This window comes from Levilactobacillus sp. LN180102 (assembly GCF_050106635.1).
GTDB classification, from domain to species: domain Bacteria; phylum Bacillota; class Bacilli; order Lactobacillales; family Lactobacillaceae; genus Levilactobacillus; species Levilactobacillus brevis.
Genome location: NZ_JBNIIX010000001.1, coordinates 1 through 115343, shown reverse-complemented (window position 1 = coordinate 115343; position 115343 = coordinate 1). Strand labels below are relative to the sequence as shown.

Below are 115343 nucleotides of genomic sequence, written 5' to 3'. Positions count from 1 at the left end.
ACTCTGTCGGCGGCAATTAGCGCATACAGGTCCGCTGCTAGCGGTGAAATAGGAGCAACTAACGCCAGATGGTCAGTCAGATGTAGATTTTCCATAGAATTCAGCTCGATTCAAGTTATTATAAAATGAATAATTAATGAGAAAATGAGTTTATGATTAAACGTGTATATCTAATATAGCACATCGGGAGGTTTTGACAAGTTGACTATCAGTTGACGCACTCAGTTGCACAAAAATGACCCAAGATTGCCAAATTGATAATCTCGGGTCATTTTAGTTGTCTGTCAATCCGCTATTAGTTAGTCTGGCATGGCTGGTCGGCGCAACAGTATGGCGAGCATTTCTAGGTTTTGTTTCAACGCGTGTTTAGCGATTGGTGACAGTAATGTCAAGGGTAGGCCAGTATTACGGGGCACGAACAAGGTTTCCTGCAGCAAGGTTTGGCTGGCTTGGCCAACGATTGTGAAGACAAGTTGATAAGGCAAGCGGCCCTCACGGCTCGTATAAGTGACAGTGGTCGCGTTACTAGTGACGGTCAGGACTTCATGTTGATTAATGGCCGCCCGGGTTCGGGTGATGACAAATACATTGGTTTCGGGGTCAACGGCCGTGATTTCTGGTACCCATTTCAGTAGATTTTGTGGGTTAGTCAGTGTGGCATGAACCCGAGTAGCATCAGCAGGGATGAGAACGGTATTAATAAAAAGTTTTTGGTCAGTCATAAGCGATTACCTCCTTTAGATGATGAGGTTATTCTAGCTGACTGAAACGCACGAAGAAAATCAGTATCCTGATAAGTGTTATTTTTCCTGACGGTAGGCGGTCATAGCGGCGGCATTTATCAGATGGGGAGATCATTTTTACCCGGTGACATATAAAAATCGGCGACGGCTAGGTCCGCGAGTGTTTGCTGAGCTTGCAGTGCTAGTGCCAATAGGTTGATTAGTTCGTCAATATTGCCATCTGCTAGAACTTGGGCGCCCAGGAGCTGTTTAGTTTGTGGATCGTAGGTGAGTCTGAGCTGAACGTGTTTTGTAGGGATAGCAGGGTTGGATGATTGCCGTTGGTCCTGCGTAAGGGTGACGCTTGTTGGGAACGTCATTTGCACAAGCGGCGACGGCGGGTGTTTCCCAATACTTTCGGCAACTTTTTAGCTTAGCTGTTGATGAGCAGGATCAACGGCAATTAGCTAAAATCTTATCGTTATCAACAACGGCTAATCTGACCTTAATGCAGCAAGTCGTAGAAAACGCCAGACGCCGTCATGAGCTTTTACGCACGCCACCCCAGGCTACGTTATTGGCCATGTTTAATCAGATTCGGTATGTGACAATGATCGGTGGGGCAATCCCTGGAGAAATTGAAATCACACGATTGGTAAATGATCTCATCTTACCGGCCATGCAGCAATTAGGTCGATAAATGGTATAAGATGTTACGGTTCATTACTTAAAAAGCGACTGCGGAATTGTCAGAATTCTGCAGTCGCTTTTTAAGTTGAACGTCTTAGTCTAGTCGATCGTAAATGGACTCGTGAAACAAAGTGGTTAGGACGTGTTCAGTTGCTTGGGCGGTCCGTTGCTGGTCTATTTGTTCGCTTCGACTGGCAATAACCGCCAGTAAATGATAATCATTGGCTAGCATGTAATGTGAGTCATGGTCAGTCGCAAAGTCAATTCCCCGCTCGAGCCACTGAGCTGCGATCGTTAGTTGGTTTAACTTTAAGTGGCTAACCGCTGCTAAGTAGAAGAGACTATTTAAGTTAGCTTCATAGGGGGCCGTTTTGAGTTGCGTGACTGCCTGTGTCATGGCTTCCTCACTGGCGTTAGCCTGTTGGCGACTCGCATGAATAAGCGCCAAGGACATCCAACATAACCGACTAAGGGTGGTCCGGTGTTGTGCTGGGGCACTGGCGAGGGCGAGCTGAAATTGCTGCTGTGCATCGGTTAGGTGACCGAGTTGAAAATCGGTGATGCCTAGATAATAGTAATAGGCTGCAAGCTGGACATCTGTTGTCAAGCGTGCTTGAACGGCATCAGTCAGTAAGAATTCTCGTAGATCGGCGTAACGGTGGTGATTACATAATTTGGCGAGTCGGTCGTTTATCTGTTCAAGATCACTGATGGTAAAATTCTCAGCGAGACTTAATTGGTCAAGGCTAATTTTCAGCCGCTGACACAGGCGCATTAACAGCGTCGCGTTAGGGGTGTATTTGCCGTTTTCAATGGCCGATAGCATGGACTGAGCGCAAATGCCGGTTGCCACGGTAGCTTGTGATAGGTGTTGCTGCAATCGGACTTGTTTTAGGGTAATCCCTAATTGTGAAGGCATTCTCCTCAGCTCCTCTCGTTTAGTCTCAATAATAGCAAAGGTTAGCGCGATATGACCATAGAATGACTTCCCCCTGGTAAACAACGCCGCCGTTTCAGTTCCCGATATTTAAAAATACAAAGAGTCCGGAACTGCTGTCCCGGACTCTTGAAAGATAAATTGACTTAGTTTTCGTTAGCTGAGTCGACTGAAGTAGAACGCTTTTGTGCGCCACGATAGAAGATCCAAGCGACAGCCCCGAAGAAGATTGGACCGATGATGGTCCAGAAAGCCGTCATATAATCATGTTCCATAATTGGTTGGAGACAAGTAAATCCAATCCCACCGATTAAGACAATCATCACGACCGTGACAATGGCATCTGTCCAGAAGCGACTTTTGAAGATGACAAATGGTCGTTCCAAATCTTGCCGGCGTTTAAAGAAAGGAAAGGCACCAATCAAGAAGAGATAAGGGAAGGAGGTGGAGACATTCCCCATGTCCGTTAGAATCAAGTAAAATTGGTTAGCTGCGGAGCCTCCAAAGGCGACTAGGAAGATGAAGACAGCCACTACAATTGCTTGAATCCACATGGAGTAAGCCGGCATGCCAGCTTTATTGAGCTTAGTCATCTTTTTAGGCCATAAATTAGGCGATGATCCTAAGATAAATGATTTCAGTGGTGAATAGATGAGGACAAAGAAGGACCCTAAGTAAGCCATAAACATGCTTAACCCGGTCAAACGAGCTAATAGATGACCTAATGTGATGGCTGTTGCCCCAGATAAGCCCATCGCTTTACCCAATTCAAGACCGAGATTGTTCATTAAGACGTAAGTAATGTTTCCCAAGTTGACTTGGTTTTTACCAAGCACAGCCGTCCAGTTAGTACTGATCCCCCAGAGGAAGATAGAGAGCGAGTACATAATGGTAATGGCAATGGTAGAGATAATCAAGCCGCGGGGGAACGTTTTTTCAGGCTTATCCATACTATCCGTAATCCCACCCATTGATTCCATACCGGCGTAGGCAAAGACCGCATAAGTAATGAAAGAAACGAGGGCCATTGGCGAGGAGAATTGGGGATTTGGTGAAGTGGCAAAACTGTGAACGCCATCGATCGGTTCAGCTAGCTGACCACCATTTAAGAAGAGAATGACGATGCTAGCAACAAAGAAGAGAGCGGTGAGAAACATCACGAACATCCCGCCGATAGAGGAGATGCGGGCGATTGACTTGACGCCCCGAGAGGCGAAGAAGGTGACCGCTAGAATCCAGATAATCCCGAGGAGCCCCACCGTCTGTGTAGAGGATAATCCTAGAAATGACCACGTTTGCGTTTGATCACTCCCAGAAATTAACGTTGATAAGGGGATCCAGACTTTAGTCGCCGTGGATAACATCCAAATAATCCAAGAGGATAACCAAATAAATGTGCCAATAAAGGCCCATTTTTCCCCAATTGATCCGGCTAGCCACGAGTAGATGCCCCCCTTGGCTTCCTTGAAGGCGGAACCGTATTCGGCTAGCATTAATGCACTCGGTAAGAAGAACAGTAAGGCGGCTAAGATGTACCAAATGATACTAGCGTAGCCCATTTGATCAAAGGCCACAGTTGTGTTGGCAAAACCATAAATTGACGAAAAGATCATTAAGATCAGACTAAAGACGCCAATCTTTTTTTGCTTTTCCATGATTAAATTATCTCCCATTTGAAGTGAGGATTGTCTCAGCTTCGATTATAAGTTTAAATCTTGGTGGTAGTTCAACGGCCCAAGATCGGTCGCTCGTGTAATTAACGTTGCAGCTAGCTCGCGATAACGCTTCAATCCCAGTTCAGCGACTTCGTTAGAGCGTTGGGTCAGGTAGCGACTAAGTTCAGTGCCACTGAGAGTCTGTGCCCCACGGTCCGTTTCTTGGACTGCCTGTTTGAAGGCAATTCGCAAGGCCTTTTGCGTCTCACTGACTGTAGGCAAAGCGGTATGGTAGTGGGCATCTAGCAACACACTCACTAACTTGTAAGTCCAGTAGGCAGACTTTGAATCGTAAGTTTCGGTGCCCAAGTGATAGGCTTCCGGAGTACTATCGATGCCAGCGTAGAAGGGCACGTAAACACTTTGGGCACCGACGCCCATGGCCAACCACTGAATGCCGGCCAAGCCGGGAGTCATATTTGGTCGCAGCTGTAAGACGTGCGATTCTTGCGTTTTGGCGAGACTAACGGGTCGGAAGCGATGTTTCTGTTCAGCGGTCCCTGATCCCACAGGATCGTAAGGTGTCTCCTCAAAGTGGCTACTTAGATATTGTTGCGCGTCATCAACCGATAAAAGTCGATCGGCGTATTGAATAAAAGGCAAATCAAATGATTGCGGTTCCTGTGAGACTTGGGGTGTGAATCGCTTCTGACCGTACCAAACCCGTGGGGTATTGTAGTACAAATCGGATTGATCTTGGGTCCCAAAGATTTCACGCCAAATAAAACGGTCTGGATGGGGATTTAAGTGATTATCGGTCACAAATGCTTGCAGATTTTTAGCAAACATGAAGTTATCCGCATCGGCAAAGTCGACGGCTTGGATAGCCATCTGGTTAGCTACGACTGCATAAGCGTTAGCTGGGATACGTTGAGCTACCCAGTAATGACCAGCACCGGTCTCTAGGTACCAGGCTTCTTGTTGGTCAGCAAACAAAATCCCATTAGATTCATTTGTTCCGTATTGTTCGATCAGTTGACCGAGTCGGGCAACACCTTCTCGGGCCGTCTTCACGTAGGGTAAGACGACAGTAACCATAGCCTCTTCACCTAGGCCGTCCTTAACTAGCGGATCAGCGCCCAAGACGCGTTCATTAGAATAGGTACTTTCAGTGGCACTCATGGCGACACCGTATTCATTAATGCCGTCCTCTTCGAATAGACCGTACTTGTCAGTCCATTCAGGTGTGGCTGTGTATTTGGCGGCCTGTGTTGGCAATGGCATAGTGAAGCCATTGTCTGTGCTGACAAACTGTGGTGGGGTAGCAACGGTTGTGGCGGGATGTACGATGAAATGCTTGGGCCAAGCGGCTTTAGCATCTTCATTACGACCGATCAAAACGGACCCGTCCATTGTTGCCTGCGGGCCAACTAAGATACTGGTACAAGCGGAATAATTCATGGGAGCGCTCCTTTCAAAATCTTGAATAAAATTACATTCCTATTTTAGCATGATTAGATTATTGTCGCTTAATTTCGGGAGTATTTTAATTATTTTGTTTATTATTCTCATAAAAGCAAATATTTATACAGTCTCCGTGGAGACCGAAGTACCGGGTAAATTGCCATTTGGGTTTTCCAAGTGGCCCAACCAGACGTATAGTTTCACTGGTCAAGTGCTGGGGGATGTGGTTAAATAATGAAAACGACTATCCTGCGAAAGGGGCGAATAATGAGAATTATGTTAGAAAAGAGTCGCCGTGAGGTGGGCAAACACCTTTTAATTATGATTGGCTCGGCATTGATTACGGCCATTGCGCTAAATGAATTTCTGGTACCGGGTAAGATTTTCAGTGCCGGGATTAACGGGGTCTCACAAATTATCGCAACTTTGCTACAAATGGGCGGTATTCATGTGAGTACTGGGTGGTTTATTTTGCTGTTTAACATTCCAATTGGGTTATTGGGATGGTTCAAGGTTGGCCGTGGTTTCACAGTCTATTCAATTATGGTCGCGGTTTTGACTTCGGTGTTAGCCATTGTGGTGCCCGTTTCAAATATTTCCAACAACTCGTTATTAGCGGCACTGTTTGGTGGTATCTTAACGGGTGTCGGCGTGGCTTATCCGTTGAAGAATGGGTTTTCCACTGGTGGTATGGATATTGTTGCCGTGGTTTTGGAGAAGACGACCGGGCGGACAATTGGGACGCTGATGATGATCATTAATTTTGGCATTGTGATTGTGGCAGGATTTCTCTTTGGCTGGGAAAGTGCACTGTATACGATTATTTCGATTTATGCCATGTCACGGGTAGTTGATAGCATTCACACGCGGCATCAAAAACTGACAGCGTTTATTGTGACAACCCAGCAAGATGCCGTTATTGCCGAGTTGAATCAACGTTTAATTCGAGGTATCACCGTGATGCCATCGTTTGGGGCCTACACCCGTAAAGAAAGTGCCGTGTTGATGACCGTGATTTCTCGTTATGAGCTGTACGAATTGGAACATGCGGTTAAAGACGTTGATCCCCATGCGTTTGTTAACTTAGTGAACACGGTCGACATCGAAGGGAATTTTTATGATGAAACGGCCCAATTAAAATTACGGCAGCATCAAAAATAACGAGTGGTTATAATAAAATTGCTCCGAGCTACCAGAACCGGTATAATAATGGGTATCTAAGAAGAGAAGGGAACGAAACTCAATGCCAATCGTAAACATCGACTTAATTGCTGGTCGTTCACAAGACCAACTCAAGGCTTTAGTTCAAGACGTGACGACCGCTGTGACTAAAAATACAGGGGCCCCTGCTGAACACGTCCACGTTATTTTACGTGAAATGCAACCTAACCGTTACGGCGTGGCCGGCGTTTTGAAGAGCGACGAAAAATAAAAAACATTTGTGAAAACTTATAAACCGCCACCAATGCCGATAAATTCAGCTTGGTGGCGGTTTCATTTGGAAAAGTAATTGGCGTAGCCGTGACTTTTCGGTATACTAGAAGCATGTGCGACATCACGGCAAAATAAGGCCGTTGCTAACAACGAATGAATGGAGAGTCGAACAATGAATGATCAACAATACATGATGGCAATTGACGAAGGGACGACGAGTACCCGGGCTATTTTATTCGACCGGCACGGCCAAATCGCGGGACAGGCACAGCGGGAGTTTCATCAGTACTTCCCCAAGCCCGGTTGGGTTGAACATGACGCCAATGAAATTTGGAACGCAGTTCAATCAGTCATTTCTGATGCTCTAATTGATTCTGATGTTCAACCGTATAAGGTCCGGGGAATTGGGATTACGAATCAGCGGGAAACAACGATTATTTGGGATAAAAGGACGGGTGAGCCGATCTACCATGCAGTTGTGTGGCAGTCTAAGCAAACTAACGAAATTGCCGATCAACTGAAAGCAGATGGCTATCAAGAAGCCATCCATGAAAAAACGGGATTAGTTATTGATTCCTATTTCTCGGCGACGAAGATTCGCTGGATTTTGGATCACGTCGATGGCGCGCAGGAGCGTGCTGAACGGGGTGAGCTGTTATTCGGAACAATTGATACGTGGATTTTGTGGAAATTAACGGGCGGCCGCGTGCATGCGACGGACTACACCAATGCGAGTCGGACCATGTTGTATAATATTCATGATTTGACGTGGGATCACGAAATCCTAGATTGGTTAAATATCCCCGCGGCAATGTTACCAGAAGTTCGGTCGTCCTCTGAAATTTATGGCTATACCGCTGGCTATACCTTTAGTGGTGTTCAAGTACCCATTGCGGGGATTGCTGGGGACCAACAGGCCGCCTTATTTGGGCAAACGGCCTTTGACAAAGGGATGATCAAAAACACTTACGGAACTGGGGCCTTCATCGTGATGAATACGGGGGAAGAACCTACGCTTTCACACAATGGCTTGTTAACCACGATTGCTTACGGGATCGATGGCAAGGTCACGTACGCGCTAGAAGGGTCCATCTTCGTAGCGGGGTCTGCGGTTCAGTGGCTACGTGATGGGATGCGCTTCTTCGATCACGCTAGCGAGTCCGAAAAAATGGCGGTGGACGCACAAACGGCGGGTGATGTTTATGTTGTGCCGGCCTTTACAGGTCTGGGTGCCCCTTACTGGAATCAAGAAACTCGCGGGGCTGTATTTGGTTTGACGCGGGGAACCACGCGCGAACAATTCGTGCGGGCGACGGTCGAAGCTATCGCTTATCAAACTCGAGACGTTGTGGACACGATGGTCCAGGAGGCCGGTTTGAATCTACAATCGTTAAGTGTAGATGGCGGCGCGTCGAATAACGATTTCTTAATGCAGTTCCAAGCGGATATTTTAAATACCCCAATCAAACGGGCAGCAATTAATGAAACAACTGCGCTTGGTGCTGCCTACTTGGCTGGCTTAGCGGTTGGTTTCTGGCCTAACTTAGCAGCTATTCGTGATATGCATCAGACGGGTGAAGAATTTACGCCACTGATGGCGGAAGATAAACGGCAAAAATGTTATAGCGGTTGGCAGGCAGCCATTAAGGCAACGCAAGCTTTCCATCAAGAATAATGGAGCAGATAGCAAAAAGTCGGCGTTGGCCGGCTTTTTTTGTGCCCTCAGAAAATAGGCATGGGATATAAATGCTATGGTTAGTTAAACGTTAAAATTATTGAGAAACAATTATTGATTATCGTTTATCGATATGCTATTATCGAAAATGAATAAAAGGGAGATGCTAATCATGTCAAAGTGGTTGAGTGCAGGACTAAACGCGATTATGATTTTTGGTAATATTGCAGTGTTCTTCATGTATCTTTGCTTTATCGTACCGTTTTATTACCTATACGAAGCAATTTCCGGCCGTATCGTTAATAGTATTTTAACCGGGGATGATTTTTTATTGACGCCAGGAAGGCATGTCATTTCTGCGGCCGTGATGCAGAGTTTTCCCAGTTGGCCATATGCTATTTTTGATGGCCATTGGGATTGCCATCAATGTATGGGCTGGTATTAAGTTCTTGCGAGCGTTATTGGAAATTTTGGAAAATATTGATCAACAACACTATTTTTCTACAGAGAATGTTGGCTCGTTAAAAACAATGGTGATGGCCGATGTGTTTATGGCTAGTGGGAACCAGCTGCCTAGTAGTTGGTTTTTCCGCATTAACAATGGTGTTGCTTCGGCAACGTGGCCGACTTGTTTCGATGATTTGTTTGTCGCGATTGCCTTGGGAGCCATCTATGTGACGTACCAGCATGCGATGGACATCAAGGCTGAGAATGACTTGACCGTTTGAATGATGGGAAGGTGACGGTGTGATTAAATTAACGCTAAACGTTGTGATGGCAGAACATAACATCAGTAGCCAAGAATTGGCCCAGTTGGTCGGCATTACACCTGCCAATTTATCAATTTTGAAAACGGGCAAGGCTAAGGCAATCCGGTTCAGTACATTAGAGAAGATTTGTCAGGCACTGGATTGTCAGCCAGGTGATATTCTACAATACGTTGAAGAGTAATTGAGGGGTCGGGGACAAAAGTCTCGACCTCTTTTGCGTTGCCGAGTATTGGGTACCAAAACGTGCGCTGAAAGACAACTAGTTCCGGCCTAATCCCGTCAGCCAGGTTCCACTCTCTTTCGATGGGGGCTCGCCAACGCGTAAAAATCGCCCAGATTCGCGTATCTGGTAGCGTTAGTTATGCTTATTAATTAATGCTGATGATGATTGTGAGCAATATATTTCAATCATCATATAACGTAAATGAAGATAAAACGACTGGCGGGAAAGCTGGGTCGTGAACTTTTTTTGGGAGCAGGGACTTTATGAAATTACAAAAGATTATTTTAGCTGGAGCAGTGGCGTTAGGACTTGCAGGAACGGCAATCGTCACGGAACCAACGTTGGCGGCAGCGGCTAGTTCATCAGTGACCATTGATGGCAATTTTTCCGATTGGCAAGATGCTAATTTAACTGAAGGCTATAATGGGGACACGGCACTTGCGAGTTCCGGGAAATACGTTGAGGTTTACGTGAAGATGAAAAATGGTCCCGTACCTGGTTATGGGGATTATAATTTCACGATTGACGGGCAAAATACTACATTTGGTCAGATAATGTTCCAAGTAACGTCAGTAAAGGGGAAACTAAAAAGGTGACGTTTACTGGTGGTAAGACCAATGAAGGCACGCAGTATGGTACTGTGGGAACTGGCTATGTATCAAATGATGGCACGCACAACCTTGCGGAATTTCGAGTGGATTTGACGGCTTTGGGCTTGACGAAAGCGGCTAATGGCAAATCCGTCACGATGGCCAATCCCAACATTGGTAGTGACTCGGCTTCAACAACGGTTGACGATCTGACGAACGCGGCGACTAGCGATAGTGCGAGCTCATCAAGTGAAACTGGTGTGATTGCGGGTAAAGAAGACCAATCGTCTAAGGCAACGACTACCACGGACGGTAATGCCAATAACGATAATGATAACTTAAATATTGTGATTGACGGTAAGTTTGCTGACTGGAAGCATGTGACCTTAACTGAAGGGTACAATGGCTATACCGCCATGGTTAGTGACGGCAATTACGTCTACGTTTATGTCAAAATGAAGTATGGCTTAGTTCCGGGCTATGGTGACTATAACTTTGATATTGGTGGTCAGAAGTACTACGTCTGGTCTAAGGAAATGCCAATTAGTCCGGTGAGTGCGGGCGATGCTAAGGTTGTCAGCTTTACTGGCGGTAAATGGAACGAAGGCGGCCAATACGGCACCGTTGGTGATGGTTATGTCTCTTCCGAAGATGGTCATAATATTGCTGAATTTAAAGTGGATCTAAGAAAGTTCAATCTATCGACAATGACTGGACAAACGATTACGATGTATAATCCAAATATTGGTAATGAAAAAGTGACGGTGGCCGGTGGTTTAACTGGGCCGTATGTCATTGCTGGAATCGGTGTGGTTATTGCGGGACTAGGTTACTGGCGGTTACGTAAATCCGGTAGGCTTGGTCGATCAAAAACATCCACTTCCGGTAAATAGTGTGGTATGATGATGGCTTGTGATTGATAGTTAGTGATTGCCACGATCAAAGTGGTGAGCTGACGGTAATTGGCTAACGAGAACGTTTGATAAGTTGATTAATTAGGACGGATACGTATGAATATCAAAATCCTATTGGGCATTGTGATATGGCTATATGGACTTTCGGTGCTCAAGCGAGCGCGGTTATCTGCCTTCTATTTTATTGTGGGGAGTGCCGGGCTTTTTTTCATTTTAACCGCGATTAGCCGGCCATATTGGGTATGGTTTTTTACGCATGCCGTGATTCACGGTGTGGCTTTATTTGGCACCTTGTCACGTTGGTGTACGATTATGTTCAAAATGGGATTGGTTTATATTACTAATACGGGCAATCCCGTAGTGATGTCAATTGATTACGAGTGCTCAGGCATTATTGAGACGTGTGCCTTCGTAGCCTTGGTGGTCTTCTTCCCGATGTATCAGCGAAAGGAAAAAGTCTTCTACGCGGTCTTCGGTGTGCTGTATATCTATGCAATCAATGTTTTACGGCTGGTGGTTGTGATTATCATCGTGCACTTTGGCGGTGGTGAGACCTTTTTCCTAGCCCACTCCGTGATTGGTCGGTTACTATTTTATGTTTTGGTGATTGCACTGTATTACAATGTCTTCACGTATTCGCAATTGGCACGAGGTATCTATCGGGAATTCATTGATTGGAGGCAAGAAAAGTTGTGATGTACTGGATCAATTTAACCTTGACGCGGATGGGCTTCTGGATTACTTGGGCGCTGATCCCCATTGTGGTTGAAATTATCCCGGCTTTGATCTCAACGGCTAAGCTGATGCACTTTCATCGTCATGAGCCGAAATTAACGCCGCCTGGTAAGTGGCCGTGGGTGACGATCATTGTTCCCGTTTATAACTCGGAGGACACGCTGTTTGAGTGTATTCAATCAATTAATGAGCAAACCTATCCTAAAGAGGCCATGCAAATTATTCTAGCTGACAATCAGAGTACCGATGGCAGCTTCGGAGCGTATGCCCGGGCACAAAACACCTTTCCTGAATTGATTTTACGTTATGTGAATACTGATAAGGGGAAAGCCCGGGCGTTAAATACGGCGATTTACGAAAGTATTGGTATTTACGTGATTAATATTGACAACGATGGGTTGTTAGAAAAGAATGCTGTTAAGAATATGGTATTGCGTTTTGAAAATGACTTAAGTATTGCGGCTATGACTGGCGCGATCCTACCAAAAGAGGAACTGGTTCAAAAGGTCAAGGGGTTCGGTCACCGGTTATTGGCCAAGAACGAATACTATGAGTACGCGCAGGCCTTCTTATCGGGGCGAACGATTGAAGCGTCACGCGATCAGTTATTTACCATGTCCGGTGCATTTTCAGCATTCCGACGGGAAGTCTTAATGGAGACGTTCTTGTATGATATTGATACCATCGGTGAGGACACGGATATGACGTTTCAGATTCGTACCCGGTTAGGTAAAAAAGTGGTTATTTGTGCCGATGCCATCTTTTATGTTGAGCCGATCTCTGGTTTTTCTGAACTGTATACGCAACGCCAGCGTGGTGAGTTGGAAGTTACCGAAAACTATATGAAGCAAACGGCTAGTTTAAAACGATTTTTTAAAAACTTCTTAGTTCGACGAATGATGATTGACCATACGTTTACATTTCCCAGAATGATCTGGACATTTGCCACAGTCGTTTTAATTGCCTTTGGTTATTCATCACTGATTCTGCTGTTGTCATACCTGTTGATTTATGCCCTATACGTTGTCGTTGCAGTGGTCAACTTTGTGAGTGTGAGCATCCTGTTACAACCGTAAAAAACGGCTATTAACTGGTAGCCTCATGCTCGGGGTGGTGCTTGCTGGGCAAATTTTCTTAATCATCTTTGTTCATCCGGCCAGTGGTTTTGATGCCGGGATGCTTCATTATGCGGCAACCAGTGCCAAACATGTCCAAGAAGTCAATGTTATGGCTTATTACAGTTTGAACCAAAACAACCTGCCAATCATGTTGTTTATGCATTGGCTAACCGAACTAACGGGTCAAACCTCGTGGCTGTTTTTTGATTTTGTAACGCTATTCTTTGTGGATCTGTCGGTAATCTGCAACTTGATTAGCGTGTGGTTAGTGCGACCGCGAGCATTGGGGGCAGCCATCTATCTGCATGTTGGCTGGTTAGCGGTTTTTCCCAGCATTATTATGCCGTACACCGATGCTTGGGGATTACCACTGGTTTCAATTTATCTGCTCTGCTATTTTGCGATGCGTAAGTCCGCGTTACCCGCGCGTTACCCGCGTTAGTGCGCGTGCTGGCAGCGAACGGCTTTGGTATTAGCGTGACGTTGACATACTTTATCAAGCCTTCTGCCATTATCCCGGTCATTGCGATTGTCATTATTGAGTTGCTGGCGTGGCTCATTCGGCGTAAACCAGTATCAGATCAGGTATGGTTTATGGCGGTAGCCCTCCTAGTCATGGTCGGTGGAAGCGCTTGGCATACGTATCAGTATGCTAACCAGAAAGTCCAGAGTCAGACTTATATTCAGTTGAACAAAGCGCGGGCAATTCCAGCCATTCACTTTATGGCGATGGGGGTCTATGGCTCGGGCGGCTATAGTGCCAAACAAGCTGTTCAGATGGCAGTATTACCAACATCTAAGCAAAAAACGGACTACTCTGTTACCATGTTGACGAAGCGATTAAAGAAGCTGGGACCGATCGGCTACTTGACCTTTTTGGTTAAGAAACAACGAAATAATACGGCCGATGGTACCTTTGGTTGGCTGAAAGAAGGACACTTCTTTCATGATAACCAGCGGCCAAATAATCGGGGGATCAGTAACAAGTTAAAGAATTTCCTCTATCTGTATGGGCGGCATATCGCTGATTTTCGGTTTATCGCGCAATTCTGGTGGATTATGCTGTTAAGCATCATTGCATTGGGATTTGGGCCACAGCGACACGTCATTCAAATTCTACGATTATCGATGGTTGGCGGCTTCTTATTTTTACTGTTGTTCGAAGGTGGTCGTAGTCGATACTTAATTCAATATTTACCGTGTCTGTTACTACTAGCAACTTTTTCGTTCGACCGAGCGGTGGCCAATGTGCGACAACTGTGGGGTTGGTATACTGAAAAGTTAGCCGCGGCAATAGCTGCTGACGAAGAGAGTATGTGAAGGTAAGCTGACGGCAGAAAAGAGCAAAACCAGTTGCCTTTTGACATACGTTTTGGCACCAGATATTTGGCAACACAAAAAGGAGTTTGAGACTTTTGTCTCAGACTCCTTTTTTGGGTTTTATCCGGGGTAACCTAATCGGCGCTTAGCGCGTCAATCGGATTCAGACTTGCCGCATGGCGGGCTGGTAAGTAAGCCGCGATGAGGGCAATCACGATGGCAATCACAAAAGTTGTGATGATATTGCCAAGGGTAATCTGAATAAAGGCATATGACGCAATCTTAGATAACATCGTATTAGCTAATGCACCTAAGCCTAATGCAATCACCGTTGCCAGTACGGCACTCAGAACACCAATAATGAGGGATTCACTGATGAACAGGCGCCGAATATCAGCCTTGCTTTCACCTAAAGCGCGTAAAATCCCAATTTCCTTGGTCCGCGCACTAACGGACATGTACATGGTGACAATGATCATCAGTGCAGAGACAATCAGGGAAATGGCGGCAATGGCGGCTAGAATGGAAGAAGCTAAGTGAACATACGTCTGAACGGTGCTAATCAAACTAGTAATTGATGTGGCGGCATATAATTTGGTGCCGTCATTTTTGAGTTTATTAATTTGCTTAACCACACCGTTGACACTCCCCAGCTTATCAATAGAAACGGCTAGAGCGGCCGGCTTAGTACTAACGTTGGCCTTGTTGAGAGCCTTGACCAAGGTGTTGGTGTTAACCGCTGTAATTGACATCGCCCCAGTGGAACTTTCAGCGATACCCGCTACTTTGGCTTTAAAGGTCACCTTGGTAGGTCGATTATTCGCGTTAGCGGTGGAATAACTAACCGTAACGGTTTTACCAATTAGTGATTTCCAATCCTTTTTATTGAGCTGTTTAGCAACCGCAGTTTTATCAAGGACAATCTCGCCAGCCTGAGGTTTGTGACCGACTTTGATGGAAGACGTCGTTGCAGAACTGGTCCAGTTGGATGCGGTACTAGTGGTGACTGACTTCTTACCATGCTTGATCTTAACATCAGTCAGTGAGTAGCTTTTTTCGACTTTAGTCACATGTTTGAGCTGTCTGATCTGACTGATTTGTGTCTGACTAAAGGTTTTGGGCTTGGCTGTGGTGGTTCCCATCCCCATTGCTGCCCGCTGACTTTCAGCCTGTGTCTGCTGCTTGTTGGCATTACTGGTTGACCTTGTATGACGGGAAACGGAAACGACTTGGGGGTTCGCCACATTAGTGATCTGTTCGTTGATATAGCCACTCAAGCCGTTGCCTAATCCTGAGAAGAGAATGACCGCAAACAGACCAATAGCAGTTCCCAGCATGATTAAGAAATTTTGACCAAAAGTGAACTTAAAATGTTTGAAGGCGGTTTGGTAACTGACCCGGGCCGGAAGCTTACGGGCCGTTAAGCGCTCAGCATCTCCAGTCACTGGATAAGGCTGTCGGATTGAGGTATCACTGTCGATCTTGCCGTCGACCAGCTGGACAATCCGGGTCCCAGCATCCGCCACGGCTTGTGAGTGGGTCACGGTAATGACCAGTCGACCTTCTTTGGCAATATCATTTAAAATGTCGAGAACTTCAACCGTATTTTGTGAATCCAACGCACCAGTTGGTTCATCGGCAATGATGATCTGGGGATCGCTTGCCAAGGCCCGCGCAATGGCGACCCGTTGCTTTTGTCCACCAGATAATTGGTTAGGATATTTCTTAGCCTGCTCGGCCAACCCGACGCGTTCCAGCAGATGGTTTGCCCGGTCAACCCGCTGTTCCTTAGTCAAAGTCGTCATGTCTAATGAAATCAAGACGTTGTCGAGGACTGTTAAGTGGTTGACTAAATTGTAAGCTTGGTAGATGTAGCCAATCGTTTCCCGCCGGAATCGATCCAATGATTTTTCATTGCGGTGATCGATAGGTTTACCCTTTAGCTGGACTTCACCTTGGAATTCTCGGTCCAAGCCGCCAATAATATTCATTAATGTGGATTTACCACCACCAGATTCACCTAAGATAGAAACAAATTCACCTAGGTTGAAATCTAAGTCAATTCCCTTTAAGACGGGAAATTCTTCCTTACCCAAATAATAGGACTTGTGGATATCCTTTAACTGTAAAGTCGCCATTCGCTCGCTCCTCTTAATGTGTTAAGGTTTAACATCATATTTTTCTGTTTAACTTTTGTGAAGCCTAGGTTACGCTTGACGGATTTGAAAGTCAAATTACTTTAACATAAAATTGAAATATTTAATGTTTTGGTGAAATGTGGTACACTAAGACGACTTTAAGTTGACGTGGGAGGTGGTCAGTCATGAAACGAGAGACGAAGAAAAAAATAAATCGACAAAAATTAGTGGATGCAGCCTTTGAGCTAATGAGTACGCAAGGCATTCAAGAGACCAGTGTTAAAGCGGTGAGTGAGGCCGCAGGGATTTCTTTTGTGACGATGTACAAGTATTTTCCCACGAAGGATGACCTCGTGATGGCTGTGGTACAACGCTTATTTGAAAAACATATGACGGCCATGATGGTCCTCGCCAAGGATCAGAGCTTGAGTTTTCAAGAACGATTACACGCGTTTTTGCGATATGCAGCCAATTTACGTGATGAATTTTCTTCACACGTGGGTCACGAATTTTTTGAATTTTCCCATCGCCACCCGGAGCTAAGAACGCAAGTCAACCAATGGCAAGATGAATTCTGGCAGTTGATCATTGCCGATGGGCGACGAAGTGGACTAGTACGCGGCGAAATTAGTGATCAGGCGGCGCGACTCTTTATTCAAATGATGGAGGCCCAAGCTATCGCGGAGGGGCCTTTGTCGGAGACGATGATGGTTCAGTTAGAGGATTTGTGTTTGTATGGTTTGGCAGGAAAGGAGCACGGGGCGCAATGAAACGGCTTTATTTTTTGTGTACAGGAAATTCCTGTCGCAGTCAGATGGCAGAGGGGTTAGCCCGTGATTTACTAGATCCCAGTTGGTACGTTGCAAGTGCCGGAATAGAAGCGCATGGCCTAAACCCACTAGCCGTTCAGGTGATGGCTGAGATTGGCATTGATATTTCGCAGCAGACGTCAACGGTCATTGATCTTGGTTATTTAAGACAGTGTGATTTGGTCGTGACGTTGTGTGGCGATGCGCGGGATAGATGCCCCGTGACCCCAGCCACGGTTAAGCGAATTCACTGGCCACTAGCTGATCCAGCTCAGGCTACAGGAAGTGTGGCCGAACGTTTATTAATTTTTCGGCAGGTTCGTGATGAAATTGCTAGGCATATTAAAGAAATTTAGTATGCCGTTAATAAGAATCCCTGACAGTTGCCTTGCGCAAAGACGGGGATTTTTTCTATAACGGTTATCTGATAAATGTTTAACCGTCAAAAAAGTTATGGCGGGTTGCCAGTTGCAAATTTTAACGGTATCGACAAGAATATAGTAGATACGATTGTTAGAAATTGGCGATCAGGATTGTGAGAGTTGTAGAAAAGGTAGGTCGGGGATGTGAAACGAGACGACTGGCAAATAGTTTATCAGGAATTGGCGGATATTATTGGGGAGACGGCTACGCGTAAAGTTTATCAGCATTTTCGAGGGAGTAGTGTGAGCTTTCCGTTACGTTTGCTGACGCACCAAGCGCTGGTAACGCGTTTTCAGCAAGACTATACGGTGGGGATGACGATTCATGAGTTGGCACATAAGTATCAACTAGCCGATCGGACGGTCCGTAATTATTTACGGGAAAAAGTGAAGTAATCATACAATCAATTTGACTTGCAAAGTGTAATGTCGAACGAATTTTTATCTGCCATAAAGATTTGCTACTATGATGATATCAAGAAAACATTTAGGTGGTGGAATTTTGTGGAAGTAGATAATGATGCATTACAAGCAACTTATAAAAAACTGGCTGACTTGTTGGGCGATGATTTGATGATGAAGTTTTACCAAGAATTCCGGGGGACTCAGTTGAGCTTGCCGATGAAGCTTTATGATCGAGAAGGCGCGGCCAAGGCGGTTCGTCGACATTATCCGGAAATGACGGTTAAAGAACTTGCCGATACGTATGGTTATACGCAACGTTGGGTGAAACAAGAGTTAAAACAGGCAAAAACGGATCAGTAGCTAAAGTAACTGGTTCCGTAATTGTGAATCAATAGGTGTTAAAATAGTTATGGATAAAATTAATCAGTCGAGTAAATGAGGAGTGACGGGTGTGAAACGGTGGTGGAAGGCCACTTGGTGCATCATAATTGTGTTGACGGTGGTGGTAGTAACCGGACAGGCCTTAACGGCGACAGCTGCTACTAAAGCAGTAAAACCCAGGGTCAATCGGACGGTCAAGGCACCGACTAAGCACCAATATATCTTAGTGATGGGGCACGGAGCCGGTGATAGTGGTGCGCGAGGCAATGGCACCACGGAGGCAACGTTTTTGCGGCAGCACTTATTGCCTCAGCTGAGAAAGTATGCCATAAAAGTCAAACATAGTCAGGTGACGTTTTATAATCCTAAACAGGATATTGTGAAGGATACATTGACCTACCATAAAGGGTCCTACAAGCTAAACCGCCATGCCACCGTCGTTATGTTTCATTTGGATGCAGCCGGTGGTCATGGTGGTCATGTGATTATTCACAAGCGGCGGCCAACGGCACGTGATAAACGACTGGCGCAGGTGATTAAAAAGTATGTTGGCTTGAATCGGGCCTATCATGGCTATAGTTATCGAACAGACCTGAAAAACTGTAATGTTTTGCGAAAACGTGGGATTGACTATAGTTTAATTGAGACGGGGTTCATTACGAATCGGACGGATATGGCTCATATTCGTAAAAATATTGGTAAAATTGCGAAGGCAGATATTGAAGCAATTACGTATGGAAATATTCGGTGAGGTTAATTATAATTGGGGGTGTCGAGAAATCAAGGGGGATTTCTCGACACCCTTTTTGCGTAAATATTTAGAACGATGAGGTGGAGTGAATGGCTCATAGCGATTGGCAAGTTATTTATCAGGAGTTAGCGGATGTTATTGGTGAAGAAGCAACTTTGAAAGTTTTTATGAATTTTCGGGGGAGCACGGCCAATTTTCCGTTGAATTTGGTACGGCATGATGTTACGCTTCAACACGTTCAGTTTGATTACCAGCAAGGTTGCTCGATCCATCAGCTGAGTCAAAAGTATGATTTGGCTGAACGGACCGTGCGGAATTATTTGCAACACAACCGACAAACAGGTTAGAAAGTAACCTGTGAAAGACCAACCAGTTTTGCGGGTCGAAAAGTTTTATGTGACCAAGTAGGTTGTGTGTAGTGATAGTAGAGACTGTTGGTAATTCAAAACAATACGGATAATTGTTTTCCTGCCGGAAACGATACGCAACTAAGAGTGCTGTTTTAAGTGTAGTGAACAATTTATGTAAAATTTTGAGTTAGCAAGAGTTTTACCCCATCACAGGCTGAGGATTTCAAGCTGGCTATAATCAAGTTATATAATCACGAACTAGCTAGCGTAAAATACTGCGGATTCAAGATTAGATCATTAGATCAAATCTGAATCCGCAGTATTTTTTTGTGGACTTATATTGACTTACGCCAGAGACGTGGTATATTAGAAGCACCAAAGGTGAGTAATCACTCACCTAGCTATTTTTACCTACTTGAGGCTAAAAATAGCTATTATTTAGATCATTTAGGTGAGTAATCACTCACTTTAATTAAGGGAGTGTTCATATGGCAATGACTATGATTGCATTAAGTCATTTAGCTAAGAAGTTTGGTGAGCAAACAGTGCTAAAGGATATTAATTTGACAGTTAACGGCAGTGAAATTGTTGGTCTAATTGGCCCATCCGGTGCTGGTAAATCAACCGTTATTAAGGTCGCATTGGGGATGGAAGTCGCTAGTGGTGGCAATGCTACGGTGTTAGGGACCACGATGCCTAATCGAGAATTGTTAGGTCAAATTGGTTACATGGCCCAGACAGATGCCTTATATGAGACGTTAACGGCACAAGAGAATTTAAAGTTTTTTGGACTGATGAAGGGCATTAAAACAGCGGATATGAACCAGGCCATCAGTCACGTGGCCCAGGTGGTTGATTTAACACCAGACCTGAACAAACGCGTGGCCGGGTACTCCGGTGGGATGAAACGCCGTTTATCATTAGCCATTGCCTTATTAGGTGATCCGGAACTCTTAATTTTAGATGAACCAACCGTGGGGATTGATCCAGCACTCCGGCGACAAATCTGGGCCGAACTTGGACGGCTACGGGATGCGGGACGTAGTATCTTGATTACGACCCACGTGATGGATGAAGCCGAGTTAGCTGATCGCGTGGCTCTGTTGCTTGATGGCAAAGTGATGGCCTTTGATCGACCGGCTGCCTTAAAAGAACAGTACGGTGTTGCCACGATTGAGGATGTCTTCTTAAAGGCAGAGGGGGTGGAAGCATGAGAACCATTGCGATTATGAACCGAGTGCTAAAAGAATTATTTCGGGATAAACGAACGCTGGCGTTAATGTTTGTGGCACCCATCCTAATTATGTTGTTGATGAGCGTGATCTTTAATACCAATTCGACCACTGATGTTAATGTAGCCACCGTTTCTGTCTCATCGAAGCTTAATGAAGAACTGGGAAGCCTGAAACACGTTACCGTTAAGAGCTATGATACTAAAGCAGACGCGAAACACGCGTTGAACCAAGAAACGGTGGATGCTATCGTTCAAAAGTCGGGAAAGAACTATGATCTGACCTATGCCAATACCGATTCAAGTAAGACGACTGCTGTTAAGCTGGCATTCAAAAATGCCTTAACGGCAACCAGTATTTCACAATTGAAATCGGCGCTTAAGCAAAGCACAACGGCGATGGCAAAACTGCAAACACAACTGGCGCTGGCTCAAAAAGCAGCTAATGGTCCGACAGCGTCAGTCACCAACCACGCGAACGCGGTGACGCCGAAAACCAGTCAGTTCAATAGTGCACCAAAGGTAACGAACCACTACGTTTATGGTGATCAGGACACCGGGTATTTTGCTAAAATGTTGCCAATTTTGATGGGCTTCTTCGTTTTCTTCTTTGTTTTCCTAATTTCGGGAATGGCGCTGTTAAAAGAACGAACGACAGGGACGCTCGATCGACTGCTGGCAACTCCCGTGAAACGATCGTCGATTGTCTTTGGGTATATGCTGAGTTACGGTATTCTAGCTATTCTGCAAACGGTACTGATTGTGCTGGTAACGGTTTGGTTGCTGGGGATTGAAGTCGTCGGCAGCTTGGTGAGCGTGGTGTTAATCAACCTCTTGTTGGCACTAGTCGCTTTAGCTTTTGGGATCTTATTATCAACATTTGCCAACTCTGAATTTCAAATGATGCAGTTCATCCCGTTGGTGGTGGTTCCCCAGGTCTTTTTCTCCGGAATCATTCCCTTAGATTCAATGGCTGATTGGGTCAAAGACATTTCCTACATTATTCCGCTTAAATACTCGGGGGACGCCGTTAACGAGATTATTATGCGGGGTACCTCAATCTTTAACCTCGGTGGTGATATTGCTGTTTTACTGGGATTTTTGATTGTCCTAACGGTTTTAAACATCGTGGGGCTGCGGCGCTACCGGAAAGTTTAAAAGTCAGGTAGAATAGGTGAATGGATTGTTAAAAAGGAGTGACAAGCTTGGCAACGGATATGTTTCGAAATTATCGTGACTGGTTGGACCAGCAAAAAATGCCACGGGGCAAACGAGTTGCACTATTAGCCGCGCTGGAACTCTTTGCCGATCAAGGATTTGATGGCACCTCGACGCAAGCCGTTGCTGATCGTGCTGGTATCAGTCAAGCAACGATCTTTAAGTATTTTAAAACGAAACAGGATTTGTTATTGGCAATTCTTCAGCCAGTAATGGACAACTTCTTTCCGGTTTACCGGGATGAGTTTGTGGCGGGAATTCAACGACCACAAACATTGGCGGAAAAGGTCCATTTCGTCGTATTAGATCGGTACGCCTTCTTTAAAGCTAATCGTGAGGCTGTGAAAATATTTGCCGTTGAGATGATGACTAATGCTGAAATTCGCCAGTCATTCATTAAAATTGTTGGGGTTGGTAATTTTGCGACCTTCAATAAAATTATGACGACTTTCCGCCAGACCGGAGAATTGCGTGACGATATTCAAGCGGCCGATTTAATTCGGTCGTTTATCGGTCAAATTGTCGGCTATGGCATTCAAACAACCTATATGCCAGTGAGTGATAGCAACGAGACCGCTGATTTACAACGAATTACGGAACAACTGATTCGACTTATTCATAAATAAGTCAAAGGCCACGAGTAATTGTGGCCTTTTTGCTGTGCACGATAAAATTGAGCTGGTAAAAGGGTCAAAAGTTGGTACTTATTTTTAGTAAGTGTTGACAAAATAATTCTAGGTGTTATTATCTACCTGTGCTTATAAAAAACACATCAATGATTGAGGAGTGATGATCTGATGACAATGATTAATGGTTATGAACAAAGTGATCGCGAAGAATCTTTAGATATTTTGAATTTACCGTCCCTGGAAGCACGAGCCAAGCAAATTATTCCAGCTGGAGGATTTGGTTATATCAGTGGTGGTTCCGAAGATGAATGGACGTTAAAGGAAAACACAGAGGCCTTTAATCATGTTCAGATTATCCCCCGTGCCTTGACCAATATTGAACATCCCAGCACGCAGACCCAGATTTTTGGGGTAGATCTACAAACGCCGATTATGATGGCACCGGCAGCTGCCCAAGGTTTGGCGCATTCACGGGGTGAAATGGCAACGGCACAAGGAATTGCCGCAGCCGGTGCTTTGATGGCGCAGAGTACGTATTCTTCTACCTCAATTGCTGATACGGCGGCGGCAGGTCAGGGAGCACCGCAATTCTTCCAGCTATATATGAGCAAGGATTGGCACTTCAACGAAAGTCTGTTAGATGAGGCCATTAAGGCAAATGTGAAGGCGATTATCCTGACAGTTGATGCGACTGTGGATGGCTATCGTGAATCCGATATCGTTAATAAGTTCCAATTCCCAATTCCAATGGCTAATCTGACAAAGTTCAGTGAAGGCGATGGTAAGGGCAAGGGAATTCAAGAAATTTACGCGGCCGCTGCGCAGAAGATTAATGCGGATGACGTTCGGCGGATTACAGAATATACACATTTGCCGGTGATTGTTAAGGGTATCCAATCCGTGGAAGATGCCATGACCGCAATTGGCGCTGGTGCAGCCGGAATTTATGTATCCAATCATGGTGGTCGACAGTTAAACGGTGGTCCAGCATCATTTGATGTGTTACACGATATTGCCTTAGCGGTTAATCACCGGGTACCCATCATTTTTGATAGTGGCGTTCGCCGGGGTTCACATGTCTTTAAGGCACTAGCCAATGGTGCTGATTTGGTGGCCTTGGCCCGACCAGTAATTTATGGTTTAGCTTTGGGTGGTGCTCAAGGCGTGACTTCAGTGATTAATCACTTAAACGACGAACTCCTAATTGATATGCAGTTGGCGGGAACGAAAACCATTGAAGACGTTAAGCAGGCGAAGTTACTGCGCCATTAGGCCTAATCTGAAATAGAAAGCAGGCGATTGGTGTGGAATTAGAGATCGATGCTGCGGTTCAAGCTAAATTGCTGTCAAAGCTTGGGCCGGATAAACGGGTTTTACTCAGCTACAACGATGGGGTAGGGCCATACTCGCATCACGGTTTAATTGCCTTACAGGTGGACTTTCAAATTGTCATTATTGCGGCTGACATGCCGATGACCGATTATGAAGCGTCACTGACAACGAACTTAGGAACGTGGTACGTTAAAGGGTATTCAACCAGTTTATTGGATGAGCGTATGCGGCTAACGTTGAATACAACTTACGGAACGATTCAATTATCGGGTAATGAAATGATTGATGATAACGTTGAGATTGTAGATGCGTCGCATAACGTGTAATCTAAAAGCAAGGACCGTTGTCTCCGTGGCGAAGACTAACGGGCCTTGCTTTTCTTTGATTAATGGAGGAATTGGATGAAAATTGTGTTTTTGGTGCTGCTATTATTAGTGGCCGTTGTTGTGGGAAATGTTTTGGGGCGGCATTATCAGCGGTTGCCGTTGCCCTTCATCTTGATAGGCCTCGGACTGATATTTTCTTTTCTGCCACTCTATCACGGCTTTCAATTCAACCCGGATGTGTTTACTTTTGCCATCATTGCGCCACTCATGTATAACGAGGCCGAAAATGTCTCACGTTATTGGGTTGGGCGGGGAATTGTGAATATCTTTTCGCTGGCAATTGTCTTGGTCATCGTAACCGTGTTATTCGTGGGGATCATCTTACATCAATTATTTGCGTTCCTACCACTGAGCTTGGCCTTGGCCCTCTGCGCTATTGTGACGCCAACCGACGCGGCAGCAGTGAGTGCGATTGTTCCGGCATCAGACGAGTTCACGATTCCACAGATTATCTTACAAAATGAATCGCTGTTTAATGATGCTTCTGGGATTGTGGCGTTTGACTTAGCCTTGGCCACGTATTTGTCAGGTCAATTCTCATTAGGCACTGCAGTGGTTGACTTTGGGCGAGAGTTCTTAGGGGGATTATTGGTTGGGGCAATCCTGGGCTTGGTCATTGCACAGGTACGTTTATGGTTAATCCGTCAGAGGGATGACACGCCACTGATCTTGGTTACCATCGAAGTGGCAATGCCGTTTTTACTGTATTACTTAGCGACCATCATGGGTGTTTCTGGAATTTTAGCCGTGGTGGCGGCCGGAATTATTCAAGGGGTTGAACGAGAAAAACTGCGGTTGACTGCAAGTCGGATGCAGTTGGTGAGTGCTAATGTTTGGGAAATGATTGACGGAATGTTATCGAGCTTGGTCTTTGTGTTGCTCGGCATTTCACTGCCTTTGGTTTGGCAGTCAGCTTTACAGAACACGTTGGTTCCTTGGTGGCAATTAGTTCTGGCTGGGGGACTTATCTACGTGATCAAATTGGGATTACGGTTAATCTGGTCCCGTTATTTGGTTTGGATGCATAAGCCGAGCCAACATCGGTGGCTTGATAGTTGGTTAATGGCATTGAGCGGTGCCAATGGAACCATAACGTTAGCATTAGCCTTTTCACTACCACTCACCATTAATTTACGGGGATCGTTGATCTTTATGGCGGCGGTTGTCATCTTATTGAGTTTATTGGTTCCGACCGTTGTCTTGCCCCGGATTGTTGGTTCAGAAGAAGACAAAGTTGATGATTTAGCAAGTTGGAGCAAGCGCCTGAAATTAGCGGCAATTACGCAGTTAGAACAGCAAGTTACAACGTCTAGTGAAGCCCAGATTGTTATTGATGCATTACGGCAGCAATTACAACAACAGCAGGGTTTTAAAAAGCAACAACAACGAGCCTTATTCCGCCAGGCGGATTTGGCAGAGCAGCAAGAGATGACGACGTTACGGGTCCAAGGTAAAATAACAGCGGATGAGCAGCGAGATTACCTGAAATTCTTGACCTATAGTCGCTTTACGGTTGATCAGATTTGGTGGCGCAATCTAGGATTACGGCTGTGGTTTGGTCTGCATATGGGGCACGTTTCCCACGATATTCAGACAGCGCAGGAGACCTTTATGACGTCGCCGTTAGTGATGGAGCAACGGTATTGGGCTGACCAGTTTACGGCTAAGGGGCGGTCAATTCGACCACTGGAAAAGAGCGGCTATCACGCAGCAATTGACGGCAGAGCGTACGGTGGATAATCGTGCAGCCGTGGATGTGGTGCGTCGTTATTATCACGAACGTCATCGCCAGATGAATTTAGCTCCTGCTGATTCGGATATCGTGTACGAGCTATTTTTACAAGCTTTTCACGTCCAGTATGAATTAGTACAAGCTGCTTTTAAAAAGGGCCAGATACCGGCGACGCTGGCGCAACAGCTCCAACAAGAAATTGTGTTTGATGAAACAGGCTACATTCAAAACCAACAGGCGTTTTTAAGTTAATAATCGATTGGCCAACGTGATTCATGGCGTTGGCTTTTTTATCAGTTATTGTTGATGCGTAGTCGTGACTAAGGCGTAACCAATACTAACGGTTAAGATCATTAACCCACCAATGAGGAGAAGTCCGGGTTGCCAACTAGCAAAAATGTGATTAAGTTGACCTAGTAGAAGTGGCCCAACAGCCGCTAATAAGTATCCACAGGATTGGGCAATAGCGGATCGCTGGGCGACTACTGTGACCCGGCGACTGCTGGTGGCGATGAGATTAAGGGCGAGCGTGAAAACCAATGAGCATGTGAGTCCCAGAATAATTGCTGAGAGCCAGTGTCCCCAACCGCGCCAAAGTAGGCAGGTCAAACCAACCAGGTACCCCAGTAAAATAAGCGGAAGTAATCGTTGGAAGTGCCAGCGGTAGGTGAGAACGAGCGCGGCAGGGATACCGACAAGCTGAAAGACCGATAATAAGGTACCTGCCTCAGCGGCACTGGCCCCAAAGGCTTGATAAATGGTCGGTAACCAAGTTATTAGCGTATAAAAAATGAGAGATTGGCAACCCATAAACAAGGCTAGTAAGGTGGTTGAGCGATCGAGTTTCCAGTGCACGTTAGTTGTGGGGGTGACACGCGATTGGGTGGGCAGTGCGTGACGATAAAAAACACTGGCCAATAATGCAAAGCCAGCCGGTAGTCCAAGCAATTGCATGGCAGTTGTCCAGCCCCAAATAGTGGCCAACGGTAAGATAATAGCGGTACCGATAGCGGCAATAAGATTCATAGTCAGGGAATAATAACTGGTCATTTGGGTGACTCGGGATGGCGTGGTGGCTGCAATCAGTGTGGGAATTAGGATATTCAATAGGGCAATGGCCCCGCCAATATTGCAAAACAGATTAATGGTAGTGTAACTAATAGAGCAGTAGTCGTATTGGTTATGTGAAGGTGCTGTTGAATAATGCCGAATAGCTGAAACAACGAGCAATAACCAGTGAAAATTTACGTCTCAACGAAACCGGTAGAAGAGTTTAACGCTTGCGGATGGACCTTATGGTAAGTAACTTCATATAACAAAGCGATAGCCAAGACTTATGCAGATAATTCAGTTTAAGGTCGTTTAATTACCCAATCGTGAAAAAAGCTAGTATAGTATGAGTCGCAGATTAGGCTGAAATGGGGGGGACCATTATGCGTAAAGAGCGGCTAGAAAAGGGCTCATGGCTCGGTATGCTGATTACGTTGGGGGTGGTTTACGGTGATATTGGGACATCGCCCTTGTATGTCATGAATGCATTGATTAACGATGCTGGTCCGTTGAAAAATGCGACACCGGATTACGTGATTGGCAGTGTTTCCTTAATCTTTTGGACACTCATGCTGATTACGACAGTGAAGTACGTGCTCGTTGCCTTGCGGGCTGATAATCACCACGAAGGTGGTATCTTTGCCCTCTATGCGCTGGTGCGTCATCGTGCTAAGTGGCTGATTTTTGTGGCTTTGATTGGGGGTGCCGCTTTACTGGCAGATGGGACGTTGACCCCCGCCGTCACCGTGACCTCAGCGGTTGAGGGCCTTAAAGGCTTACCGGATCTAAGGGCCTTTTCTCAGTATTCGTGGTTGGTTCCGCTTAGTGTTACGCTGATATTGGTCAGTCTCTTTACGATTCAAGTCTTAGGGACGGCAGTCGTTGGGCGTTCATTCGGACCGATGATGTTACTCTGGTTTATCGTTATCGGGGGTATTGGACTACTTAACATTAGTCAGGCACCGGCGATTCTCCGAGCATTTTCACCCGTTTATGCGATTCAGGTGCTGTTTAGTCCAACGAATAAAATGGGTATTTTTATTCTGGGGAGCGTCTTCCTGGCAACCACCGGCGCAGAGGCGTTGTATTCCGATATGGGGCACGTGGGTAAGGCTAATATTGATGCAACTTGGCCCTTCGTTTATGCGATGTTGATTTTAAACTATCTAGGGCAGGGCGCTTGGATGTTAACCCATAGTCAAGGGCCCGCCTGGCGAAATGTGACCAATATCAATCCATTTTATGAAATGATTCCCAGTGGTGGTCGGATTGCCATGATTGTGCTGGCCACAGTTGCGGCCATTATTGCCTCACAAGCCTTGATTACGGGGTCCTACACGTTGGTTGATGAAGCAGTGGGACTGAAGTTTCTCCCGCGTATGATTATCAAACATCCTAGCAACGTGCGTAGTCAAATCTATATTGGTGCTATTAATTGGCTGCTGTGCTTGGTAACTTTGAGCATTGTTTGGTTATTTCAAACCTCGGCGCATATGGAAGCGGCGTATGGATTGGCCATCACCTTGACGATGTTGATGACGACGATATTGTTGAGCCAGTGGGTTCAAATGAAAGGCCACCGGTTCTGGTCATTGGCCTTATTGGCGGGATTTGGTTTATTGGAGACCCTCTTTTTGGTGGCCAGTTTAACGAAGTTTATTCATGGTGGGTATCTGACATTAGGACTCACGTTGATGATCTTCTTAATTATGGTCGTTTGGTTTTTTGGTAACCGGCGGCGCCTACGCTATAACCAAGCCGATGAACAGATCAGTTTGTTGAATTATCGGTCGCAGTTGATTCAACTAAGTCAAGACGATAACCAGCCACTATTTGCAACTAACTTGGTTTACCTGGCGAAGGTGGATCAGTTGCATCGGGTCAAGCGATCAATTCTATATTCTATTTTAGATAAACGACCCAAGCGCGCGAAGGTCTATTGGTTTATTACAATTAATGAAACCAATCGTCCTTACGACTGTAGCTACAGCGTTGACATGTTAGGAACGCGCAATGTGGTTGAAGTGCGGCTGAATCTAGGGTTCCGTAAGTCACAACATATTAATCGTTATTTACGGGCAATTGTAACCAGCCTGATTGCCGATCATAGTATTGACCCTCAGTATTCGAATTATGGGATTACGCAACCGCGACAGGTCGGTGACTTTAAATTTGTGGTTCAGAATCAGCAGATTATGGATTTGGCGGGAAATCCCACCATGCATCAATTCGATCGATTCCTAATTGGTGGACGGATCTTCTTACAAAATATCACGCCGTCGCCAGCGATTTGGTATGGCTTGGAATTTAGCGATGTGCTTGAAGAAACGATTCCGTTATTTACCAAGCCAATGACCGACCCAGCGCTGGTTCATTTAGCGAAACGACAGACAACCCGTCATCAAGTGTGAATGATCAAAAACTTTGGTTTTGAAAGAATTGCGACGATTTTGCTTAAGTTTAGTCCTTTCCAAATAGTGACATCATGAACTATGTTTAACTTAAAAGGGAGGCAATATTTATGCAGATGATGCACGCAGTGGTTGTTGATCATCCCGGGGCACCGGACGTTTTATCGTATCGCGAAGTGCCCTGCCCAGCGTTAAAGCCTGGTTGGAGCTTAGTTCGGGTTCACGGTTTTGGGATTAATCATTCAGAAGTCTTTACGCGTCAGGGCCTGTCGCCGAGTGTCGAGTTTCCTCGGATTTTGGGAATTGAAGTCGTTGGCGAGGTAGCTGCTACCACAGCGCCCGATCAGTTCACCACTGGTCAAACGGTCATCTCAATTATGGGCGAGATGGGCCGGGCGTTTGACGGTAGTTATGCGGAGTATGTGCTTCTGCCTAATGAGCAGCTATATCCGATTACGACGGATCTCAGCTGGGCTGAATTGGCGACATTACCCGAAACGGGATACACGGCGTATGGGGCACTACGCGGCTTACGATTGCAGCCACAAGATCACGTGTTGATTCGTGGGGGATCAAGTGGCGTGGGCATGATGGCTGCCAAGTTGGCCCATGCGTTGCAACCCGGCATTCGCGTCACTAGTACGACCCGCCATGCTGATAAGGCGGCGACGTTACAAGAACAAGGGGCTGATCAAGTTTTGACGGGTGAATTAACGCATCTGCCAGCCGTAGCAACCTTTGATAAGATTTTAGACTTAATCGGTCCTAAGACGGCCAAGGACTCTCTACAACATTTAACGCCTGGTGGCATTGTCAGCTCAACTGGTGAATTGGGTGGTCAATGGGCTTTCGATGCATTTGAACCGATTGGCGATATTCCCAATAATCGGTATTTGACGTCGTTTTCTTCTGGTGAGGTGGAACCACAATTGTTGCAGGAGTTAGTGGACCTCGTGACGGAAAAACACGTCGACATTCACCCGACGAAGGTGTTTACTCTCCGTGAGGTGGCTCAGGCCCACGCGGAAATTGAGAGCCGCCAGGGCTGGGGAAAGTATGTTGTGGTGATTGAAGCATAGAAATAATGACGATCGGTTAAATAACAAAAATCAGTCCTTCCACATTTTGGAAAGGACTGATTTTTAATTTCCAACACTGGTGCCGTTATAGCGTTGGTTTGAGTTGTTTAACGGCTTCGGTTACAGCCGTTTTTGCACTACTTAATGGGGTCCATCCTAATACCGTTCGGGCCTTCTGATTGCTAACGTGATGGCTCAAATGCAACATGAGATGACCTTCTTTGATGGCAGAACTAAAGGGGGCTAAGACATTAATGACAATATTGGGTAGAAAGTGCTTAGGTAGTCGGTCCGCTAATTCAGGGAAACGGGTTTTAACCAACGTCCGAATTTCTTTCATAGAAATAGGATGATCTTCTACTGCCAAGAAACGCTGATTGGCAGCGGCTGGGGTGGTCATTGCCCGGACATGGATATCGCAACATCGCGAACGTCAACGACACTAACGGTTAAATTAGGCATAGCCTGGCCCGTCAGCAGGCGTTTTACGAGACCAAAGCTCCCACTCACATGATCGTCTAATGCGGGTCCCAACATCGCGCCGGCATTGACCGTGACCAACTCAAAAGGGTGATTGTGGTCGGCGACGTAGTTCCAAGCCGCCTTTTCCGCGAGTAGTTTTGATTGCTCATAAGCCGAAAGCCCTGATTGTTGGGGATCCGTCCAGTCGTCCTCCGTAATCACATGGGTCGGATCAAGACTACTAAACCCGACCGCACCAAAGTTAGCAGTCATGACAAGCCGCTTGACGCCAGCGGCCGCGGCGGCCTTGAGAATTCGTAGCGTGCCGGCTTCGGCCGTATTAGCGACGGCATCCGTGACAGTCGCGCCGTTAACAAAGACCGGGGCAGCCACACTCATCACATACGTGATACCAGTCATAGCGGCTGGCCAGTCGGCGTCGGTAGTTAAGTCGGCCTGAACGAATTCTAACCGGTCCAAATGGGGCGTTTGAACATTGGTGAGTGCTTGGCGAACGGCTTTGGCCTTGTCTAAGCGACGTAAGGTCGCCCGAACGGGATAGTTTTGGATAAGTAAATGTTGAATAATATGGAGGGCCAGAAAGCCATTGCCCCCAGTAACGAGAACCTTTTCATTTGACATAGTGATCTCCTTTAGCGCTTGCATGGCGCGATGAAATTAGTTAATGTAGACAGCATAAACCCTAGACCACACTCTAGGGCAAGCTAGGAGGTCAATTTTTTGACGTATACGATCAAACAAGTAGCGGACAAGACGGGATTATCCATCTATACGCTTCGATTCTATGATAAGCAAGGCTTACTGCCATTCGTTGCCCGTAATCAGTCGGGTTATCGGGCATTTACTGAGGGCGACTTGCATTTGCTCCACACGATTACCTGTTTAAAGAATACCGGGATGACCATTGCTGATATTCGCCAATACATTGGTTACGTGATGCAAGGCCCCACCAGTGTGCCACAACGACAGCGTCTATTGCACGCTCACCGTGAAGCTATTTTAGCCCGATTAGCTCTCATCCAGGATAATTTGAAGGAAATTGATTTTAAACTCAATATTTATGATGATCCGGATGCGGCGGCTTTAGTTGCCCAAGAACAGGCGGTGGCCCAAGCGGAAAAAATTGCCAATGGCTTACCAAATCCGTATTTGGCACCTTTAAATTAAGTTTTAAACAAAACAGTTGCATTTAAAACTGTTTGTGATAAACTGGACCTACGTCTAAGGAAGTAGGTGGTGGTAGTGCAAACGCAGCAAAACTTGATGGGGCTGATTTACCAACTGGCCCAAGCAGAAACACAGGCGTTGAATCAGCAACTAAAGCAGTTAAATTTGAACAATGAGCAGGCCCGAGCACTGAATTATATTGATCAGCACCCGGGGACTAATCAGCGAGCAGTTGGCAGTTACCTGGGGCGCCAAGCGGCGAGTACATCAAATCTGATTAAGCGGTTGTTAACGCAGCAATTGGTGGTACGCCAGGTGGCAGCTGACAATGATCGAGAAAAACAGTTGCACGTTACGACTGCCGGTGAGCAGGTGGCGCAACAGATTGCGGCTGCATTCACCACGGTCAATCGCCAAATGATGCAGGCAGTTCCTGTCGACCAGCAGACGCAACTTTCTGAGACGTTGAAGCTGATCTTACAGCGATTATCAAGGGAGTCCTAACAATGTCATTAACGATTTCAGAAGAACAAGCAACGCGAAAAGAACTACAGGCTAACTTTAAATTAAGTGGCTTAACGGTTGACCAGGTTGCGGCAGACCTCCAAACCACACCAGATTACGTGGACGCGGTATTAGAGTTACGGGTTAGTCGGATTTGAAGACCCGTGGATTTTACGAAATTACCTCAATGCCGCCATACAGGCGCAAAAACAGCATCCTATTCCTTACAGCCGTTTAAACGGATCGCCATTACGGCATTGGTTTTTAAATCAAGGCCGCATTCGGCGGGGAAGCTTAGCGGATTAATGCCGCTGATTTAACAGCTAAATCTGAACACGAAAAACACCAACTAGGTAATAGACTTAGTTGGTGTTTTTAACTGAATGACTGTCTAATTAGTCAACGACAATCAATGATTTGATTGCTTCACGATTGGTCATGGCTTGGTAGCCAGCGTCAATATCGTCTAAGCTAAATTGCTTGGTGAAGACCTTGCCTGGGTGAATATCACCGTCTAAGACGGCCTTCAATAAGACTTGCTTATCGTAGGTCGTGACAGAAGCAGGGCCCCCAGCGATGATAGTGTTGTTGTAGAATGATGCGGTCATATCCATCTTGGGTTCATGGGGTAAGCCTACCCGGCCAACGATGGCGCCAGGACGACCAGCCTGCATGGCGGTAACATTGGATAGTTCCGTGCCGACACATTCTAAGACGGCGTCAGCGCCAGCACCATTGGTTAAGGCATTAACTTTGGCGATCGCGTCATCGCCCCGTTCGGCAATGACATCAGTTGCGCCGAATTCACGGGCTAGCTTTTGCCGATCTTCATGCCGACTCATAATAATAATGCGCTTAGCACCGCGCATTTGTGCGGCAATAACCCCACAAAGACCCACGGCACCATCACCAACGACGACAACGGTATCACCCGTTTTCACGTTAGCGACACGAGCGGCGTGATAACCGGTCGCCATAACATCGGCGAGAGTTAACAGGGAGGCCAACATATCTTCACTGTAGTCAGATGGTTGGCCGGGAATCTTGACTAAGGCCCATTCGCCGTGTTGGAAACGAATGTATTCGGCTTGAACACCATTACTGAAGTTGTCCGTGTGGTTTTGGCAATCGCCGTCAAAACCGGCACGACAAGCAGCACAGTGACCACAACCATGAGTAAATGGCGCAATCACAAAGTCACCAGGAACGACAGTTGTGATGTCAGACCCAACCGCTTCAACGATCCCAATGGCTTCGTGACCAGTGTTCTCAGAATGATGTGGCTTATCTTCTAAACCGCGATAAGCCCACAGATCTGACCCACAAACACAGGTGCGAACGACGTGAATAATCACATCATCAGGTGCCTGAACTTGCGGTTTTTCGATGTCTTCGATGGCAACTTTGCCGGGTTCCATAAACATAGTGGATTTCATCATGTATTTCCTCCTTGTTGGGTTGAGAAGTGGTGATAGCCCACATCCAATCAGCTTAACCTTAGTGTACGCCTTCGAGTCCACTCGAAAGCAAGTGAAAATTGAAAAATAATTATTTTGTTGCAGGCATACCCGTGACAGCTTAGTTGGGCCAATGGGTTGAAAGTTGGGTAATCAGTGGCTGGACTCGTGTTTTTTCAGTGCGCAAGTAGGTGGCATAGACGGTCATTTGGGCCGCAACATCATTGATCGGTAAGCAAACGCGTTGTTCTGTGACCTGATTTGTGGTAAAAGTGGGGTCAAATATAGATAAATTTGTGGTGAAGAACGGCAAATTAGCAGATTTAGTCAAGGCGAGTAATGCGGCTCGCTGTTCCTGGTAGAAGAATTGGGCGTTAGGGATGGCCTGTTGAATGATGTCTCGCCACGGGCCAATATCGCGTAACACAATAAAATTTAATCCTTGAAGCTCAGCAAAACTAACGGTTGCCTGATTAGCCTGATACATGAATTGATTCAGATTGACGGCTAAACGCTCAATGCCGATTGATTGACTCGTGATTAATGGCGTATCGAGCGGCTGATTGGTTAATACCACAATGGCTTGTTGTGATGTGAGAGCCGCTGTGACTCACTCCGGTGCCAGCAATGTGGTTGGCAAGTGCGTTGTAGTTGGTAAGTGCCCTTGGATGTGTTGCAAGTAAAGTAACGGACCGGGTAAGGTGGTAGCAATGGGAAAGGTTTGGTGTGATGAGTCAAAATTGCGAATCCGAGTGACAGCCTCACGCTGGGCTGCCAGTAATCGGGTAGCTTCGGCTGCGGCGAGTTTCCCCGTGGCGTTTAGAGTGAGTCGATTGGGATGGCGTTCAAAAAGCTTAACACCGAGTTGCTCTTCTAATTTTTGCATGCCCCGAGTCACGGTTGGTTGCGTGATATTGAGTTTAGTTGCGGTTTCTGCCAATGTCTTAGTTTGAGCAAAGGTTGCCAATTCCTCCAGCAAGTGATTATCTAACATCCGAGTTCCACTCCTCCGTAGTATGCGTTAACGGTATACTAGCATGTTTAAGAAGTAATTTTCAACCGTCTCAGTTTGTTCTATCATAGGAGCCAATCAGGTAACAAGAAAGGATTTGATCATGTGTCCGTACCAACAATTGTGTTAAATAATGGTGTGACGATGCCCCAATTGGGGTTTGGCGTTTTTCAAGTGCCGGATTTAGCTGAGTGTGAAACGGCTGTTACCCAGGCAATTCAAACCGGGTATCGGTTGATTGACACTGCTACGGCTTATCAAAACGAAACGGCAGTTGGTCGAGCGATTCAGCAGAGTGGCGTGGCGCGTAGTGACTTGTTTGTGACCTCTAAATTGTGGGTTTCAGAATTCACCTATGAACGAGCTAAGAAGGGAATTGATGCTTCCCTGCAACGTTTAGGATTAGACTATTTGGACCTCTACTTGTTACATCAGCCGTATGGTGATGTCATGGGCGCTTGGCGAGCAATGGAGGAAGCTTACCATGCGGGGAAGATTCGGGCGATTGGGGTGTCGAACTTCTATGCGGATCAACTTAAAAATTTGGAGCTGACGATGACCGTCCAACCAGCGGTTAATCAAATTGAGGTTAATCCATGGTATCAACAGCCACAAGAAGTAGCCGCTAACCAAGCCGATCATGTGCGAGTTGAAGCTTGGGCACCATTTGCAGAAGGACAGCACGGAATTTTTACAGATCCGACGATTAGCACGATTGCCCAAGCACATGGGAAGACAACTGGTCAAGTTATTTTGCGATGGTTATTACAGCGAGGAATTACGGTCATTCCTAAGTCTGTTCACCAAGAACGGATGGCCGAAAATTTAGCAGTCTTTGATTTTGAATTAACTGCGGCAGAAATGGCAACGTTAGCGGGATTAGATCGTGGTGAGAGCCAATTTTTTGACCACCGCGACCCTGCCACGATTGAGCAAATTTTTGGGTCAAGTCTTAAGCAATTACGAAAGGATGTTGATTAACGATGACAACACCAACGATTCAATTAAACGATGGGAACCAAATTCCAGCAGTTGGTTTCGGTACTTTTCAAATTCCCAACGACGGCTCAACGTATCAAGCCGTTAAAGCGGCTTTGGCAGCGGGTTATCGCCATGTAGACACAGCCGTTGCTTACTTCAATGAAGCTGAGGTTGGACAGGCGGTACGGGACAGTGGCATTCCACGTAATGAGATTTGGGTAACTAGTAAACTGTGGTTACAGGATTTTGGGTTCGAACCAGCCCAACGCGCAATTGACGTATCACTCCAAAAATTGGGGTTAGATTACCTTGATTTATATTTAATTCACCAACCATATGGTGATGTTCCTGGTGCTTGGCAGGCCATGGAAGCGGCTCAAAAGGCGGGAAAGATTCGCTCAATTGGGGTGTCAAATATGACACCTAAGTTGTGGCAACAGTTTGTTCCAGAATTCACCACGATTCCCGCTGTTAATCAGGTTGAATTCAACCCGTACTTTCAACAGACCGAATTGCGTCAGTTGTTGGCACCGCATGATGTGAAGCTTGAGGCATGGGCGCCGTTAGGACAAGGAAATCAGTCTCTCCTAAATGAACCCGTCATCCAACAACTAGCAGTCAAGTATGGCAAAGACGCTGGGCAAGTGATTCTGCGGTATGAAAATCAATTAGGGATTATTGTCTTTCCTAAGTCAGTGCATGAAGCGCGAATTAAGAGTAATTTAGATATTTTTGATTTTGACTTAACACCAGCTGAAATGGCGCAATTAGCTGCGTTAGATCAAGGGCATGGGCAACATGATCCTGATGCACCAGGTGTTGCGGATATGTTATTACGGGCCTTTGACGTGCACGCTAATGACTAGTGCAAAAACCATGATCGTTTGAGATCATGGTTTTTTGATACCTGGTTGTTGTAAGAGAAATTGGCGCAAGGGGTGTTGCGCCGGTTTATCGAGAAACCGGTATGCACGTGGGGCTGTAAACTGGGGGTCCACTTGACGCAAGTCAGCAAGTGTAAGTCGTGGAATGGCAATCACAGTCCGGATTGGCAGTGCAACAGCCTGGGAAACATTGCGAATGGCGGTAGCATCAGTAGCGGTCAGATTGGCTAGTAAACGGTTGGGAGCTGCCACTAGCGGCTGGCTAATTTGAAGAAATAGGCCAATACCGCCGTGAGTACCGGTTACATGAACGAACGCTTGAAATGGCCCTTGATGGTAAAAACGACGTCGATACTCGATACGTTTAGTGCCGGCTTCGATCACTTGTGCGGGTTCCGGATGTAGGGAAAAGAGTAACGTTGGTTGAGTTGGTTCATAGTAGTCTTGAACGGTTATCATGTAATCGCTCCGTTAGTAATGATTTATCATAACAAAATAGCTGATTCTTGCATGGTAGTTGCGGTATACTTTTTTGTAAAAAGGAGGAATCAGTGTGATGACAGTTTTTACAGATGAACAGAAAGTTCAACTGTTGGCAGATTTGATCGCCATTCAATCAGTGAATGACCATGAGGAATTGGTGGCGCAGTACCTTAAGCGGGTACTGACGGATCATGATATTGATGCGAGAATTGTGCCGGTCAGTTCTGGACGAGCTAATCTGATCGCAGAGATTGGCCATGGCTCGCCCATTTTAGGTATTTCTGGTCACATGGATGTGGTATCTCCTGGCGACGTCACACAATGGCAGAGTGATCCTTTTAAGCTCAGCGAACGATCCGGCAACTTGTATGGTCGCGGTGCCAGTGATATGAAGTCTGGATTAGTGGCTTTAGTTATCGCGATGATTGAGTTGCAAGCAGCGGGACAGCCCAAGACTGGTCGAATTAGACTGATGGCGACTATTGCAGAAGAAGTTGGCGAAACGGGATCACAGGCATTTCTAGAACAAGGTGCCATGGATGATGTAGATGCTTTGCTGATTGGTGAACCATCCGGCTATCGCGTCTTTTACGCACACAAGGGGTCAATGGACATTCGATTAACCGCTCAAGGCAAGGCGGCACATAGTTCAATGCCGGAAATGGGCGTTAACGCTATTGATCCTTTGCTAGTGATCTTGAATCAAGCGAACCAGGTCTTTCGGAATAGCGATCGCCATAATGAGCTGCTTGGTGATTTAGCCTTTAATACAACGGTTTTCCAAGGCGGAAATCAAGTTAATTCAATTCCAGAGATGGCCACGGCAGAAATGAATGTGCGGACAATTCCCGAATTTAATAATGATCAGGTTGTCGCCACGCTTAAAGAATTGGTCGATCAGCAAAATCAGCAAGGGGCCCAAGTATCCACGGATGTGTATATGTCTCAGTGGCCAGTGGAAGAACCCAAGGAGACGTTATTGAGCCAGTTAGCTGTTAAAATTGGGGCTGACTATGCCGGGACGGCTATTCCCAAATTAGCCTTACCAGCTGTTACAGATGCCTCTAACTTGTTGAAACAAAAGGGCCACGAATTTCCATTTATTATTTTTGGTCCCGGGAGCGATACTGCTCATCAGGTTGATGAATATGTTAACAAGCAAATGTTTTTAGATTTCACGCAACTGTATCAACAATTGTTTATTGATTACTTGCAACAAGCAACACGCTCCTAGATGGCTTAAAAGGACGCTGACTGTTTTCCAGATAGTGGGAAACTGTCGACGTCCTTTTATTCGGCTAATTTTAGATAATCCTGTAGGTAAGTTGCCAAGCCGTCATGATCATTGTCCAAAGGCGTAATGTCATTAGCCAGTGCCTTGATGGCAGGGGTCGCATTTTGCATCGCAACTCCCCAACCGGCATAATCAATCATCGCAGTATCGTTATGTTCATCCCCGAAAGCAATGATGTCCTTGCGCGCAATGTGGTAATGGTTTGCCAGAAACTCAACGCCGGTTGCTTTTTGAACCCCCTTTACCCCGAGTTCAACCACGGAGTTAGGGCCACCCCACGGCGCTGCATCGATTTCGTCGGCGAAGTTGTGCTGCAAATAACTCAATAGGTGCTCTTGATGGCCACGGTCAACGGCAACCGTCAAACTAGTTGGGTTTTCCTGAAGGGTCTTTTGGTTAAGAATTTGGTTAGCTTGCAAGACGGAAGGGAAAAAGCCAACTTCGACCGGCTGATCGCGGACAGCTAAAAAGAGGTTTTTACCTTCAGCAGCAATCATGTTAATGCCCAGTTCTTCACGGTGGGTTAAGAGATCAAAGGCCACTTCTTTGTTGAATGTATACTGGTATTCATCGGCCCAATCCTGGTGGGGTAGGTATCCCAAACTGCCATTAAAATTGATCATGGGACTGTCTAGCCCCAGTTCATCATAGATGTTGGCGGAAATCCGATTTGGCCGTCCCGTGACGATACTGACGATATGTCCGGCCGCCCGGGCTTCTTTCAAAACAGCTTTGGTGCGGGGAGCAATCTCAGCAGCAGCGTTTAATGTGGTGCCATCCAAATCAATCGCAATTAGTTTTCGTTCCAAAGAGAACACCTCACAGTTCTTAGTGTATTTAAGTCGAATCAAATGTAAACTAGCCTTTTAAATGTACCACAAGTATTGAAAAGTTACTACCATTTTGGACTAGTGTCAGCTTTAAGAAACGGGTATAATAGGCAAAGAGAAAAACACGTTTTATGGGATTATGTATATAGCAAGTATGTAATTGTATCTAACAAGATGGAGGAATAATGGTGAATTTACCTGATGACTTTGTTACGAAATATCAACGCCTACTGGGAACGGAGGCTGCCGCATTTTTAGCAAGCTTTGACACTCCCAGTCTAAGTGGCTATCGCGTCAATCCAACTCACCATGACTTACCAACGACATTGACAGAGACACCAACGGTTGCTTATGAGCCCTTAGGTCATTTTGGTTCAGTAAGTGGCCGTAGTCTGATGCATCAAAGCGGGGCAGTCTACAGTCAGGAACCAAGTGCCATGTTTGTAGGCGCAACGGCGGCACCTAAAGTTGGTGAACGGGTGCTAGACTTATGCGCGGCGCCTGGCGGAAAAACGACGCATTTAGCCAGCTATCTGCAAGGAACCGGATTGCTCGTCACGAATGAAATTAATCGCAAACGGGTTAAGGTATTGGCCGAAAATGTTGAACGGTTTGGTGTGCCCAATGCCGTCATCTTTAATGATGCGCCGGAACAACTGAGTCCGGTATTCCCGGATTATTTTGATAAGGTACTGGTTGATGCACCTTGTTCTGGTGAGGGCATGTTTCGAAAAGATCCAGCGGCCATGACGTATTGGTCATTAGATTATGTGAATGACTGTGCCGCACGTCAACGTGATATTTTGACAGAGGCGTTGAAGATGGTTAAGCCCGGTGGACAATTGATCTATTCCACCTGTACTTTTGCGCCTGAAGAAGATGAGCAAATGATGGCGTGGGTACTCCAAAACTTCCCTGAATTTCACTTGGTACCGATCCAAAAGGTCGGTGGCGTGGTTGATGCGCGACCAGAATGGGCTGATGGCAATCCCGAACTCGCTAAGGCCGCCCGGTTGTTCCCCCATCTCATGCAAGGTGAGGGGCATTTTGTGGCAAAACTAGAACGTGACACCGGTGACGCCCATGAGCTTCGCGGGTCGGCTACCTTGGGTCAAGCATTGACGCGGGACCAACAAAAGTTATGGCAAGACTTCGCTGATCAGGTGCTCGGTCAAGCGACGTTTACCAACTTAGTGACAGTCAAAGATCAACTCTTTGCTTTACCAGTAACACTGCCGGATTTGAAACACGCTCATGTTTTCCGTCCGGGCTTGCATCTGGGTGTCTTCAAGAAGAATCGATTTGAGCCGGCTTACGCTTTGGCCTTAGCGAGTGATCCGCAAGTCGTTAGTCGTTCACTAACCATTACGGCGGATCAGTGGCGAGCATGGGTCCATGGTGATACCTTTACTTTAACCACGGCACCGGAGAAAGGCTGGTATTTGCTAGTTTGTGCGGGTCAACCAGTTGGCTTTGGCAAAGTTGTCGGTAATACCGTTAAAAACTTTTTCCCTAAAGGGCTACGATTCACCGTCTACGATCATTAAATGAAATCAATAAAAGCGTGCTCCCAGGTTTTGGGGAACACGCTTTTTGTTTAATAAGTTAATTGACGCTGTTGGCAGTAGTTGATTAGTTCTGGCGACAACAGGAGACGTTGTTGCCGAAGCTGCGTTAAGTCGGTCGTGCCCAGTAAGGTCATGATCGTTCGCAAACCGACTTGCCAGTCTAACAGCATAGCCGTGGTGGTGGCCTCATCGGTCTTGATTAGACTGTGTAGAATCTGGCCAGCACTGCCGACAACCCGTGCCCCCAATGCCAACGCCTTAGCAGCATCCAGGGGTTGACGAATGCCACCGGTGGCAATGACCTGTAAGTCAGGTTGTTGGCGAGCTTCAAATAAAGATTCGACCGTCGACTGTCCCCAGGTATCAAGGTAGTTGAGTTCTTTTTGATGACGGCGGAAATTTTCGATATCAACGAAGTTAGTCCCGCCCCGGCCACCCAGGTCGACTAGTTTGACGCCAACGTGTTGGAGTTTTTGGAGAGTCTCTTGCGCCATGCCGAACCCAACTTCCTTTACAATAACGGGAACGTCTAGTGCCGCAACGATGTTTCCAATATGATCCAGCCAGTGAAAGTCGCGATCGCCCTCAGGCATGACCAACTCTTGCGCTGTATTGACGTGGATCTCCAGAGCATTAGCCGCCAGCATCTGGACAGCATGTTTGGCCGCCCGTACATCGTGACCAGCGCCAATGTTCGCAAAAACTAGGCCGTCGGGGTTGTTTTCACGCAGAGAAGTAAAGGTTGGAATGGCCTGTTCATCTTTAAGGGCGATGCTCTGTGAACCACTAGCGACCGCCATGCCAGTCGCTGCGGCAATTCGTCCCAATTGGGCGTTAACAACGCCCGTTCGTGGGCTACCGCCCGTCATGGCCTCAATCATGAGTGGTACCTTTAGAGATAACGGGCCAAGCTGAGTGGAAAAATCAACGTCAGTGAGACTGATTTCAGGCAAGCTCTGGTGAACAAACCGTAATTGGTCAAATTGACTAGTGGCCGTTGGCGTGTAAAACTTTTCTGCTAAGGATAGATGTTCATCTTTGCGATGGGCATGACGTGATAGGTCCATAGGATAATCTCCTTATTCGATAACGTGATGGACGTTAAGTTTTAGTGGTTCAATTCCGCGAGCTTCCCATTCAGTTAACAGGTGAGCCAAATCCTTAGCAGCGTTGATAATGACAATCCCGCAGTCACCACCACCGGCACCAGAAGATTTAGCCGCACCACCGACATGCTCAGCAATGTCACACATGGTCTTCAACAAAGTTGTTTCAATGGTTACATGGCTCAGGTGAGCTAAATGATTCAGTAATTGCCGATTGACCGCAATTTCGGTTTGAATTGCGTTGAGGTCTTGATGATGGAAACCGTCGATCATGCGTTGTAGGCACTCACGACTCTCCCGAAGAAATGTGTGATAGTCTTTGCGACGCGTTGCCTTGAACAGTGCGATTTTATCAACGAGATGGGAGGTGGACGCCGGTGTTCCGGTCCAACCAATCATTAGTCGTAGGGGTTCAGGTGGCGTGAGTAATTCGATTTGTAACCCGGGCCATTGAGTATCTAGCAATTGTTCTAAAGAAAGTTCCCGCCGCGCTGAAGCCAACCAATCGCGATCAAATGCTTGGTAGGCAATCCAGCCGCCGTATACGGAAGCAGCAATATCTCCAAGCGAGCCGTTTCCTTGGACGTCTAAGTGAGCGATAGCCGCTAGCTTGAATAAACGATCCTGACTCATAGGGATGTCGTAGAATTGGCACAGGGCCTTGACGGTTGCCACGGTAACGGCGGCTGAGGAACCTAAGCCGTATTTCTTCCCGTCAGCACTGTCTAACTCGCTATTAACATTCAAGTGATAAATGCTGAGAGGCTTGCCCAGTGTTTGGGCGTACTGCTCGGTCAGATGAATGGCCGATAGAATATAGTGGAAGGGGTTATCACGATTATCAAAAACCAGTTCCGTTCCTTGCCGTTGCCAATAAAGCGAATTTTCTTGGTATTGTTTCGATGCAATGCGACCGTAGTCTCGACTAGTCTCGATTGTAACGGTCACAAATTGATTAAGCGCGACAATGATGGCCGGATATCCCGGTTCAACCACAGCGTACTCACCAGCAATGTATAATTTTCCGGGTGCTTGCGCGGAAATCAAAAAATCAGGTCCCTTCTTGTAACAACTATTATGATTATTAAATAATGCCCTTATTTATGAAAGAAAGCGTAACCCGGGTCCGGGATGAGCAACGATCACGTGTTCAGCACCGAATTGTTCGGCAAATTTCTGCGTGATGGTGGGGAGGTCCGGCGTCTGGCAAAAGACTTTCAGGTTAGGGCCAGCGTCTAAGGTATAGTAACATTCTTGTCCCGCTTGCCGTAAGACTCGGACCGTGTCCATGGCCCTTAACGTGTCTCCATTGAAGTAACTGTAAGGGGGCTGCGCACTTAATGTTAACGCATGCATCCGCATGGCGTTACTTTCCAAGACTTCGCCCATTGTTGAAAAGTCTTGATGCAAAATAGCTGGCTTGATGGTGGCTAAATCCTGAGCAACAACGGTCTTCCACGCTGGGTAGTAGGGAGATGTGGTGACACTGGATTGCATCCCTTGACGTGAGCTAATTCGCTTGTGATGGGGATCTAGTACGAGGGCCACAACAGCGATTGGCCAGTCAACCGTTTCCTGCAAGGGAATGGCTAGAGAGGTGTGATCATCGCTACCGGCTTGCCATTCAACAAAACCACCGTAAATCGAGCGCGTGGCAGAACCAGATCCGCGTCGGGCCAATCGTGATAACGCCCTTGGCGTGAGCTCTAACCCGGCAGCACGACTAGCTGCTCCAGCCATAGCCGCAAAAGCCGAGGCCGAAGAGGCTAAACCTGCTGCGGTCGGCACGTGATTAACGGAGGTTACATGTGCGAAAGCTGATTGGCCACTTTGCTCGCGCACGATGTTTAAGAAGTCAACGACCTTTTGGCTGGCAGGAGCTGCCAGTAATTGGGCATTGATCCGGACCATATCGTGGGTTAAACGTGGATCAAATTCAACGGTGGTATCCGTGTAAAATTGGTCAAGGGTTAGTGATAAGCTACTGGTTTGGGGCAGCATCAAGTTTGGATCGGCTTTACCCCAATATTTGACCAGCGCGATGTTGGTGTGTGCCCGTGCGGTGACCGCTGTCATGAATGTGCCTCCTCAAGGTTGAAAGTTTCAATCCACGTTTGCGTAGCACCGGCATCTAAAAGGGCCTGTTGAACGCGTTGCGTGGTTGGTAAGTCCGAGCATAGGGCAATTAAGCAACCGCCCATGCCGCCACCGGTTAATTTGGCCCCTAAGGCGCCATTATCGGTAGCAACCTGCGTTAAGTGATCAAGTTCGCGTGAACTAACGCCTAGCGCTTGTAATTGCTGCTGTGCTTCGGTTAAGATTTGCCCGAGCTGATGAATGTTAGGTGTTGCCAATGCCTGGCGTGCCTGATATGTCAAGTCACCCAAGTGGTTAATTTGCGTTTGAGTTTCTTGAGGGAAAGCGGTTTTTCGCCGGGCCACCGCTGCTACGGCCTTGCCAGTTTGTCCTTTGATGCCGCTGTCAGCAATCACCAAGTAGCCGGTTAAAGCAAATGGAATTTGCAAGCTTTCTTGATGGGGGATGAACCAGATTGGTGCATTTGAGCTGGCAGTAGCCGCGTCAATACCACTGGGTTTACCATGCGTGATAGCTTCTTCAATGGCGGCACTGGCTAACAATTGTTCACGATTTAAAAAGCGGTCAAAAAAAGCGTACATGGCTCGGGTAATGGCTACGGCCGCTGCTGCCGAAGAACCCATGCCGCGCTCAGCCGGCAGATCACTGGTAATCGTCATGTGAAATGGCGTGTTAACCGCGTCAAAACGACGTAGCAGTGTTTTAATCAGGGTGGCTACGCCGGCTAAATTCTGATGCATTTGAGCGATAGGGCCGTCATAATAACGACTCGTGAGAAGTTGTTCATGATCCGTTGCCGTCATAGTGACGTGGGTGGTGACTGAAGGGAGCGGGAGGGCGATGGCAGGTTGACCATACACCACACTATGATCCCCGATAAGAATGATTTTGGCATTACTACTGCCACTTGCCGTTTTCCCCAAGGTCGATCGCTCACTTTCTTTGTCGAATTTATCTACCAGAATATCATACTCTACTAGGTAGCGTTGCGCTAGTTTTGCCCGTTAAAATCTTAAAATCTCGTAAAAATTAACGTTTTCTATAAAGTTTAGGGCTTGTTAGCCGCAGTTAAGCGACTGAGGATAGATCGGTCGTCTGGTCGGCTTTTACCGTAGCGTTGGCCCGCTAAGTGGTGTATCATAAGTTCCAGTTATTATCGCAATTGTGCAGAAATTGGTGAGCATATTATGGATAAAGACACGGTTTATGCGGTGGTGGATATTGAGACCACCGGAACCAGTGTGACAGATGGCGACCGCATTATCCAAATTGGGTGCGTCTTCGTCCAGCATAATCAAGTAATTAATCATTTTGAAACGGACGTGAATCCCCTTAAAGAGATTCCCGCCGCGATTTCGCGACTAACGGGGATTACCAATAAACGGGTGCGGCATGCGCCCCTCTTTGATGACGTAGCGGGAACGCTATATAGCTTGTTAACAAACACGGTATTTGTTGCGCACAACGTTAACTTTGATTTGCCGTTTATCAATGCTGAGCTTGAACGGGTGGGGTATCCGGCCTTACCAATTGCCGCAGTGGATACGGTTTCTTTGAGTCAGATCTTATTGCCGACTGCAACGAGCTTTCGGCTACGCGACCTGAGTCGATTATTTAATATTGAACACGACAATCCGCATTCGGCTGATAGCGATGCTAGTGCGACGGCCGAATTATTTATCTTTTTATTTCGGCGATTACGGGCTTTACCAATGGTGACACTACAACGAATGATCGATTTGCAAGCGGATTTGCCATTGCAGACGACGACACTGTTCCGAGTGGCTCAGCAGTTAAATGAGCAGTCACCACGAAAGCTACCGGATTATCTTTACATTAAAAATGGGTTGGCCCTACGGCAACCGGCACCATTACCGGCGACAACTTTAGCTGAACCTAGTAAATATCCGAAAACCAAAAAGCAAAAACAAAAGCTGATGCCGGAGAATTTGGAATGGCGGCCGGAACAGGCTAAGATGATGAATTACATCTATAATAATTATGCTGAGGCGGATCGGCATCCGGTAAAACACATGATTGTAGAAGCGCCAACCGGGATTGGGAAGAGTCTAGGCTACCTATTGCCAATGGCTTATTTAGGACAGACTGGTCGACCCGTTGTGGTTAGTACCGCAACGACCTTACTACAAGAGCAGTTATTGAACCAAACGATCCCGCTGCTAAATCAAATTGTCCCCTTTACTGTCAATGCCGTTTTAGTTAAGGGCAGTCGGCATTATCTTGACTTGCAGCGATTTGCAACTACCTTAAACGTCGCAGAGACCTCTAAGCAGACGCAGTTGTTAAAGCTGCGTTTACTAGTGTGGCTGACGATGACGACGACTGGTGATCTCGATGAATTACATTTGGCGACGTATCGGGCGCCTTATTTCCAAGAGATTGTTCATGAAGGTGCCGTTACGGTGGATAATCCTTTCTATGATGATGACTTCATCCGGCGGCGAGACCACCGAATGGCGCAGGCCCAAGTAATTATTGTGAATCACGCTTATTTGAGTGAACACGCTTTGGCGTTAGGTGAGCAGCTCCAACAACCTTATTTAGTCATTGATGAGGCGCAGCATTTAACAGAAAGCACGTTGAAACAACGGCGAACTCAAGTTAAGTTTGCCCAGTTACTCAATGAATTGCATCATATTCAGCGAGACATTAATCGAGAAATTGGACCCAGTTTACTGCGTTTGTTCGCGGCGGACACTCAAGCAACATTAACGTTGCACCGGCTGTTGTCGGCTAGTCAAACGTTAGAGACACAATTAACCACATTGGTGGACCATCTGTTTTTACGGTTTTTAGCCAATAAACGACTGAATAATCATAATCAAGTCATTGAAGAACTAGTTAGTGCGCAAGCGTTGACCGAAGAAATTGATCGCAGTCGCACAATTGACCGCGCAACAATGGCTACAGATGATCTGTTAGCCGGACTGAATGCTTTACGGCAACGCTATGATCAGCAACAAGCCCAATTCACGTCGGCAGAACGCTATTTGTTCGAGCAGGTTGATACGCGGGTGCACCTTTTTGACGATCAGATGGGCCAGTTATTAGAAATTTTGCGGCAGGTTGTTGATCAGGCACCAGCTAGTCTCTTTTGGTTAACCATGAACCACGTTGGGGACCGAACGAGCTTACAATTGGCTAGTGGCCTATTAGCTACAGAGGGATTCTTAAGTCAGCACTTGTATGCGGGATTTCAGCCGGTGCTCTTGACTGGGGCCACGCTCTTTTCATCAGGTCGCTCACAATATGTGTTAGATCAATTCGATTTACAACGTGAGCAAACCGTGACTCATCGGATGCGTTCCAGTTTTGACTATGGCAAGCAAGCACAATTGCTGATGGCGGATTCAGGCCCTAATCTGAGTCGAGTGGCGCCGGCAGATTACGTCACTTACTTGTCGGCAGCGATTACCCAAATTGCTGGCGCGGTGAATAAGCAGACTTTGATTTTGTTTAATTCACTCAGTGTGATTGAACAGGTCTATCAGCAGTTGGTGACCCAACCAGAGTTTGCTCGCCGAGACATCTTCGCTCAAGGTGTCAGTGGTAGTCGTGAGCGGATTACGAAACGATTTGCCACCAGTCACGGAGCGATTTTATTAGGTGCGGCGAGTTTTTGGGAAGGAATTGATTTGCCCTCCGAGCAATTGGAGTTATTGATTGTGACACGGTTGCCTTTCGATTCACCAGATCGCGTATTCGTCAAAGCAAATTATGCCCGGCTGGAAGCGGCAGGGAAAAATCCGTTTTATAATGCGGCTTTACCAGCGGCGACGTTGAAGTTGCGTCAAGGAATTGGGCGCTTGATTCGAACGCCCCATGATTATGGTGCGGTGGTCATCTTAGATCAACGGTTAGTCGAACGCCAGTATGGTCAAAGTATCTTACGCGCACTACCAGCGGAGTTACCGAAAACAACTGGAGATATTGGGACCCTAACACAGGGTTTAATTAATTTTTTTGAAAAAAAGCCAGCCGATTCGGCGACACCCCCAGAAGTCTGATATAATGACTGGGATTGAAATTTGAGAAGTTTGATAAGGGAGTACGATGGAAAATTGATGAGACAACAGTATAAGCGCCAACGCCGACCACGACACTGGGTGCTCTTAACCATCCTGCTTGTGATTTTAGTAGTCTTGATCAGTGCGGGTGTCATGATTAATAAAGCAACCAAGCCGTTAAGCCAAGCGCGCGTTCATGCAGAAACCGTTGCTAAAGATTCCGGGCATCTGACTAGTACGCAAGACTTTTATTGGACCAACCTGAATACCACGTATTACACCGTTTCGGGTCAAAATAAAGCTAAACAAAAGGTGTACGTGATCGTGCCTAAAACGGGAAAGAAAGTCACTGTCTTGAAACAAACGGACGGAATTTCACGAAATACGGTCTTACAACAGGTTTGGAAACGTAATCCCAAGAAGGTTTTATCAGCAGCGTTAAGCATCTTTAATGGTAAGCCAGCTTGGCAGGTAAGCTATTTGAATCAGAGTGGCAAGCTTTGTTATCTGACTTACCAATATAGTAATGGCAAAGTTTTACAACAAATTGCGAACATTTAAATCATCGTAGGAGGTTGACCATGCGACTTTCACAGCGAGCCCAGCAGGTGGCTCCTTCCGCAACGTTCCAAACGGCGCAACGCGCGCAAGAATTGCAGGCCGCCGGTATTGATGTATTAAACTTGAGTGTCGGCCAACCGGATTTTACAACGCCAACAGCAATCAAATCAGCGACGATTGCCGCTATTCAAGCCAATGAAGTTGATGGGTATACCGCAACGGCAGGCATTTTGCCATTACGGCAGGCAATTGTCGATCGGCTATCGCAAACGCAACAGGTGACGGTAACTCCCCAACAGGTCGTCGTTACAACGGGAGCCAAAATGGCGTTGTATGCGCTGTTTCAGGTGTTACTTGATCCAGGGGATGCGGTATTACTCCCGGCGCCTTACTGGGTCAGCTATAGCGAGCAGGTTAAGCTGGCGGGGGGGCAGCCGATTGAAGTGGACCCAACTGCTGATTTGAAAGTGACACCGGCACAATTAGAAGCGGCTGTTACGCCAAAAACTAAGGCAATTGTGCTAAATTCTCCTCAAAATCCCAGTGGTCTCGTGTATACACCAGCCGAATTGACGGCGTTAGGTGATTGGGCGGTGGCCCATCAGCTAATCATTGTGGCCGATGAAATTTATGGGGAACTGGTCTATGATCGGCCAACACCGGTACCATCGATGTTGTCACTTGGTGATAAGATTGCGGCGCATACAGTCATGATTAATGGGGTGTCAAAAACCTATGCCATGACGGGATGGCGAATTGGATATGCGGTGGGCCAACCAGACATCATCAGTGCAATGACGACGGTTTTATCACACATGACGGGCAATGCCGCAGCAGTGAGTCAAGCAGCGGCCTTAGCAGCGTTAACTGGCGATCAAACCCCTGTAGCAGAGATGAAGGCGGCTTTTCAACAACGACTAGATCGAATTTATCCTTTGTTAGCAGCGGTTCCCGGGGTTAAACTGAATCATAAACCGCAAGGGGCCTTCTATTTGTTTCCAGATGTATCGGCTGCGATGGCAATGAAGGGAATAACCACCACGTCTGACTTCGTGGCTGCAGTTCTTAATGAGGCGCATGTGGCGTTAGTAACTGGCAGTGCTTTCGGCTTGCCCGGACACGTCAGATTGAGCTATGCGGCTGATTTAGCAACTTTATTGTCGGCGATTGAGCGGCTAACTAAATTTATGACAACCCCGTAATGGTTCATTACGGTATTTGACGAAACGGTCGATTCGCAGTTGGCGAGTACGGCCGTTTTCAATTGGTAAAGGAGTTAATCGAATGACTGAATTTATCCAGCATTACGTTCAGGCAGGTCAAACTAGCCTGGCTAATTATTTACTCGACCATTTTCGTGAGGTGGGGATGACGACGGATCAGCTTTTAGTCTACCTACAATTACGGCGATACATGGATCGAGGGGAGCCGCTACCAGACGCGACGGTTATCGCCAGCCATTTAGGTTGGGATAAACAACGGGTCTATCAGCTCTTGCACGAAATGATTACCCAAAAACTAATGGTGATTACGACCGTTACGGATAGTCAGGGGCAAAAACAAGACGCCTATGATTTTCGGTTGTTGACGGAAAAGCTTAGCCAGTTAGCAGTGAAAACGACGCAACAGGTCGTTAAACAAACTGCTAGTAATGATCGTTCGGCAATCTTCAATCAGATCGAAACCGAATTTGGTCGGCCGTTATCACCATTGGAAATGGAGAGCATCACTCAGTGGTTAGATGAAGACCACTATCGCCCCGAGTTGATTCAATTAGCCCTGAAAGAAGCGGTGTTGAGTCAAGCCTATAGTTTGAAATATATGGATCGAATCTTGTTGAGTTGGGAGCGTAAAAACCTGAAAACAGCGGCGCAAGTTCAACGTGAAAAAGAACGACAAGCGCCACGCCGGACACAGTCGGCAACGACGCCAACCACGGCCATTCCCGATGTCCCAATCTTTAAGTTAACGGATGATTAGGCCGTGTTTTTCTAATCGTTAGTACAACCTATCAGTCTGGAGCTTGGCTTCAGGCTTTTTTGTTGTTAGAAGGTTTATCATTGGCTTTAAAAATATAACATGGGATACTCTTAAATATAGTTAGCCGGCTAATTATATTCAGAAAGAAGACAGCTTATGGAAAAATTTACGTTTGTCGATCGTCTTGATAATCAAAGAATTCAATTACTGAATAATATTTCGGAAAAGGATTCTGAGATAACTGAACTATTTCTTGATTTTCAATGGGGCTATCGGAATATGCAAAAGGTCTATGATGATGTCCTAGATAAGCATGGGCTTAGTGAGTCACGATTTATTATGTTAATGTTTTTAAGACAGGCACCTCATAACGAATTATTGCCATCCGTTATTTCGGAAAAACTAGGGGCCACACGAGCAACTGTTAGTAAGCTACTAAAGGCAATGACGCTTAAAGGATGGGTTGTAAAGCAGGCATCAGATACCGACAAGCGCTCTGTGTCGGTGAAACTTACAGAGAATGGGGTGAAAGTTCTACAGGAATTTTTACCGCAAAATTTCCACACGATTCATCTGTTACTTGGCGAGTTGACTCATGAGGAAATCGAACAGTTTTCACATTTACTTGCAAAGATCAAAACAGGTACTCAGAAATGTACACAGGAAATGGAGCAATAAATCATGCAGACAGAAAAAATTAGCTTACTGAAAACTTACTTGAGTTTATATATCGATCATTTTACGGTCTTAGAGAACCTAAAAAAAAGAAGATTCGCCTTATGTGATATTAGATGTTCGTAATGCGCCAGCACAAGTCAAAAAGGATCAAATTAAAGGTGCAATCGCTATGCCGGCGAAGGACCTGGCTAACCATTTGGCGGATTTAGATAAAAGCAAGATTTATGTTGTGTATGACTGGAATGGTGGCACAATCTTAGGGAAAGCGGCACTCCTCACGTTATTGTCGGCTGGTTTTGAAGGATATGAACTGGCCGGTGCAATTGAAGGTTGGAAAGGTATGAATTTACCGGTTGAAACCTTATAATAATTTAACTTATTAAGCGGTCGGCTGTTGAATCTGACTGCTTTTTTATAGGTTGAATTCAAAAGGTAATTAAAGTGGTTGGCTATGAAGAATGGATTAGTGATGCAATCCCTTATAAAAGTGAAGTGAGCGTATTAAAAAAGAATCGTTATTCTCAATCAACTGAGAATAACGATTCTTTTAATAGTTACCTAACACTATCGGATTAATTACCGGAACTAGCGTTGTCATTTTGCGTTGTATTTTTGGCTGACGATGAATCCGTCGTGGTATTGTCATCATTCCCATTACCACTAGGGGTCTGTTCAGTACTGGATGATTCCTTACTGGTACTAGATTCAGTTGTGGATGAGCTGGCCCGAGCTGAACTGGAGCTAGTCGTTACCTGGTTGTTACTGCTGTAGGCCGAAGAACTAGTCGTGTTGGTCGAACCATACTGACTCATTGACGTGGAGTCTGTTGTGGTTGCATCAGAAACGGTTCCAGGATGACCAGTTACGTAATATTCGGTGTTGTTGTTAACCGTAGTCTTCGTTACGGTACTTGGCTGGGTCCAATCGGAATTAACCTTTTTGGAAGCCAAGTAGGTCATTTCGTACTTATAGATCTCTTGGGCAATCTTAGTTTCGGTTTCACTGACGTAATGGCCCGTTTGGAACTGCTTATCGTAACCGGTCCAAACAGAAACGGCATAGTTCTTGGTGTAACCTGTGAACCAGGAGTCCATTGTAGCGCCATCTGGGACCTTATCAGCGTAATCATCTGGATAAGAGTCAGTCCCAGTTTTTCCGGCCTGATAGAGGCCAGAAATTGCCGCTGAACGGCCAGAACCATTTTCGTTGGTCATAACGTCTTTCATCATGTCAGTCAGCATAAAGGCAGTCGCTGCGGACATGGCACGTTTGCCTTGAGAAGAGTAGTTATGGGCCTTGCCATCTTGCGTGACGACTTTTGAAACCAAATATGGTTTGTAGTAAGTTCCACCATTGGCAAAGGCGGCATAGGCTGCGGCTTCTTGCTCGGTTGAAATGTACAACCCAATCCCGTTTTGCAGCGTCAAGGTCTTATCGAATGTCATACCTAAGCCCTTGAGGAAGGTCGTTGCCTTGCTAATACCGACGTTCTGCAGCGTCCGGATGGCAGGAATGTTGCGGGATTCATACAAGGCTTTGCGCATGGTAATCGTGCCTTGATACTGCCTATCCCAGTCGTATAGGTTCTTGGTTGTTCCCGGATAGGTGAAGGCCGTATCCTTAACCGGCTCATAAGTAGGATAGTTCAGGTATTCAATGGCTGGACCATAATCCATTAGTGGTTTAGCCGTTGAGGCACTCGACCGGTCTGTCTGAACGGCTCGGTTTAGCCCAAACGTAACATTCCCTGTTTTCCGGCCCCCAATCATCGCAACAACTTGGCCGTTATTCGGATTAACGATAGTTGACCCAACTTGGAACTTCTTAGAAGGGAAGCTGACATAATTTTCAGAGTTGACAATGTTGTAGAGCTTCTTTTGGGCACTCATGTCGAGGTTCGTATAAACCTTTAGGCCACCAGTTGTGGTGTTGTAGCCCTTGGACTTCAGTTCGGCATAAACTTGCTTGAGGTAGGCATCGATAACCTTAGTATTTTTCACACCAGTACTGGTTGACTTGTGCGTTTTGACCAATCCCGAAGTGATACTGGTTGCTTTAGCTTGGCTTGCTTGAGCTGAGGTAATGACTTTAGTTTCAACCATTGAGTCTAAGACTAAATCACGACGCTTTTGAGCCAAAGCAGGATAAGTCGTGGGATCGTAGCGGGTTGGTGCCTGTGGCATCCCGGCTAACAAGGCCAACTGAGCCAAGCTTAGATGTGTGAGCGTGGTCCCGTAATAGTATTGCGCGGCCGTTTGCATCCCATAGACCCCATTGCCCATGTAAACTTTGTTGATGTAATATTCCAAGATTTTTGCCTTGGAGTATTTATGATCAACCTTTAAGGCCAACCAGGCTTCTTGAGCTTTACGTTTTAACGTTCGGTCCGAAGCGGCGGTTGAGAAGACGGACAGCTTAACCAATTGCTGGGTTAATGTACTGCCACCTTGCATTCCTAATGAGGATCCGGTGAAGTTTGCAAACGCAGCCCCGACAATCCGAATGGGGTCAACCCCATTATTTTTATAGAAACGGCGATCCTCAGTGGATACGACCGCTGCGGCTAGGGTTGCAGGAATGTGCTTTGCCTTAACGTAAGTCCGGTTTTGGGCGCCCATTCGTGAAATAACGTTGCCATTGGCATCGTATATTCTTGTAGAAGCGTCACTGGACAGGGCACTCTGGGTGACCTTAGGTGCACTTTGGGCGTAAAAGAAGAACAGGCCGGCTCCGGCAAGAATGGCGAAGACGCCAATAGCGACGACGACGTACAAAATCCGGCGAAAGGTCCGCCAACCGGTATGTGGCCGTTTGGGGCCAGGGGTACGATCAGCGTTACGACTCATCCGGGTTTCCCGTGGTGAATTGTTACTAGACATGGTAATCTCCTTTACGTTTCAGCGTAGTCACTAGACTCGTTAGTTTATGAGAGTAATTGATCTACGGCCTTAAGATAGGGAACGGGCAATTGTAGCTCAGCGGGAATTTGAATCCCATCTTGCGCGATGGTTGCGTAAGGAATGGACTTCCGACCGCCTTGCTGTTGCGCGTCCCAAAAAGTAAACAGATCTTGCGCACGGTACAAGTAAATCTCCTGACGGGTGACGAACTTGATAATAGCAAAACAAATTCCCCCCTGGGTTGTACAAGCACGCATGTGGTCAATCTGATGTTGATGAAAGTTTTGAAGTGGAAACGACGTTGTATTACGGGTTTCCTTAGCATCAAAATCTAAATAATGACCCCGATAGACACCATTATAATCGGTGGTAGAAGCGGTACTAAAGTAGGCTTCTTTAATCACGGCGGCACTGCGTTTAGGGTAATCCACCTTTACAATGCGAATGGGAGTAGGCTTTTTATGAACCACAGCCACGCCATTGACTTCGTAATACGTGTTACTCTCATTGAGCTCCTCTTCTAGTGTCATACCGCGTTTACCGTAGTTGGTGTTGGTACTAGAAAACTGGGACCCGATTTTTTTGGCTGGTGCACGGTAGGCATGCCCATTGGGATACCGAATAGTCATAAACGCTTCACACTCCTTGTTTTAGCGGGCATTTGCTCACCAGATTGTGGGCCAGTTATTGACATTATACCAAGCTCACTCGGAAATAAAAACTCCTAAACGCGGCTTTACTGATGAAAAAAGCGGATTTTAAACGGATTTTAATTGCCCTTAACGTTTTTTTTCGCTACACTGATAAGGAGCCGTCAGAAAGGGGTGGCTAAATGAGTCGCTTATGGTTAACGGGCTATCGGAGCTATGAACTGGGCGTCTTTGGTAGTCAGGACCCCAAGTTGTTGGTGATTAAGGATACACTTAAAAAACTTCTAATTGGTAAGCTTGAAAATGGCATGGATTGGCTGATTACGGGCGGCCAGTTAGGGGTTGAGCAATGGGCTGCTGAGGTGGGTCTGGCGTTAAAGCCGGATTATCCAGAGCTTAAAATTGCAATGATGACCCCATTTGCTGAATTCGGGAGCAACTGGAATGAGAATAACCGGGGGACGTATGCCCAACTAGCTAGCCGGGTGGATTTCCACCAATCGGTTAGTGAGCAGCCCTATCATGGACCCCAACAGTTAAGAAACTATCAAGAATTTATGCTGACCCATACGGATGAGGCAGTCATGGTTTATGATTTAGAGGTTGAAGGGAAACCGAAGTATGATTACGAGGCAATCACGCGATTTGCTGAGCAGCATGCTTACCCCCTGACGTTGATTGATATGGATTGGTTACAAGAAAGTGCCAATGAATATCAAGAAAATTCAAATAATGGTTCCCAATTTGAATAAAAACTGGTATTATAGATATCGCCGGTTTGATTACGATAACGAGGTGTAATGATCGATGGAAAACGTTAATTTTACTCCGAAGGAAATTTTACAAAAGCAATTCCGCCAAAAAATGCGCGGCTATGACCCTGATGATGTCGATAGTTTCTTAGACAATGTCATCAAGGACTATGATGCCTTTGTGAAGGAGAATCAACGGCTTCAAGATGAAAACGAACGGTTGTTGGCAAAAGTTGACGAGTTGACTCGTCAGGTTCAAGTGGGTGCAAGTCAACCCCGCGCTGCTGCAACTAGCCCAGCTTCTTCAAATGTAACCAACATGGATATTTTGAAGCGGCTTTCCAATTTGGAACGGCACGTTTTCGGTTCACAATTAGATAATGATCCAAACGAGTCACATCGTTTGTAGAATTATAGACTGGTGTAGATCCTGAGTAATCGCGGTCGGCTTATGTCGGCTGAGGAAAGTCCATGCTCGCACAGGCTGCGATGCCTGTAGTGTTCGTGCTCGGTGAAAAAATAAGCCGGGGGACGTTAGCAATAGCGTTACGGCGGGAAAAAACGGCTAAGGCTTCGGCTATGCTTGAGTATCCCTGAAAAGTGCCACAGTGACGATACGCCTAGGGAAACCTAGGCGGTGGAACGCGGTAAACCCCTCGAGCGGGCAACCCAAACTTTTGGTAGGGGCGCTTCACATATGGAATTGAACGAAATGTGGGGGGAGAGGAAACTCTCGAGATAGATGATTACTGCCAGCTGATCGTTTGCCTGAAACGGTTGGGTGGTACAAAACATGGCTTACAGGGATTTACACCATGTCAGGTGGGTGGGAGCTTGCTCCCACCTTTTTTTATAGCGATAATTGGGATAAACACCCATTTGATTAGAAAATATAAGGAGGACGTCATGAAGACTTTTCATTTATATGCAGCGACAGCTAGTGGGATTGAGGCAATTGCTGGGCGTGAATTGCGCGAGTTAGGCTATGAGACCCAGGTTGAAAATGGCCGTGTCCGGTTTGATGGGACGATCAAGGATATTTTGCGGGCCAATTTGTGGCTCCGGACAGCCGATCGGGTGCGGATCATTGTGGCCGAGTTTGATGCGGTCACTTTTGACGAATTGTTTGAAGCCACTAAGGCAGTTGCCTGGGATGAATTGCTTCCCATGGATGCCGCTTTTCCGGTAGAGGGTCGTTCCAAGAAGTCACAACTACACAGTGTCCCTGATGCGCAAGCAATCGTTAAGAAAGCCGTTGCAACGAAACTAGCGGCCGTTTATCATCGCCGTACCCGAATGCCAGAAACGGGCGCACTGTATCCACTAGAAGTGATGATTGACAAGGATCATGTCATGTTGACGTTAGACACGACGGGGTCTAGTTTATTCAAACGGGGCTACCGTGTGGGTAAAGGAGGCGCGCCGTTGAAGGAAAACATGGCCGCAGCGTTGATCGCTTTAACCAGTTGGCATAAAGATATGCCGTTTTGGGACCCCGTTTGTGGCTCTGGGACGATCCCGATTGAGGCAGCGCTAATTGGCCGTAATTTAGCCCCAGGATTCAATCGAGATTTCACATGTGAAAAGTGGGACTGGGTACCGCAAGAACTCAGTGATGAGGTCCGGGATGAAGCGGATGCACTGGCAGACTATGACACGCCCTTACAAATTTTCGGTAGTGATATCGATGAGAAGATGGTGGCGATTGCGAAGCGAAACGCGCAAGAGGCTGGCTTGTCACAGGATGTTACTTTCAGTCAGTTGGCGGTCCAAGACTTTAAGACTGAACTGAAACACGGGGTGATTGTCGCTAACCCACCATATGGGGAACGGTTGAGTGATCAAGCCAGTGTTCGTGAACTGTACAAACAAATGGGGCAAGTCTTTAAGCCACTAACTGATTGGTCTAAATACATCTTGACGGCTGATTTGGAATTTGAACATTTCTATGGGCAGAAAGCGACCAAGACCCGGAAGCTCTATAACGGGGCTTTGCGGACGGACTACTTCCAATTCTGGGCACAACGGCAACCGCGACACAATCGGTAAGGCCAATGATTGAAGCGGACTGTATTTTTTGTCAAGAAACAGCGGTCGTGTTGGAAAATGACTTGGCTAAGGCCTTTTGGGACATTCACCCGGTTCGCAAAGGCCATTTATTAGTAGTGCCCAAACAGCACTATGCAACGTACTTTGATGTACCATCGGTCACACGGCAGGCGATGGATGCTTTGGTTTTTGCGGCTAAGGATCTACTAGATACGCGTTATGCTCCGGCGGGGTACAATATTGGGATTAATAGTGGTGCGGCGGCCGGCCAGACCGTCATGCATGCCCATATTCATGTCATTCCACGGTATACTGGAGACGTGCGCGATCCGCGTGGCGGCATTCGCAAGATGCTACCGCACGCCATTCAAAAACGTATGTCATAAAAATTAACATTCGATTTAAAAGGGACAAAATGGCGATTATATCGCTATTTTGTCCCTTTTTTGTGGTTGCTTAATGGTCCAAACAACGCGAAAGTGAAAATTTAATGATGACTTTCTTCAAAAATGGTGTTAGAATTTCTAACATCAAGGGCAGAGAGGGCGTTGATGATGAATTTAGCAAACACGGCATTTGTTTTAATCGCAAGTATCCTAGTCTTATTTATGACCCCTGGACTAGCATTTTTCTATGGTGGCTTAGTTTCTGAAAAAAACGTCGTGAATACGATGTTGTCCGTTTTTATCATGACGGGACTAGCCATTTTGTTATGGGTAGCCGTGGGATATTCACTGGCCTTTTCTGGTGATATTGGTGGCGTAGTTGGTAATTTGCATCAGGCGTTGATGACGGGCGTTAATTTAACGAGCTTGACGGTCAATCATATACCATTGGGCGCCTATGCCTTATTTCAAATGATGTTTGCGGTTATTACACCAGCGTTGTTTGTGGGAGCGGTCGTTGGCCGTATTCGGTTTAAATTCTTATTGTGGTTTCTAATCGCCTGGTCTCTTTGTGTGTACTATCCAATGGTCCACTTAGTGTGGAGTCCAGATGGCTGGTTAGCCAAATTAGGTGTCTTGGACTTTGCTGGTGGAACCGTCGTGCACATTAATGCTGGGGTGACGGCGTTGGTCTTGTCAGCATGGCTAGGACCGCGGCTAACGAAGCCTACTACGGCACGTCACTATAATTTACCGTGGGTGTTATTAGGAACAGCCATTTTATGGATTGGGTGGTACGGATTCAATGCTGGTAGTGCGTTAGCGGTTAACGGTGTGGCACTGCAAGCGGCTTTGACAAGTACGGTCGCCACGGCTACAGCCATGATCGTGTGGATGCTGCTAGACATGTGGACGACCGGAAAGCCAACCTTAGTGGGTGTCTGTACGGGGACGTTATGTGGCTTGGTCGGCATTACCCCGGCTGCTGGATACGTGACGATTTTAGGTTCGGTGGCAATTGGGGCCCTGGCAACGTTAGCCAGCTTTGGGTTTGTAACCTATCTGAAGCCCCGACTGGGGGTGGATGATGCGCTCGATGCCTTTGGTTGTCATGGCATTAGTGGTATTGTGGGTAGCCTGTTAACGGGAGTCTTTGCGACAAAAGCAGTTAATCAAACGATTGCCGCGAATGGCTTGGCTTATGGCGGTGGTTGGCATTTACTGGGTATCCAAACGTTGGCGACGATCATGACAATTGTCATTGTCGCAGTGATGGGCAGTCTTCTGATAGGTCTATTGCGGTGGTTAATGCCAATGCGGGTGGATGCGCAAGAAGAACAACTCGGACTTGACCAAGGGGAGCATGGGGAACGGGCCGATTACACGGTTGGCCTCAGTGAACGCTTAACCACAGAGTTTCAACCGGACCAAGAACGGTTTGCGGGTGAATTCAAAGGACAACTTCAACGGTTGCAGGGGCATAGTAGTAACCGGCATCATGAAAAGAATCATTAAAGTTAGTGACTTTATTAAGCTTAGTCGAGATGATTGCCGAAATCGCAAGGACCTGCTAAGCTAGAGATGTGGTTAGGGGCCACAAATTTTGCATATCTAGTTTGGGGGGAACGAAGATGACAGGAGAAAAAATTGCGGTCATTATTTTCGCAGTATTAGCAGTCGGGTTGCTAAGTCTCGTACTCATGTTCATGAAGTCGGCGCTGTGGGCGGTTGGTTTTCCAATTGCTTTTGCCGGCTTGGGATTACTTTGCTACGGGATTGAACATCACCTGGAACGCAACCGCTCAGACAATCACGATTTGAAAACAGACTAAAATAAAGGAGGCCAGTGAGCCTCCTTTTTTCGTACATTTGATGGGGTTAAGCTTGCATGATGGTACGAGAAAGTAAAACAACCAATTCATCAGTGTGTTCTTGAAAGCCTAGGTTACGGAAACTGTCGATAACGGCACTGAGTTGCCCACGGACAGTTTTTAAGCGTAGGCATACGGTATTTCTTTGGAGCTGGCGTGTTTTGTAGCGTGACTTTACAATCTATAGTCGAACTTGCTAGAATTAAGCCAGCTCGAAATGACAAAGGGGACGGTAGAATGGCAACACGAACACAGCTAGTTGAATTGGTAACAATGGTGATGGTGACAGATCCCGAGACACAACGTGTTTTGGTGGAAGACAAGGTTAATGTGCCTTGGAAAGCCGGACATAGCTTTCCGGGTGGTCATGTGGAAGTTGGCGAACCCTGTGCAACGGCCGCGATTCGCGAGGTTTTTGAAGAAACGGGTCTTCGATTATCTGGCGTGACTTTTTGCGGTACCTGCGAATGGTTTGACGATGACCGCCAGCACCGTAAGCTGGGCTTGCTGTATCGGGCCTCAAACTTTACGGGAACCCTAAAGGCTAGTGCGGAGGGTCAGTTAAGTTGGCTACCAATCACGGCCTTAACACGAGAAAACAGTGCCGCTAGTCTACCGGAATTCTTACAGGTGTTTACTGGCACGGCATCAACGCTGGTTAGTGATTCGTGGAATGGTAATTTACGAATTGACGATTAAACAGTGCTGACAATCGGTGGACTGCATAAAGATATTTTTATGGTAAGCGATTACATTTTCAAGTAAAATAGAAGTGTCAAGTAGATAGATAAAGGGAGCGATCATGATGAAATCAACTGTTCAGACGCAACGCTGGTACGGTTACTTCTTTATCGGGTTAAGTGTCGTCGCCTTAATACTAACGGGCTTAGTGACCATGCCGCTGATTGATCGGGCACTGTTGCTGACGACAGCCTTAACACTTCTGGTCTATGGTTTGACTTATCAACCGCGGATACGTCGTAGCTGGTGGCGACTCTTGCTGTGGGTAAGCGTGGGTGTAGGTGTGATTGATCTGGGATTAACCATTACGGTAGCACCAGTCTTACTGACAGCGTTTCTGAGTTTCTGCTTACCATTTGCGTTTTTAAGCGTCCTGCTGGGCTTCTTAAAACGCCGGATTCAGACGACGTAAAAGCGATATTAAAAAATGCGTTTGGGACTTAACGGTCCTGAACGCATTTTTTAGAGTTTAAGCAAAGAGGGTAACCAAAATGTCCCAAGTCATATGGGTAACGATACCTGGCCATAGTGAGTGACTGCAGGCGTATAACCAGCCGAATAGGAGACCCAGCGCAAAAACAGAGATCAGGTTGCCTATCCAACTGGTCAGGCTCATTGCTGGTACGGTTGTCAGGTAACGGGGGATGTGTAGGCTGGCGAAAGCGATAGCTTGCAAAACGTTGGCCGTCGTCAAACTGGTTTTCTTTAGTAGGACGTTTAAAAAGTAACCACGGAAAACAAATTCTTCAGTGATCCCAACCACGAGGAAATAGCGTCCCCAGTATTCAGGAATAAAACCGTGAGCAATCCGCAAGCCGTGATGTGCTAACCAAAACTGGAATAATAAATAGACCACGACTGCGCCAAAGACCAGGTAGCCAGCGGTGAAGCGCCAAGCCACTCGCCACTGCTGGGAATTAGGGACGGTCAATTGTTGAGCGGGCGTTTGATGTAAGAACCACCAAGCGGCCCCCAGCCAAACAATGAGTTTGATGAGATCTAGCAGGATCTCTTGGGACCAGCCGGCAAAATGCCGTTGGATAGGCTGGTTGAGACCAATCTGAACAATAAACCATAATAACCAAAAACTAATAAACTGCACGACTAAGCGTTTTGCGGAAACGGTGTGCGTTGCGGTCATAAATAAGCCACTCTTTTCTAAAAAGATCTTTAAACATATTGTAAAACAAAGCAACGATTGTGACTGTAAAGTTTCCGTAAGGATTGCTATTTTCAAATCAATGTTACTGGTGTTTACATTTGATGTAATCAGTGTTAACATTAAAATGTAATTCGTGGTACGGACGCGTTTGAGGGGGGGATTAAGATGGTTACACAGCCTTATCATCGGCAAAATTTAGCAGCCGCTATCCAGCAGGTTGCTCGTCAACAACTAGAGGAAGCTGGGGCCAATCAACTCTCATTGCGCCAAATTGCTCGAGTTTTAGCGGTTACCCCCGCGGCTGTTTATCGGCATTTTCCAGATAAAGCCAGTCTATTAGCTAACTTGAAAACGACTATCCAAGCAGAAGTCACTGCGACTCTGCGGATGGGGGTCTTGGACTCGGCCGATGCACCAACGATGCTTCGGCAAATGGTGACGAACTTATTAACCTATCAACACGATCATCCATATGGAATCCAATTTGTTTTGACCGGAGATTTATCGGTACCGCAGAGTTTAACCACCGTTGTGACTTTGTATGTGGCGCAGCAACAACTAACGCTTGAGCCACAGTCGGCTGCATTGGCCGTGTGGACCTATCTCGTGGGTGTTTTGGTCCTATTACCAACCATCCCCGTTGATGAAAAACAGGTAACTAACCAATTAATCAGCCTATTGGGTGGATAGGCGGTTGAAAGATTGACGGAGGGCAGATGAAATACTTTACTTTCAAAAAGTAAGTGATAAACTGAAATAGTGCATTAAACTTAAACATAATTTGCCCATTACCGGGTATTCTAAAAAGCGAGGTTTTTTACCATGGAAACAAACTTTATCGATTTAGCCAAGAAACGGCGGAGCATTTACGCACTGGGTCGCAATGTGAAGCTATCAACTGATGAATTGACGGATTTAATCAAAACCAATATGAAGCAAGCACCAACGCCGTTTAATAATCAAACGACACGGGCGGTGATTTTATTCGGCGACTCACACGAAAAGTTGTGGGACATCGTGATTAATCGTTTGAAACAAGAAGTTCCCGATGAAGCAGCTTTTGCGAGAACAGCAGCGAAGATTAATAACTTCAAGGCAGCCTTTGGGACAATCCTGTTTTATACGGAGACGAAGACGGTTAAAGAATTCGAGGATAACTTCCCACTATATGCGGATAACTTCCAAGATTGGTCTGAACAAGCTCAAGGCAACGCCCAGTACTCTGTTTGGACTTCTTTAGCCGAAAATGGCTTAGGGGCTAATCTCCAACATTACAATCCACTAATTGATGATGAAGTCCGGGCTGCCTTTAACATTCCTGCTAGCTGGCGGTTACGGGCTGAAATGGACTTTGGTTCGATTGAAGCACCAGCCGGTGATAAGGAATACATGGCTGACGATGATCGTTTCTTAGTTTTCAAATAACTTTAAGCAAAAAGCAAAAGGACTCCGAATCACGCCGATTGGCGGGTACGGGGTCCTTTTTGTTTGGGACAATGTCCAGTAAGCAACTTTACCAGGTAAGTTATGCTAAAATGAAAACGGTAAAGCTCTTTCTTAAATGAGGAGGTTCATGCGAACATGGAAAAACAAATTGCTATTATTGGTGGCGGGATCGTCGGTGCGACCGCTGCTTATTATTTAAGCACCTTACCGGGGGGTCAACAGGTTAAAGTGACCTTGTTTGATGATGGTCTAGGACAGGCCACGACGGCTGCGGCCGGTATTATTTCACCTTGGCTATCTAAACGGCGTAATCAACAGTGGTATCAGCTAGCAAAGGCGGGGGCAGATTTATATCCCCAACTGATCCATGATGCCCAATTAGGGACGGATGTTTATCAACAAACTGGGACCATTGTTACGAGAGAAATTCCCACGGATTTAGAGCTGCTATTTGACTTGGCCCAAGAGCGACGGCAAACGGCGGTCACGATGGGGTCAGTCACAACGTTGACGGCTGCTGAAGTTCAGGCCAAGATTCCCTTACTGGCCAATGCCCAACCGGGAGTCTTTATTAGTGGTGGTGCTCGGGTAGATGGTGCGGCCTTAGTTGCCGGTCTATTGGCACAGGCAACCGCTAAGAATCTGACCATTCGGCGAGAACGGGTTCACCTAACGGCCCAGGGTCAAGTGGTCACATCATTGGGTGCTCGGCAATTTGATCGGGTAATCGTTGCGGCAGGAGCTTGGGCCAAGGAACTGTTGGCGCCGTTAGGTATTACGGCTGATGTGCGACCACAAAAAGGCCAGTTAATTGAATTGGCCGTTAAGGATTATCCTATCCAAGAAAACATGCCAGTATTGATGCCGGAAGGTGAACGGGATTTTGTTCCGTTTGGTCATGGTAAATTAATTGTTGGCGCGACGCATGAAGATGACGGCAAGTTTAATTTACAAGTGGACCCAACGGTCACCGCGGATCTATTTGCGAGTGCCCAACGACTAATGCCGTCATTGACGACGGCTAATATCACGGGGACCCGGGTTGGTACACGGGCTTACACCAGTGATTTTGCCCCCTTCTTCGGACCAGTCCCCGATCATGAAGCTATTTTGGTGGCTTCAGGCCTCGGCTCATCTGGCTTGACGACCGGACCACAAGTGGGTCGGTTGTTGGCAGGATCGGCGTTATATGGTGGAACTCCGGATTGGAGCGAGTACGAGAAGCCGTTAGCCACTTATTTGAAGCCCTCCGCAGAATGAAGCGCCTGATTAGCCAGTGTATGGGCACCTTGATTTTGTTTTTCCGGCACCCATTGGGTCAGCACCAACTGAAAGGGTGCTTGGGCTTGTAATAAGGCATCAACTAGGGATTGGTAGTGTTTGGCATAGTGCTTTGCCAAGCTGTCACTGACCAGTTGACTGTCTGTGTAGAATAAGACGGTGACTTGCGCTGGATCAGTAACCACGGCTAATAGACGTTCGAAGCCGATACGAGCGGTTTCAAATTCCGCTTGGTGATTAGTGGTGGCTTGCAAGGGCGTTTTGACCTGCGTTTGCTGATGATCATGGATAATGAGAATGCCACCAGCACTCAGTCCCGTTTGGGGTTGGGTGGCGGCATCTGTATATAAGGTGTACAAGAAGAATCACTCCTATAATTGAACGAGGTGTATAACCCAATGATAACCCAAGAACGACGTTTTTTATATCAACCGAATCCGATCAGCAGTGTCATTAATTGGAGCTGGACCTTCATGGTGCTCTTCATGGGCGCCATTTTCTGGCTAGAAGTGACCCATTTTAATTGGTATACCCTAGGATTCTTTATTGCTTTTGCGGTCCTGTGTTGGGCCGAGATTCACTTTAGAAATATCACCATGGCAAACGGTGTCTTGATGGTTAGTACCGTGTTGAACCACCGGCACTTGGTCATTCCGTTACACCAAGTTAGCAGCGTTCAGGTGTCCCGGTATCGATTGGGAATTGTGGCGCAAGGAAAGATTTATCAATTTTTACTGCCACGAAATTCCGTTATTGAATTGGCCGGATTAATTCAAACAGCCATGGCAGCGAATGAACGTCAGGAGGAAACAGTTTGAAAGATATTGAAATTTCGCAAGCAACAGCCCTAGAGCCCATCGAAAAGATTGCGGCTAAGGTTGGATTGACAGCCGATCAGATTGAACCTTATGGGCACACCAAGGCGAAGATTAATCTGCCATTAGCTAGTCCGCGACCGCAAGGCAAACTGGTACTCGTGACCTCTATCAATCCGACCCCAGCTGGTGAAGGCAAGTCCACTGTTGTGGTCGGCTTAGGGGATGCGCTAAACCGGGCAGGTCATCAAACAGTCTTGGCGTTAAGAGAACCCTCTTTAGGCCCGGTAATGGGACTTAAGGGTGGTGCGACTGGCGGCGGGTACGCCCAAGTGGTTCCTATGGAAGACATTAACCTCCATTTTACTGGAGACATGCATGCTTTGACGGAAGCCCACGATACTTTGGCGGCATTAATTGATAATCACATTCAGCAGGGCAATGCCTTACGCCTAGATCCACGCCAAATTGTTTGGAAACGGGTCTTAGATATCAATGATCGGGCGTTACGGCAAACGGTGATTGGATTGGGTGGTCGGACATCGGGGGTTCCCCGGCAAGATGGGTTCAACATTACAGTTGCCAGTGAACTAATGGCCGTTTTATGTTTGAGTGAGGATTTAAGTGATTTGAAACGCCGCGTTAATCGTATCTTGATTGGTTACAATATGGATAAGGAACCCGTCACTGTCGGGGATTTACAAGTTGGCGGTGCTATTACCCTGTTATTAAAGGATGCCATCAAACCCAACTTGGTTCAGACGTTGGAACATAATCCGGCGATCATTCACGGTGGCCCCTTTGCCAATATCGCGCACGGATGTAACTCAGTGCTCGCCACGCAAACAGCGCTGCAACTAGGTGAGTATACGGTGACGGAGGCCGGATTTGGGGCCGATCTGGGCGGTGAAAAGTTTATGGACATCAAGACACCAGTCTTAGGGAAGACACCTGACGCCGTCGTTATTGTGGCGACAATTCGGGCACTTAAGTATAACGGTGGTGTCAAACGGGCCGATCTAGAAACCGAGAATGTGGCGGCTTTACAACAAGGCAGTGCCAACTTAAAGCGGCACATCCACAGTATGCAGCAGTATGGTGTTCCCGTAGTGGTGGCGATTAATCGTTTCACGAGTGATACGGACGCCGAAGTGGCAGCCTTAGAAGCTGAAGTGGCAGCCATTGACGTTCCCGTAGCGACAACCACGGTATGGGCCGATGGGGGGGCCGGGGCGATGGACCTAGCTGATAAGGTGGTCGCAGCGACCCAACAACCGAGCCATTTTACGCGGTTGTCACCAGAGCATGCCGATCTCATGACACAGATGACGGCCATCACGCAAAAAATCTATGGTGGTGCGCAGGTTGAGCTATCAGCTAAAGCCAAACGACAACTCAAGACGTTTGCCCAATACGGTTGGGATCATTTGCCCGTCTGCATGGCCAAAACCCAGTATTCTTTGACTGATGACGCGCATCAGTTGGGGGCCCCACAGGACTTCACTATCCACGTGCGTGAATTTGCGCCGCGGCTAGGTGCCGGGTTTGTGGTCGCCCTGACCGGAAATGTTTTGACTATGCCCGGGCTTCCCAAACATCCAGCAGCTTTGGATATGGATATTGCCCCAGATGGGACCATTAGTGGATTGTTTTAAAACAATTAGTTAAATTAAAACAGTTGTCGTGTGTGACGAATTCACAGCGATGACTGTTTTTTGGCCTTTTCTGGAATTTGTGGGGGCAGGAGTGCCTAAATGCCAACTTTTCTGGTATACTTTTCGATAACGACTAATAGGAAAGGTGCTCCAGACTCTATGCTGATTGTGGATACAATCTTAATTATTTTATTGGTGGGCGTGGACCAGTTCATTAAACACGCTGTGGTGGCCAATATTGTTTTAGGTGGTGAACACCCACTTATTCCGGGCGTACTATCACTGACGCATTTGCGTAATAACGGTGCTGCTTGGAGTATTTTACAAGGACAAATGTGGTTTTTTGCGGTTATCGCCGTGGTGGCTTTGGGCATTATGGGTTACTTCTTTTGGCAGTATCGGCGAGATCAAAACCACCGATTAGAAGAACTCGGTTTGGCTTTGATGATGGCCGGAACTATTGGCAACTTCATTGACCGATTGACGCAGGGATACGTCGTTGATATGTTCCAACTGGACTTTATCAATTTCCCTATCTTTAATTTTGCCGACAGTTGTTTAACGGTCGGGGTCATTTTAATTGCGATTGGCGTTTATCTAGCTGATCGACGGGAGGCTAAATGATGGAAACAACGGAATTTCAAGTGACAACGACTGAACGTTTAGATAAGTTAGTGGCGGATGCGGTCGCAACGGTATCGCGGTCGCAGGCCAAGCTTGCTATTGAGGCCGGTCAGATCACGGTCGATGGTGCAACGGTCAAGCCAAAGGACAAACCCAAGGTTGGGGCAACGATTCGGGTCAGTCTACCAGATCCTGAACCGTTAGACTTAACACCAGAAGACATCCCATTAGAGATTGTTTATGAAGACGCTGATGTGTTGGTGGTTAATAAGCCGCAGGGGATGGTGGTGCATCCCGCGCCGGGTCATCCGAACCATACGCTGGTGAATGCCTTGCTGTATCACAGTCCTTTATCACAGATTAATGGTACCTTGCGGCCGGGGATTGTGCATCGCATTGATAAAGATACTTCGGGACTACTGATGGTTGCCAAGAACGATCACGCGCATCAGAGCTTGTCTGCGCAACTACAAGCTAAAACAAATCTGCGTGAGTATGTGGCCATCGTCCACGGTAACATTAAGGAAGAAGACGGCGTAATTCGGGCACCACTTGGGCGCTCTCCCAAGGACCGTAAAAAACAAGCAATTGTGGCGGATGGTCGACCGGCTGTGACCCATTTCCGGGTTCTAGAACGATATGGCACGTATACATTAATCGCGTGTCGGTTGGAGACCGGTCGGACTCATCAGATTCGGGTGCATATGGCGTATATTAATCACCCAGTTGCTGGGGACCCACTTTACGGACCGAAAAAAACCCTCAAGGGGGCGGGGCAATTCCTACATGCCCGTGAACTAGGATTCAAGCAACCAACCACTGGCGAAGAGTTGGTTTTCACGGCACCAGTACCCGAGAATTTTGCGAAAGCCGTTCGTCACTTACGGCAGCAAGCCGGATTACCGGTTGACAAAGCAATCTAGGTTTTTTATGCTAAACATACTAAGATAGATCAACGGGTTTGCCGGGTAATCAGGCGGGCGGGTTTCTTCACCAATGTTGCCGAAGAAACGCGCCCGTTTCTGCACAGATGCTCACACCGTGAAAGCTCAAGGAGGAAATAAAATGGTAAAGGTAGTTGTTGACGCCATGGCCATGCAACGGGCCCTGACACGGATCACGTACGAAATTATTGAACGCAATAAGGGCGTCGATGATCTGGTAATTTTAGGTATTAAGACCCGAGGCGTCTACCTAGCGCGGCGAATTGCTAGCCGCTTGCAACAACTGGAAAATGTTACCGTTCCGGTTGGTGATTTAGACATTACGCCTTATCGTGATGACATTGATCATGATGCGCAGACGGAACCAGAAGTAACAGCCGCCAATATTGACTTTTCGGTTGAAGGTAAAAAAGTCATTTTAGTAGATGATGTCTTATATACGGGACGAACGATCCGTGCGGCCATGAGTGCCATTATGGATCTCGGCCGGCCTAAGAGTATTAATCTAGCGGTACTGGTCGATCGTGGTCATCGTGAGTTGCCAATTCGGGCTGACTTTGTTGGCAAAAATATTCCCAGTTCCCAGCGCGAACGAATTAAGGTTTCGGTGAGTGAGATCGATGACCGCGATGCTGTGGAAATTCAACAAGCATAAGACTGGTAAAGGGGCCGATTTTGCATGGCAAAACGTTATTTAATTTTAGAAGACGGCTCGGCCTACGCTGGTGAAGGTTTTGGCGCTGGCGCGACAACGAGTGGAGAAGTCATCTCCAATTTAAATCTATTAGGCTATCAAGAAACCATCACGGACCAAATCTATCATAATCAGATTATTGTTTTTGCCCAGCCAGCGATTGGTAATGTGGGAATTAACCATGACAGCTATGAATCAATTTTACCGACGGCTAAGGGAATGGTGGTTCGCGATGTGACCAATATTTCGACCAATCGGTTATCACGTCTATCGCTCGATGAGTTTTTACAGCAACACAATATTCCTGGCATTAGCGGAATTGATACGCGACATTTAATTCGGAAATTGCGGCAATTGGATGGACCAATGAAGGGCAGTATTGTGGATGTCGCCGATGCCCACGCCTTTGACCAACTCAATGCGACTGTGCTGACTAACCGGCAAGTCGACCAAGTTGCCACGCCGAAGCCTTATCCGAACCCGGATACTGGGAAAAATGTCGTGGTGATTGATTTTGGCCTCAAACATGGTATTTTACGGCAGTTGTCTGAGCGCCGGTGTAATGTGACGGTTTTACCGTGGACAGCCAGTGCCCGAGATGTTTTGAATTTGGACCCGGATGGGGTCTTATTATCGACCGGACCGGGTTCACCACTGGATTTAGGCGATGCGGTGCTAGAGATGATTCGAACTGTCCAAGCAGAAATTCCACTGTTCGCTATTGGATTAGGCCATGAATTATTTGCACTAGCTAATGGCGCAGAGTTGAAGATGTTACCAGTTGAGTATCACGGCAGTGGTCATCCCATTCGGCGGATTGTGACGAACGATATTATTTATGCGACGCAAGGGCAAGGCTACGCGGTAGTCGCCAAGTCAATTGATCGTGACCGATTAATTACCACTTATGTGGATTTGATTAATGGCACCGTGCAGGGATTGCGGCACCGGGATTTCCCCGCTTTTTCCGTGCAATTCTTTGCGGATGGGGCCCCCGGCCCGCATGAAAGCCGCGACTTGTTTGATGAATTTATGGAAGCCATGACGGCACGGGAGGGATAAGCTTGCCAAGTTTAAATGACATACAAAAAGTGTTGATTATTGGCGGCGGACCAACAGAGATCGGCCATGAAACGGAACTAGATAGCGCGACCGTACAAATCATGACGGAATTTAAAAAACACGGTGTACGTACCTTAATAATCGATAATAACCCGTTTTCTGTCGCGCTTGAAGAGATTCAGCCGACCAACATGTATGTCCAGGCGGTGACGACTGAAAATGTTCGGCACATTATTGAAAAGGATCAGCCGGACGCCATTTTACCATCTTTAGGTGGTTTATTAGGTATCCAGATCGCCCAGGAACTCATTGAAGATGGTGACATTGGTCGTTTTGGGGTAACCGTGTTAGGCATGGCACCGGCGACCTTGCGGCAGATTAACAATCCGGCGGCGTTGAACGCAACGCTTAAGGAAATTCAGGAGCCCATTATCGAGGCCCAAGTGGTCAGTACAACTGATGAAGCTATGGGGATGGTTGAGGCCATTGGCTTCCCCCTAATTGTGAAACCCGTGTCGCCGCGGGTGGATACGAACCGCACCATTTGTGAAAATGTCGATGACATGCTGACGGCGTTGAATCAAGGATTCCAGCAATCCCGGTTTGATCAATGCTCATTGGAGCGAAGTGTCGTGGGCTACAAGGAAGTCGAAATGGTTGCGGTGCGGGATGTAGCGGATACAAAGATTCTGATTTGTGGTTTGGAAAATATTGATCCCATTGGGATTCACTCCGGGGATTCAATTGTGGTGACTCCGCCGCAGACGTTAAACGATCGCGAGTATCAGGATCTGCGGGATGCGACATTTCGGATTGCCACCGAGTTGGGGATTGTTGGGGTGTTACATCTTCACTTTGCCCTAAATCCGGCCAACCAGCACTTCTATGTGACGAAGATTGCCCCTTACTTTACACGCGGGGTGGCACTGGCAGCACGAACAACGGGATATCCCATTGCATTAGTTGTGGGGGCATTGTTGTTGGGCCAACGCCTAGTAGATGTTAAGCTGCCCGGTGGTTATGTTAAACAGACCGCGATCATGGAACCGATGGTGGACCATGTTGGGGTACGAATTCCGTTATGGCCGTTTCAAGAGGTGCCCGATGCTGACCAGCATTTAGACACTGTGATGAAGGCAGTCGGGTCGACCATTGGCTTGGGCCGTTCAGTCGAAGAAGCGCTATTAAAATCAGTGCGGAGTTCCCAATTTTCTCCCCGTGACGTTTTACCTAGTGTTAGTAATCTAACGGATGGTGAGATGATTCGGCAGCTGATTCATCCATTGGCTAACCGGATTTTAGTTTTGATTGAAGCTCTACGCCGGGGGTATTCACCTGCCGAGCTGAGTGAGTTGACCAAGATTGATAATTTTTACTTTGTAAAGCTCCAGCACCTGTTGTTAATTGAACAGGCAATCAAGGATCATCCCCTTGATGTTGATGTCTTACAGCGGGCCCGGTACTTCGGGTTTGGTGATGGGATGATTGCGCGTATCTGGCAAACGGATACCGCTAAGATTCGGCAATTGCTGGCGGATGCTCGCATTGCCCCAACGTATAAGATGATTGAACCGACAGCTGGTGAATTTCCGGAAAAGACTAGTGGTTTTTATAGCACCTTTGAGTATGAAAATGAGAGTCAGTCACTGGGAGAGCGGACGGCCTTAGTCTTAGGACGGGGCGGTAATCAACTAGGCCCTAACTCAGCGGCAGAGTATTTTACGACTGAAATGTTAAAGCAGTTAAAACGGGCGGGTTATCACACAATTCTGATGAATACGAATCCCAATGCGGTCGCAATTGCGCCAGAGTTCTCGGACAAGCAGTATGTGGACCCTATTCAATTGGGGGATGTGCTTAACGTGATTCACGTTGAGCACCCGGATATTGTGATTGTTCCCGGTAACCGGCATTATTTAACCCGTGAGTTGAGTAAGTTAGATATCAATCTGCACGTGTTACCCCCAGATCAAGAAACAGACCAACCTGCGCCGGAGATGGCAACGATTGGGGTGAGCCTGTTTGTTCATAATCAGCATAAGTTAGCGGTTGGGGTGATGGATATGATTGCTCCCGGAATGAATAAGGCGTTATCCCAGGTGACGGCATTTCGAATGCCGGCGGAGTTACCCCGTTCACGACGAACAAACTTAGTTGAACAGGCCAAACAAGCGGTTAGTGAACGACAGGTGACCGGGATGGTTCAGGTTCTCTTTGCCCCTAAACCGGATTCAGATAGCCACCAGCTGACCGTGGTGGGTGTGCGACCGAGCCGGCTAACTGAAATGGCGTTTCTTAGCAAAGTAACGGGTGTCAATTGGGTGCGGATGTTGACGCGACAACATATTGGAACGCTAGATGATGCGGAATTATCGGCAATCAAAGTGGACATTCACAGTAATCGAGTTGCGTTAATGAATGCGGCCTTTCCGTTCCGCCAGTTACATGTTTTGAATCGGCCCGGAACCACGGATCAAGAAGTGGGGGCAACCATCGCTTTTGGTTCAAGTGAGGCGTTAACGTTGACCAACCTTAGTGATACGGATGAGTTAGACCGAATTATTAATCGAACTATTTAGTTGTAGTTAGCAAAAAGACGACCTGTCAGTTATCTGATAGGTCGTCTTTTTGCTAGTTAATTTTAGTTGTTAGTTGCAATTAATCGGCTAGCCGAGCAACTAAATCACTTTCAGGTGTGACGTAAACGGTCTTCTGACCGGTGAAAATGACATATCCGGGCTTAGCCCCGTTAGGTTTGTGAATCCGTTTAACGGGTACGTAGTCGACGGGAACGTTACTGGAGTCACGACCCTTGGAGAAGTAGGCCGCTAATTGAGCCGCTTCTAAAATGGTCGCTTCGCTAGGATCTGCATCGTGAATAATGACGTGCGAGCCCGGCATATCCTTAACGTGTAGCCAAATATCGGTGCGCTTGGCAGAATGCAACGTCAATTGATCATTTTGCAAATTGTTTTTACCAATCGAAATCTTGGTACCATCACTGGCCGTGTAACGATCGGGCTTGCTAACTTTTTGCCGCCGTTGTTTTTTGTTTTTCTTCTGGTGATCGTGGTCGCGTAGGTAGCCGCCTTCTTGTAGTTCCAGCCGAATGTCCACGAGATCCTTGGGTGCAGCCAGTTCAATTTGGGCCATAATGTTACTGAAGTAGTCAACGTCAGCTTGGGTCTTTTCGAGCTGTTCATTAACGTAGATCACCGCATTCTTGGCTTTTTGATAGCGTTTAAAGTATTTCTGCGCATTTTGGTTAGGTGATAACTGGTTAGATAGCGTAATTTTTAATGGCCGATTGTCATCGTAAAAGTTGGGTAACGTCACGGCGGTTTCTCCGCGAACAACTTGATTCAGGTAGGTGGTAAGGATTTCACCCTTGATCCGATAATCGTCGGCGTTCTCAGTTTCCGCTAAAGTTCGTTGAAGCTTTTTGAGCTTTGTGCGATTCTTCTTGAGCTCGTTACGAACCACCCGAATTAGGACGCTACCTTGCTGTTGAACACGATCTCGCTCAGCCTTGTCTTCGTAGTAGTGATCGAGTAGCACACTGAGGGTCGGATGTGATTCGGTAGTCCCAGACGTTGGGTATGGGAAGGCAGTAAAGTTGGTCTTATTGTTAACGGTCACGGTCAGCGTTGGCTGCGGGGCGTTAAACCGTTCAAAGAAGGCTTGGAAATGCTTTTGGGCATCGCCACTTGCATGCAGAGCGGTTGCCAGTGCTGCGGCCGTGTCCTTGCCCAGTCCCTGGTATTGATGTTGTAGTGTTTGGGCCAGAACTTCCTGGTTAGGAAACTCGCGAATAGTTGCGGCTAAATCAGTGCGCGGACCTTGGAACGGATCATCCAAATCTTGCTTAGGTGGCATGATATACTGGGCCCCGGGTAACAGTAGGCGATAACGGTTTTGATCGGAGCCTACGTGCTTGATGGCGTCCAGAATTTTCATCGAGGCACTGTCTACTAAAATAACATTACTGTGTCGCGCCATAATTTCAATGATCAATAACAGTTCTTGTTGGTCACCTAACTCGTTTCGTGAAGTAAAGTGTAAGTGGACCACGCGGTCATTAGCCACTTGGGTAATTTCTTTTAGGATGGCCCCTTGAAGATACTTACGTAAAATCATGGTGAAGTTCGTCGGGGTCGGTGGGTTAATGTAAGGAATTTGGGTACTCTGAATGCGGGCATACGTCGGATTAGCTGATAACAAGATCGGGTAATTGTGGCCATTCGCACGAACAGTTAGGACCACTTCGTTAGCATAGGGCTGATTGATTTTGCTAACCCGCCCGGTGGCAATGGTCTGATTGAGTTCGTGGACCATCGCATGGGTAAAAGAACCATCAAAGGACATACGTGAACAACACCTTTCTAAGCAGAAATTTATGTTTAATCGATTAAAAAAACAATACAAAGTAAAGTATACCGGCCTAGCAAGCGAAGTGCAAAGAAGAATACTTATTCGGCAAAATTAAGCCACGATAGTTAGCCAGATTGGCCCTTGTGGTTAGCAGGCGAATCGTTGTAAAATACAATTAAAGGAGTGAGGGTCTAATGAAATCCAGTCTTGAAGCGTTAATTGCGATTAATAAGGTACAACAAACCTTACTCCAGCGAATGACGAAACGTTATCAGCTGACAGTATCCGAGTGGCAACTACTCGACCACATTGGGGGCGGCGAAAATACACAGGAAATTCTAGCCCAACAAACGCGGCTTGATACGTCAACGCTGAGTCGACAACTGAAAGGCTTAGTGGCTAAGGAGATGGTCACTAAGGAAGCCATTGGTCGTGATAAACGGCAACTGATTTACACCATTACAGAACAGGGAACTCAGACAGCCGCGGCCATTAATACGGCATTCGAGGACTTGTCAGACCAGATTTTTGAGCACTGGTCAACTGACGAACGTAACTTATTACAGATTCTTTTAAACCGGTTAGATAAGAGCTTGGACCGGCGACGGGGGTTGCAGAATTAACGAATAGGAGTGACATATTATTCAACAGCGATTAGTCATTATTTCATTAGACGCGCTGGGGAGTCGTGACTTAGACGACCATCTAGCAGAATTACCTAATTTACGGCGATTAGTCGTCACGGGCACACGGGTTAAGCAGGTTCAAGGAATTTATCCCACGTTAACTTACCCATCGCACACGACGATTATCACCGGGCAATATCCCAAGGATCATGGGATCGTTAATAATACCAAACGCCAGCCGCAACGCCAGTCTCCAGATTGGTATTGGTATCAACGGGATGTTCAAGTCCCAACCCTGTATGACTTAGTGCGACGGCAGCACCGAAAAACGGCAGCCTTTTTATGGCCGGTGACGGCGGGTAGTAAGATTACGTATAATCTAGCGGAAATTTTCCCCAATCGAATTTGGACGAACCAAGTCTTGGTTTCTTTGAAGGCTAGTAGTCCCGCTTTTTTGTTACGAATGAATCAAAAATATGGTCACTTACGGCGGGGAATTCAACAACCCGAGTTAGATGACTTTATCACGGCTTGTGCGGTGGATACGTTAAAGCATAAAAAGCCCTGGTTAACGTTGATTCACCTGGTTGACATGGATAGTATGCGTCATCGGTATGGGGTACGCTCTGATGAGGCATTAGCTGCATTACACCGATTGGATCAGCGCGTGGGCCGATTAATCGATGCAACGATTGAGGCAGGCACCTTTGCCCAAACCAACTTTGCTATCTTGGGGGACCACTATCAAATCAACGTGGATCATATGATTCACTTGAATCAGGCCTTTGCCAAACGGGGATGGTTAACCCCAACTACCGCCGGGACAGTGAAAAATGATTGGCACGTTTGGGCTAAGTCCTGTGATGGGAGTACTTATGTTTACACCCGCAATTTTGCTGATCTGAAGACACTTCGGACCCTGTTGGAACAAACTCCTGGTGTTGAACGGGTGAGTGACCAGCAGACGGCCCAAGCGCGCGGCGCTGACCCAACTTGCCGATTTATGGTTGAGGCTCAGGCTGGGTATTACTTCACGGATGAGACTAATCGTGCTGAGGTGGTTGAAGCAGTTGATCCCGATAGTCTGGGACAACCCGATCGGTATCATGGTGTTCATGGTTATGATCCTTTAAAACCCGATTATTTTACGACACTAGTCTTAAATGGGCCTAGTGTTAAGGAAAATCAAACGATTGAACGAGCTGACTTAATTGATGAAGCGCCAACGTTTGCTGCGTTGCTGGGCGTTAAGTTCCCCAATGCATTACCGGGTCATACCTTACTGGATGCCCTTAAGGGGGCGTCACATGAAGCTGACTAAGGAACAGTGGAGCTGGGTCTTTTATGATTGGGCCAACTCTGGCTACGGGATTATCGTGACGACCGCGGTGTTGCCCATTTACTTTAAGGGCATTGCGGCGGCTAACGGGGTCAGTGCGGCGAATGCCACTGCCTACTGGGGGTATGCCAATAGTCTGGGAACGTTACTTGTCGCCTTGCTGGCACCATTTTTAGGGGCGCTCGCCGACTACCAAGGTTATAAGAAGCGGTTGTTAACCAGTTTTTCCATCTTGGGGATGGTGATGACGCTGGGGCTAGCTGTCTTACCGACAACCCAATGGCAGTGGCTACTGGTGGTCTATATTATCTCTGTACTGGGTTATTCTGGCGGGAATCTTTTTTACGATAGTTTTTTGACGGATGTCAGTGATAACCGGTCAATGGATCGAATTTCTAGTATCGGATATGGTTTTGGCTATCTAGGGGGCGTGATTGCCTTCATGTTGTTCATGGTTTTACAGTTAACTCATGGATTCGGTCAATTATCTAGTACCGCCGTTGCCCGTTGGGGATTTGTCTTAGCGGCGCTGTGGTGGGTAATTTTCTTCTTACCACTGCCGTTAAACGTCCACCAGCGGCATTCGCTCAGTGTGACGCAGGCCCCCTTGAAACAAAGCTGGCATCGGGTCTGGCAAACTATTCGGCACTTACGGCAGTATCAACATCTGGCATGGTTTCTGATTGCCTATTTCTGCTACATTGATGGGGTTGATACCATCTTTACGATGGCAACCTCAATCGGGCTAGACATCGGCATTGATAGCACGACGTTAATTATGGTTTTACTGGTTGTTCAACTAGTGGCCTTTCCTTGTTCCATCTTTTACGGCTGGTTAGCTGGCAAAACTAGCACCCGGACCGGAATTTTAATGGCAATTATGGTCTATTTGATTATCTGTGTGGATGCGTTACGGTTACAAACCACAACTGACTTTTGGGTGTTAGCGATTCTAGTTGGTACGAGTCAGGGCGGCATTCAGGCATTATCACGGTCGTATTTCGGTCGAATTGTTCCCAAGAATCGGGCCAGTGAATTCTTTGGTTTTTACAATATTTTAGGGAAGTTTTCGGCGGTCTTAGGCCCCGTGTTAGTCGGTGTTGTCACCCAATTGACCGGTCAATCACGAATTGGGGCGGCTTCGCTGGCAATTCTGTTCATCCTGGGATTAGTGATCTTTTGGTCGATTCCCCGGCAAGCCATAGACAATGCCTAGTGGTTCGACGCGTTTTATGTTATTCTAGATAAACGAATGAAAGACAAAGTAGGTGTAAGAATGAAGATTGCTGTGGTCACCGATAGTACTTGCTATTTGTCCGCAGAAGAGGTCGAACGGTATCACATTCACGTGGTACCCATCCCGGTGATCATTGATGGTCGCTCTTACGATGAAGATGTTGATATTACGACCAGTGAATTCTACGATCGATTACGAAATTCAAAATCATTTCCAAGTACGTCCCAACCCCCGTTGGGTGAAATGATTAATCTCTATGACCAATTGGCTGATGAGGGCTACGATGCCGTGATTAGTATTCACTTAGCTAGCACGATTTCTGGCTTTGTGAACCAACTCAAGACGTTAGCCCCCACGATTGATAATATTCGCGTGATTCCGTATGACTCTCAAATTACGGTGAAGTTAATGGGGTATTTGGCGATTGAAGCCGCTAAGATGGCCGCTGATGGTGCGGAACCCGAAGCCATTATTGCTCGGATGGATGATTTACGTTCAACCATCGGAGAGTATTTTGTGGTGGATGATCTGCAAAACTTGGTGCGTGGCGGCCGATTATCCAATGCCTCGGCCTTTATCGGTAGTGTTTTACGGATTAAGCCCTTATTGACGTTTGACGATGATACGCATGAAATCGTTGCGTTTGAGAAGGTGCGGTCACGGAAGAAAGCATTAGCCCGGGTGGAAGACCTATTTGTTCAAGCCCAATCACAAGTTGACTATCCATTGCGTGCGTTGGTGATTAATGCCAATGACCCCGAGGCCGGTCAAACGTGGGCTGACAAGATTGCTACGCAGTATCCCGAGATTCCCGTAGAACAGTCCTATTTTGGACCGGTCATTGGGGCTCATTTAGGTGAAAAAGCGTTGGCTCTGGCGTGGATGAAGGACTTTGAACGGGCATAGGTTGTGCATGAAGTTGCTCAGTGTGGTATGCTATTAGCTGTAATTAAATTTACGGAGTAGGAAATAAAGCGTCAAGTGCCGGTGGAACGCAATGTGAACACCGGACGAAGGGCAATTGGCCCGCGATTTTATTTCCGCATTGGCCGCAGGAATGTGGCAACTCCCTTAGGAGATGTCTAAATTGAAGACAATGGCAAAAACCCAGCTACCCAAGCTGGACACGTTGAGTATGGTGACGATGGGGGTATTGATGGCTTTGCAACTGGTCATCAGTCGCTTCTCAGTTGGTAATAATTTCATCAAGGTTAGTTTTACCTTTTTGATCGTTGCTTTGATTGCGAAATGGTTCGGTCCCTGGTGGGGGATGCTGACTGCTGCGGTGGTCGACGTGATTGGCACGTTGATGACCGGGGGACCATTCTTTATCGGGTTCACGGTGTCCGCAGTGCTCGGATCTCTGATTTACGCCGTGTTCTTGTATCGACAACCAGTTAGTTGGTGGCGGGTGATTGGGGCGTCTGTCTTGATTGCCTTGCTGGTGAATACATTGTTGAATACGCTATGGGTGACCATCATGTACCAGACCCCATTTTGGAGCTTATTGCCAGTTCGAGCATTGAAGGAACTGATCGTCACACCGGTACAGATTGTGCTGGTTTATCTGTTGCTAAAGAGTCAAGTGATCCAGATGATTCAAGCCCGTTTGAATAAATAACTTAGTGACACCGTTTTGGTTTTTACCGGAACGGTGTTTTTAAATGGGTATTGACAGATTGAGGAGATTAAATTAATTACTTTAACTTATACAAATAAAATAACCACCTCGCCACAACACACCAAAAACTGGCAACTAAGTCCCACGTCCAGTTAATTAGGGAAGGCTCATAACCTTTAACTTTTTCTATCAAACACGCAGTGCTGCTTGCATTGCCTGCTTAATTTCGCTATAACGTAATTATAAGTCTAGTTTCAGGGAGGATAAACATGCACCAGATAAGCCAATTATACGCAAAATACAAAGATATTTTGGCGTATCTTATATTCGGGGGTCTGACAACGGTAGTTAACCTCGTGGTCTTCTACGTCACCGTCACGCTATGGGGGTGGAATTATCAAATTGGGAATGTATGGGCGTGGTTCTTATCTGTGCTCTTTGCGTATTTAACCAATCGGGTCTGGGTTTTTCATTCCCATTTCACCACCATTAAGATGCTGGTTAAGGAAGCCGTTGCCTTTTTTGCAGCGCGCGGCGTTACCTTAATTATGGATATGGGTATCATGTGGATCGGGGTCTCACTCTTACAACAAAATGAAATGCTAACCAAGTTGGTTGACCAAATCGTCGTGGTATTAGCTAACTATTTCTTTAGCAAGTGGTTTGTCTTTCACAAAAGTAAGGCAGCCTCGTCGGTTGACGACTAAAAGCTGGACAATATGTCCAGCTCTTTTTAGTTGGTACGATATCAAAGTTCGTTTTCGGATTACTCGTGCCTTTTTAGAAGTAGTCTGATGAATACCGATAAGGGGAGTTTGGAATCCCTGTAATTTTTATAGACACCGCCAAGATTTTGGGCCCAGCCACCGTCAATGAAGTAAATTGCCACAATAAAAAGCAGTATCCCGATAGTTACATATGGCCAATTCATTAGCCCCATCTTCTTTGTGTAAATTTACAGTGAGTATAGACCGAGTTGGTCTGACTGGCAAAATAAAAAGCGATTGTTCCGCTGGTTTGGGAACAATCGCCTGAGGTCGATATGATTTAAGCGACCACCCGAGCGCGTGAACGCCGGCTGGTAGATAATCGATAATAGAGGGCCACGATGAGTCCGCCAATCATGATTCCGGCGGCATTGGCGAGAACATCATTGATGTCGCTGCTACGGTTAATCAGCCAATGTTGTGATAAGACATATTGGAACGTTTCAATGCTACTACCGACTGGGAGACCTAGGCCACCAACCGTCAGCAGTGATAACTTGGACCAGAACCATTTTAATAGGAGGCCAATCGGCACAGTTAGAATAATATTTTCTAGAAAACCTAAGTTAAAAACGTCCAGTTGCGTCAGGTTAATGTGACCGGTACCTAGGGGCATCACGTATAGGGCGGTTCCGTACACGGAGATCGGCGTAAATAAGATAGTGGCAAGGCCGGTGAAGTAGCCCAAGATAACGAGTGCAAACCAGTGGAGCTTCTTACCCGTCATGATAATGAGCAGGCCACTTAAGCAGGCCGTTAAAGCGATTAATAGTAAAGGTTCCCAGCGCATCGAATCACCTCCGAAAATGATGCAATCATATGGGCGTCGTTTGTTAACATGTGACCATCGTACCGCGGAAAGGTGGCGAACGGGGATTTCTCGCGATGGTTTTAAGGTTTCTTGGTTCCTTTAGAGAAAATGTAAGACTCTGGTCAAAGAATCATCACATTTTTGGGCGGATTTAACGTATTGACGAAAAAAAGAGGCGCGCGCTGTAAGTGTCTGCGTACGTCTCGCTTCTAATTTGTAAGGGGCTTACGGTGGTGAAGTGCCGTTAAACGGTAATACAGGGCCACGACCATACCACCCACGATAACGCCCAGGGTATTGGAAATAACATCATTAATGTCACTACTGCGGTTAATCAGCCAATGTTGTGACAGGATATACTGCGTTGTTTCGAAGAACGTTCCCGCCAGTCCGCCGAGTTCAAGCAGGCGCCAAAGTGACAATTTAGGCCAGATCCATTTCAGCAGAATTCCCAACGGAATTGTCATTATAATGTTCTCAAAGAAGCCAAGATTAAGCATGTCCAAATGGGTGAGATTAACTTGACCAGACCCAGGACCGATAATGTAAACGGCTGTGCCCGTAAAAGCGAGTGGGGTAAAGAGAATGGCACCCAGACTCGTTAAGTAGCCCCAAACTAACCATGTCAGCCAGTGCTTGCGGTAATGAGTCGCTAGGATGAATAGGCCGGTTAACCCAGCCAATAGTAAGATAATGAGTAAAGGTTCCCAACGCATTTCATCGCCTCCAACTGAAGTCTATTTTAGATTAGTCCCATCCTAACGCACATTTGGTTTTAGTGGGTGAATTTGACTCGTGTTTTAGTCTTTCTTTGCCACTTTAGTCATTTCGTAAGTATCTGGTGGGGTTAAATCAGTTGGTTTTCCGCCAATTTCGGGTAGAATTGACTTAGAGAAATCAGTAGGAAAGAAGCGAAGCCGTCAATGTTAAAAGATGATCAAATTGTATGGGCGATTCACCAGATGGAAGACGAGATTGGACCAGTTGGTCCCTCACTGGATTCACGGACACCCTTTCAGTATCTCATTTCGGTAATTCTCAGCGCACAGGCCACAGATGTTTCCGTCAACAAAGTGACACCCATTTTGTTTGAGAAATATCCAGACCCCCAAGATTTAATGGTGGCAAACGTCACGGATGTGGAAGCCATTATTAAGAGCGTTGGTCTATTTCATAACAAGGCCCGTAATATCATTAAAACGGCGCGGATTGTTCATGAAGAGTTGGCCGATGTTGTGCCCACTGATCGTAAGGGAATTATGGCGCTACCGGGTGCCGGCCGAAAAACGGCCAATGTCGTGTTGAGTGATGTCTTTGACCGACCAACTTTTGCGGTGGATACACATGTCTCGGCGATTTCCAAGCGTTTACACTTTGTGGCGCAGAATGCTTCACCACTGCAGGTTGAGCAAAAAATTGTCGGCGTTTTGCCACCAGAAGAGTTGCATCAAGCGCATCACACCATGATTGAATATGGCCGCAAGTATTCGATGAAGCTCACACCAGACAAGGAAGTCTGCCAGTTAATTATTGATTGTGACCAGTTAAATGAGGAAAACGAGGCAACGGTTTAAAGACTACCAGTAGTACCGTTAAAGTAATTGGTATTCAATCGAGATATACTGAGAGCCGGCCTTACTCGTTAACTGTTCATTCAGATTCAATTGCCACATCTGTGTAGCGATAGTCAACTGGTGCTGATTGACGTAGTGCTGAATGTTATCTAAGGTATGTAGAATGCTTCCCATATCGTTCATGGCAGTAGCAACAACGTACTGCCCAGCCGGCCGCCGAACGATAGGAATAGTGGTGACGTCAGCTAAGCTTACGGCTTTAATAATTTGGAAGCTAGCTGTGGGGTAAGCCTGCGCATCACTATTGGCGACTGAGGTGAGAAAGCCTGATTCATGCTTATCCAATAGTTTCAGTGGACCAATAATTTGATAGAAGGCTTGGTATAATGCGCTAATATCGCTATCCGTACAGCCGGCAGACTTCGGTGAACGCCAAAAGGCCATTGCGGGACGTTCAACAATTGTGGGTACTAGTAAGTGGTTATTTTCGTTGAACTTGGGTTGTTGAAATCGTTCTGCCAAGGTATCTTTTAACAACGTTAGGTTATCAATTTCAGTTTGAATGTGACTGAGGACAGTCCTTAATTGTTCATTTAGTTGGGTTGCATCGTTTGTCGCTAACAGTTCTTTAATCGTTGCAAGCGGTAAGTCTAAATGCCGTAATTGTAGAATGAATTTTAGCTGATACAATTGATCATAACTGTAATACCGGTAACCATTATCAGCAATGTGAGCCGGTTTAAACACATCTTCTTGATCATAGAAGAGTAGCGTCCGGCGAGTTGTGCCTGCTAATTCGGCAAATTTACGAATGGTTAACATTTTTTCAAATTCCCCCTTGAGGTGTCCCTTACGTTACAGTTTATACTTTCTTAGTAATGAAGTCAGTTATTGATAACGAGGAGGAACGATTTATGAAAGCAGTTGTGATTGACCATCCCGGTAATACAGATGTCTTAAAGCTAGTTGAGCGTCCAATTCCCCACGCCGATGCAACCCACTCGGTGATGAAGATTCATGCGTTTGGCGTTCACCGGTATGAAGTCTTGACACGCGAAGGTGGGTCTCCAACCGTTAAGTTCCCACGAGTCATCGGCGTTGAGGCTGTCGGTGAGATTCATGAGACAACGGCTGGCTCGGGGTTCAAGCAGGGACAACGCGTGATTACATTAAATGGCGGATTTGGCCGCGAATTTGACGGTAGCGAGCAGGAATATGCTCTGGTTCCCAACAAGACGCTATACACGGTTGATTTTGATGGCGACTGGGTAACGCTAGCGCAATATCCGGAAACCTTCGTTACCGCCTGGGGATCAATTAAAGCACTCCGACTACAGCCGGGGCAAACCATGCTTGTTCGCGGCGGGACGAGTGCTGTCGGCTTGGCGATGATTAAACTCGCTAAGGCCAGTGGCTTGAAGATTGTGGCCACCACTCGCAAACCAGAACGGGCAGACCTATTATCTGCACAGGGAGCCGATGAGGTGGTCCTTGATAAGGACGGGCAATTGCAAACAGATACGATGTATGATGGCATTGTTGACTTAGTCGGCACGGCCACTGTTCATGATTCACTCGCGCATATCAAGGTCGGCGGCACTGCTTGTGTGGTTGGTTTACTTGCGGGGGATTGGGTGATGAAGGACTTCTCACCATTTGAACTACAGAATCGCTATATTACGGATTATGATTCAGGCTTTGTCGATCAGCCAATGATTGATGAGTTATTTGATTTAATCAAGCACAATCACATTGAGATTCCCATCTCAAAAGTTTTTCCACTAACAGAAATTGCCGCCGCTCACGATTATGTGATGGACAACCCGCAGATGGGAGAAGTTATTGTTACTAATGACTGATCAACAAAATGCTCATAGACAAAAGTCTATGGGCATTTTGTTGTCATATTATGATAATCTGGAATAAAACAAAGTGAACACGGGTACGGTATCTTTAGCAATTAATACGATGAAAGGAAAATGTGCATGACGTATACATTTATTGGTGATATTCACTCCGCCGCCGACGATTTAGCGGTTCTTTTACAAGCACCAGCACTTCAAGATAGTCGCTTAATTTTTCTGGGAGATTATATCGATGGCAGCGGATCACGATCTGGAGCCATTGAACCGGCACCGCTCGATACACTGGCTGTATTGGATATAGTTATAGACCGCGTTAAGCAGCATCAAGATATTGCGCTGTTGGGAAATCATGATGACTTTTGGCGACAAACCGCTCGTGGTGATGAGCTAAGTTTTCAGACTTGGCGCTTAAATGGCGGCGCCAAGAGTTGGCGTCGTTTGGGGATTCACTCCAGTAATTCACAAGTCGTGACCGTGGCCTTAAATCGGTCACCACTAGTGAAATATACGAGTTTCTTAGCGGAATTACCGTTGACGTGGTCCACTGATCATCTGCTAGCGGTTCACGCAGGGATTGACTGGGATTATCCGTTGGATCGTCAGGTTCGCGATGATCTGTTGTGGATTCGAGATCCTTATTATTTTGACATGGATAAGTCGTGGCATCGTAATTCGACTGGCAAAGTGATTGTGACCGGTCATACGCCAGTACAAGCGATGTCTCACGATAGCTACGGTTGTATTAAGATGCAGGCCGACGCCCAGGACATACCGCGTTATCTAATTGACGCAGGGAGTCGGTCAGGGGCCGCCAATGGGGGAATATTTGCCTTAACCCTATCAGCTACCGGCGCGGTTGTCGCGCAGAACTGGGTTATTAATCAGAAATTATTTGAAAATTAGTACGATTTATTATTTCTAGTAGTCAGTAGTTGTTATTATTTCTAGTAGTCAGTAGTTGGCTGGTTTGTTATACTGGCAAGAGTGAAAAGAAATCGGGGGAGACGTATTTGAAGACAGTACGAGAAAATGGAATTGATGGGGTTGGGGGCCTCGTGGCCTTTACTAGTTTAGCCGTGGTGTGTTTTATTGTCTGGTTAGCTACGGGTCTAACAACCAGCTGGTTAATCGCCACGCTATTTTACGTAGCCATGGCCAGCTGCTTCTTATACACGACACTGATTGGCAAACAAAAGATTTGGGACCAACAGCTGCCACAGCTCACCTTATCCACTGATACTCGAGCATTGGATATCGGGTGTGGCCACGGTATGGTCCTATTCAAAATTGCCCACCGGCTACCTGCCGGAGGACATATCACGGGTATTGATATCTGGCGTCAACAAGATCAAACTAATAACTCACTGGCTACGGTGACGCAGAGAATTCATGCAGAGGGACTGGATCAGGTCGCCGCCGTTCAGACGGCAGACATGCGCGAGCTACCTTTTGCAGATAACCAATTTAATGCGATTGTTTCTAGTTTGGCGATCCATAACGTCAAACCTAAGACCGGACGGCTGCAGAGCCTGCGGGAAATCGCGCGGGTCTTACAACCAGGTGGTCAGTTGGTGATTGCGGACTTGGGTTTCTCCTGTAACGCTTACCGTCAGGAATTGACCCGTCTGGGGTTCCATGACATTCAAGTTACGAGTACCGGCGTTATCGGCTGGTGGGGCGGTCCGTGGATGCCAACATTGGTGTTACGAGCGATAAGATAATATTTGAGTTTTGATTATGCCTACTTTGTGCGATAACATAAAACAGTTTCAATTTCGGTTAATTAATTCTTAACCATAACTGAAATTGAAACTGTTTTTTTGTTACAGAATTAAATTGATGGCTTACTTGGTCTCCAGAACGGTAAACATGCTTCTTATTATATTAATGGGATAATAGGTATTCACAAGTGAAATATTACCAGTTTCTAATTGTGCCAAGCTGTAATTAACGAGTACTTAAATGTTTTCCCAATATATTCCGAGTTTATAATTGATCTATCAATTCCAATAGTAGCAAGGAGCCAATCTCTGATCAAAACTCTCAGCATATCATGACATACTGATTTGATAAACGGCGTAATATGTTTATCAGTATTATGTGACAGCGAATTTCGAATATTCTTAATCACGGATATCCAGCCGTCAATTTTTTTTAGATTTTCGTCATCCCAGTTTGAGGATGAAATGATTTTATTTACAAGTCTTTGCTCAAATGAGTGGGTCATAACGTATGTGACTTTTTCCCGATAATATATTTTACGATTTCGATGGGAACCATACATTTTTCGATATTCTTTTTCTCCAATAGAGATATCAAAGATGTTTTCTAGCACAACACATTCTGCTTGAAGACATTGGTCTAAATCACCCGATTGTCTAGGAGAAATTGCATTAAATATCGGCATTAGACTATCGTATCTACATATCCATGCGTTAAGTGATTTTATGATAGTTTTCCCCCAATTAGTATCCCGTCTTTGCCAAGTGGATATAAAAGAGTAACGATTTATTTTAGGCGAGGGAACATCAAAACTAAATAATTGTACCTCTTGTAAAATGTCGCGGTCTTTAGTTTGCCCGATAATACGGTAATTAAATTCGTCATTTTTTGATAATAGGTTAAACCAATTACTAACTTGTGCATTGCGTAATAGTAGGCCTTGGACACTTGCTTTTGCTTCAAAGAAATCAATCGAATTTCTTACTAAGATATCGGATGTTAGATGGTCTACATGTTCTTGTGCATTATGGGTTTCTACATCTCTAACTATTTTAAACTTTAGATTTTTAGAATAAAACGCCAGTTGGTTATCATTATCCTTCAATGATGAAATTTTAATGTCTATTTGATTGGCAAACGGATCGTCTAAGAGATACTTTGGACTATTGACATTACCTTGAAGCCAATTTGAAAAGTTCGTTGGAAAGAATCTAAGACTATCGAAACTTGTTTTGTTGGTTACAAAAAAGTCCCCAATAAAGGCCGAAATAACCGTATATTTTAGATAAAATATTTTTTCTTTGTTTGAATAGGTAGTTTGGGATTCTATGACTGCTAATCCACTTAATGATACTTTAACCGGGGTCATAAATTTTTCATCATTTCTGGAGGAACTGTTCAATATACCGGTGCCAAATAGTCTTGTTGATTTGTTCATTGTATTTTCTGAATAGGAATTTGAGACACTCATTGATAAAGATAACCCAGTTTTATCATATTCAAGAGTGCCATTCTGAGTCATGGTAGCTTCGCTGTCTCCCCAAACTGCAGTTATGACAAATGAGGAAAGTTGGGAAATTTTTGAGTTCATAGTATATATCTCCGGTATTAAAGTTTTTACATCTTCTCCAGCCCATGTCGCTGTTCTTCATCAATGATGTGCGTATACAGCCCGGTTGCACTAGTAGAATTTTGTCCCAACTGGGTGGCAACTAATTGCTCATTTTTGGTCGCTAAATAGAGCTTAGAGGCAAGTGTATGACGGAGCTTATGCGGCGTGATTCGCACCTTAAAGGCGCTGGAGTATTTGGCTACCATTTTTTCCATGGAATTGGCCTGCATGCGCGATGCGTGCCCACGATAGCTACTTAAAAAGAGTGCGCGGTCCTGATTCGTTGCGTGGTAGGTTGCCTGCCGCTGGTCAACGTAGGCTTGAATGTAGGGCAGCGTCCAGGGCGCAATAGGGACCGTATCCCGTTGACCGCCCTTACGAATGACCCCAATGGTCCCCGTCTTAAGGTTCAAATGGCGCAGGTCAGCATTGGCGGCCTCTGATACCCGTAAACCGCTACCTAATAAGAGTGCATTAATGGCGAGGTCACGCTGCTTATCGCGGTGAAAGTAGCGCTTCTGGGCTGGCGATAGTTTGGTCTCGTACTGTTGATCAATAAAATCCAAATAATCATGGTCAGTGTGGCCCAGCATTAGTTTGGTCTTTAAATTAGCCGCGCGGGTTGCATAGGTCTCGTTAGTTCGGACTAGGGCAATCTTATGCATCACGTTACGATTAAAGTAAGCCTCACCGTGCTCATCTTCCGTGTCTTCCGTTAAATACTTAAACAAGGAGGAAAGGGCATTTAAAGAACGGTTAATCGTTGGGTGTGTTCGACTACCACGGGCCCCAGTTAGTTTGGATTGGTTTAGCAGGGCGGACTTGTATAATTCAACCGTTTCTTTTTTTATTGTCGCTAAAACCTGAATATCAATTTCGCTGGGGTGGGGCGCTGATGTTAGTCCTTCACTGATTAACCAATTGAAGAACCGGCGAAACTCTGTTAAATATTGATAAAGCGTGGCTGGGGATAATGGAATAGTGGCCTTAGCTTGGTAATATTCTTGGACAAACCAGGGAGCGGTAGCCAATTCCTCATCAATTAATTTCAAATAATGCTGTTTCTCCATAGAAGTGGCCTCCAAACGTATGTTCTGTACTCATATTTTACTGACTTACTGACAGTTATGCAAGTCCCCCAGTCATTTTTAATCAAGTACTCTCTTTAAAATATTTGTTTTAATGAAAGTAGTATTGGCTTTATTAGCCGATCACTTTTAGGAGATTGACCATCTCTGTTAATAAATAAGTCCCACTAACAGTAATGTCTTAGCAATTTTACGCTTAGCAACGCCGATTTCATAGCGGATAATGTGCCTTAAAACGGTCAAACTTCATCAATATTGACTTAAAAATATTGACTTAAAAAGTTCTTGTAAACGCCGTCATATCAACATTTAGCTGAATATAACCGGTACATCTGAATTTAGCAGTATTGGCCAATAGCTATTGACGTTGATTCTAAGCACACGTTCAGCATTCAAATAGACTTGGTCATCACAACGCGTCCGCACAACACGCAAGCCTGATGGCTGATTTATTATGAAACAACAGACAGCATGCAATGACTTAGGAGATAACTGAGTGTGATTGGGTTCAGGCAACCACTCAGGAAAAGCATAAGCAAGCCAAGCGATTTTTGCTGGACAATGTAGCTGATTAGAAGTTATCAGCGTCTGGTTGCTAGTGACCAAAATGCTGGTAAATGATCTAATGTCGTTTAAACAGAATTAAACCGTCTAATCAAAACGAGGGTAGCTCATATGACCTAGCCAAATGAGAATTAATACTCTACTTTACATAATATATATTATCGAAAGTAGAGTGTTAATGACTTTTTGCCGGTTAGCCGCCCGATAACTCCTTAAAAAACCGCCATATGACTTTACACAATTACTGTAAATCATATGGCGGTTTCATTTATTTAGTTTAGCTTTAATCGTGTTAAAATCTCACGCGTTAACGGCGTTAGTTTTGTTGGCAAGTCATCAAGTCCAAACCAGTCGGTTGCGCTAGTTTCGTCATGATCTGGCAACGCTTGTCCCGTTACTTGCAAGGCATAAACTGCTGTGACGGAATCAATTTGATCACCATTGGGATACGTATACTGCATATTGGCACCACTTACGACCGTTAGTAATTGTGGCTGAACACCATCTAAGCCAGTTTCTTCGCGAAGCTCACGTCGAGCCGTGGTTGCTAGATCTTCATTTAATTCTTTGGATCCAGCCGGTAACCCCCATAAGTGATTATCCGTTCGTTCGACCAGCAGCAATCGCTGATCTTGCTGGACAATGGCGGCAGCACCGGCAACGATGAGTGGCTGCTGGCCTAATTTCTGGCGTAAATCTAAGACATATCCCATCAGCGTCACATCCTTTTTAGTCTATTTTATCACGCCAGTGTTGATTGATAAAATCTTGACGGCCACCCATTTCCTCAATCTGATAACGGAAGGGATTCTTACGATAAAAATCTTGATGTTCTTCTTCCGCTGGATAGAAAGGTTGGGCCTCTTCAATGGTTGTGACAATTGGGGCATCAAACTGGCCGTTAGCAGCTAAGGCGGCTTTAGAGGCTTCGGCCACCCGACGTTGTTCAGGATTATTAACAAAGATTACTGGACGGTAGCTATCACCGCGATCTTGGAATTGACCACTAGCATCCGTGGGATCGGTTTGGTGCCAATAAATCTCCACTAGTTGGTCGTAACTAATCACTTTTGGATCAAAGGTAATCTTAACGGCTTCTGTATGGCCGGTCGTATGACTAGCAACTTCGGCATAGGTGGGATTAACCGTATGTCCCCCGGTATACCCAGACACGACGGATTGAATCCCTGGTTGTGTATCAAACGGTTGCACCATACACCAGAAGCAGCCGCCGGCAAAAATAGCCGTTTCAAATTCACTCATTTAAATTCCCCCTCAGCCAATTATCTATTAGTCCTTAAACAAAGCGTCAAAACCATGGTAACCCTGTGTTTCCAGCTCTGATGCTGGAATAAACTTTAGTGCAGCAGAGTTAATACAGTAACGTAACCCGCCAGCTTCTGTTGGACCATCGTTGAAAACATGACCTAAGTGTGAGTGCGCATCCGTACTCAACACCTCTTGGCGAATCATGCCAAATGAATGATCGGTATTCTCCTGCACGTTTTCAGCATCGATTGGTTTGGTGAAAGATGGCCAGCCACACCCGGCGTCATATTTATCAGTCGAGCTAAATAGCGGCTGTCCGCTGACAACATCGACATAGATCCCTGGCTGATCAAATTGATCGTACTTCCCAGTAAAGGCTGGCTCCGTCGCTGCCTTTTGGGTGACCGCATATTCCTCAGCAGTTAAGCGTTGCTTCAGATCTTCTTGACTCTCATGCTTGTTCATTCAAGTTCCTCCAATCAATTGTGCACAATTTAAGGTACTTCTTTAAGTCTAAATAAATTCAGCAGAAACACAACTATTTTGCCTTATCATTTATAAATTAAATTATACAATCTAAAAAGTCGAGATTTTTAATCCCGACTAATGAATCTAATTTTAATTAGATGCTTGACCTGCAGGGGTTTGATAGCGTAGCTTGACACCCTGAATATCAACCGGTTGAATGCCCTCACTACGGTTTCGATAGTACATAACGCTGTGCTTATCGGGATTATGTGCTAATCCCATAACGTGTCCCAGTTCATGCTCCGCCACGGCCAGCTGATTGGCTCGAGAATAGTTATATTCGCGTAGCAGTGCAGCATTAAGCGTGGCTGTAGCCCGTTGCAAATAACTTTGTTTGGCTGTGTATTCGGTCAAACCGACATCTTCTCCTAGCGCGGCCGCTTCATGTTTAGAAGCGACCTTCAACGTTACTTGTGCCGCACTTGCCGAGTCTGCTTTTTGAAAATGAAAAGCCCCTGTCTCGTTCCAGGCTTTAATAGCTTCTTGCCAAATTCTCCGGTAATACGGTGACTGAGCACTGATCGTGTAAGTGGCATGATCGGTGCTAAATCGTTCTGGACCAAAAGGTGTGCTGCTAGCGGATGCCGAGCTCCCACCAAGCTGTGTGACCATCAACAGGATTGTAACGACAGCGATTAGACTACCACGATACCAGTTTTTGATCATATGACCATTCCCTCTCTCGAAGGAAACTGACAACATCTACCATCAATCCGTATTATAAAGAAAGCACCAATTAAAGCGAACAAAAGCGCTCCAAACCAATCAAAAATTGGTTTGGAGCGCTTATAAGAATTGTTATTGACTTTTCAATTAAGCATTGAAAGCAGCTGTCAGTGGTGGCACCACTTGCTTCTTTCGGGAAACGACGCCAGGAAGACTAGCCCGGTTATCCGTCAAAGTCGTATTAAAGGCCTTTTCAATCACTGACTTAGGTTCACCGGCAACGATCATTTCTGAGTCACTGTTGAGCACGTTGGTGGCTAACGTGATGAACAAATCATAACCATCAGCCGCCATTTCGGCTTGCATTTCTTTTTCTAAGCCAGCCTGCCGATCCAAAACGTCAGCTAAATCAACCGTATTGATTTGACCAATCCGTACTGAACGACCAGCCATATCAAAGGACTTAGCATCACCATCAATGAGTTCCTTGTCGCTCTTGGCAGCCAGGTTAGTACCAGCTTTTAGCATGGCAATCCCATAACTTTGAACGTCTTCACCTGAAATTTCAGCTAAAGCCCGGACAGCTTCACGGTCAGCATCAGTGGTAGTTGGTGATTGCAGCAATAACGTATCCGAAATAATCGCTGATAACATCAACCCAGCTAGCTTAGCAGGAATTTCAATTTTAGATTCGTCAAACATTTCCGTTAAGATTGTGCTCGTGCAACCAACGGGTTCTGCCCGGTAGTATAGAGGTTGATCCGTCTGGAAGTTTGCGATCCGGTGGTGGTCAACAACGTGGCTAACCATTACCTTATCCAAATCACTGACACTTTGTTGTGCTTCATTGTGATCCACTAACATAACCGTATCAACTTCGTTAGCCACTGTCTTGATAACTCGAGGAGCTGGTTCGTCGAAGTGGTTCAAAACAAAGTTTGTTTCCATGTTAGGATTGCCTAAAGCGACAGCTTCAACATCAAAGCCCATTTGGGTTTGGTAGTAGGCAAACGCCTTAGCAGCAACGATAGCGTCCGTATCAGGATTTTGGTGACCAAAGATTAATGCTTTACTCATGTGATAGAAACTCCTTTATCAAATAGTTTTAATTTAATTGGTTCCGAAGTTGTTTGAGCCGCGAAATGTAGTCATCGGTATGCAAATACCGATCAAACTGTGCCAAGAAAAGGCTAATTCGCGGAATTTCTGCCTTGCCCTTACGAAAGACGAAGGCTAAATCAAACCGAATATTGGGTTCAAAATGTGCCGTCCAGGTGTTCGGCAAGTTATCTTGTCCAATCATAAATGAATTGGGCAGAGCCGTTGAGACCTGCGTTTCCATTGAAAAATGAAGCAACTGGTTAGGCGTGGTAAAGTTAGCAACCCCTTGTGGGAAGTCAGCCAATTGGTTCTTGTAAGCTTCGTGAAGCGTTTGATCCAGGTAGTAGCCCTCTGGATACATCGCCCATGGCTGGCTCGTGGTGTCCTTAAACTTAATTCGCCGTTTCTTAGACAATTGCTCATCATGGTGAATGAACAATAAATCATCGGAAATGATCTTTTTGGATTCGTAGGGTTTCCAATTCTTGATAGAGTCATCTGGCAAATACATGATGGCCAAATCAATTTTGTTATTCTCCAACCGTTCCCAAATCTCCTTACGCGTCAACATGTGAAAGGAAATCTTCAGATCAGGATTGCTTTGATACAAGCCAATGGCGAAGTCTTCAAACACCGCGTCTTCAACCGAAGCTAATAGCCCAATGTTAATCTCACCTTGGGTCGCACTTGTCGACTGCTGAATCTCATCAGTCGCCTGATTGAGAATACCATAGATTTGGTGCGTTGCTTCTAACATGGTATAACCAGCATCTGACAAGCGGAGCTTTTTACCTACCGAATAAAATAGTGGTGCGCCAACGGTCCGTTCCAGCTTTTTAATTTGTTGCGTTAATGCGGGCTGCGTAATTCCTAGAATCTGAGCAGCCTGCGTATAATTCATCGTTTCTGCCAACTGTAAAAAGTACGTTAGAGTTTTAGAAGAAAAGATACTTTCCTGTTTCGTTTTCATCCGCTTCGTTCTCCTTATGACTAGTCAGACATGGGGTTAATGAGGCTGGTCTAATGGTTACTATTACTCTATAATAGGCTGTTTACAGTAAAAGCGCAACGATTTATCCTCACAAATTGGTGATTGGTTAACCCCTAATCTAGAACTAATTCAGCTGGCTTAACGCGTAGCTGTAGCGGCTGTCCTTCAACATCCGTATCAATGACAAATGAGCCATTGGAATACCGCCCGCTTAAGGGATGATCCGTTGGCATAACATCATGTGTCCGTTCACGACTAGTCATAATTTCCAATGGCGGATTGCCAGCTGGAATCGTCATGAAGTCAACAATGCGATGTGGATCTCGTTTCAGTTCACGCAGCACAATCACTCCGCGTCGCGCACGACTGGTGACAGAGAGTTCCTTCATCGCTAAGCGTTTGAAGGCCCCGCGTTGCGTAATCAACGCGATGGTTTTATTGTCGGTAACGAGGGCCAAATTAACGACCTCGTCATCGTCACGTAGGTCCATTGAGCGAACCCCCGTGGTTCGGGCACCATTGACCGATACTTCATCGACTGGGTAGCGTAGCGCATACCCGTTCTTAGAAATAAGCAGGATTCCCTGTTCCACAGGTTCGGTCAGATACTTCACCGCAACGACTCGAGCTTCCGCTGTTTTAAGCTTTTCATAAACGGCGGCACGACTCTTATAAGTACGACCGGGTGTTAAATCAGCAAAGGCCGTTTGCTTAATGTACCCATCACTGGTTGCAATCAGGAAACGACCGGGTTCTTTGAGTGTCTTAAAAGCAAAGGTGGCAACAATTTCTTCATCTGCAGCTAAACCAATCGTCTGGGAAATATGTTCACCCGTTTCTTTCCACTTTACATCACTAATCTCATGAACCGGCCGGTAGATCAAGTTTCCCTTACTGGTAAACATCATCAAGTGATTCAAGGTACTAAGCTTTTGCATGAAGATAGGATAATCGCCATCTTTCAAGCCATTATCAGTTGGGTCCGAAGCAGTATATGACCGCACACCAGACCGTTTAAGATAGCCGTCGTGACTGACCAAGACCACGACATCTTCGTCAGCAACCGTCACCGTGGTCTTAATCTTCAAGTCTTCAATCTCATTTTGAATTTCTGTCCGACGGGGATTGCGATAGTCTTTGGCCACTGCCTTGAGTTCCTGGCGCAAGACACTGTTTAAAGTTTTGGGTTCAGCCAAAATCTTATGATCCTGCTCAATTTCTGCGGAAAGTTTGGCGGATTCTGCCTCTAACTGCGTAACATCGGTGTTAGTCAACCGATACAGTTGTAAGGCGACAATGGCATCAGCCTGTTTCTCGGAAAAGTCATAGGCCTCAACCAAGTTATCACGCGCATCCCGCCGGTCCTTGCTAGCCCGGATGGTTTTAATAACTTGATCCAAAATTGACAAGGCTTTAATCAAACCAACAACAATGTGCTGCCGATCCAAGGCTTTTTGTAAGTTATATTCGGTCCGCTTGGTAATCACGTTACGTTGATGTTCCAAGTAGGCACTTAGAATGGTCTTTAAGCCTACGTGTTCAGGTCGTTGATGATTAATCGCCACCATATTAAAGTTATAGGTGATCTGTAGCTCGGTATTTTTGAATAGGTAGTTTAAGACCCCTTGCGCATCAGCATCCCGCTTTAACTCAATCGCAATCCGTAGACCATCCCGATCGGTTTCATCTCGAACTTCAGCTAACCCTTCAACTTTTTTATTCAAGCGAATTTCATCAATCTTTTTGACCAGTTGCGCCTTGTTAACTTCATAAGGAATTTCGGTTACGGTAATTTGACTCTTATTTCCCCGTAACGGTTCGATGGCCGTTTTCGAGCGAACAACAATCCGCCCCCGGCCAGTCTCATAGGCCTTAACAATGCCATCTTTCCCTTGAATGATCCCGCCGGTTGGAAAATCGGGTCCTTGAACAAAGGACATCAATTCTTCTAGCGTTGCCTTAGGGTGACTCAGCAAGTAGATTAAGGCATCCACGACTTCACCTAAATTATGCGGCGGAATTTCCGTGGCATATCCGGCGGAGATTCCCGTGGCACCGTTGACTAATAAGTTAGGAAAACGCGCTGGTAAGACAGTTGGCTCGTACTCCGTATCATCGAAGTTTAAGACCATCTCGACAGTATCTTTGTCGATGTCTCGTAGCATTTCCCCAGCTAGCTTACTCAGCCGAGCTTCTGTATACCGCATAGCTGCTGCGGGGTCACCATCCATTGACCCATTATTGCCATGCATTTCAACGAGTGGTTCGCGGACCTTCCAGTCCTGACTCATCCGGGTTAGCGCTTCATAAATGGAACTGTCACCATGGGGGTGAAAATTACCCATGACATTTCCGACCGACTTAGCTGATTTACGGAAGCCCTTATCGTAGGTATTACCGTCCTTGTTCATGGCAAACAAGATTCGCCGTTGAACGGGTTTCAATCCATCCCGAATATCCGGTAACGCCCGCTCTTGAATGATTGATTTGGAATAACGACCGAAGCGATCGCCCATGACTTCTTCCAAAGTAAGTTCTTGAATCTTTTGTCCTTCACTCACGAGATTTAACTCCTTTCACCGGTTATTGGTCTGACGTCTTATCGTTTTCTAGCAAACTGGTATCGTCATCTTCCAGGGTAAATTGTACATTACTTTCAATCCACTTACGGCGCGGTTCAACCTTATCGCCCATCAGAGTTGTCACTCGGCGTTCAGCTAGCGCTGCATCGTCAATTTGGACCCGGATAAGTGTGCGGTTGTCTGGATCCATGGTCGTTTCCCAGAGTTGTTCAGCGTCCATTTCACCCAGACCCTTGAATCGCTGTAAGTGATACCCGTGATTCGCAATCTTCTTGGTCTTTTCGTTTAGTTCATCATTCGTCCAAGCATATTCAATCGTCGGTTTCTTCCCGGTCTTTTGAATCCGATACAGTGGCGGTAGCGCAATGTAGATTCGCCCAGCATCGATCATGGGTCGCATGTACTTGTAGAAGAACGTCAACAAAAGAATTTGGATATGGGCACCATCATCATCCGCATCGGTCATGATGATAATCTTATCGTAATTGGCGTCTTCGATATTAAACTCAGTTCCCACACCGGCACCGATGGTATAAATCATGGTACTAATTTCTTCATTTTTCATGATGTCGGGCAACTTGGCCTTTTCGGTGTTTAGGACTTTCCCCCGTAATGGCAGGATAGCTTGGAACTTTCGGTTACGCCCCTGCTTGGCTGAACCACCGGCGGAATCCCCCTCGACTAAAAAGAGTTCATTCTTAGCAGCGTTCTTTGATTGGGCAGGGGTTAGTTTTCCCGATAACAACCGTTCATGTTTCTTATGCCGTTTGCCATTACGACTTTCATCACGGGCCTTACGAGCCGCCTCACGTGCTTGGCGAGCCTGGGTCGATTTTTTGATTAACATCTTGCCAAAGTCGCCATTTTCCATCAAATAGTAGCCTAATTGCTCACTAATGATGCTATCAACAATCGTTCGTGCTTCAGGCGTGCCCAGCTTTTCTTTGGTTTGCCCTTCAAACTGTAATAGGTCTTCGGGTACCCGCAACGAAATGACGGCAGATAACCCTTCACGGACATCGGTCCCTTCGAGGTTCTTGTCGCGTTCTTTGAGCAGGCCAACTTTACGGGCATATTCATTAAAGGCTTTGGTCCAGCCGCTACGCATGCCGGCCTCATGTGACCCGCCATCCTTGGTCCGCACGTTGTTCACGAATGATAATAAGTTTTCAGTGTAGCCATCGTTGTATTGCGCGGCCACTTCTACTTCAATGCCATCTTTACTGCCATCAAAGTACATGATGTCACCTAACGTGTCTTTATCTTCGTTCAGGTAACTAACGAATTCTTTGATTCCGGATTCGAAATGGTATTCTTCGGTTCGTTCTTGCCCCTCGCGTTCATCCGTTAGGGTAATCTTGACGCCTTTCAATAAGAAGGCAGATTCACGTAACCGTTCCGCTAGGGTGCCGAAGTTATAAACAGTTGTAGTGAAGATTTGGCTATCGGGTTTAAAGTCAATGGTCGTTCCGTTGTGAGCACGCGTATTACCCAACTTCTTTAAGGTACCTTGTGGATGACCGCCCTTAGCAAACTTTTCCTGATAACGAACGCCGTCACGGACAATGGTCACCGTTAATGAACTAGACAAGGCGTTCACGACAGAAGCCCCCACCCCGTGCAGCCCACCGGATGTTTTGTAGCCACCTTGGCCGAACTTTCCTCCGGCGTGTAGCACCGTTAAAATAACTTCGGGTGTTGGAATCCCTGAGGCATGCATCCCCACTGGCATCCCCCGACCGTGATCAACAACCGTGATGCTATTGTCCTGATGGATCGTGACATTAATTTCCTTGCCATAACCCGCCAATGCTTCATCAACGGCGTTATCAACAATTTCATAGACCAAGTGGTGCAGGCCCCGGCCGTCAGTTGAGCCGATGTACATACCTGGACGTTTACGGACAGCTTCCAATCCCTCCAAAACCTGAATGGAGGAATCGTCATATTTTGGTTTTGCTTTCGCCATGCGTAAATCCCCTTTACTTTACTTTTTTAGATGATACTGGTAGTTTACCCCTAACCGAACGTATGTTCAAATAAACGGACTAAATGGCTAGGCAGAGGTATTCAATAACTTCATAATCATACCACAGGAAACTAAAAACTGGCTAGAGATTCCATAGAATATTGGCGTTCTCGTGAAAACATGCTAGAATATAAATCAGCTTAGCGGTAACGATTACCTGATTGGCGGTCGTCATCGCAGTTCAGATCGGAGGAAAACTTGTGAAATTGATTGGTTTACTCATCGTGGCCTACCTTCTCGGAGCGATTCCTAATGGCGTCTGGGTTGGTAAAGCCTTTTTTCAAACGGATATCCGTCAGGCGGGGTCTGGAAATATTGGCACAACGAATACTTATCGGGTCTTAGGCCCCTATGCGGGAACCATTGTGATGGTGCTGGACATCGCTAAAGGATCAGTGGCGACGTTATTGCCAATAGTGTTTCACGTTCAGACGGTCTTGGGAACGGCGACACCCCTGTTATTTGGACTATTTGCGGTCTTAGGGCACACTGTTTCCATCTTCGATCACTTCAAGGGGGGCAAAGCCGTCGCGACCTCAGCGGGGATGCTCTTGGCCTATAACCCCATTATGTTTGTGATTGCCGCTGGTTTGTGGGTCAGCTTAATCTACTGGACTAGCATAGTCAGCCTTGCTAGCATGATTGCCTTTACCTTGATTACCCTGATCTCGTTAGTGTTTCAGGATTGGTACTTAACCGGCATTGCGCTGGTCTTGACTGTTTTTGTCTTCTATCGTCATCGCAGTAACATTCAACGGATTCGTCAAGGAACTGAATCAATGGTTCCTTTCGGCCGGGGTTATCATCGCCGGCAAGCTAAATAACCTGAAAAAGGACCCATTCGACTGGTTTACTGAGTCGGATGAGTCCTTTTTGTTTAAAAATAAGTCACTTGATAGGCAGCTTGGAAATGTTGTTGCGCTGCCAGATGATGAATGGCGACCTTGGTCGTCAACTCACCGGTGGCCTGGACATCATCAGCTAATCCCCACCATGGTTCTAAACAAACAAAGGGAGCCTGTTTGGGATAAGGTGACCAAATTCCCAAGTAAGGCGCCGTGGTTGTTAGTGCTACCCCGTGGTCATTAGTTGGCGTGCTTAACATGACGGTCGTCTCGCTATCAAGGGTCAGGACTTGCGCGTCATGGGCAAATAACCCGTGATCTAGTCCTAATGGTTGGGTCAGGTCGAGTGGCTCAGTATGCTGGCTGTCACTATAAGGACCAACCAGTGGCACGCGCTGATACGTCTTTTTCGGTGAAACGGTCACTTGATAATCCGTGAAGTCCGCTAAGGCATCCCCTAACGGCACATTGAATCCCGGATGTGCGCCGATAGAAAATGGCAGCGTGGTGGTTGCTGGATTAAAGACATCTGCTGAGAAGCGTAATTGATGGTCAATGAGTTCAAATGTCACCGTTAACGTGAAGTCTGCTGGAAACAAGGCCCGACTTTGGTCATCAGCCGTTAATTCCAGTGTCACTTGCGTTGGGGTCTGATCGATGACCGTAAATTCACGGTCACGAGCGAACCCGTGTTGGGTCATGTGATAGGTCCTTTCGCCTAATCGGTATTGATTGTCTTGTAGACGGCCCACAATTGGAAACAGGATCGGCGCATGCCGTCCCCAGTAGGCTTTGTCAGCTTGCCACATATATTCGAGTTGTGTTTCATTATCGACCACACTGGTTAACTCGGCGCCCAGTGGATTGATTTTAACGGTCAGATAGTCATTCTTAAGGGTGAGCATCTAATTCCTCCTGCACAATTGGTATAGAGCATTCATCTACTATCATACGCCATCTACACAAAAGGACCAAGACAAACGTGTCTTGGTCCTTAAAAAATTACAGAATATACCGTGATAGGTCCTTGTTTTGGACGATATCACCGATTTTATCATTAACATAGCTTTCGGTGATCGTGACATCTCCGGTCCCCATGTCTGGTCCCTCGTATAAGAGGTCTTCCAACAGTTTTTCTAAGACCGTTTGTAATCGACGAGCACCAATGTTTTGGTTTTCATGGTTTAGCTCAAAGGCTAATTCCGCAATTCGTTCGATGGCTTCCATGGTAAAGGTTACCTTCACATTATCGGTCCCAATCAGCGCAATGTATTGCTTGATCAAAGCGTTGTTTGGTTCCGTTAAGATGCGAACAAAGTCGGCCTTGCTAAGATCGTTGAGTTCTACACGAATTGGGAAGCGACCTTGCAATTCTGCAATCAGATCACTTGGCTTAGACTCGGCAAAAGCGCCAGCTGCGATGAAGAGAATGTGATCCGTATCGATGGTCCCATACTTGGTCTTAACCTGGGTACCTTCTACGATTGGTAAAATATCGCGTTGGACCCCTTCACGGGAGACGTCACCACTATTTTGGCTACTGCCCTTGGCAATCTTATCAATTTCATCCAGGAAGATAATCCCCGTATTCTCGGCCCGCTTAATCGCATCATGATTGATATCAGCGTTGTTGACCAACTTTTCGGATTCCTCAGCCACCAGAATCTCACGAGCTTCGGCAACCGTTACCGTTCGTTTGATCCGCTTCTTCGGCATGATGGACCCTAACGTGTCATTTAGGTTGATGCCCATTTGGCCCAGCATGTTGTTATCTGTCGCATTGGCTTGTTGGGGATCATCCATCTCGATTTCCACCATGTGGTTTTCGAGTAGTCCTTGATTCAGTTGTTCCGTCAGCGATAAGCGTTCATTACGAATCTCATCGGTGACTTCCTCTTGATCATTTGGCGCCGTTGGTGTTTGCCCGTTTTGCATCTGGGTAAACATATTCATCATATTGGCAAAATCATTGTTGTTCTTATTTTCTTTTTTCTTGGCTGGTGCGAGTAGCTTGACCAAACGCTTATTGGCCGCTTGGGTCGCATCAGCCCGAACATTTTTAAATTGATCTTGCTTTTGCATGCTAACGGAGACTTCGACTAGGTCACGGACCATTGATTCGACGTCACGACCGACATAGCCGACCTCCGTGAACTTACTAGCTTCAACCTTCGTGAAAGGTGCGTGGACGATCTTGGCCAATCGCCGAGCAATTTCAGTTTTCCCGACCCCGGTCGGTCCAATCATTAACATGTTCTTAGGTGAAATCTCTTCTTGCATGGCGGGATCAAGTTGCATCCGCCGGTAACGGTTACGTAAGGCAATGGCAATCGCCTTTTTGGCTTCATCTTGGCCAATCACATATTGGTCTAATAAGCCGACAATTTCTTTTGGTGTTTTATCAATTGCGTCCACGGTAAATCCCCCGTTCATTAAAGTTCTTCTGAAATAACATTTTCGTTGGTAAAGATATCAATGCCACCGGCAATATGGATGGCACTTTCGGCAATTTCCTTAGCGCTCATATCCGTGGCGTGGTGATGAAGTGCCGTTGCTGCAGCTAAGGCAAAGTTACCACCAGATCCAATGGCTAAGATGTCGTCGTCTGGTGCAATGACTTCACCTGAACCGGAAACCAATAGCATTTCATCCTTATCCATCACAATGAGTAAGGCTTCCAGCTTTTGCAAAGCCTGGTCGGAACGCCATTGCTTAGCGAGTTCAACCGCTGCTCGTTGTAAATTACCGCTGTATTCATTGAGTTGGGCTTCAAACTTTTCTTCCAAGTTAAAGGCATCGGCCACGCTGCCGGCAAAGCCAACGACAACTTGATTGTTGTAGATCCGGCGAATCTTGTGAGCCGTCCCCTTCATAATAACTTTTTCACCCATGGTTACTTGACCGTCGCCGGCCATAGCATTGTGACCGTTGTGCCGGACAGCACAGATGGTCGTTGCTTCAAATTTTACTGGCATGATTTAATCCGTCTCCTTTGATGATGTGTGTTCTGACGTTGCTCGCGGAAAGAATTGACGATAATCTCGTTGTAAGTGTTCGCGCGTCACGTGGGTATAAATCTGGGTGGTTGATAGGCTACTGTGGCCCAATAGTTCCTGCACCGAGCGTAAATCAGCCCCGCGATTTAGTAAATGAGTCGCAAACGTATGCCGCAACATATGGGGATGAATATCCGTCGTTAGCGTGCTACGCTTGATTATTTGATTTAACAGGTACGTCACACCGGCGGACGTGAGTTGTTGTCCTCGGTGATTGATGAACACGTAGGGGTGATCTTGCTGGTACTGCGCCATCAATGGGGTTCGTGCAGTGTCAAAATAAGTTTGCAACGCATCGCTGGCGTAGTGACCAAACGGGACGTAACGTTCCTTATTGCCCTTCCCATGAATCAACATGATCCGGCCGTCAAAGTCAATCTCCGACAGGGCCAAGTTAACGCACTCACTCACCCGGATACCGGTGCCATAAAGAACTTCTAGCAACGCGGTATCTCGCGTAGCAAGCTGCTCATTTGGATTAGCCGCGGCTGCGGTAAACAGGGCCGTCATTTCCCGTTCGTAGAAGAAACGGGGTAAATGGTTCTGATGCCGTTTGAGCTGTACGTAGGCAAAGGGATCATCTTGTGCCTGCCCATTACTCATGAGAAAACTATACAGTGACCGTAATGTCGATAGCTTACGCGCAATCGTGGTGCGCGCATAGTGCCGATCATACAGGTCGCTCAGATAAACCTCAACATCCAATTGATCGATGGCTGTCCAGGGTTTCTCGCCACCATTATCGGCTAAGAACTGGACAAACTCACTTAAATCTTCATGGTAAGCTTTAACCGTTTCCGCAGAGTACTGGCGTTCACCACTGAGATACGTCATAAAAGCTGTAATCGCCCGATCCAAGCTACCCCCTCCTGTCTGTGTTAATGCTAGCAAACGGACTTAAAAAACTCAACTAACTCATCAAAAACCCCGTACACTTTAATAAATTAGAGCAATCAACAACGTAAAAACACGACGACCTTGACCAGATATAGTCTGGTAGGTTGCCGTGTTTTGTTTAATCTTTACTTTTGGGGTGCTTCTTCGTAGTCGCCATTTGGACAGACAATCTGACTACCGCCCCGAATCTTCTTGGCAACGAGGTAATGACCATCTTTAGGACAGTCACGACCGACTGGCTTGTCCCAAGAGACAAAGTCACAGTCCGGATAACGGGAACAGCCATAGAAAATTCGGTTCTTCTTTGACTTTCGTTCGATCACTTCACCCTTGTGGCAAACGGGACAGGTAACCCCGATTTCCTTAACGATTGGCTTCGTGTTACGACAATCCGGGAACCGTGAGCAAGCGTAGAATTTACCATAGCGACCCATCTTGATGACCATTGGTGCACCACAAATGTCACAATCAAACCCGGCCGGTTCATCCCGAATTTGGATCTTTTCAATCGCATCTTCGGCATGGGCCACTTCAGTTGAGAATGGCTTGTAGAAACTATCAATGACTTTCACCCAATCTTGTTTGCCGTCTTCAATCCCATCTAATTCGTGTTCCAAATCAGCGGTAAAGTCAACGTTAACCACATCAGGGAAGTAATCGTTGATAATGCCATCGACGATCTCTCCTAGTTCGGTTGGTTCGAACCGCCGACCGACAAGTTTGACGTAGTAACGACGTTGGATGGTATCCAATGTCGGGGCATAGGTCGATGGCCGACCGACACCATTTTCTTCCAAGGCCTTGATTAAGTTGGCTTCGGAATACCGTGCAGGCGGCTGCGTAAAGTGTTGGGCCGGATCGGTTTTCGCTAATTTCACCTGATCGCCGATTTCTAGGTCGGGCAACAGGTTATCCTTTTCTTTGCCGTCCTTATAGATTTTTAAGAACCCTTCGAACTTCATTTTAGACCCGTTAGCCCGGAAAGTGACGCCGTTTTGTTCCAACGTTACAGCCATGGTATCCATAATGGCATTCGTCATTTGACTGGCCACAAATCGATTCCAGATGAGTTGATAAAGCCGGAATTGGTCCTTGGTCAACCGTTCCTTTAGGCTAGCTGGTGTCCGGAAAACAGATGTTGGACGAATCGCTTCATGGGCATCTTGCGCCCCTTCTGGCAATTTTCCTTTGATTGGCTTAGTAGCCGCGTATTCAGCACCGTACTTTTCATGAATGAACGTGGATGCCTCATGCTTGGCGATATTAGAGATCCGTGTGGAGTCAGTCCGCATATAGGTAATAAGCCCTTGCGTGCCTTCCTTACCGAGGTTAATCCCTTCGTAAAGCTGTTGAGCGGCCATCATGGTCTTTCGCGTCCGGAAGTTTAGCTTCCGGTTAGCGTCTTGTTGCATAGAACTGGTGGTGAATGGTGGTTGAGGGGTCCGTTTGCGTTCCTTACGGACAACATTGGTAATGTCGAAGTTCCCCTTTTTGTCGAGCTTGCTCAATACGGCTTGTACCGCATCATTATCCTTCAAGCCCGTCTTTTTACCGTTTAAGCCGTAAAAGCTGGCAGCAAATGTGTGCCGTGCTTTCTTGAATTCACCGTCAATCGTCCAATATTCTTCGGGGATGAAGGCTTTAATTTCTTTTTCCCGTTGAATAATTAAAGATAAGGCAATTGACTGTACCCGACCAGCACTTAACCCCTTTTTAACCTTTTTCCATAGTAGGGGTGAAATGGAATATCCCACTAGGCGGTCCAAAATTCGGCGGGCCTGTTGGGCATTAACCAAATTCATGTCGATAGAGCGTGGTGTTTTAAAGGCTTCTTTGACAGCATCCTTGGTAATTTCATTAAATGTCACCCGGTTTTTATCCGTCACGTCCAAATTTAACACGTGGGCTAAATGCCAAGCAATCGATTCCCCTTCACGGTCCGGGTCAGATGCGAGATAAACGGCTTTGGCCTTTTTGGCTTCTGAGCGTAGGCCCTTGATCACATCGCCCTTACCCCGAATGGAAATGTAATGGGGATCGTAGTCATTTTCCGTGTCAACCCCCATCGAACTTTTTGGAAGATCCCGGACGTGTCCCAGACTCGGAACCACCTTATAAGTTCGGCCTAAATATTTTTCAATTGTTTTTGCTTTGGCCGGTGACTCAACAATCACTAACTTTTTTTGCGGTTTGCGCCGCGTTTTGGTTTTAGCTTTTGGCTTTGCTTTTGTCGGCAACTCACATTACTCCCTCGTATGATAGACAGCGGATCCCATTATGACGCGGATCGTGGTCCCTATCGCATTATTTTTCCTGGCGAACTTCTCGCTCGCTAAATCTTTCACTATAATCTCACACATAATATTTCAAGTCATAGTCGCTTGTCAACTAAAACTTCTTCTATTATATGTTCAGAATTCAGGATTGGTTTCGCCCCGGCCAAGATTAATTCATTGGTTCCGACCGAATTGGGGTTGTCCAAACTCCCCGGAACGGCCAAAACATTTCGGTTCTCCTGTAAGGCAATATTAGCCGTAATTAGACTGCCCGAGTGGCGAGCGGCTTCGACCACCAAGGTGCTTTGTGAGAGCCCGGCGATAATTCGATTACGTTCTGGAAAGTGATGGCGGGCGCCAGCCGTCCCCCAGGGATATTCAGATATGACTAAATGATGGTGGGCCAATTCCGTCATGAGATCGCGATTACCGGCCGGATAACAATGATCAAGCCCAGTTCCAATCACGGCGATTGTTTTACCACGATGGGCTAATGCCGCTTGATGTGCCAGTGTATCCACGCCTTGAGCTAAACCGGATACTAGACAGACCTGTTGTCGGACGACTTGCGGTAATAACCGGCGCATGGCACGTAAGGCATAAGGACTGGGTTGCCGTGAGCCCACAACAGCCAGTTGCGGTCCCGTTAGCCACCGAAGATCACCCAAATAGTAGAGGACGACGGGTGGTGCGTACGTTTCGCGCAATTGTTCTGGATAAGCAGCATCGACAATGGTCAAACAGCCCGTGTGCCGCTGATTTTCAGTTACGCGTTTGGCTAATTGGGACGTGAAGACCTGTTGCAGTAATTGGGTGCGATCAGCGGAAATAGCCGCCTCTTGACAGAGACGATTCAGATCGGCCGGTGTTAGTGCCGTAATTGTTGGGTGTTCCGTTAGCCAGTGCCAGCAAGCACGCCGGGTCTGTTGACCAACCCCAGTTAGTAATGGTAAGCGCAGAAAAAAATCACGAAGTGGCAGTTGCATATCGCAACCTCCTTATCCCTTTTCGGGTTAACTCCGTGATTAAGCCTGTAAAATTTTTTGAACGGGTGAAAAGGTTCGACGATGGATCGGGGTAACGCCGCGATCGGCTAAGCCTTGTAAATGCTCAGCCGTGCCATACCCCGCATTTTGGGCAAAGCCATAGCCCGGATAAAGTTCGTCATAAGTGGCCATTAAATGGTCTCGATAAACCTTCGCGACGATGCTAGCGGCTGCTACACTGGCGCTCTTAGCGTCCCCCTTAATCAACCGAATTTGAGGGACGTCAACGGGAATCTGCATCGCATCCACAATGAGCTGCTGAGGCGCGAGGCCTAATCCCAAGACGGCGCGTTGCATAGCGACCCGAGTGGCTTGGTAAATATTGATTTGGTCAATGAGTGCCGGACTACCGATACCAATGCTAACCGACTGGGCTTGAGCTAAAATTAAGGGATACAAGCGTTCCCGTTCTTTGGCAGTTAGCTGCTTGGAGTCATTAACGAGCGGAATATCAAAATCCGGCGGTAAAATAACCGCACTCGTCACGACTGGTCCAGCTAATGGGCCACGGCCGACTTCATCAATACCAGCAACCCGTTCACCACGGGCCCAAAACGGTCGTTCGTAATGCAAGCGTGCCTGAAAGGCCTGTTCAGCGGCCTCAGCTTTCGCCAGTCGGTGTTGAATCTGTTTTAGGAGTAGTTGGGCCCCTTTACGTGAATCGGCCGCTAACGACGCGAGACGGCTATCATTGAGGTCAGCAATATCGGCTAAGTCTTGCTTAAGTTGGGCCAGGCTGGGTTGTTTACTCATGATCATCAGTTGCTCGTGGAGCACGGTCAAGGGTAAAACCACCCAGTTTTTTACGCCGGGCGTCTAAAATTAGTCGTTCACTAGCCCGTTCATAGTCATCGCGCATCCCAACTTTTTCGGTAATTTTCAGTAACAGGTCAACATCACTAAGTTCTAGGTCACTCGTTACCAAATGGTAGCGGTCAATCAATGCATCGGCGTGATATTGGCGAAAGAAATTCAAGGCAAATAACGCTACATCATCTTTGGCATATAGCTTTTCCTTGATGGCCCCAGTCAATGCTAGTTTTTGCGCCGTTTCTTGGTCCTTGAACTTGGGCCATAGGATGCCGGGGGTGTCCAAAAGCTCTAGGTGCTTGCTGGAACGTAGCCACTGTTGGCCCTTAGTCACTCCTGGTGTGTCGCCCACCTGAGCGGCCTTACGCTGAACTAAATGGTTCAGCAGTGTGGACTTTCCCACGTTGGGAACCCCAACGGTCATGGCCCGCATTGGTCGTTCTTTCAGCCCTTTAGCCTTTTCGGCTGCGAGCTTGTCGGCGAGAATACTGGCCGCAATTTTGGTAATTTGCTTGGGCGTCACGTTGGCCCGCGAATCGATCGCAATAGCGGGCTGGTGCTGCTCACGGTAATACGCCAACCAAGCCGCGGTCTGTTGCGGATCGGCCAAATCTTTCTTGGTTAAGATAATGAGATGTGGCTTGTTTTTGGCAATTCGCGTCACTTCCGGATTACGGGAAGCAGCGGGAATCCGTGCGTCGACTAGTTCAAACACGATGTCGACAAGGTGAATATTTTCCTCCATTTGGCGGATGGCCTTGGCCATATGCCCGGGGAACCATTGAATGGTACTCATAATTTGTACTCCTTTGTTATATCAAGGTATTAGGCCTTTTTCTTATTTATGAATATTTGTTCGCAACGCGGTAGCCTGTTTAGCGTGGTTATCGCTTGAATACTTTTGAAGTGGTAATGTACTGACGTTAGAAAGACGTTGAGCCAATCAGGTAATCGCTGAAAAAGATTGGGTGTGGGTCATCGCATTTCATTTTACCATTTTCTTGGCTACTTTAGATATACCTGTTGTTCCCTAAGCTCAAATTGATTACTTAGCAGGCAACTCTATACCAGCTAATGACTTAGCACCTCCGTTATCTTTTGCAAATCTGAGCGACCGGGAAACTCGTTGATATACCGGCTCAACTTTAACGGATCACAGAGTTCACTTTGGAAGTAATTCCGCACAACTTGATTACGATCATATTTAGCAATCGTTTTGAAGCGAAAAGCGTCTATCAATAACCGCTCTGGGTCATAAATGTTCAATGAACCACTATCCTCCTCTGTCCGGTTAGACCGATTGGGTAATAGCGTTCGTCAACGTGGTGAATTGAAACGATATGTCGTTCAAATTCGGTTGGGATTCGGTAGCCTCGGGGCACTGTTAAGTCTAAATAGGTGAACTGGCGGTCGATAAGGTGCCACCAGCTTAAAGCCGTTTGCCCAGAAATTACTGCTTTGGGGTAACGTAATTGGATTGCTAAAAAATCATCATCTGAGTAGATCTCATTACTCCACAACTGGACACCAGCGCGCCCGGTACCGAAGCGCGCAACCTCACCCGCCGCAACTAACTTGTTCAAGTAGTATTTTGACAGACCGACCGTTTTTGCCTCACTAGTCGTAAAGATAGCATTTAATTGAAAGAGCTTTGGCGTCAATGAATCTACATCCACTTTTATCACCTCGTACTATATTGTTTTAAGATTATAGCACTAATCATCAAAAAATATTTGCCATTGCGCAGTGAGAGGGTGCTACTCTAACGGCCGATTAATTTCAATTATGGAAACCACTTGTTGACGATCATAAATAGATTAACGTCTGTTTTGGTTATCACGTAACGAACCCACGCCTTTCACCAATTAAAAATTGCCCCTGTTGCCAATAAACTTATAATAACCGTAATTTAGTAATCTCTAAGAAGGTGACAAGTGATGAAACGATTGGGTCAAATACTAAGTGCATCGTCATTCCACGATACTTTTGTCATTCCAATTGCCAGATATACTTCAGTTTATGTGAAATCGTTACCACTTTTTATCGTACTTACGCTATTAACTGGCCGGTACGCCAATGGTTCCTATATCTTTAGTTGGACCCTAGCCTCAGGGTATCTCATTATCTGCTCTTTGCCCCTGAACAGATAATAACGGCGAAATTAAAAACGCGCGGACTGACTAGGCAGTCAACCACTTTTACCATGCCAACTTCAGCATCCCCACGAGCTAAAGTTTATGCTGCCGGATTACCCCTGATGCCGCTCAAAGATTACACCCAGAATCAGACCCGACTGCTTCCCGGACTCTTTATTTTTGTGGTGGCGTTTATCTTTGGGCCAGAGATTTTATTAGTATTATTACTGCTAAGCTATTATTTGAGGAGAGGTATCCAATGAAAAAGTTACTAATCGCTTTATCAACTGGGTTATTCGTTATTCTTCTAACTCCTAATATGCTGGTATCTGCCGATATGATTCAATCTAATTAATCAACCTACTAATTCTGTCATTGTACACCACTACAGTAGAAACTTTCAGCCACAATTATCCCATTACCTCCTTGAATCATCCGGACCCGAGAACCTATTTTATTATGGTGAGAACTGGGATGTTCCTTGGAATTGAATGAAAATTAGATACTAGTACTAGATAAGCCAAAAAACGATTACCATGATGTGGTAATCGTTTTTTCGTGACATTATTAATTTGGGCTTCTTCAAGCGCGATGCGAATAGAAATTCAAAATAGGGACATTCTTACGAATTAAATAGTCACCCAACTTGGTCTCCAAAAGAGAAATTTTTTGACGGTCTGTCGCACCGTCAGTTGCCTTATCAAGGTTAACGGGAATAATCCATGCCCACTTTAAATAAGTTCGTAGATACTCGTTGATTTCAGCGTCTGTCTGATCGCTGGGATAATGCCATACAACCATAGATGCCGCCCCACTTGGCCGTTTTAGTTGCTTGAATAAGTCATCACTGTTAGACGTGGATTCTTTCCCCTTATGTAACACCTTTTTAAAAGAAGTCTGACCCACCGTAACGACCATACCATCTTGACGCTGGGTAACCCATAAATATTTGTACGTGTCTCGGTCGCCAACGGCTTGGATAATTTGTTGGTGAACACCGTCGATGAACCTATTCGTTGAATTTTCTCCGTAGCCACTTTGATCCAGTCCCGAGTATTTATGCAGGTCCACTGGAATGGGTTCTCCCACTAAATGCTGATCGGCGGCTTCCGACCATTGACTAAGAAGACATTGCACCTGCTCTTTAGACGTCGCCAGAGATTTTTGGCTTTCTCGGTATTTTTTATCTTGAAGTCCCGCCATTTCCTCACGAATTTCCAAAGCGGGTCGTCTTCGATCAGCCAGCTCTTTGAGTCGTTGCTGCTCACGCTCATCCATCTTGATTACCTCCAGCGATTATTAATATACTTATTTAAGTATAAGGCTTACCAACTCTCACACAAAATAAAAAGCCCTCAACCGAGGACTTTCACACTAAGCCAACGCTGCCAAATACAATTGCCAAGCATCATCGAAGATAGTCATTGATGGCAAATAAGGCGCGTTTTCTTCTAAATATTTGGAGAGTGGTTCGAACTGTGTTTCTTGTTTAGGAAATGCGCTGTCCAGAAAGGCGTTGTTGGCAAAACTGGCCACAGGTTCATAGCTCTCTGGGTTACGTTGCGTCATTAAAAATTCATAAAATGTTTTGGGCATATGTCCCTCCTTAATTCTTAGGAATCCGTGCTTGGAAGACGAAGTTCCCGTCCCCTGACAAGTCAATCTTTTTAGCAGCAAAGGATAACTTTTTACCATTACCAATCGCCGTTAGATGTAAGGTCATGGTTTTATCTGCCGTGTTCATGGCTACCCAGTTGGGCAATGGATAATTCTTAGCAATATAATTCATTACAAAACTAATTGGCACGGGAAGTGAACCAATCGATAACTTCTGCGCTTTTAATTGCACATCGCCAGACGGTAGGACCGTGGGCTTAAAGAGCAAGACGAAGTTCACACTTGCACCTAGAACTTGAGTGGACCCCGTCAACATTGCTTGATCTGAGACCTGGAAGCGATATTTCATGGTCGAATTTTTAAGCGACTTATTTACATAGTAGTCGGCCAAAGCGTTGACCTGTTTCTTATTAAGTGCTACGTCAATATTCGTGGTTCCTGTGGCGACCTTTGCCGTTGAGGTCACCTTAGTGGGTGTAAATGCTTTAACACTCACCGTGACCGTGGTGACCAATAACACAGCTACTAGCGCAATGAACCCCCATTTCCACCAATTAGTCTGCTTAACGGGCGTGGTTTGTCGTTCCATATAACTGCCTCCTTATTTCATTAGCCATTGTTGATGAGCCTGCATTTGCTTAAAGACATAACGCGTCATGAGTCGATAGCCTTTGGCATTCGGATGGAAATGGTCAGCCGATGAAAGGTAATCGTTTAGCTCATCCGTACTACTGCTAGCTAAAATCATGGTTTGGAAATTCTGTGTGGATAGCTTTCCATCGTTATTCTTTTTAGCCGTTTGTTTCAATTTAGTTTGTTGGGCCGCCGTTTTAAATTGGCCGACTGACAACGCCCGGTTAATATCGACCATGTACAACTGGCTGAATTGCCCAGCAGTTTGCTTGGTGGCCACATTCCAATGGTTAACGGCGTTGGTAATCTGTGCCAGATTGGCAAAGTACACGTAGATTGGATTATAAATGGTGTACAAGTATATCGGCGCACTTGGATTATAGTGGCGAACGGTGGTTAACAAACGTTTCAATTTCTTTTGATAAACCGTTTGGGCGGATCCCAGCTGATGGGTTAACTTTGCCTGCTGATTAATCGTGACATTTTTAGTCAAAGTTTGTAGCAGATCATTACCGCCGACCGTCATCACAATTGCCTGGGCCTTTTTTACTTGACGCTGTTGGGTTCGACTATTGACCAACCGGGTTTCAATCTGGTCACTACGGTCACCCGCCTTGCCAAAGTTATGCATCACCACTTTAACATGATCTTGTTGATGAATCATCGTTTTTAATCGACCAGTATAGCCGCCTTGCTTTTGCGTATCACCAATCCCCTCAGTCAAGGAATCACCTAGGGCAACTACGCGAACAATTGAGCGCCGATTCTGGATTTGGCTTGGCGACTGGGTAGTTCGGGCTCCAGGATGCCAATAAGTCAATGCAGCGAGCACCACTAACGCCAAGAGTAAGGTGACACCCACCACCTTACTCAAGTTTTTAAATTTCATTTAAAATCCCCCTCAGGATAAAGAAAAAGCGGTGGACCAGCCACCCCTTTTCGGTCAATGCGTTCCTATTTTGTCGGATCGGTGTAGTACATTAACGCAAAGGCACCTGGGCCACCATGCGTGGCAATAATTGGCACCGTTTCTCTGACTAAGACATCCTTACCCGGAACAACCTCACTTAAGTGTTGTTTGATCTTATCCACGGACTCAAAGGCCTCAACGTGAGAGATTCCAATCGCCATGATGTCTGGCGTCTGCTTTAACTGCTCGTAGACCTTGTCAAAGTACCGGTCAATGGTCTTCATTCCCCGGCCCTTAGCGCGAATCTTCAGTTCGCCACCAGTGACTTCCAAAACAATCTTGATATTCAACAGTGAGGTAAGCATCCCAGCAGCCCGGCTTAAACGCCCGCCCTTCAGGATGTTCTCTAACGTTACCACACCCATGAAGAGTTTGGTATGGTCCCGTACGGCTGCCGCTCGAGCCAAGATCGCCGCCTTGTCAGCACCTTCGGCTGCCAATTTAGCTGCTTCCACGACTTGGAAAGCCAACGCCTGATCGGTCGTTTGACTATCGACCACGGTAACATCGGTCTTAGATAATTGCGCGGCCTGCTCTGCCGTATGAACCGTACCACTAATGGCTGCCAGCATATTAAAGCAAATCACACTACTGCCATCTGCGCCCAACTTGTCGAAGGTTTCGACAAACGATCCTAATGGTGGCTGACTCGTCTTCGGTAACGTTTTCGCCGTTTTCATTTTTTCAATAAATTCTTTATTCGTAATTGATTCTCGTTCAACGTAAATTGTGTCATCAATCATTACCGTTAACGGGATAATTGTGATGTCATAGTCTGCAATCTGTTGATCGGTTAAGCCAGCAGAAGAGTCTGTAACGATTTTGATTTTAGCCATGGGGATCCCACACTTTCTGACCAGAAATTTTGGTTTATGCTACAATATGCGTAATGGAACATACGGTAATAGTATAGCAGAGTTATGGATAATTTTCAGTAGTTGTTACTAACTCACCGGTAACGGTTAGTCAAAGACTATTACCGACAACTTAAGGGAGGGTTTCATTTGACAAACGGACACAGCCGCGCATATCAAATCATTAACGAGGTGCTTAACGCCGCGACCCATGGAATCGGTGCGGGATTAAGTATCGCAGGCCTCGTCATTCTACTACTTCAAGCTCACGCCAAGGGTGGCACATTACGAATGACCACCTTTGCCATCTATGGTGCTATCTTAGTCCTTTTTTACCTCGCCTCAACACTATTCCATAGTTTGTACTTTACCCGGGCGAGCCACGTCTTTCAAATATTTGATCATTGTGCCATTTATTTATTGATTGCTGGGACTTATACGCCCTACAGTTTACTAGTCGTTGGTGGCGCACTGGGTTGGACCATGTTTGGCATTATCTGGGGGATGGCTATTTGTGGCATTATTTATAAGGCCATCTGGCTAGGTAAATACCAAACGCTATCGACTGTCATTTACGTTGTCATGGGCTGGATGTGTTTATTGGGAATTAAGCCCCTCTACCATGGACTAGGCCCGATCGGGTTTACCTTACTATTCTTCGGTGGCGTGTCTTTCACCGTGGGTGCGGTACTATATAGCTTTAAGGGAATCCCATTCGGCCACGTTATCTGGCACCTGTTTGTCATGTTAGGGACCGGATTGATGTACTTCTCAATCCTGTTATACGCTTAATCTTAGGGTCAAATGGTCCACCTCAGTCGCAATCGTAACTGAGGTGGACCATTTTTTCGCCTGTCAAGGCCCCGCCAGAGACACGCTTTCAGTGGACCAATAAGTTATAAAAAAACGCGATCGGCGTCGTCAAAGCTCACCAATCACGTTCGTTTTTAGGCTCTATGATATTTGGTGTTGATGGATAAAATCCATCGACGCCTTTTTTGTAAAACAAACTAAAAAGGGCATACTGCCCTGTGCTACAATCAAGTCGACGAAAACCAATTGAAAGCGAGTGAACAGTATGTCCCAAGACCAGTCTACTAGACTTTTACTTCAAATTAAAGATAA

Annotated in this window: 116 protein-coding genes, 1 other RNA gene, 5 pseudogenes and 1 riboswitch (1 of these 123 running past the window's edge); of the genes and pseudogenes, 71 read left to right on the top strand and 51 right to left on the bottom strand. The window is 46.3% G+C overall.

Translation table 11 applies throughout. The features are described from left to right. From ACP4IT_RS00610 to ACP4IT_RS00600, 3 genes are all read right to left on the bottom strand, one after another. Positions 1 to 95 carry the start of a GNAT family N-acetyltransferase gene (locus ACP4IT_RS00610; protein ID WP_107696633.1) on the bottom strand. The gene continues 451 nt to the left of window position 1, outside the view, so the window shows 95 of its 546 coding nt (coding positions 1–95); it begins with the start codon at positions 93 to 95; the stop codon falls past the left edge of the window. A gap of 204 nt (positions 96 to 299) precedes the next feature. Then, complete coding sequence (locus tag ACP4IT_RS00605) at positions 300 to 722, bottom strand: SRPBCC family protein (protein ID WP_011667629.1); 423 nt, start codon at positions 720 to 722, stop codon at positions 300 to 302. 119 nt (positions 723 to 841) lie between these two features. Then, positions 842 to 1102 carry a hypothetical protein gene (locus tag ACP4IT_RS00600; protein WP_024855036.1) on the bottom strand — a complete coding sequence of 87 codons (261 nt, stop codon included), beginning with the start codon at positions 1100 to 1102 and terminating at the stop codon, positions 842 to 844. On the opposite strand from ACP4IT_RS00600, the gene ACP4IT_RS00595 reads away from it, so the two are divergent. Next, positions 1090 to 1422, top strand: coding sequence for a hypothetical protein (locus tag ACP4IT_RS00595; RefSeq protein ID WP_024855035.1), 333 nt, complete (start codon positions 1090 to 1092; stop codon positions 1420 to 1422). The two genes, ACP4IT_RS00600 and ACP4IT_RS00595, sit on opposite strands and share 13 nt — an antisense overlap. A gap of 84 nt (positions 1423 to 1506) precedes the next feature. On the opposite strand, the gene ACP4IT_RS00590 is transcribed toward ACP4IT_RS00595, so the two are convergent. The 3 genes from ACP4IT_RS00590 to ACP4IT_RS00580 all read right to left on the bottom strand — a co-directional run bounded on the left by ACP4IT_RS00590 (position 1507) and on the right by ACP4IT_RS00580 (position 5465). Next, positions 1507 to 2331: a helix-turn-helix domain-containing protein gene (locus tag ACP4IT_RS00590; protein ID WP_011667628.1), complete on the bottom strand. Its 825-nt coding sequence runs from the start codon at positions 2329 to 2331 to the stop codon at positions 1507 to 1509. A 164-nt stretch (positions 2332 to 2495) separates the two neighbouring features. Continuing rightward, on the bottom strand, positions 2496 to 4004 hold the full coding sequence (yjeM, locus tag ACP4IT_RS00585) for a glutamate/gamma-aminobutyrate family transporter YjeM (RefSeq protein ID WP_156646569.1): 1509 nt from the start codon (positions 4002 to 4004) through the stop codon (positions 2496 to 2498). Between the two features lie 45 nt (positions 4005 to 4049). After that, positions 4050 to 5465, bottom strand: coding sequence for a C69 family dipeptidase (locus ACP4IT_RS00580; RefSeq protein WP_015473687.1), 1416 nt, complete (start codon positions 5463 to 5465; stop codon positions 4050 to 4052). 279 nt (positions 5466 to 5744) lie between these two features. On the opposite strand from ACP4IT_RS00580, the gene ACP4IT_RS00575 reads away from it, so the two are divergent. The 10 genes and pseudogenes from ACP4IT_RS00575 to ACP4IT_RS00530 all read left to right on the top strand — a co-directional run. Beyond that, on the top strand, positions 5745 to 6629 hold the full coding sequence (locus tag ACP4IT_RS00575) for a YitT family protein (RefSeq protein WP_011667625.1): 885 nt from the start codon (positions 5745 to 5747) through the stop codon (positions 6627 to 6629). Between the two features lie 82 nt (positions 6630 to 6711). Beyond that, on the top strand, positions 6712 to 6900 hold the full coding sequence (locus tag ACP4IT_RS00570; protein WP_011667624.1) for a 2-hydroxymuconate tautomerase: 189 nt from the start codon (positions 6712 to 6714) through the stop codon (positions 6898 to 6900). A 174-nt stretch (positions 6901 to 7074) separates the two neighbouring features. After that, positions 7075 to 8577, top strand: a complete 1503-nt coding sequence (gene glpK / locus ACP4IT_RS00565; protein WP_011667623.1) for a glycerol kinase GlpK — start codon at positions 7075 to 7077, stop codon at positions 8575 to 8577. Between the two features lie 172 nt (positions 8578 to 8749). Then, positions 8750 to 9022 (top strand): hypothetical protein, encoded by a 273-nt coding sequence (locus ACP4IT_RS00560; protein WP_128491834.1) that lies wholly within the window; start codon positions 8750 to 8752, stop codon positions 9020 to 9022. Beyond that, positions 8970 to 9305 (top strand): DUF2975 domain-containing protein, encoded by a 336-nt coding sequence (locus ACP4IT_RS00555; protein WP_011667622.1) that lies wholly within the window; start codon positions 8970 to 8972, stop codon positions 9303 to 9305. The genes ACP4IT_RS00560 and ACP4IT_RS00555 overlap by 53 nt, the downstream gene beginning before the upstream one ends. 19 nt (positions 9306 to 9324) lie before the next feature. Continuing rightward, entirely contained in the window at positions 9325 to 9528 is a 204-nt protein-coding gene (locus tag ACP4IT_RS00550; RefSeq protein ID WP_011667621.1) for a helix-turn-helix domain-containing protein, read from the top strand. Positions 9529 to 9833: 305 nt separating this feature from the next. Beyond that, positions 9834 to 11053, top strand: a pseudogene (locus tag ACP4IT_RS00545) (Firmicu-CTERM sorting domain-containing protein). Positions 11054 to 11170: 117 nt separating this feature from the next. Continuing rightward, the gene (gene xrtG / locus ACP4IT_RS00540) at positions 11171 to 11770 is read left to right on the top strand and encodes an exosortase family protein XrtG (protein ID WP_011667619.1); all 600 of its coding nucleotides are present in this window, start codon (positions 11171 to 11173) and stop codon (positions 11768 to 11770) included. Continuing rightward, positions 11770 to 12882, top strand: a pseudogene (locus ACP4IT_RS00535) (TIGR03111 family XrtG-associated glycosyltransferase); the annotation flags it as partial. The gene xrtG and the pseudogene ACP4IT_RS00535, both read left to right, overlap by 1 nt. 67 nt (positions 12883 to 12949) lie before the next feature. Then, positions 12950 to 14247 (top strand): annotated as a pseudogene (locus ACP4IT_RS00530) (TIGR03766 family XrtG-associated glycosyltransferase); the annotation flags it as partial. A gap of 134 nt (positions 14248 to 14381) precedes the next feature. On the opposite strand, the gene ACP4IT_RS00525 reads toward ACP4IT_RS00530, so the two are convergent. Continuing rightward, entirely contained in the window at positions 14382 to 16385 is a 2004-nt protein-coding gene (locus ACP4IT_RS00525; protein WP_156646571.1) for an ATP-binding cassette domain-containing protein, read from the bottom strand. A gap of 185 nt (positions 16386 to 16570) precedes the next feature. On the opposite strand from ACP4IT_RS00525, the gene ACP4IT_RS00520 reads away from it, so the two are divergent. The 13 genes from ACP4IT_RS00520 to ACP4IT_RS00460 all read left to right on the top strand — a co-directional run bounded on the left by ACP4IT_RS00520 (position 16571) and on the right by ACP4IT_RS00460 (position 26283). After that, positions 16571 to 17155, top strand: a complete 585-nt coding sequence (locus ACP4IT_RS00520) for a TetR/AcrR family transcriptional regulator (protein ID WP_011667616.1) — start codon at positions 16571 to 16573, stop codon at positions 17153 to 17155. Beyond that, positions 17152 to 17550, top strand: coding sequence for an arsenate reductase (thioredoxin) (gene arsC, locus ACP4IT_RS00515; protein ID WP_011667615.1), 399 nt, complete (start codon positions 17152 to 17154; stop codon positions 17548 to 17550). The genes ACP4IT_RS00520 and arsC overlap by 4 nt, the downstream gene beginning before the upstream one ends. Positions 17551 to 17760: 210 nt before the next feature. After that, the gene (locus ACP4IT_RS00510) at positions 17761 to 18012 is read left to right on the top strand and encodes a Mor transcription activator family protein (protein WP_426855144.1); all 252 of its coding nucleotides are present in this window, start codon (positions 17761 to 17763) and stop codon (positions 18010 to 18012) included. Between the two features lie 108 nt (positions 18013 to 18120). Then, positions 18121 to 18381 carry a Mor transcription activator family protein gene (locus tag ACP4IT_RS00505; RefSeq protein ID WP_011667613.1) on the top strand — a complete coding sequence of 87 codons (261 nt, stop codon included), beginning with the start codon at positions 18121 to 18123 and terminating at the stop codon, positions 18379 to 18381. A 91-nt stretch (positions 18382 to 18472) separates the two neighbouring features. Continuing rightward, entirely contained in the window at positions 18473 to 19153 is a 681-nt protein-coding gene (locus ACP4IT_RS00500; RefSeq protein ID WP_011667612.1) for an N-acetylmuramoyl-L-alanine amidase, read from the top strand. Positions 19154 to 19242: 89 nt separating this feature from the next. After that, positions 19243 to 19500: a hypothetical protein gene (locus tag ACP4IT_RS00495; protein WP_011667611.1), complete on the top strand. Its 258-nt coding sequence runs from the start codon at positions 19243 to 19245 to the stop codon at positions 19498 to 19500. A gap of 491 nt (positions 19501 to 19991) precedes the next feature. Continuing rightward, positions 19992 to 20717 carry an ABC transporter ATP-binding protein gene (locus ACP4IT_RS00490; protein WP_011667610.1) on the top strand — a complete coding sequence of 242 codons (726 nt, stop codon included), beginning with the start codon at positions 19992 to 19994 and terminating at the stop codon, positions 20715 to 20717. Further along, on the top strand, positions 20714 to 21892 hold the full coding sequence (locus tag ACP4IT_RS00485; protein ID WP_015473700.1) for an ABC transporter permease: 1179 nt from the start codon (positions 20714 to 20716) through the stop codon (positions 21890 to 21892). The genes ACP4IT_RS00490 and ACP4IT_RS00485 overlap by 4 nt, the downstream gene beginning before the upstream one ends. 38 nt (positions 21893 to 21930) lie before the next feature. Next, the gene (locus ACP4IT_RS00480; RefSeq protein ID WP_051464023.1) at positions 21931 to 22578 is read left to right on the top strand and encodes a TetR/AcrR family transcriptional regulator; all 648 of its coding nucleotides are present in this window, start codon (positions 21931 to 21933) and stop codon (positions 22576 to 22578) included. Between the two features lie 171 nt (positions 22579 to 22749). Continuing rightward, positions 22750 to 23853: a lactate oxidase gene (locus tag ACP4IT_RS00475; RefSeq protein WP_156646573.1), complete on the top strand. Its 1104-nt coding sequence runs from the start codon at positions 22750 to 22752 to the stop codon at positions 23851 to 23853. 32 nt (positions 23854 to 23885) lie between these two features. Then, the gene (locus tag ACP4IT_RS00470) at positions 23886 to 24239 is read left to right on the top strand and encodes an iron-sulfur cluster biosynthesis family protein (protein WP_011667607.1); all 354 of its coding nucleotides are present in this window, start codon (positions 23886 to 23888) and stop codon (positions 24237 to 24239) included. A 75-nt stretch (positions 24240 to 24314) separates the two neighbouring features. Beyond that, entirely contained in the window at positions 24315 to 26039 is a 1725-nt protein-coding gene (locus ACP4IT_RS00465) for a cation:proton antiporter (RefSeq protein WP_051464022.1), read from the top strand. Then, positions 26032 to 26283, top strand: a complete 252-nt coding sequence (locus tag ACP4IT_RS00460; protein ID WP_051053371.1) for a hypothetical protein — start codon at positions 26032 to 26034, stop codon at positions 26281 to 26283. Before ACP4IT_RS00465 ends, ACP4IT_RS00460 begins: the two co-directional genes overlap by 8 nt. A gap of 45 nt (positions 26284 to 26328) precedes the next feature. Here the strand turns inward: ACP4IT_RS00460 and ACP4IT_RS00455 are convergent, their stop codons facing one another. Then, positions 26329 to 27261 carry an MFS transporter gene (locus ACP4IT_RS00455; RefSeq protein WP_015473707.1) on the bottom strand — a complete coding sequence of 311 codons (933 nt, stop codon included), beginning with the start codon at positions 27259 to 27261 and terminating at the stop codon, positions 26329 to 26331. Positions 27262 to 27464: 203 nt separating this feature from the next. Here ACP4IT_RS00455 and ACP4IT_RS00450 point away from each other — a divergent pair, with 203 nt between their 5' ends. Further along, positions 27465 to 29492, top strand: a complete 2028-nt coding sequence (locus ACP4IT_RS00450) for a KUP/HAK/KT family potassium transporter (RefSeq protein WP_011667606.1) — start codon at positions 27465 to 27467, stop codon at positions 29490 to 29492. Between the two features lie 110 nt (positions 29493 to 29602). Next, on the top strand, positions 29603 to 30571 hold the full coding sequence (locus ACP4IT_RS00445; RefSeq protein WP_011667605.1) for a zinc-binding alcohol dehydrogenase family protein: 969 nt from the start codon (positions 29603 to 29605) through the stop codon (positions 30569 to 30571). Positions 30572 to 30656: 85 nt separating this feature from the next. On the opposite strand, the pseudogene ACP4IT_RS00440 reads toward ACP4IT_RS00445, so the two are convergent. After that, a pseudogene (locus ACP4IT_RS00440) lies at positions 30657 to 31675 on the bottom strand (NAD-dependent epimerase/dehydratase family protein). Between the two features lie 99 nt (positions 31676 to 31774). Between ACP4IT_RS00440 and ACP4IT_RS00435 the strand changes: the two are divergent. The 4 genes from ACP4IT_RS00435 to ACP4IT_RS00420 all read left to right on the top strand — a co-directional run bounded on the left by ACP4IT_RS00435 (position 31775) and on the right by ACP4IT_RS00420 (position 33031). Then, complete coding sequence (locus ACP4IT_RS00435; RefSeq protein WP_011667604.1) at positions 31775 to 32221, top strand: MerR family transcriptional regulator; 447 nt, start codon at positions 31775 to 31777, stop codon at positions 32219 to 32221. Between the two features lie 69 nt (positions 32222 to 32290). After that, positions 32291 to 32725 (top strand): MarR family winged helix-turn-helix transcriptional regulator, encoded by a 435-nt coding sequence (locus tag ACP4IT_RS00430; RefSeq protein ID WP_099963041.1) that lies wholly within the window; start codon positions 32291 to 32293, stop codon positions 32723 to 32725. Between the two features lie 2 nt (positions 32726 to 32727). Next, complete coding sequence (locus ACP4IT_RS00425; RefSeq protein WP_251933038.1) at positions 32728 to 32883, top strand: DUF2316 family protein; 156 nt, start codon at positions 32728 to 32730, stop codon at positions 32881 to 32883. A gap of 10 nt (positions 32884 to 32893) precedes the next feature. Further along, a complete protein-coding gene (locus ACP4IT_RS00420) occupies positions 32894 to 33031 on the top strand; it encodes a DUF2316 family protein (protein ID WP_374708771.1) in 138 nt (45 codons plus the stop codon). 89 nt (positions 33032 to 33120) lie between these two features. Here ACP4IT_RS00420 and ACP4IT_RS00415 read toward each other — a convergent pair whose 3' ends face one another. The 3 genes from ACP4IT_RS00415 to ACP4IT_RS00405 form a co-directional block, all read right to left on the bottom strand. Further along, positions 33121 to 34161: a zinc-binding dehydrogenase gene (locus ACP4IT_RS00415; RefSeq protein WP_011667601.1), complete on the bottom strand. Its 1041-nt coding sequence runs from the start codon at positions 34159 to 34161 to the stop codon at positions 33121 to 33123. Between the two features lie 142 nt (positions 34162 to 34303). Next, positions 34304 to 34759: a hypothetical protein gene (locus ACP4IT_RS00410; protein WP_015473714.1), complete on the bottom strand. Its 456-nt coding sequence runs from the start codon at positions 34757 to 34759 to the stop codon at positions 34304 to 34306. A gap of 33 nt (positions 34760 to 34792) precedes the next feature. After that, positions 34793 to 35176, bottom strand: coding sequence for a LysR family transcriptional regulator (locus ACP4IT_RS00405; protein ID WP_015473715.1), 384 nt, complete (start codon positions 35174 to 35176; stop codon positions 34793 to 34795). A gap of 123 nt (positions 35177 to 35299) precedes the next feature. Between ACP4IT_RS00405 and ACP4IT_RS00400 the strand changes: the two genes are divergently transcribed. Both ACP4IT_RS00400 and ACP4IT_RS00395 read left to right on the top strand, forming a co-directional pair. After that, positions 35300 to 36175: an aldo/keto reductase gene (locus tag ACP4IT_RS00400; RefSeq protein WP_087609467.1), complete on the top strand. Its 876-nt coding sequence runs from the start codon at positions 35300 to 35302 to the stop codon at positions 36173 to 36175. A 2-nt stretch (positions 36176 to 36177) separates the two neighbouring features. Beyond that, on the top strand, positions 36178 to 37041 hold the full coding sequence (locus tag ACP4IT_RS00395; RefSeq protein WP_011667599.1) for an aldo/keto reductase: 864 nt from the start codon (positions 36178 to 36180) through the stop codon (positions 37039 to 37041). A gap of 24 nt (positions 37042 to 37065) precedes the next feature. On the opposite strand, the gene ACP4IT_RS00390 is transcribed toward ACP4IT_RS00395, so the two are convergent. Next, positions 37066 to 37518, bottom strand: a complete 453-nt coding sequence (locus ACP4IT_RS00390; protein ID WP_426855143.1) for a hypothetical protein — start codon at positions 37516 to 37518, stop codon at positions 37066 to 37068. Between the two features lie 97 nt (positions 37519 to 37615). On the opposite strand from ACP4IT_RS00390, the gene ACP4IT_RS00385 reads away from it, so the two are divergent. Continuing rightward, entirely contained in the window at positions 37616 to 38776 is a 1161-nt protein-coding gene (locus tag ACP4IT_RS00385; protein WP_156646575.1) for an ArgE/DapE family deacylase, read from the top strand. 56 nt (positions 38777 to 38832) lie between these two features. On the opposite strand, the gene ACP4IT_RS00380 is transcribed toward ACP4IT_RS00385, so the two are convergent. After that, positions 38833 to 39645 (bottom strand): Cof-type HAD-IIB family hydrolase, encoded by an 813-nt coding sequence (locus tag ACP4IT_RS00380; RefSeq protein ID WP_011667596.1) that lies wholly within the window; start codon positions 39643 to 39645, stop codon positions 38833 to 38835. A 209-nt stretch (positions 39646 to 39854) separates the two neighbouring features. On the opposite strand from ACP4IT_RS00380, the gene ACP4IT_RS00375 reads away from it, so the two are divergent. Next, positions 39855 to 41213 carry an RsmF rRNA methyltransferase first C-terminal domain-containing protein gene (locus ACP4IT_RS00375; protein WP_024855023.1) on the top strand — a complete coding sequence of 453 codons (1359 nt, stop codon included), beginning with the start codon at positions 39855 to 39857 and terminating at the stop codon, positions 41211 to 41213. 50 nt (positions 41214 to 41263) lie between these two features. Here the strand turns inward: ACP4IT_RS00375 and fni are convergent, their stop codons facing one another. Genes fni through mvk form a run of 4 tightly spaced genes read right to left on the bottom strand, consistent with a single transcriptional unit; the run spans position 41264 to position 45360 of the window. Next, positions 41264 to 42301 carry a type 2 isopentenyl-diphosphate Delta-isomerase gene (gene fni / locus ACP4IT_RS00370; protein ID WP_011667594.1) on the bottom strand — a complete coding sequence of 346 codons (1038 nt, stop codon included), beginning with the start codon at positions 42299 to 42301 and terminating at the stop codon, positions 41264 to 41266. A 12-nt stretch (positions 42302 to 42313) separates the two neighbouring features. Further along, complete coding sequence (locus ACP4IT_RS00365; protein WP_011667593.1) at positions 42314 to 43387, bottom strand: phosphomevalonate kinase; 1074 nt, start codon at positions 43385 to 43387, stop codon at positions 42314 to 42316. 54 nt (positions 43388 to 43441) lie between these two features. Next, on the bottom strand, positions 43442 to 44416 hold the full coding sequence (mvaD, locus tag ACP4IT_RS00360; protein WP_011667592.1) for a diphosphomevalonate decarboxylase: 975 nt from the start codon (positions 44414 to 44416) through the stop codon (positions 43442 to 43444). Beyond that, on the bottom strand, positions 44413 to 45360 hold the full coding sequence (gene mvk, locus ACP4IT_RS00355) for a mevalonate kinase (RefSeq protein WP_011667591.1): 948 nt from the start codon (positions 45358 to 45360) through the stop codon (positions 44413 to 44415). The genes mvaD and mvk overlap by 4 nt, the downstream gene beginning before the upstream one ends. Positions 45361 to 45624: 264 nt before the next feature. Between mvk and ACP4IT_RS00350 the strand changes: the two genes are divergently transcribed. The 6 genes and pseudogenes from ACP4IT_RS00350 (at position 45625) to ACP4IT_RS00325 (ending at position 52051) form a co-directional block, all read left to right on the top strand. Next, entirely contained in the window at positions 45625 to 48465 is a 2841-nt protein-coding gene (locus tag ACP4IT_RS00350; protein WP_172757574.1) for a helicase C-terminal domain-containing protein, read from the top strand. A 57-nt stretch (positions 48466 to 48522) separates the two neighbouring features. Next, the gene (locus tag ACP4IT_RS00345) at positions 48523 to 49026 is read left to right on the top strand and encodes a DUF5590 domain-containing protein (protein ID WP_021742335.1); all 504 of its coding nucleotides are present in this window, start codon (positions 48523 to 48525) and stop codon (positions 49024 to 49026) included. Between the two features lie 20 nt (positions 49027 to 49046). Then, the gene (locus ACP4IT_RS00340; RefSeq protein ID WP_024855021.1) at positions 49047 to 50228 is read left to right on the top strand and encodes a pyridoxal phosphate-dependent aminotransferase; all 1182 of its coding nucleotides are present in this window, start codon (positions 49047 to 49049) and stop codon (positions 50226 to 50228) included. An 82-nt stretch (positions 50229 to 50310) separates the two neighbouring features. Then, positions 50311 to 51006, top strand: coding sequence for a DnaD domain-containing protein (locus ACP4IT_RS00335; protein WP_011667782.1), 696 nt, complete (start codon positions 50311 to 50313; stop codon positions 51004 to 51006). A 156-nt stretch (positions 51007 to 51162) separates the two neighbouring features. Then, positions 51163 to 51684 carry a MarR family winged helix-turn-helix transcriptional regulator gene (locus ACP4IT_RS00330; protein ID WP_047021299.1) on the top strand — a complete coding sequence of 174 codons (522 nt, stop codon included), beginning with the start codon at positions 51163 to 51165 and terminating at the stop codon, positions 51682 to 51684. A 3-nt stretch (positions 51685 to 51687) separates the two neighbouring features. Continuing rightward, a pseudogene (locus ACP4IT_RS00325) lies at positions 51688 to 52051 on the top strand (rhodanese-like domain-containing protein). Positions 52052 to 52256: 205 nt separating this feature from the next. Here ACP4IT_RS00325 and ACP4IT_RS00320 read toward each other — a convergent pair. Continuing rightward, positions 52257 to 54563, bottom strand: coding sequence for a transglycosylase domain-containing protein (locus ACP4IT_RS00320; protein WP_011667779.1), 2307 nt, complete (start codon positions 54561 to 54563; stop codon positions 52257 to 52259). A 44-nt stretch (positions 54564 to 54607) separates the two neighbouring features. Further along, the gene (gene recU, locus ACP4IT_RS00315; RefSeq protein ID WP_011667778.1) at positions 54608 to 55213 is read right to left on the bottom strand and encodes a Holliday junction resolvase RecU; all 606 of its coding nucleotides are present in this window, start codon (positions 55211 to 55213) and stop codon (positions 54608 to 54610) included. Positions 55214 to 55416: 203 nt separating this feature from the next. On the opposite strand from recU, the gene ACP4IT_RS00310 reads away from it, so the two are divergent. From ACP4IT_RS00310 to ACP4IT_RS00270, 9 genes are all read left to right on the top strand, one after another. After that, positions 55417 to 55986 (top strand): DUF1273 domain-containing protein, encoded by a 570-nt coding sequence (locus ACP4IT_RS00310; protein WP_011667777.1) that lies wholly within the window; start codon positions 55417 to 55419, stop codon positions 55984 to 55986. A gap of 55 nt (positions 55987 to 56041) precedes the next feature. Further along, positions 56042 to 56395, top strand: a complete 354-nt coding sequence (gpsB, locus tag ACP4IT_RS00305) for a cell division regulator GpsB (protein WP_011667776.1) — start codon at positions 56042 to 56044, stop codon at positions 56393 to 56395. Between the two features lie 17 nt (positions 56396 to 56412). Beyond that, an RNA gene (gene rnpB, locus ACP4IT_RS00300) (RNase P RNA component class B) lies at positions 56413 to 56792 on the top strand. A 100-nt stretch (positions 56793 to 56892) separates the two neighbouring features. After that, the gene (locus ACP4IT_RS00295) at positions 56893 to 58035 is read left to right on the top strand and encodes a THUMP domain-containing class I SAM-dependent RNA methyltransferase (protein ID WP_011667775.1); all 1143 of its coding nucleotides are present in this window, start codon (positions 56893 to 56895) and stop codon (positions 58033 to 58035) included. Between the two features lie 5 nt (positions 58036 to 58040). Further along, on the top strand, positions 58041 to 58421 hold the full coding sequence (locus ACP4IT_RS00290) for an HIT family protein (protein ID WP_011667774.1): 381 nt from the start codon (positions 58041 to 58043) through the stop codon (positions 58419 to 58421). A gap of 168 nt (positions 58422 to 58589) precedes the next feature. Further along, positions 58590 to 59936, top strand: coding sequence for an ammonium transporter (locus tag ACP4IT_RS00285; RefSeq protein WP_011667773.1), 1347 nt, complete (start codon positions 58590 to 58592; stop codon positions 59934 to 59936). A gap of 116 nt (positions 59937 to 60052) precedes the next feature. Next, complete coding sequence (locus ACP4IT_RS00280; protein WP_011667772.1) at positions 60053 to 60253, top strand: hypothetical protein; 201 nt, start codon at positions 60053 to 60055, stop codon at positions 60251 to 60253. A gap of 276 nt (positions 60254 to 60529) precedes the next feature. After that, positions 60530 to 60991, top strand: a complete 462-nt coding sequence (locus ACP4IT_RS00275) for an 8-oxo-dGTP diphosphatase (protein WP_156646579.1) — start codon at positions 60530 to 60532, stop codon at positions 60989 to 60991. Positions 60992 to 61097: 106 nt separating this feature from the next. Then, a complete protein-coding gene (locus tag ACP4IT_RS00270) occupies positions 61098 to 61445 on the top strand; it encodes a hypothetical protein (RefSeq protein ID WP_011667770.1) in 348 nt (115 codons plus the stop codon). 57 nt (positions 61446 to 61502) lie between these two features. On the opposite strand, the gene ACP4IT_RS00265 is transcribed toward ACP4IT_RS00270, so the two are convergent. Then, the gene (locus ACP4IT_RS00265; RefSeq protein WP_011667769.1) at positions 61503 to 62174 is read right to left on the bottom strand and encodes a CPBP family intramembrane glutamic endopeptidase; all 672 of its coding nucleotides are present in this window, start codon (positions 62172 to 62174) and stop codon (positions 61503 to 61505) included. A 186-nt stretch (positions 62175 to 62360) separates the two neighbouring features. Here ACP4IT_RS00265 and ACP4IT_RS00260 point away from each other — a divergent pair, with 186 nt between their 5' ends. The 3 genes from ACP4IT_RS00260 to ACP4IT_RS00250 all read left to right on the top strand — a co-directional run bounded on the left by ACP4IT_RS00260 (position 62361) and on the right by ACP4IT_RS00250 (position 64901). Beyond that, positions 62361 to 62885 (top strand): TetR/AcrR family transcriptional regulator, encoded by a 525-nt coding sequence (locus ACP4IT_RS00260; RefSeq protein ID WP_024855018.1) that lies wholly within the window; start codon positions 62361 to 62363, stop codon positions 62883 to 62885. 132 nt (positions 62886 to 63017) lie between these two features. Next, positions 63018 to 63620, top strand: a complete 603-nt coding sequence (locus ACP4IT_RS00255) for a nitroreductase family protein (RefSeq protein WP_011667767.1) — start codon at positions 63018 to 63020, stop codon at positions 63618 to 63620. Between the two features lie 156 nt (positions 63621 to 63776). Beyond that, complete coding sequence (locus ACP4IT_RS00250; RefSeq protein WP_011667766.1) at positions 63777 to 64901, top strand: NAD(P)/FAD-dependent oxidoreductase; 1125 nt, start codon at positions 63777 to 63779, stop codon at positions 64899 to 64901. Here the strand turns inward: ACP4IT_RS00250 and ACP4IT_RS00245 are convergent. Next, complete coding sequence (locus tag ACP4IT_RS00245; protein WP_011667765.1) at positions 64877 to 65281, bottom strand: ribonuclease HI family protein; 405 nt, start codon at positions 65279 to 65281, stop codon at positions 64877 to 64879. The two genes, ACP4IT_RS00250 and ACP4IT_RS00245, sit on opposite strands and share 25 nt — an antisense overlap. A gap of 39 nt (positions 65282 to 65320) precedes the next feature. On the opposite strand from ACP4IT_RS00245, the gene ACP4IT_RS00240 reads away from it, so the two are divergent. The 7 genes from ACP4IT_RS00240 to ACP4IT_RS00210 all read left to right on the top strand — a co-directional run bounded on the left by ACP4IT_RS00240 (position 65321) and on the right by ACP4IT_RS00210 (position 73295). Further along, positions 65321 to 65740 (top strand): EbsA family protein, encoded by a 420-nt coding sequence (locus tag ACP4IT_RS00240; protein ID WP_024855016.1) that lies wholly within the window; start codon positions 65321 to 65323, stop codon positions 65738 to 65740. Next, positions 65737 to 67392, top strand: coding sequence for a formate--tetrahydrofolate ligase (locus tag ACP4IT_RS00235; RefSeq protein ID WP_011667763.1), 1656 nt, complete (start codon positions 65737 to 65739; stop codon positions 67390 to 67392). Before ACP4IT_RS00240 ends, ACP4IT_RS00235 begins: the two co-directional genes overlap by 4 nt. Before the next feature lie 159 nt (positions 67393 to 67551). Then, complete coding sequence (gene lspA, locus ACP4IT_RS00230; RefSeq protein WP_011667762.1) at positions 67552 to 68016, top strand: signal peptidase II; 465 nt, start codon at positions 67552 to 67554, stop codon at positions 68014 to 68016. Then, positions 68016 to 68939: an RluA family pseudouridine synthase gene (locus tag ACP4IT_RS00225; protein WP_011667761.1), complete on the top strand. Its 924-nt coding sequence runs from the start codon at positions 68016 to 68018 to the stop codon at positions 68937 to 68939. Before lspA ends, ACP4IT_RS00225 begins: the two co-directional genes overlap by 1 nt. Positions 68940 to 69081: 142 nt before the next feature. Then, complete coding sequence (pyrR, locus tag ACP4IT_RS00220; protein ID WP_011667760.1) at positions 69082 to 69615, top strand: bifunctional pyr operon transcriptional regulator/uracil phosphoribosyltransferase PyrR; 534 nt, start codon at positions 69082 to 69084, stop codon at positions 69613 to 69615. Between the two features lie 24 nt (positions 69616 to 69639). Continuing rightward, entirely contained in the window at positions 69640 to 70716 is a 1077-nt protein-coding gene (locus ACP4IT_RS00215) for a carbamoyl phosphate synthase small subunit (protein ID WP_011667759.1), read from the top strand. 2 nt (positions 70717 to 70718) lie between these two features. Next, positions 70719 to 73295, top strand: a complete 2577-nt coding sequence (locus ACP4IT_RS00210) for a carbamoyl phosphate synthase (protein ID WP_011667758.1) — start codon at positions 70719 to 70721, stop codon at positions 73293 to 73295. Between the two features lie 79 nt (positions 73296 to 73374). Here ACP4IT_RS00210 and ACP4IT_RS00205 read toward each other — a convergent pair whose 3' ends face one another. Further along, a complete protein-coding gene (locus tag ACP4IT_RS00205; RefSeq protein WP_011667757.1) occupies positions 73375 to 75081 on the bottom strand; it encodes an NFACT RNA binding domain-containing protein in 1707 nt (568 codons plus the stop codon). 200 nt (positions 75082 to 75281) lie between these two features. Here ACP4IT_RS00205 and ACP4IT_RS00200 point away from each other — a divergent pair, with 200 nt between their 5' ends. The 6 genes from ACP4IT_RS00200 (at position 75282) to ACP4IT_RS00175 (ending at position 80617) form a co-directional block, all read left to right on the top strand. Next, the gene (locus ACP4IT_RS00200; protein ID WP_011667756.1) at positions 75282 to 75710 is read left to right on the top strand and encodes a MarR family winged helix-turn-helix transcriptional regulator; all 429 of its coding nucleotides are present in this window, start codon (positions 75282 to 75284) and stop codon (positions 75708 to 75710) included. A 16-nt stretch (positions 75711 to 75726) separates the two neighbouring features. Beyond that, positions 75727 to 77034 (top strand): alkaline phosphatase family protein, encoded by a 1308-nt coding sequence (locus tag ACP4IT_RS00195; protein ID WP_041815332.1) that lies wholly within the window; start codon positions 75727 to 75729, stop codon positions 77032 to 77034. After that, positions 77021 to 78268, top strand: a complete 1248-nt coding sequence (locus ACP4IT_RS00190; protein WP_011667754.1) for an MFS transporter — start codon at positions 77021 to 77023, stop codon at positions 78266 to 78268. The genes ACP4IT_RS00195 and ACP4IT_RS00190 overlap by 14 nt, the downstream gene beginning before the upstream one ends. Positions 78269 to 78328: 60 nt before the next feature. Then, positions 78329 to 79195, top strand: coding sequence for a DegV family protein (locus ACP4IT_RS00185; RefSeq protein ID WP_011667753.1), 867 nt, complete (start codon positions 78329 to 78331; stop codon positions 79193 to 79195). Positions 79196 to 79245: 50 nt separating this feature from the next. Continuing rightward, a riboswitch (THF riboswitch) is annotated at positions 79246 to 79343 on the top strand. Between the two features lie 24 nt (positions 79344 to 79367). After that, positions 79368 to 79910 carry a folate family ECF transporter S component gene (locus tag ACP4IT_RS00180; protein ID WP_015473742.1) on the top strand — a complete coding sequence of 181 codons (543 nt, stop codon included), beginning with the start codon at positions 79368 to 79370 and terminating at the stop codon, positions 79908 to 79910. Positions 79911 to 80179: 269 nt separating this feature from the next. Then, positions 80180 to 80617, top strand: coding sequence for a GtrA family protein (locus ACP4IT_RS00175; protein WP_011667751.1), 438 nt, complete (start codon positions 80180 to 80182; stop codon positions 80615 to 80617). Between the two features lie 340 nt (positions 80618 to 80957). Here ACP4IT_RS00175 and ACP4IT_RS00170 read toward each other — a convergent pair whose 3' ends face one another. After that, a complete protein-coding gene (locus ACP4IT_RS00170; protein WP_011667749.1) occupies positions 80958 to 81467 on the bottom strand; it encodes a VanZ family protein in 510 nt (169 codons plus the stop codon). A 230-nt stretch (positions 81468 to 81697) separates the two neighbouring features. After that, the gene (locus ACP4IT_RS00165) at positions 81698 to 82204 is read right to left on the bottom strand and encodes a VanZ family protein (protein WP_011667748.1); all 507 of its coding nucleotides are present in this window, start codon (positions 82202 to 82204) and stop codon (positions 81698 to 81700) included. A gap of 207 nt (positions 82205 to 82411) precedes the next feature. Between ACP4IT_RS00165 and ACP4IT_RS00160 the strand changes: the two genes are divergently transcribed. Beyond that, positions 82412 to 83062 (top strand): endonuclease III domain-containing protein, encoded by a 651-nt coding sequence (locus ACP4IT_RS00160; RefSeq protein WP_011667747.1) that lies wholly within the window; start codon positions 82412 to 82414, stop codon positions 83060 to 83062. A gap of 18 nt (positions 83063 to 83080) precedes the next feature. Here the strand turns inward: ACP4IT_RS00160 and ACP4IT_RS00155 are convergent, their stop codons facing one another. Next, complete coding sequence (locus ACP4IT_RS00155) at positions 83081 to 83884, bottom strand: MerR family transcriptional regulator (protein ID WP_011667746.1); 804 nt, start codon at positions 83882 to 83884, stop codon at positions 83081 to 83083. 92 nt (positions 83885 to 83976) lie between these two features. Between ACP4IT_RS00155 and ACP4IT_RS00150 the strand changes: the two genes are divergently transcribed. The 3 genes from ACP4IT_RS00150 (at position 83977) to ACP4IT_RS00140 (ending at position 86648) form a co-directional block, all read left to right on the top strand. Next, entirely contained in the window at positions 83977 to 84921 is a 945-nt protein-coding gene (locus tag ACP4IT_RS00150) for a zinc-binding alcohol dehydrogenase family protein (RefSeq protein WP_011667745.1), read from the top strand. 126 nt (positions 84922 to 85047) lie between these two features. Then, on the top strand, positions 85048 to 85830 hold the full coding sequence (locus ACP4IT_RS00145; RefSeq protein ID WP_172757572.1) for a metallophosphoesterase: 783 nt from the start codon (positions 85048 to 85050) through the stop codon (positions 85828 to 85830). 107 nt (positions 85831 to 85937) lie between these two features. After that, positions 85938 to 86648: a class I SAM-dependent methyltransferase gene (locus tag ACP4IT_RS00140; protein ID WP_011667588.1), complete on the top strand. Its 711-nt coding sequence runs from the start codon at positions 85938 to 85940 to the stop codon at positions 86646 to 86648. A 206-nt stretch (positions 86649 to 86854) separates the two neighbouring features. Here the strand turns inward: ACP4IT_RS00140 and ACP4IT_RS00135 are convergent, their stop codons facing one another. The 10 genes from ACP4IT_RS00135 to parE all read right to left on the bottom strand — a co-directional run bounded on the left by ACP4IT_RS00135 (position 86855) and on the right by parE (position 99019). Further along, positions 86855 to 88240 (bottom strand): HEPN domain-containing protein, encoded by a 1386-nt coding sequence (locus ACP4IT_RS00135; protein ID WP_011667587.1) that lies wholly within the window; start codon positions 88238 to 88240, stop codon positions 86855 to 86857. Between the two features lie 26 nt (positions 88241 to 88266). Beyond that, positions 88267 to 89331 (bottom strand): tyrosine recombinase XerS, encoded by a 1065-nt coding sequence (gene xerS, locus ACP4IT_RS00130; RefSeq protein WP_011667586.1) that lies wholly within the window; start codon positions 89329 to 89331, stop codon positions 88267 to 88269. Between the two features lie 854 nt (positions 89332 to 90185). Then, the gene (locus ACP4IT_RS00125; protein WP_024855010.1) at positions 90186 to 90626 is read right to left on the bottom strand and encodes an NUDIX domain-containing protein; all 441 of its coding nucleotides are present in this window, start codon (positions 90624 to 90626) and stop codon (positions 90186 to 90188) included. Between the two features lie 16 nt (positions 90627 to 90642). Further along, entirely contained in the window at positions 90643 to 91176 is a 534-nt protein-coding gene (msrA, locus tag ACP4IT_RS00120; protein ID WP_226769744.1) for a peptide-methionine (S)-S-oxide reductase MsrA, read from the bottom strand. A 27-nt stretch (positions 91177 to 91203) separates the two neighbouring features. Continuing rightward, positions 91204 to 91647: a peptide-methionine (R)-S-oxide reductase MsrB gene (gene msrB, locus ACP4IT_RS00115; RefSeq protein WP_011667583.1), complete on the bottom strand. Its 444-nt coding sequence runs from the start codon at positions 91645 to 91647 to the stop codon at positions 91204 to 91206. 153 nt (positions 91648 to 91800) lie between these two features. Continuing rightward, positions 91801 to 92376, bottom strand: coding sequence for a matrixin family metalloprotease (locus tag ACP4IT_RS00110; protein WP_011667582.1), 576 nt, complete (start codon positions 92374 to 92376; stop codon positions 91801 to 91803). Between the two features lie 147 nt (positions 92377 to 92523). Further along, entirely contained in the window at positions 92524 to 93453 is a 930-nt protein-coding gene (locus ACP4IT_RS00105; RefSeq protein ID WP_011667581.1) for a manganese-dependent inorganic pyrophosphatase, read from the bottom strand. 28 nt (positions 93454 to 93481) lie between these two features. Beyond that, positions 93482 to 94447 carry a LysR family transcriptional regulator gene (locus ACP4IT_RS00100; protein ID WP_011667580.1) on the bottom strand — a complete coding sequence of 322 codons (966 nt, stop codon included), beginning with the start codon at positions 94445 to 94447 and terminating at the stop codon, positions 93482 to 93484. A gap of 134 nt (positions 94448 to 94581) precedes the next feature. Beyond that, the gene (parC, locus tag ACP4IT_RS00095; RefSeq protein WP_051053400.1) at positions 94582 to 96984 is read right to left on the bottom strand and encodes a DNA topoisomerase IV subunit A; all 2403 of its coding nucleotides are present in this window, start codon (positions 96982 to 96984) and stop codon (positions 94582 to 94584) included. A 67-nt stretch (positions 96985 to 97051) separates the two neighbouring features. Further along, positions 97052 to 99019 carry a DNA topoisomerase IV subunit B gene (gene parE / locus ACP4IT_RS00090; protein WP_011667578.1) on the bottom strand — a complete coding sequence of 656 codons (1968 nt, stop codon included), beginning with the start codon at positions 99017 to 99019 and terminating at the stop codon, positions 97052 to 97054. Positions 99020 to 99279: 260 nt separating this feature from the next. On the opposite strand from parE, the gene plsY reads away from it, so the two are divergent. Continuing rightward, complete coding sequence (plsY, locus tag ACP4IT_RS00085) at positions 99280 to 99903, top strand: glycerol-3-phosphate 1-O-acyltransferase PlsY (RefSeq protein WP_024855009.1); 624 nt, start codon at positions 99280 to 99282, stop codon at positions 99901 to 99903. Between the two features lie 53 nt (positions 99904 to 99956). Here plsY and ACP4IT_RS00080 read toward each other — a convergent pair whose 3' ends face one another. The 15 genes from ACP4IT_RS00080 to ACP4IT_RS00010 all read right to left on the bottom strand — a co-directional run bounded on the left by ACP4IT_RS00080 (position 99957) and on the right by ACP4IT_RS00010 (position 114200). Continuing rightward, positions 99957 to 100829: an aldose 1-epimerase family protein gene (locus ACP4IT_RS00080; RefSeq protein ID WP_011667576.1), complete on the bottom strand. Its 873-nt coding sequence runs from the start codon at positions 100827 to 100829 to the stop codon at positions 99957 to 99959. A gap of 97 nt (positions 100830 to 100926) precedes the next feature. After that, positions 100927 to 102339 (bottom strand): ATP-dependent protease ATPase subunit HslU, encoded by a 1413-nt coding sequence (gene hslU / locus ACP4IT_RS00075; protein WP_110140037.1) that lies wholly within the window; start codon positions 102337 to 102339, stop codon positions 100927 to 100929. Positions 102340 to 102356: 17 nt separating this feature from the next. Then, positions 102357 to 102899 (bottom strand): HslVU peptidase proteolytic subunit, encoded by a 543-nt coding sequence (gene hslV, locus ACP4IT_RS00070; protein ID WP_011667574.1) that lies wholly within the window; start codon positions 102897 to 102899, stop codon positions 102357 to 102359. A 3-nt stretch (positions 102900 to 102902) separates the two neighbouring features. After that, on the bottom strand, positions 102903 to 103838 hold the full coding sequence (gene xerC / locus ACP4IT_RS00065) for a tyrosine recombinase XerC (RefSeq protein WP_011667573.1): 936 nt from the start codon (positions 103836 to 103838) through the stop codon (positions 102903 to 102905). Between the two features lie 164 nt (positions 103839 to 104002). After that, positions 104003 to 106114: a type I DNA topoisomerase gene (topA, locus tag ACP4IT_RS00060; protein WP_015473756.1), complete on the bottom strand. Its 2112-nt coding sequence runs from the start codon at positions 106112 to 106114 to the stop codon at positions 104003 to 104005. A 134-nt stretch (positions 106115 to 106248) separates the two neighbouring features. After that, positions 106249 to 107139, bottom strand: coding sequence for a DNA-processing protein DprA (gene dprA, locus ACP4IT_RS00055; RefSeq protein ID WP_011667571.1), 891 nt, complete (start codon positions 107137 to 107139; stop codon positions 106249 to 106251). A 39-nt stretch (positions 107140 to 107178) separates the two neighbouring features. After that, positions 107179 to 107952 carry a ribonuclease HII gene (locus ACP4IT_RS00050; RefSeq protein ID WP_011667570.1) on the bottom strand — a complete coding sequence of 258 codons (774 nt, stop codon included), beginning with the start codon at positions 107950 to 107952 and terminating at the stop codon, positions 107179 to 107181. After that, positions 107945 to 108805 (bottom strand): ribosome biogenesis GTPase YlqF, encoded by an 861-nt coding sequence (ylqF, locus tag ACP4IT_RS00045; protein WP_011667569.1) that lies wholly within the window; start codon positions 108803 to 108805, stop codon positions 107945 to 107947. Before ylqF ends, ACP4IT_RS00050 begins: the two co-directional genes overlap by 8 nt. A gap of 275 nt (positions 108806 to 109080) precedes the next feature. Then, positions 109081 to 109275, bottom strand: coding sequence for a hypothetical protein (locus ACP4IT_RS00040; protein WP_426855142.1), 195 nt, complete (start codon positions 109273 to 109275; stop codon positions 109081 to 109083). Then, positions 109272 to 109685 carry a type IV toxin-antitoxin system AbiEi family antitoxin domain-containing protein gene (locus tag ACP4IT_RS00035; RefSeq protein WP_011667567.1) on the bottom strand — a complete coding sequence of 138 codons (414 nt, stop codon included), beginning with the start codon at positions 109683 to 109685 and terminating at the stop codon, positions 109272 to 109274. The genes ACP4IT_RS00040 and ACP4IT_RS00035 overlap by 4 nt, the downstream gene beginning before the upstream one ends. A gap of 1041 nt (positions 109686 to 110726) precedes the next feature. Continuing rightward, complete coding sequence (locus ACP4IT_RS00030; RefSeq protein WP_156646595.1) at positions 110727 to 111422, bottom strand: hypothetical protein; 696 nt, start codon at positions 111420 to 111422, stop codon at positions 110727 to 110729. Positions 111423 to 111518: 96 nt separating this feature from the next. Beyond that, the gene (locus ACP4IT_RS00025) at positions 111519 to 111740 is read right to left on the bottom strand and encodes a YozE family protein (RefSeq protein ID WP_011667564.1); all 222 of its coding nucleotides are present in this window, start codon (positions 111738 to 111740) and stop codon (positions 111519 to 111521) included. Between the two features lie 10 nt (positions 111741 to 111750). Next, positions 111751 to 112350, bottom strand: coding sequence for a YpmS family protein (locus ACP4IT_RS00020; protein WP_011667563.1), 600 nt, complete (start codon positions 112348 to 112350; stop codon positions 111751 to 111753). 12 nt (positions 112351 to 112362) lie between these two features. Continuing rightward, on the bottom strand, positions 112363 to 113283 hold the full coding sequence (locus ACP4IT_RS00015) for a GDSL-type esterase/lipase family protein (RefSeq protein WP_011667562.1): 921 nt from the start codon (positions 113281 to 113283) through the stop codon (positions 112363 to 112365). 65 nt (positions 113284 to 113348) lie between these two features. Further along, on the bottom strand, positions 113349 to 114200 hold the full coding sequence (locus tag ACP4IT_RS00010) for a DegV family protein (RefSeq protein WP_015473763.1): 852 nt from the start codon (positions 114198 to 114200) through the stop codon (positions 113349 to 113351). 168 nt (positions 114201 to 114368) lie between these two features. Between ACP4IT_RS00010 and trhA the strand changes: the two genes are divergently transcribed. Next, positions 114369 to 115010: a PAQR family membrane homeostasis protein TrhA gene (trhA, locus tag ACP4IT_RS00005; RefSeq protein WP_015473764.1), complete on the top strand. Its 642-nt coding sequence runs from the start codon at positions 114369 to 114371 to the stop codon at positions 115008 to 115010. The last annotated feature ends 333 nt before the right edge of the window (positions 115011 to 115343 follow it).

What these genes read in the sequence shown, in the direction of transcription:
- recU (WP_011667778.1), bottom strand. Translation starts at nt 55,213, where the DNA reads ATGACTATTCGGTATCCCAATGGGCATGCCTACCGTGCACCAGCCAAA.
- ACP4IT_RS00020 (WP_011667563.1), bottom strand. Translation starts at nt 112,350, where the DNA reads ATGGAACGACAAACCACGCCCGTTAAGCAGACTAATTGGTGGAAATGG.
- ACP4IT_RS00225 (WP_011667761.1), top strand. Translation starts at nt 68,016, where the DNA reads ATGGAAACAACGGAATTTCAAGTGACAACGACTGAACGTTTAGATAAG.
- ACP4IT_RS00030 (WP_156646595.1), bottom strand. Translation starts at nt 111,422, where the DNA reads ATGGATGAGCGTGAGCAGCAACGACTCAAAGAGCTGGCTGATCGAAGA.
- ACP4IT_RS00405 (WP_015473715.1), bottom strand. Translation starts at nt 35,176, where the DNA reads ATGTTAGATAATCACTTGCTGGAGGAATTGGCAACCTTTGCTCAAACT.
- ACP4IT_RS00590 (WP_011667628.1), bottom strand. Translation starts at nt 2,331, where the DNA reads ATGCCTTCACAATTAGGGATTACCCTAAAACAAGTCCGATTGCAGCAA.
- gpsB (WP_011667776.1), top strand. Translation starts at nt 56,042, where the DNA reads ATGGAAAACGTTAATTTTACTCCGAAGGAAATTTTACAAAAGCAATTC.
- ACP4IT_RS00465 (WP_051464022.1), top strand. Translation starts at nt 24,315, where the DNA reads ATGAAAATTGTGTTTTTGGTGCTGCTATTATTAGTGGCCGTTGTTGTG.
- mvaD (WP_011667592.1), bottom strand. Translation starts at nt 44,416, where the DNA reads ATGACAGCGGTCACCGCACGGGCACACACCAACATCGCGCTGGTCAAA.
- ACP4IT_RS00250 (WP_011667766.1), top strand. Translation starts at nt 63,777, where the DNA reads ATGGAAAAACAAATTGCTATTATTGGTGGCGGGATCGTCGGTGCGACC.
- ACP4IT_RS00240 (WP_024855016.1), top strand. Translation starts at nt 65,321, where the DNA reads ATGATAACCCAAGAACGACGTTTTTTATATCAACCGAATCCGATCAGC.
- lspA (WP_011667762.1), top strand. Translation starts at nt 67,552, where the DNA reads ATGCTGATTGTGGATACAATCTTAATTATTTTATTGGTGGGCGTGGAC.
- ACP4IT_RS00450 (WP_011667606.1), top strand. Translation starts at nt 27,465, where the DNA reads ATGCGTAAAGAGCGGCTAGAAAAGGGCTCATGGCTCGGTATGCTGATT.
- ACP4IT_RS00330 (WP_047021299.1), top strand. Translation starts at nt 51,163, where the DNA reads ATGGAAAAATTTACGTTTGTCGATCGTCTTGATAATCAAAGAATTCAA.
- ACP4IT_RS00390 (WP_426855143.1), bottom strand. Translation starts at nt 37,518, where the DNA reads ATGATAACCGTTCAAGACTACTATGAACCAACTCAACCAACGTTACTC.
- ACP4IT_RS00010 (WP_015473763.1), bottom strand. Translation starts at nt 114,200, where the DNA reads ATGGCTAAAATCAAAATCGTTACAGACTCTTCTGCTGGCTTAACCGAT.
- ACP4IT_RS00125 (WP_024855010.1), bottom strand. Translation starts at nt 90,626, where the DNA reads ATGGGATATGTCTTAGATTTACGCCAGAAATTAGGCCAGCAGCCACTC.
- xrtG (WP_011667619.1), top strand. Translation starts at nt 11,171, where the DNA reads ATGAATATCAAAATCCTATTGGGCATTGTGATATGGCTATATGGACTT.
- pyrR (WP_011667760.1), top strand. Translation starts at nt 69,082, where the DNA reads ATGGTAAAGGTAGTTGTTGACGCCATGGCCATGCAACGGGCCCTGACA.
- ACP4IT_RS00290 (WP_011667774.1), top strand. Translation starts at nt 58,041, where the DNA reads ATGATTGAAGCGGACTGTATTTTTTGTCAAGAAACAGCGGTCGTGTTG.
- ACP4IT_RS00490 (WP_011667610.1), top strand. Translation starts at nt 19,992, where the DNA reads ATGGCAATGACTATGATTGCATTAAGTCATTTAGCTAAGAAGTTTGGT.
- ACP4IT_RS00555 (WP_011667622.1), top strand. Translation starts at nt 8,970, where the DNA reads ATGCTATTTTTGATGGCCATTGGGATTGCCATCAATGTATGGGCTGGT.
- ACP4IT_RS00050 (WP_011667570.1), bottom strand. Translation starts at nt 107,952, where the DNA reads ATGAGTAAACAACCCAGCCTGGCCCAACTTAAGCAAGACTTAGCCGAT.
- ACP4IT_RS00145 (WP_172757572.1), top strand. Translation starts at nt 85,048, where the DNA reads ATGACGTATACATTTATTGGTGATATTCACTCCGCCGCCGACGATTTA.
- ACP4IT_RS00255 (WP_011667767.1), top strand. Translation starts at nt 63,018, where the DNA reads ATGGAAACAAACTTTATCGATTTAGCCAAGAAACGGCGGAGCATTTAC.
- ACP4IT_RS00295 (WP_011667775.1), top strand. Translation starts at nt 56,893, where the DNA reads ATGAAGACTTTTCATTTATATGCAGCGACAGCTAGTGGGATTGAGGCA.
- ACP4IT_RS00275 (WP_156646579.1), top strand. Translation starts at nt 60,530, where the DNA reads ATGGCAACACGAACACAGCTAGTTGAATTGGTAACAATGGTGATGGTG.
- ACP4IT_RS00190 (WP_011667754.1), top strand. Translation starts at nt 77,021, where the DNA reads ATGAAGCTGACTAAGGAACAGTGGAGCTGGGTCTTTTATGATTGGGCC.
- ACP4IT_RS00155 (WP_011667746.1), bottom strand. Translation starts at nt 83,884, where the DNA reads ATGTTAACCATTCGTAAATTTGCCGAATTAGCAGGCACAACTCGCCGG.
- ACP4IT_RS00100 (WP_011667580.1), bottom strand. Translation starts at nt 94,447, where the DNA reads ATGAAAACGAAACAGGAAAGTATCTTTTCTTCTAAAACTCTAACGTAC.
- ACP4IT_RS00015 (WP_011667562.1), bottom strand. Translation starts at nt 113,283, where the DNA reads ATGAAATTTAAAAACTTGAGTAAGGTGGTGGGTGTCACCTTACTCTTG.
- arsC (WP_011667615.1), top strand. Translation starts at nt 17,152, where the DNA reads ATGAAACGGCTTTATTTTTTGTGTACAGGAAATTCCTGTCGCAGTCAG.
- ACP4IT_RS00215 (WP_011667759.1), top strand. Translation starts at nt 69,640, where the DNA reads ATGGCAAAACGTTATTTAATTTTAGAAGACGGCTCGGCCTACGCTGGT.
- ACP4IT_RS00320 (WP_011667779.1), bottom strand. Translation starts at nt 54,563, where the DNA reads ATGTCTAGTAACAATTCACCACGGGAAACCCGGATGAGTCGTAACGCT.
- ACP4IT_RS00485 (WP_015473700.1), top strand. Translation starts at nt 20,714, where the DNA reads ATGAGAACCATTGCGATTATGAACCGAGTGCTAAAAGAATTATTTCGG.
- ACP4IT_RS00170 (WP_011667749.1), bottom strand. Translation starts at nt 81,467, where the DNA reads ATGCGCTGGGAACCTTTACTATTAATCGCTTTAACGGCCTGCTTAAGT.
- ACP4IT_RS00605 (WP_011667629.1), bottom strand. Translation starts at nt 722, where the DNA reads ATGACTGACCAAAAACTTTTTATTAATACCGTTCTCATCCCTGCTGAT.
- ACP4IT_RS00025 (WP_011667564.1), bottom strand. Translation starts at nt 111,740, where the DNA reads ATGCCCAAAACATTTTATGAATTTTTAATGACGCAACGTAACCCAGAG.
- ACP4IT_RS00310 (WP_011667777.1), top strand. Translation starts at nt 55,417, where the DNA reads ATGAGTCGCTTATGGTTAACGGGCTATCGGAGCTATGAACTGGGCGTC.
- ACP4IT_RS00395 (WP_011667599.1), top strand. Translation starts at nt 36,178, where the DNA reads ATGACAACACCAACGATTCAATTAAACGATGGGAACCAAATTCCAGCA.
- ACP4IT_RS00495 (WP_011667611.1), top strand. Translation starts at nt 19,243, where the DNA reads ATGGCTCATAGCGATTGGCAAGTTATTTATCAGGAGTTAGCGGATGTT.
- ACP4IT_RS00600 (WP_024855036.1), bottom strand. Translation starts at nt 1,102, where the DNA reads ATGACGTTCCCAACAAGCGTCACCCTTACGCAGGACCAACGGCAATCA.
- hslV (WP_011667574.1), bottom strand. Translation starts at nt 102,899, where the DNA reads ATGCCAGTAAAATTTGAAGCAACGACCATCTGTGCTGTCCGGCACAAC.
- yjeM (WP_156646569.1), bottom strand. Translation starts at nt 4,004, where the DNA reads ATGGAAAAGCAAAAAAAGATTGGCGTCTTTAGTCTGATCTTAATGATC.
- ACP4IT_RS00205 (WP_011667757.1), bottom strand. Translation starts at nt 75,081, where the DNA reads ATGTCCTTTGATGGTTCTTTTACCCATGCGATGGTCCACGAACTCAAT.
- ACP4IT_RS00415 (WP_011667601.1), bottom strand. Translation starts at nt 34,161, where the DNA reads ATGAAATCCACTATGTTTATGGAACCCGGCAAAGTTGCCATCGAAGAC.
- msrA (WP_226769744.1), bottom strand. Translation starts at nt 91,176, where the DNA reads ATGAGTGAATTTGAAACGGCTATTTTTGCCGGCGGCTGCTTCTGGTGT.
- fni (WP_011667594.1), bottom strand. Translation starts at nt 42,301, where the DNA reads ATGGACCTATCACGTCATGCCCATCGCAAAGATGAACATCTATCCTTA.
- ACP4IT_RS00175 (WP_011667751.1), top strand. Translation starts at nt 80,180, where the DNA reads ATGCACCAGATAAGCCAATTATACGCAAAATACAAAGATATTTTGGCG.
- ACP4IT_RS00165 (WP_011667748.1), bottom strand. Translation starts at nt 82,204, where the DNA reads ATGCGTTGGGAACCTTTACTCATTATCTTACTATTGGCTGGGTTAACC.
- parE (WP_011667578.1), bottom strand. Translation starts at nt 99,019, where the DNA reads ATGGCGAAAGCAAAACCAAAATATGACGATTCCTCCATTCAGGTTTTG.
- ACP4IT_RS00560 (WP_128491834.1), top strand. Translation starts at nt 8,750, where the DNA reads ATGTCAAAGTGGTTGAGTGCAGGACTAAACGCGATTATGATTTTTGGT.
- ACP4IT_RS00525 (WP_156646571.1), bottom strand. Translation starts at nt 16,385, where the DNA reads ATGGCGACTTTACAGTTAAAGGATATCCACAAGTCCTATTATTTGGGT.
- ACP4IT_RS00570 (WP_011667624.1), top strand. Translation starts at nt 6,712, where the DNA reads ATGCCAATCGTAAACATCGACTTAATTGCTGGTCGTTCACAAGACCAA.
- ACP4IT_RS00135 (WP_011667587.1), bottom strand. Translation starts at nt 88,240, where the DNA reads ATGAACTCAAAAATTTCCCAACTTTCCTCATTTGTCATAACTGCAGTT.
- ACP4IT_RS00575 (WP_011667625.1), top strand. Translation starts at nt 5,745, where the DNA reads ATGTTAGAAAAGAGTCGCCGTGAGGTGGGCAAACACCTTTTAATTATG.
- ACP4IT_RS00270 (WP_011667770.1), top strand. Translation starts at nt 61,098, where the DNA reads ATGAAATCAACTGTTCAGACGCAACGCTGGTACGGTTACTTCTTTATC.
- xerS (WP_011667586.1), bottom strand. Translation starts at nt 89,331, where the DNA reads ATGGAGAAACAGCATTATTTGAAATTAATTGATGAGGAATTGGCTACC.
- ACP4IT_RS00580 (WP_015473687.1), bottom strand. Translation starts at nt 5,465, where the DNA reads ATGAATTATTCCGCTTGTACCAGTATCTTAGTTGGCCCGCAGGCAACA.
- dprA (WP_011667571.1), bottom strand. Translation starts at nt 107,139, where the DNA reads ATGCAACTGCCACTTCGTGATTTTTTTCTGCGCTTACCATTACTAACT.
- msrB (WP_011667583.1), bottom strand. Translation starts at nt 91,647, where the DNA reads ATGAACAAGCATGAGAGTCAAGAAGATCTGAAGCAACGCTTAACTGCT.
- ACP4IT_RS00345 (WP_021742335.1), top strand. Translation starts at nt 48,523, where the DNA reads ATGAGACAACAGTATAAGCGCCAACGCCGACCACGACACTGGGTGCTC.
- ACP4IT_RS00110 (WP_011667582.1), bottom strand. Translation starts at nt 92,376, where the DNA reads ATGATCAAAAACTGGTATCGTGGTAGTCTAATCGCTGTCGTTACAATC.
- ACP4IT_RS00260 (WP_024855018.1), top strand. Translation starts at nt 62,361, where the DNA reads ATGGTTACACAGCCTTATCATCGGCAAAATTTAGCAGCCGCTATCCAG.
- ACP4IT_RS00520 (WP_011667616.1), top strand. Translation starts at nt 16,571, where the DNA reads ATGAAACGAGAGACGAAGAAAAAAATAAATCGACAAAAATTAGTGGAT.
- ACP4IT_RS00285 (WP_011667773.1), top strand. Translation starts at nt 58,590, where the DNA reads ATGAATTTAGCAAACACGGCATTTGTTTTAATCGCAAGTATCCTAGTC.
- ACP4IT_RS00335 (WP_011667782.1), top strand. Translation starts at nt 50,311, where the DNA reads ATGACTGAATTTATCCAGCATTACGTTCAGGCAGGTCAAACTAGCCTG.
- ACP4IT_RS00200 (WP_011667756.1), top strand. Translation starts at nt 75,282, where the DNA reads ATGAAATCCAGTCTTGAAGCGTTAATTGCGATTAATAAGGTACAACAA.
- ACP4IT_RS00340 (WP_024855021.1), top strand. Translation starts at nt 49,047, where the DNA reads ATGCGACTTTCACAGCGAGCCCAGCAGGTGGCTCCTTCCGCAACGTTC.
- ACP4IT_RS00385 (WP_156646575.1), top strand. Translation starts at nt 37,616, where the DNA reads ATGACAGTTTTTACAGATGAACAGAAAGTTCAACTGTTGGCAGATTTG.
- ACP4IT_RS00265 (WP_011667769.1), bottom strand. Translation starts at nt 62,174, where the DNA reads ATGACCGCAACGCACACCGTTTCCGCAAAACGCTTAGTCGTGCAGTTT.
- ACP4IT_RS00425 (WP_251933038.1), top strand. Translation starts at nt 32,728, where the DNA reads ATGTCATTAACGATTTCAGAAGAACAAGCAACGCGAAAAGAACTACAG.
- ACP4IT_RS00280 (WP_011667772.1), top strand. Translation starts at nt 60,053, where the DNA reads ATGACAGGAGAAAAAATTGCGGTCATTATTTTCGCAGTATTAGCAGTC.
- parC (WP_051053400.1), bottom strand. Translation starts at nt 96,984, where the DNA reads ATGGGCGATCGCTTCGGTCGTTATTCCAAATCAATCATTCAAGAGCGG.
- ACP4IT_RS00445 (WP_011667605.1), top strand. Translation starts at nt 29,603, where the DNA reads ATGCAGATGATGCACGCAGTGGTTGTTGATCATCCCGGGGCACCGGAC.
- ACP4IT_RS00350 (WP_172757574.1), top strand. Translation starts at nt 45,625, where the DNA reads ATGGATAAAGACACGGTTTATGCGGTGGTGGATATTGAGACCACCGGA.
- ACP4IT_RS00105 (WP_011667581.1), bottom strand. Translation starts at nt 93,453, where the DNA reads ATGAGTAAAGCATTAATCTTTGGTCACCAAAATCCTGATACGGACGCT.
- ACP4IT_RS00160 (WP_011667747.1), top strand. Translation starts at nt 82,412, where the DNA reads ATGTTAAAAGATGATCAAATTGTATGGGCGATTCACCAGATGGAAGAC.
- glpK (WP_011667623.1), top strand. Translation starts at nt 7,075, where the DNA reads ATGAATGATCAACAATACATGATGGCAATTGACGAAGGGACGACGAGT.
- ACP4IT_RS00475 (WP_156646573.1), top strand. Translation starts at nt 22,750, where the DNA reads ATGACAATGATTAATGGTTATGAACAAAGTGATCGCGAAGAATCTTTA.
- ACP4IT_RS00150 (WP_011667745.1), top strand. Translation starts at nt 83,977, where the DNA reads ATGAAAGCAGTTGTGATTGACCATCCCGGTAATACAGATGTCTTAAAG.
- ACP4IT_RS00180 (WP_015473742.1), top strand. Translation starts at nt 79,368, where the DNA reads ATGTCTAAATTGAAGACAATGGCAAAAACCCAGCTACCCAAGCTGGAC.
- ACP4IT_RS00080 (WP_011667576.1), bottom strand. Translation starts at nt 100,829, where the DNA reads ATGCTCACCCTTAAGAATGACTATCTGACCGTTAAAATCAATCCACTG.
- ACP4IT_RS00185 (WP_011667753.1), top strand. Translation starts at nt 78,329, where the DNA reads ATGAAGATTGCTGTGGTCACCGATAGTACTTGCTATTTGTCCGCAGAA.
- ylqF (WP_011667569.1), bottom strand. Translation starts at nt 108,805, where the DNA reads ATGAGTACCATTCAATGGTTCCCCGGGCATATGGCCAAGGCCATCCGC.